The following is a 103,406-nucleotide window of genomic DNA, read 5'->3' on the forward strand; positions in this document are numbered from 1 at the left end:
ATTTACTCACGATGCGCGCGATGTGGCAGAAGAACTCTTTGAAGGTGCGATTAGCTTTGATTGGTCTTTAATTTTTGCACCACAAAGTACCTTCGCGGTGCGTCTGCATGTTGAACGAGATATTAAGGTCAATACGCAATTTGCGACTTTACGTGTCAAAGATGGCGTGGTGGATTCCTTTATGGAAGCCGTCGGGAAACGCCCAAGTATTGACATTAAGCAGCCTGAAATTACGCTTTATGTTTTAGCAGGGAAAACTGAACATACCTTCTGTCTCGATTTATCTGGCGATTCTTTGCACAAACGTGGCTACCGTCACTTTATGACTGATGCACCGATCAAAGAAAACTTAGCTGCAGCGATTTTACAAAAAGCACAATTATTACAATATCAACCCGATATCATTCTTGACCCCATGTGTGGTTCAGGGACATTTATTATTGAATCATTGATGATTTTAACGGATCGTGCACCAGGTTTGGTTCGTCGTTTCGGTTTTAATGGCTGGCATGGACATGATCGTGAACTGTGGATGTCGATCAAAAACGAAGCAACGGAACGCCATGAAAAGGCTTTGGCACATCCACTGCCAAAACTCTATGCTTATGATGCAGACTGGGAAGCAGTCAAAGCGACACGTCTAAATATCATTGCCGCAGGCTTTGAAAGTGTCCTTGATCAAATTCAAATCGAAGAACGTACTTTAGCCGATTGGGATGATTTTCATGCTGAAGGTAAGAAAGCCTTTATCGTCACAAATCCGCCTTATGGTGAGCGCTTAGGTGATAAAGCTTCTAGCCGTTCATTCTACTTAGGCTTATCTGGATTATTACAAAAGAATTTCCCAAATCAGCCTGCTGCGGTGATTGCGGCACAAATTGAACAAGCAGATGTACTTGCTATCAATGATCCGCAAACTTTACGTTTGATGAACGGTAAGCTGCCGATTTACATTCGTTTTGGTATGATCAAACCAGCAAGCGTTGCACAACCATTTTTAGCAAATTGGCAACCGCTACAATTTGAAAAGATTGAAGGTGCCGAAGACTTTACCAATCGTTTGCAAAAAAATATGCAAGCATTGAAAAAATGGGCCGTCAAAGAAAACATCTATTGCTTGCGTCTTTATGATGCTGATTTACCAGATTTTAATATTGCCGTTGATTTGTATGGTGATAGATTACATGTACAAGAATATGCACCACCTAAAACCATCGACCCTGAAAAAGCAAAAAAACGTTTTAATCTTGGGCTTGCAGCCATTCGCGCTGTAACAGGACTAAATCGTGATGCCATTTTCATCAAAACACGTGCAAGACAAGCGGGAACGACCCAATACAGCAAGCAAAGTACCGCGTCTAAACGTTTTATCGTACAAGAAGGTAATGCACGAATTTTGGTGAATCTGACCGATTATTTGGATACAGGCTTGTTCTTAGATCATCGTCAAATGCGTTTAAGAATTGCCAAAGAAGCACGTGGTAAACACTTCCTAAACCTGTATAGCTATACCTCAACAGCAAGCTTACATGCAGCTCTAGGCGGCGCGGCAAGTACCACTAGTGTTGATTTATCTAATACTTACCTCAACTGGTCTAAAGAAAACTTTGTATTGAATGGTTTAACCGTTGATCATGCAGATGAACAGCACATGTTCTTTGCCAGCGATTGCTTTGAGTGGTTAAAAGAAGGTCATGAACAATACGATTTGATCTTTATTGATCCACCGACCTTCTCTAACTCGAAAAAGTTTTACGGTACATTTGATGTACAACGCGATCATCTCTCGCTGTTAAAGCGTGCCATGAACCGCCTAACCACTGAAGGTACTTTGTATTTTTCTAACAACTATCGTGGTTTTGAACTGGATGAAGAAATCGAGGCGATGTATGACATTGAAGAAATCACATCTGAAACTATCGGCTTAGATTTCAAACGCAATCAGAAAATCCATCGCGCATGGAAAATCAAACATCCTGCAGTATAAATAATACTTACCGTCACTGTTCTTTGACATGAATGGTGACGGTTCCATGAACATTATCATTGGAATCAAACTCGTAAACCATATAGCGATCAGAAGGGGTTGAGTGAGGTTTTACACCTGCTTCCTTTTTCTCTCGCGGATCAGTGACTTTAGTTTTCTTTTGCTCTTCATGCGACGATAGCACACTATCGAGTAATGTACTAATCCTGACTTCACGCAAATAGCGATCACTTAAGGCACGTTGAACTCTCCAACGTTCTTGCTCAGGTTTCATCGCATCTTGTTCGGCTTTGATAATAATATTCGGCAAAGTATTATTTGCTAACCCTGTTTGCAGTGCGAGCGTTCCCTCTGACATCGGTTGAGCAGCCCACCCGATTGAAGGTAGACCCATCATGCACAAAATTACACAGAGACTTGCGTAATGATGTCGCTTATTTTCCATTGCAATTCATCCTGAATCTTTTTCTTATTTGCTTTGAAACTAGCAAGTTTTTCATCAAGTCGCAATGTTATTGTAAACATTCCTTAAAAAATCAGATAAGTTGCACCAAAACAAAAAAAGATGGTGATTTTCATCACCATCTTTTAACTGATTTGTAAAATTTTAACTTAACTCAATTTCATTTTATCAAAGACAAGATGATCATTTTCAGCTTTGATCAAAATGTTATCTCCTGCTTGGAACTCACCTGATAAAATTTTCTGAGCCAAACTATTTTCCACTTGTTGCTGGATCGCTCGTTTCAATGGACGTGCGCCATAGATTGGGTCAAATCCAGCATCGATCAACAGATCAAAAGCAGTATCATCTACAGTTAAATCCATATCACGATCACTCAAGCGTGAACGTAAGCGATCCAATTGAATATCTGCAATACCACGAATCTGCGATTTTTGTAGTGAATGGAAAATCACCAATTCATCAATACGGTTAATAAACTCTGGGCGGAAATGCTGACTCACTGCACTCATCACCACAGCACGCATCTCATCGTCAGTTGCTCCCTCACCCAGTTCGCGTACATCCTGCGAGCCTAAGTTCGAGGTCATTACGATCACCGTATTTTTAAAATCGATGACTCGACCTTGTGAGTCAGTTAAACGGCCATCATCCAAGACTTGCAATAAGATATTGAAAACATCTGGATGTGCTTTTTCAACCTCGTCAAATAACACCACGCTATATGGTTTACGACGCACTGCTTCTGTTAACACACCACCTTCTTCATAACCGACATAGCCCGGAGGTGCACCGACTAAACGACTGACTGAATGTTTTTCCATGAATTCACTCATATCAATACGGATCATGGCATCATCACTATCGAACAAGAAGTTTGCCAATGCTTTGGTCAACTCAGTTTTACCGACACCTGTCGGTCCAAGGAACAAGAACGAACCACTTGGACGATTCGGATCAGACAGCCCTGCACGCGAACGACGAACAGCATTGGATACAGCCACTACCGCTTCATCTTGACCAACCACACGATTATGTAAGAACGATTCCATATTCAGTAGTTTTTCACGTTCACCTTGCAGCATTTTGGAGACAGGAATACCCGTTGCAGCACTCACCACTTCAGCAATTTCATTTTCTGTCACTTTGGTACGAATCAACTTCGGTTCTTCTGTTTCCTCAGCAACTTCAGCTTGCTCCAAACGTTTCTGTAACTCTGGAATCACACCATATTGCAAACGTGCGGCTTCTGCCAAATCTCCTTCACGTTTGGCTTTTTCCAACGCCATTCGAGCTTGATCTAATTCGACTTGCGCTTTTTTATCACCTTCAACCAGTGTTTTTTCAGCTTTCCAAATCTCTTCTAGATCATTGTACTCTTTCTGCTTTTCAGCGATTTGCTGCTCAAGATGATTCACTTCAGCTTTACTTCCCGCATCTTGATCTTTTTTCACTGCTTCCAATTGCATTTTCAATTGAATCAAACGACGATCAAGTTTATCTAAAGCCTCAGGTTTGGAGTCGATCTCCATTTTGATCCGTGAAGCAGCCTCATCAATCAAATCAATCGCTTTATCGGGCAACTGACGATCTGTAATATAACGATGTGACATTTTCGCGGCTGCAATAATCGCCGAGTCTAAAATCTGCACACCGTGATGGGTGGCATACTTCTCTTTCAAACCACGTAAAATCGCAATGGTATCTTCAACACTCGGTTCATCAACCAGCACTTTTTGGAAACGACGTTCCAGCGCAGCATCTTTTTCAATGAATTGACGATATTCATCTAAAGTGGTCGCACCAACACAACGTAATTCACCACGTGCCAATGCAGGTTTCAACATATTCCCCGCATCCATAGCACCATCGCCTTTACCTGCACCAACCAAGGTATGCAATTCGTCGATGAATAAAATAATTTCACCGTCATGCTTCGCTAGGTCTTTGAGTACAGCTTTGAGACGCTCCTCAAACTCACCACGGTATTTTGCACCTGCCAGCAATGACCCCAAGTCCAAAGAAAGCACACGCTTATTCTTTAAACTTTCAGGGACTTCACCATTGACGATACGTTGTGCCAAACCTTCAACAATGGCTGTTTTACCCACACCAGGCTCACCGATGAGTACAGGATTGTTTTTGGTACGACGCGACAATACTTGAATGGTACGGCGAATTTCATCATCACGACCAATCACTGGGTCTAACTTTCCAGCTAACGCACGCTCATTTAAATCAATGGTATATTTATTTAGTGAGTCACGTTGATCTTCGTGATTATTACTCATGACCTTGTCACTTCCTCGAATATTTTCAATAACTTTACGTAAACTTTCTGGAGTTACACCAACACTATTTAAAATGGTTTTGGTTTCGCCCGTTTCCGCTAAACCCAACAGCACCCAATCCGTTGATAAAAATTCATCACCTGCCTTTTGCGCATAGCGGTCAGCCAAATTCAGCGCTTTTACCGCTTCAGGGTTGAGATTAAGATCACCTGTAGGATTTGCCAAAGTCGGGGCATTTTGTATTGCTTGCTCAAGCTTTTGCTTTAACTCAGGTAAACGAGCACCCGCTTGTTGCAACAAACTCAAATTGGCTGGCTCTTCGAGTAAAGTCGTTAGGACATGGATCCCAGCGATTGCTGTATGGTCTTTACCCATGGCCAATGATTGTGCATCTGAGAGTGCTTGCTGTAAGCGGTTTGTAAATTTTTCAAAACGCATTCTTGTTATTCCTCACAACAATTTTTTAACTTATCACTTAGATGGGAACGCTTTTTTAAATTTCAAATAAAAAATTATATATTTTTCAATATTTTAAAAATAAAAAAAACATAAAACTCAGTGATAATATGGGTGTGTTGGTATTCTTTTTCAAGTCTGTTTTGTATCGTTTTTCTGTCAGTGCTGATTCACACAAAATCCTTATTGTGATTTTGCGGCGAACGTTTTAGCTTAAGTCTTTTACTTTCATTAAAATGTTCATTATGTCTCTAAAAAAAATCTACCTTGCAGCCGCTTGCCTACTCCCAATTCACTTTGCCTTCGCTCAACTCCCACAAGATTCAAGACGGGCGGGCGGAATCGCAGTTATTCCACTAACAGCAAACACCACGCAAGTTTATTATGAACAAAAACCTGTGTTGCTGAGCGAAGAAAATGGCCAACGCTATGCTATTTTTGGGATTCCGCTTTCTGCACAGATTGGTACTTTGACCTTAAATACCAATAACTCGCCAATTCAAATTGACATTAAGCCATACAAATACGCGGAACAACGTTTAACCGTCAAAAATCAAGATCATGTCAATCCAAATCCAAGCCAATTAGAACGCTATGCGCGCGAAGCCAAAGAACAAAATGCGGTTTATAGCTCATTTAGTCAAAGCACATGGCAAAGCTTTCCCAAATTTATCGTCCCTACCACAGGTAAGTTTAGTAACTCATTCGGACGAAAACGGTTTTTCAATGGTGAAGAGCGTGCACCACACTCGGGCTTAGATATCCCTGCTCCCGTCGGACAAAAAGTTGTTGCGCCTGCTGATGGTATCGTTGTGCAAACTGGCAATTATTTTTTTAATGGCAATACTGTACTGATTGATCATGGTCAGGGACTCATTAGTATGTTCTGCCATCTCAGTAAAATCGATGTGGAAAAAGGTCAAACCATTCGTCAAGGTGAATTACTCGGTCTAGTTGGGAAAACAGGACGTGTAACAGGTGCACATTTACATTGGGGAATGAGTCTAAATAATGCACGCGTAGACCCACAATTATTTCTTAAATAAAAATAAAAAAAGTGATCTATAAAAATAGATCACTTTTTAGAAAAACTTAAAAATAAAACTTTATGCAGCTTCAATAATTTCAAAATCGTGGGTAATCTCAACTCCACCATCAGACAGCATTTTACTGGCTGAACAATATTTTTCTGCTGAAAGTTCTACGGCCTTTTCAACTTGTTTGGCTTTTACAGCATTACCTGTCACAATGAAATGCAAATGGATTTTAGTAAAGACTGCTGGAATCGTGTTCGCTCTCTCAGCTTTTAACTCACACACGACATCCGTCACATCTTGTCGAGATTTCTTTAAAATGGTCACAATATCAAACGAAGCACACCCACCAAGTCCCATTAAAATCAACTCCATAGGACGTGGACCACGGTTTTCACCCCCATATTCAGCAGAACCATCCATCACCACACTATGGCCACTTTCTGATTTTGCCTCAAAAGCAACATTCTCTAACCAATGTACACTTGTTTGCATTGCAACTACCCAAAAAACGTTATAAATTTACTGTGTTCTTGTACACTAACATAAAATGAGTTGATAAGGAATTTCATCTCTTCTGTGTAGAAAAAGCTCAAATGAGCCTGTGCGATCGGTTTTATCAAAATTCGGAAATTTTAAGCATGACTTCAAATTTTTCACAACTTAGCACTGATGCTTTGTCTCCAGGCCAACTGCCTGAATCGGTAAAAGCATTGCTAAAACGTGCTCATATTAATAGATATCCAAAACGCACCACGATTGTTGACGCTGGAATGGAATCAAGATCACTGTATTTAATTTTAAAGGGTTCAGTGTCGATTATATTACGCGAAGATGATGAGCGTGAGATTGTCGTCGCCTATTTAAACCCTGGGGATTTCTTTGGTGAAATGGGATTGTTTGAAACAAACCCACAACGTACTGCTGAAGTACGCACCAGAGATGTTTGTGAAATTGCAGAAATTACGTATGACAACTTTCACGAACTCAGCAAACAGTATCCTGATTTGAGCTATGCTGTATTTGCTCAACTTGTGCGCCGTCTTAAAAATACAACACGTAAAGTCACTGACCTTGCATTTATTGATGTTTCAGGTCGTATTGCGCGTTGTTTAATTGATTTATCTTCACAACCAGAAGCCATGATTCTACCGAATGGTCGCCAAATTCGTATTACGCGCCAAGAAATTGGTCGTATCGTAGGCTGTTCTCGTGAAATGGTGGGGCGTGTACTTAAAACACTTGAAGAACAAGGCATGATCCAAACCGACGGTAAAGCAATCTTAATTTTTGATGCTTCTTTAGAGGAAAATACATTCCCTGAAGAAGAGTTTGATGATGAAGATTAATCTTCACCTCATCTAGTAAAAACAAAGCCAGTGGAAATACACTGGCTTTGTTTTATAAATGAATAGCAGAATCTATGTAGATGTGATTACATAATTACAATGATTATAGAGCGAATCAGAATGTTAAGTCTGATCAACATTTTTTATAATTCACCGTAATTACGACTATACTCATAAGATACTGATTTGGAGAGAATAAGTATGAACAAGTTAGCTTTGAGCCTTTGTGCGGTCACTGTAATGACAATATCTGGCTGTGCATCGTTCGCAGAGATGGCTGGTGCAGACAGCGCAACGCTAAATGCCCAATCTGCGCAAGGCTTCAGTAAGATGACTCAAGAAGCTCGTGCTAAAAATCAGCTTGATACCAGTTCTGCCACATATCAACGCATCAATACAGTATTTAATCGTTTAAAACCACATGCCGATAAAATGAACCAAACCGGTCAACGCTTTGACTGGCAGCTCGCTGTATTAAAATCGGATACAGTCAATGCTTATGTTGCGCCTGGTGGTAAAGTGGTTTTCTACACTGGTATCGTAAATAAACTTAATCTCACCAATGATGAAATTGCTGCAATTATGGGCCATGAGATGACCCATGCCTTAGAAGAGCATGCGAAAAGTAAAATCGGTGCGCAAGCGCTGACCAACTTAGCAATTGGTATTGGTACATCTTATGCTGGTGCCAATATTGGTGAAGCTGGAAATGCTGCGATTAATTTGGGCAGCCAAGTAGGTATTGGTTTACCTTATTCACGCAACCTAGAAAGCCGTGCCGACTTCGGTGGCTTAATGCTAATGGCTCATGCAGGTTACAACCCAAATGCAGCCATTACATTGTGGGAAAAAATGAGTCGTTTAGATGGTAAGAGTGGTTCTGCATTCCTATCAACTCACCCATCAAATACTCAACGTATTGCAGATATGCGCAAAAACTTACCAGCAGCATTGGCAATTTATAATAACCGTCGTTAATCACATCACAGCCATTAAACGCCTTTTTGCGTTTAATGGCTGATTCAGCCACAATGTTAAATTCAAATAATTTCTGCAATCTGCATATCCGCATCTAACATTTGATTTAAAGCCACTAGGTTTTTAATTTTACCTGTTCGATGTGCGATCACTGGTACTTCCATTTTCATTGCTTCCATCGTGGCAATTACATCACCCAGCTCGACTTGAGCATTTTCTTGAACCATCCAGCTACTTAAAGTTCCATTGATTGGTGCGATAACAGCATTTTCATTATGCAACGACGATGAAGCTTCATCAGATAAATGATTCTCTGTAACACTGGACATTTTCAACAATCCGACAGGCAATCCCACTTGATGAAGCTTGCCATCAATCTCAATTGTGTAGCGCTGTAATACAGATGAATCTGATTTTTTACTGCGTGGATGCATTGCAAAGTTATGCTGAAACTCCTGCTCTATCCAACGGGTATGCACTTTAAATGCATCAATAAAGTCTGGTTCGAACAATATCGCACGATGAAAGGCTAAAACAGATGCAACCCCATCTAACTCAAAGTGAGCAAATGCTCTTTTGGCGCGCTGAATGACGATTTCACGCGTTGGCCCAGTCACAATCAGTTTTGCCATTAATGAATCAAAATGGCTTGAGACGAGACTCCCTTGGATAATCCCTGTATCTAAACGAATACCAATCCCCGAAGGTGGATTAAATCGAGTGATGTGACCAAATGCTGGAATAAAGCCTCGCGCTGGATCTTCGGCGTTGATACGAAACTCAATTGCGTGGCCTTGTGGTTTTGGCGTTTCTTGGATAGATAACGGTTGTCCCAATGCAATTCGAATCTGTTCAACAACCAAATCAATCCCTGTTGTTTGTTCAGTAACAGGGTGCTCCACTTGTAAACGTGTATTGACCTCAAGAAAAGATAGCTTGCCATCTTGGCTTAACAAATATTCCACTGTGCCAGCGCCAACATACTTCGCCGCTCGACAGAGATCGAGCGTAGATTGTATTAATTGCTGATAAATATCGTCATCAATAAATGGCGCAGGCGCTTCTTCTACCAACTTCTGATTACGGCGTTGTAAAGAGCAATCACGGGTTCCAACCACTACAATATTGCCATGCTGATCAGCAATCACTTGGGCTTCCAGATGTCTGGGCTTATCTAGATACTGTTCAACAAAACATTCTCCTCGACCAAAAGCCGCTTGCGCTTCTCGCACTGCTGAAGAATAAGAGTCGGCGACTTCATCTAGCTGCCTAACCACTTTTAAACCACGTCCACCACCACCATATACAGCCTTAATCGCAATAGGCAATCCGTATGTTTGTGCAAATGTCACCGCTTCACTGGCAGAACGAAGTGGCTGTTCAGTACCATGAACCAACGGTGCTCCAACAGCTTGTGCAAGCTTACGCGCTTCGATTTTATCGCCTAGTCTGATCATGCTTTGAGGAGTTGGTCCGATCCAAATCAACCCTGCATCTATTACAGCTTGCGCAAAATCAGCACGTTCAGATAGAAAGCCATAACCCGGATGAATCATTGTCGCTTGGCTTTGCTTGGCAATATTCAAAATTTCATCAATATCGAGATAGCTCTCTTTCGCTGTTTGACCAGATAAAGCCCAAGCCTCATCTGCCAGTGTTACATATAAGCTTCCCATGTCATCGTCGGCATAAACCGCCACAGCATGAATACCTAAATCTTTACACGCTTGAATAACACGAACAGCAATTTCACCACGATTGGCGATCAACAGCCTATGTTGCTTATACATTTTTTTTGATATCCATAAAGTCAGATATTTTACGAAATTGGATATAGCATCCTGCTGCAACTTGAGCGATCAAATCAAGATGATATGGTGCTACAGCTGCAATGACTGGGTAACCTCCAGTAATCGGATGATCATTCATAAACAAGACAGGTTGCCCATTTGGTGGAATTTGTATCGCGCCAGTGCAACATCCTTCACTCGGCAATTCCTGCTTGATCTGACGTTGTAAGGGCTTATCGCCTACGAGCCTTAATCCTATACGATTACTGTCCGCAGTCACCAACCAAGATTGATCAAGCAGTAGATCCATACTTTCTGGCGTAAACCAATCCATTCGAGGCCCCAACACAATATCAACTACAACCTGATCTCCCACTTTGGGTAAAGCATTTGCCGATTGATCTAAATCGACACATTCTGTTTTCAATTGTGCTGATCGTATCTCATCCCCAGCCTTCACGGGCATTGTCCCTAGTTCAGCCAAACTGTCATAACTGACACTATTTAATACCTGTTCGACGGCTATACCACCACGAACTGCCACATAGTTACGGATTCCAGCCTGAGCTTTGGTCAGATAAATTTCATCGCCCTCATCCAATGCAATTGGTTGATATAATGGTTGCTTGACTGTATAGCCGTTCGCGTATGTTACCCATAGCTCCGTTTCAGCTCCTGTTACCGCAATAACAGTTTCTTTCATCACTTTTAAGCGTAAACCACCATTATATATTTCTAGTGCAGCAGCATTTTTAGGATTACCCACACATGCATTGGCGCAGTGAAATGCGCTCCGATCCATCGCACCTGCCTGTCCAACGCCTAGTTGAGCGACATTTTTACGTCCCTCATCTTGTACTAATACTTGCAAACCAACATTTAACACAGTGAATACGATCGGATTTTCCAGTCTTTGTCTTGGAAAAAGTTTAGTGCAAGGAACAGTGACTTGAGTCGGATGCTTGCTTATATCTTTAAAAACCACCTGATCACTTGGCAACAGTAAGGCAGCTTGCTCTCGATAGACATCCCACATCGTTTGCTCTGTACGCCCTATTAATTGCCATCCGCCAGGACTCTCTTTCGGATAAATACCACTATATTCGCTTGCCAACCCTACAGAACCTGAAGCTATTTTTTTGCGTGGTGAGACTAAACGTGGAATGCTTCCAAAAGGATGATCTGGACTGATCAAATAAGCAAAACCAGGAGCAAAACCAATAAAGGCAACTTGCCAACAACTATGCGTATGTTTATGGATAACCTCATCCACATCGATACCCAAATATTCAGCGACATGCGCAAGATCCGCACCGTCATAGCAGACATTGATGACGACTTCTTTACCCATATCCAGAAGATTTTGTTCTAATTTTTGAGCTGAAATCCACTGAATCAGATTCTTTTCATCAATAAAGATAGGATCAAAATAAACCAATATAGTACGTGCAGCAGGTATAAGCTCCTGAATATCAGGATGTGCTGTACGCTTTAAACAATGATAAAGCGCAACGGTTTCCTCTAAACTGGACAACTCAATCAAAAAGCAATTCAAATTAACCGATAAAAATCTCATTTCATCACTCGTTAAAGCATTCCTGCAAAGTATTTAATGGGTAAACGCTCGAACTTCGATGTGTTGTTCTGCAAATTTTTGACGAATTATTTGAGCTATTTGCACAGCTCCCATCGTATCACCATGCAAACAAATCGTATCTGCTTGGATAGACGTAAAGTTTCCTTCAATGGATTCCACGCCGCCTTTTAGGATCATATCAAGAACACGTTGAGCCACAATCTCTGCATCATGTAAAACAGCCCCAGTTTCAAGACGAGAAACTAAAGTGCCGTCATCGTGATAAGCTCTATCGGCAAAAGCTTCTGATACAACTGTCAAACCTTGCTTTTGAGCAAAATCAATCAATGGTGAGCCAGCCAAAGCCACCAACGTTAAGTCTGCATCAAATTGTAGAATCGCATCAATCACCGCTTGGGCTTGCGTTAAATCTGTCGCGATAGTGTTATATAAAGCACCGTGCGGTTTGACATAGCTTACTCTGGTTCCCGCAACATGCGCCAAACCGTGTAAAGCTGAAATTTGATAAAGTACATCGGCAAGTAGTTCATCATAAGATAAGGTCATTTTGCGCCGACCAAAACCAACTAAGTCAGGATACGATACATGTGCCCCGACATTTATACGAAGTTTAGCTGCTTGTTTTAATGTTTTAAGAATATGGAGCGGGTCGCCTGCGTGAAAGCCACATGCAATATTTGCACTACTCACAATAGGAAGAATTTGCTCATCATTGCCCATGCTCCATGAGCCATAGCTTTCGCCTAAATCGCTATTTAAATCAATACGCATAATGACCTTATATTTTTAATTTTCCGAAAAAGCAGATCGTTTCTACCTACCGTCTAAAATGCTAACAGAAAACTCGGTTGAAAATCTTTAGGTCCTGATAGATTTTGCAGTCAATAGCGCTCTTTCATAATTATTGAGCCGCTTTGTATTTCCCATAGATAGAAACAAAGAGAATTTGTGAAGGTAGCTAATGAATACTTAATCTACATCATTTCACTTAACTAAAATTTATTTTTAAAGCATTAAATCGCAGTTGTTGTCATTTTTAATTATCTACATTTTATTAAAAAAACCCACCAAAATAAGGTGGGTTTAAGGCTTAATTTTTAATACAGCTTTTCTTGACCTTTCAATCTGGTTTTAAAACGACGATGAAACCACATATATTGGGTCGGCTGCGTTCTGATTTGATTTTCGAGAATCAAATTCACTCGTGTTGCATCTTCCACCTCATCAAGACCCGGAAAATGATCTAACGTTGGTTCCAATAAAATGTGATATTGGGGATCTCGAATATCGCCTTCACGATAAAAGAATAAAGGAATGGCTGATGCTTTGGTAATTTTCATCAATCGGCGATGTGCGGTTAATGTTGCGGCCTGTACACCAAAAAACGGTGCCATAACGCCTTGTTTCAAGCCAAAATCTTGATCAGGGCTGTACCAAATTGCATGACCATTTTTCAAACTATGAATTAATCCTTTCATATCATCTTTCGAAATTTGATTCTTATAAATCGTCGCTCGACATCTACGGATCAACATATCTAATAAAGGATTGTTTTGTGGACGATAAACAACATCAAAATCAAAAAAGCAACTGCTTACATAACCGCCAGCATCCAACAATGTGGTATGGCTACTGAGCAATAAAACCCCCTTACCCTGTGCTTGCTGAAGATGCTCTAATCCATGAATATGTATGCGCTTTTTAAACCAACTCGGACAATACCAAGCATTCAATGCTTCAAAGACACCGAGCATCATATTAAAAAAGACTTGTTTAGCATCTTCTTGGATTTCAAGTTCACTTTTCTCTGGAAAACACAGTTCGAGATTTCTAATCGTCGTTTTACGTCTAGATTTTAGATATTTCCATCCTAGTTTAGACAAACCTTCTGCTAATCGCCATTGGATGGCCCAAGGAAGTATTGCAAATATCATCAAAACCAGTATAGCTATCCATATCCCCCAATATTTAGGCAATAGAAAAGACCACTGAAACTTACTTGCCTCATGGTGTCGCTCAACATTCATAGCGGATAGCTTATTAGGAAAATCTAGCAAGACTAGCACATGTAATTTCTTAATGTTTTTAATTCTCGTATCCGTAGTCATCCATATTCACAATTTTTTGCCAAGTCATTCCTATAAATCACGATAAGCATAACCATATAAAAATCGTCTACATATGCTAAATAAAATATTTGTGTTCTTTGTGTACAGCCATTGCGAATATTAAGCTGGTCTTTCTTGAATTAAACCATAAGATTCAATGGATAATATATATATGATTTTATTAATGAAATATGATGTCGATATAAACACTATTCAGCGCACATATCTCCACATATCGTGCTCATAACTACCTTAGTGTAATCGCTGAAAACCTGTAGCATGAAATCTCAATAACGAAGGAAGATAATAATGTCAGGTTTCAAAAGTTTTTCTGAAAAGACCACCAAAGATGAAAATACTAAACAAGTTCAAGCGAATGAACATTCACAAGTAAATCCATCTCCCGAAACAAAACCTGATAAGACGCCTACCCCAGAAAGCGAACAGAGTGAAAAAGCGGATCCAAATAACAAATAATTGAACATCGTCAAAGTCTAAAGCTCATTAGGCCTTGCCCACAGAAAATGAACCCCACCTAAATTTGATAAATTTCAAACTCAACTTGAGATGAAATTTGTGTGATGGCGTGGGGTTTATTAATATGCCAAGTTCATCATGTTTGCTGCAAGCGAAGATGTAACATATGTGTTGCGATGGTATGACGTATTCGATCAGGACGATCTTGGAAATATCGTTCGCTTAAACCGTCTCCTGATAAATCCTCAACCACGTCATAGCCCATTTGTATCACGGTTTGATGAAGTCGTTTAGGTCTAAACTGTCCTAACAAAGGTTCTTTTAGAAAGCGGGTAAATTGAGAAACAAATAAACTGCCAAAACGTTCAACGCCCTGCAACTCGCGATAATCAATTGAATAATCCAAGACAATTTCACTGTTTGACGCTGCGATTTTTGCAATACTTTTTAATGTATTCAAAGTTGTTTTTGGTTCAAGGTAATGGGTTGTACCCAACCATGAAAAAAATGCAGGCCGATCTTGTTGGAATCCACTTCGCTCTAATGCTTCAGCGATTGATTCCTTTTCAAAATCAATTGCGACAAACTCAACATTGGTTGGGATCTCACCAAACTCAGATAATTTTTTCTGTTTAGCGACTTGTGTATCAGGATGATCAACTTCAAAAATTTTTAAATTGGGATACTGCCCTGTTTGACGGAGAGTAAAAGAATCCAATCCCGCACCAACTAAAACATATTGTTGAATACCTTGCGCAATCGCTTGTTGAAGCAAATCTTCTGCATAGCGGGAACGACCGACGACTTGTCCAGTTAATAATCCTAACGTTCTGTTAAATATCGATGAGTTCATTACTTTGGCTGTCAATGATGTGGTCAATAACTTTTTCCAAGCTGAACTGGTTAATTCAAATGCATAAGGATCTGAAAATATTGGATGAGATGCATACAAAAAATGATTGGCTCTTAATGCTGCAGCAGCCTCAGCCGTGCGACTTGATTGTCCTTTTTTCATATTTTCCTTCCTATTTTAAATAATCAAAAAAATAAGCAGCAAATTCCATCCTCAGATAAAATTTACTGCCCGTTTACTTATCTAAAATTATTTAGTTTTTTCAGTTTGATAAGTCACTTCATAATCATTCAAATCCATATGCTTTAAACGTTGTTTCAGTTTCTTTAATGACCAAGGCCAAGCAGCAAAATTACGTCCATTGGCATCTAAATAATAGCTCTTACAACCGCCAGCATTGAACACAGTGGTTTTTAGATGCTTTTGTACCAATTCATTATGCTTTTTGATCACGTCAGACTTAATGTTTAATTTACCAATATTTTGCTCTTTGATTTTCAATAAACCATCGACAATATAATCAAGCTGCGCTTCTGCCAAACCAATAAACGAATCATAAACCAGAACATTTGGTCCTAACACTAAGAACGCATTGGGTACGTTTTCAATGCTGGTACCCAAATATGCTTCTGGAGAAGTACTTTTCCATAAGTCATGTAGGCACTCACCTTTTTCATTAGAAACACGCTTACCAATCGGCGGATGCGAAACTTCAAAGCCTGTTCCCCAAATGATCACATCTACTTCTTGACGTTCACCATTTGCAGAAATAACAGTATTGCCTTCTACTTTCACTAACCCATGTGGAATCAGTTTGACATTCTCTTGCTGTAATGCTGGGTAATAGTTATTTGCGAACAATAAACGCTTACAACCAATGGTAAAGTTAGGCGTTACATTTTTACGTAATTCAGGATCTTCGATCTGGAATTTTAAAATCAGTTTAGCCAGCTCACCTACAGGTTTTAACACCGCTGGATTACGTAGCCCGAAATTGATCGCATTGAGTGACTGAGCAACAGCTTTACGCCATGTTTTTTGAATCAGTGGATATTTTGCAATCAGTGATTTGCTCACTTCACCTAAATCAGTATCAGGCTTCGGTACGACCCACGGCGCTGTACGTTGGTAAACATACAATTCCTTCGCTAAAGGCTGAATCTGGGGCACAAATTGAATTGCAGATGCACCCGTACCAATCACAGCGATACGCTTACCCGTCAAATCATAATCATGATTCCATTTAGCTGAATGGAACATTTCACCTTTAAATGTTTCTAAACCATCTAATTTTGGAATCTGTGCTTCGGTAATCGGTCCAGTGGCAAAAACCACAGTTCTAGACAAATATTGACCTTTGTTGGTATCAATCACCCATAAATTACGTTGGTTATCCCAAGCAGCATTCGTCAGCTCAGCACCAAATTCAATTTTTGAACTGACATTGAAGTTTTCGCTGACTTCTTCTAGATAGCTTAGAATCTCAGGCTGACGTGCGAATAAGTGACTCCATTTTGCACTTGGTGCAAATGAATATGAATACAATGCTGATGGCACATCACATCCACAACCCGGATAAGTGTTTTCACGCCATGTACCACCTACACGATTGGCTTTTTCAATGATTTTGTAATTGGTATAGCCCACTTGATCAAGTCGAATCGCGGTGGCAATCCCTGAAATACCAGCACCTACAATAAAGCTGTCATAGATATGTGCAGGTAATGCTTTTTTCTCAGCTGAGTTTAATTTTTTTGCTTGAGCTGTCATTTAAAAAATCCTATCCATCGTTTAGATTCACGGCGGCGTCTTGCCGAGTTCTCATCTAAATTTCGTAATTAGCCTTCGGCTCGACCTACTTTTCTTTCGGGAAAAGTAGGCAAAACCATTTGTCATCCACAAAACCTGTTCACTTGTTTCATATATTTAATTCCTTCGTAAATACAAAACCTTATACTCTTCTGATACTACGCAGGTTGCGGATGACATTTCCGTGTATCAAATTCTGGCAAAAGTTTTGGTATTTACTTGGGTTACTTCATAAATCTGTACGAGTTGCCTAAGAATTTCGCATATAAGTTCGGTGCAGTACGTTTCATTAACCAGAAAAGCTTAGCGTCAATCTGAGGAATGGTATAAAGCTGATCTTTATCCAAACGGTTTAAAGTCAGTTTCGCAACCTTATCACTGGTGGTAAACGCCAGATTGGTCAAGGCATAATCCAATATCCCTTTATGCGGTACTTTGCCATTTTTAATGATGTTGGTCGGAACCAGCGTTGGACACAGGACATTAACCTTAATGTTGAATTTTCTAAGCTCAGCAGAAAGCGTCTCGGATAACGCACGAACCCCCGCCTTACTAACGTTATAGACCGCCATTTCAGGTGCAGCGGTATAAGAAGCAGCAGATGCGACATTGATTATGGCACCATGCCCAAGTTGTTTAAACTTAGGTACGAAAGTACGGCAACCATGAATTACGCCCCACAAATTGACATCCATACACCATTGCCAATCTTCTGTGGTCATCTCATCAAACTTGCCACCCAATCCAATACCAGCATTGTTAATCACAAGCGTGACAGGGTTCTGCATCACCTGTTCTGCTTGCTCTGCCAATTGTGTAACTTGTTCAGCCTTACTGACATCACATTGGATAGCAAAGGCTTTTTGACCCAGTTGCTCGATCAAAGAAACCGTTTCATTGGCTGCATCCAGATTGATATCTGAACACACAACAGTTCCGCCGCGCTTTGCCAGTTCAAGCGCAAAACTTCTTCCAATCCCACTACCCGCACCCGTCACAACAGCAAATGCTTTTTGACTGGGCTTTGGTTTTTTAGCAAATAATTTCATATATACAATCCAACAATCAGGTTTTTATGCGCCGAGCTTATGCAGAGGCTGCACGTACTGGCGGTACAAATTCTTTAAGAAAATAAGGCGTCAATAAACCTGTTTCTGGGTCTAATAATCGCTGTTTGTAATATTCCATATAGGCTGTGGTGTCATGATCATTCGGATGAAAGCTTGGACGTAAATACTCCAAAATGTGCATGAAGCTACTGCCAAATACCCCACGCTCACTACCAAACAATAAAGCAGTGCTTTCTAACATATCTTTCATATAACGTGGGTTGATCAAATTGCTTGGTTTACGAATAAAGGGAATGAGATAACCACCCAACGAAACTCCGCCAAGGATGGTCAAACTTGCCAATAAGAAACCTGTCACTCTGACCCAGTAATCACCCGATAATTCTAAAAATACATCATAGGCAATATCTTTATGCTCAGACTCTTCTAGCATGTGCCACATCCACATGGCTCGCTGTCTTTCATCTTGAGAACCAAGAATATAGTCCTCATGCTGCATCATAAATTCAGCTAAAACAGCGGTATAGTGTTCAATACCTGCCATCAACGACAGTTGTAATGAATGTGGAAGTTTATAAATGCCGTACTCAAAAACTTTATCCGCAATCGCACGAAGCAACTCAACTGGATAATCATTTTCTTTCAGCACTTCATCATTAAACTGATTGTGTACTTTAGAATGGATCGCTTCTTGTCCAATTAAAGAGGTCAGTCTCTGCTTTAAAATAGGGTCTGTTATAAAGTCTCGATGATAACGTGCTGTTTCAATAACGACATCTTCGCCAAACGTTAAAAATATTGATAACGCATGGAAATAAGATGTTGCCAACTCTTTATTTAAGAAGAACTTTTCATCAAGTTCTGTAGGGTTGAATTTAAAATCAAAATGACGAATCGGAATTGGAGATTTGTTCACGAAGTTCTGAACAATCCCCTGATATTTGGTACTTAATTTGTCATTAAAGACATTTCGGATAATTTGAGCAACCATTTTCGATTCCCATAAAATAGTGAAAAAATTAAATAAAACAGCAATGTATCAATTGAAACAGTAAAATTGGTTATAAGATTATTTCTACAATTTTGACTGTCTCAATGCCTCAACAATTGGATTAGATCGTGCTATCAAATCATTAAGCTGCTTGAACTTTAGGCGTAAACTCTTTCACAAAGAAAGGATGCAATGCCCCGCCTTCTGATAGTAGTTTTTGCTTATAGTATTCAAGATACTTCGATGTATCATGATCATTCGGATGGAAGTCTTTGCGTAAATAATCAAAGATTTGTCCTTGCGTGCTGCCAAACACGCCATCTTTAGGACTAAAGATCAGCTTTACGCCTCGTTTTGCATCTTTCCAGAATTTAGCCGTCAACATCTCTTGAGGTTTACGGAAAACGGGCACCAGTGAGGCTGAAAGTGGAATCAGTCCTAAAATCGTAAAGTAAGCAAGCGCAAAGCCACTGATACGCAAGGCGTAATTACCATTCAAAACTTCATAGACATCATAAGCAACATCTTTATGCTCAGACTCTTCCAACATGTGCCACATCCATAGCGCACGAGTTTTAGCGTCCTCTGAGAAATAGAAGTTTTGTTCATGCTTCATCATGTATTCAGCAAGTACAGCAGTAAAATGCTCAATACCTGCCATCATCGACAGTTTTAATGGTTGCGGAAATTGAAGAAAGATATATTTAAAAAAGTTTGAACCTAAGAAACGATACAAAGTCACTGGATAACCGAGTTCTACGATCGCATCGTTAAATTCATTATGTAGTTTAGAATGAATCGCTTCCTGACCAATCAATGAAGTGACACGTTGCTTTAAGATCGGATCTTTAAGTAAATCTCGATGATGACGTGCAGTTTCGATGACAAGATCTTCGCCATAGGTCAAAAACACAGAAAGCGTAGCAAAAAAAAGCGTAGCGAATTGGTTGTTCATATAAAATGAGAGATCAACCTTCTCACCTTCAAATCCGATTGCTAGGTGACGAATTGGGATAGAATCTTTACTCGCAAAATCAATTTGTTTAGCAAGTGGGTTTGGCTTAAATAGACTAAAGGTCTTTTTCACTGTGTTCGCAATCATAGCAACACCCTACATTCAGTTGAGCGGAGTTAGCTCGTGATATGACACTCCATTAAGCTCATTAACCATGGTTCTTGGAGCATCTCTATCTTTTAAACAGTGGATAGCTCATTGAAGAATCATTCGGGAAGATATTTCTGAACTTAATATTCGATAGGACTACTGTAGACTGATCTTATGTTCGGATTCAATTCGGGTAATTTTCAGTTTTCCACGCTTATCAATAACCGATAATTTGCTCATTTTCTAATGAAATAAAGAGTGCTTTAAATAACTTAAAAATAAAATATTTATCATAAATATCAATATATTATTTAAAACAAAATAAAAAACAACGTTATAAAATCTTGGGGTAAAATGTCTATTCAATAGTTTTATTACAAATTTAAAATGAATATTAAAATTTTAGTAATTTTATTTGTTCGGATTAGAAACCCTGATCTTCTATAATATTCATCAGCATGTTAATCTGACACTATGTTCGGATTTTAGTAAAACCACTATGGCTACACGTAAACCTCGTCAAGCACGCTCAAAAGTGACCGTAGATACTATTATTGAAGCAGGTTTTATCGCTGTCGCAATGCATGGTACCAGTGGAACCACCACAAGACACATTGCAGATATCGCAGGTGTCAGTGTCGGCTCGTTGTACGAGTATTTTAAAAACAAAGAAGAAATCTACGATGCGATGGCCAAAACTTTCGTCAAAGAAGTTTTAGATATGGTCAAAGAACTCACGCCGATCATCATTGAACAAGAGTTAGAACCCTTGTTTGAAATGATTTTTTATACTTTCCGAGATTTGTTAACGCGGGATGATGATCGTTATTTAATTTGCTTAAGATATGCAACTGAACTTAAATATGAAAGATATATCAGTCAGATTGAATATGCATTGATGGATGTATTGATGAAATACATGATCCGTCATCCTCGATATTTAAAAGTAAACAATCTTAGCGTGACAGCTTATATTAGTATTAATAGCAGTATTTTTAACGTGGCACGCCATCTGATTTTACCAAACCCACAAATTAGCTTTGATGAAATGGTCAGAGGATTGAGTACCATGATCATCAGCTATATCGAGGCAGAATTGGCAAAAGCTGAAGGTTGATTTAAGTCGTTTTTAAATAGATTCCTTCATTGCCAAACGTGATGCATGCGGTGTTTTCCCATACCAGCGCTTATAGGCATGGATAAAGCTGGTCGCTTCCGCGTAGCCGAGCCATTCAGCAATCTGTTCAATCGAAGTTTGCGGTAAAGATAAATAGTAATCTGCCAAAATTTTGCGAACATCCTCTCTAATCTTAATAAAAGTTGTGCCTTCATTAACCAAGTGACGGCGCAAAGTTCTTGAATTGAGATGCAACCGATCAGCCACGATTTCCATTGAAGGTATCTCTCCTTTGGTATGCATCAAGACTTGTTGTACGTGGTGCGAATATTTTTTTTGTGATTGTCGCTTCTCTAAAATTTGACGGCATTGTTGTTCCGCATGCTGCAAAGCCAATTCATTTGCCATACGCAGTTTTTGGTTTACTTTTTCAACATCGAGAATAATAAAGTTCTTGATCTCACCAAACTCTGGGACGATACCAAATAAATCAATATAGGTTTGTACATCACCCTTAGGCTGAAAAGAAAATGCCAAGGCTAAGCAGAAATTTTCTGGTATCAAATCTCTTTGAACAGTCACTAAAGCGGCGATATCTCGCTCAATAATAAATTGAGAGAGAAATTGAGGAATCCCCTCATCGACTGCGATCTCAATTCGAATACCTCGTTCTTCCTCAGAAACAATAAACTGGGTAAACGCAAAAGTTAATGGGAAATATGCCAAAGCAAAATCGAGTGCTTCACGAATATTGGCAGCACTCATTAGTGCTAAACCCAACGAGCCAAAAGTGGTGAAATGGTAGCGTGTACCAACCTCTAAGCCCAACATCGGCCTATGACAAAGCTGTTCAACCAAATTACCAATCAGTTGTAATTCCTGTTGTGCTGTTACAGCCATATTCGGATCAAGTAAGTGCTGTTGATCTAAGCCCGTTCCTTTTAATATGAGCTGATAATCAACACCCAACTCTGCTGCAAAATCAGCCATCAATCGAACACTATGTATACTTCGATCAAATGCCCATGCGTACGTCAATGTACATTTCCAAATGTCCTCGAATCACAATATTTTGTCCGCATCCATCCTCTAAATCAATAGCTTTAACCACTATTCTATATTCTTTTATCGATTGCCCCTCTTTCCCAATCGTGCGAGCAGACCATGTCAAAACCATCATCCAATTCAAATAAAAATATCCGTATCGCCATTATAGGAACAGGCTTTGGTGGATTAGGGCTTGCCATCCGATTAAAACAAGCGGGTTTCAATCAGTTTACTTTATTTGAAAAAGCTGGGGATGTTGGTGGCGTTTGGCGTGATAACACGTATCCAGGTGCGGCCTGTGACGTACCCTCGCATTTATATTCGTTTTCCTTTGAACAGGAACTTGGCTGGAAAAACCGTTACGGGACTTCGCAAGAAATCCATCAATATTTACGTCATTGTGCTGATAAATATAAAATTCGACCTCATGTTCAGTTTAATACTGAGATCGCTAGTGCAGACTTTAATGCAGAGCAAGGGCTATGGCAGATTCAAAGTACAACAGGTGAGAAATTTGAAACAGAATTTCTGATTGCGGCAGTCGGTCAACTGAATCGACCTGCTTATCCAAAAATTAAAGGCATTGAACATTTCAAAGGCAAAGCATTCCATTCTGCGCGTTGGGAACATGATTATGATTTAAATCATAAACGTGTCGCCGTGATTGGTACAGGTGCTAGTGCCATTCAGTTTGTGCCAGAGATCGCTAAACAAGTCGCGCATTTAAATGTATACCAACGTTCTGCACCCTATGTTATTCCAAAGCCAGACCGCATTTACTCTCCGCTTACTCGCAAAGCTTTTCAAAAGCTACCGATCTTGCAAAGCCTTGATCGTATGTATCAGTATAGTTATAACGAAAGTGTTCTTAAGGGCTTTACCATTACCCTCAATGAAATCCCGCTCGTGGAATATATGTTTCAACGCCATATTCGCAAGGAAATCAAAGATCCTCATTTCCGCCATCAGTTAATGCCTGATTATCCAATTGGTTGTAAGCGTATTCTGATTTCTAATTATTGGTATGAAAGCTTAATTCGACCCAATGTAGAAGTCATCAACAACGATATTGAAGAAATCACAGAAACAGGGATCGTCGATAAAAATGGTACTTTGCGTGAAGTTGATGCCATTATTTATGGGACTGGATTTGCAGCAACTGATTTTATGGCACCCATGCAGATTACAGGTTTAAAAGGCACAACCTTAAAAGAACAATGGCAAGACGGTGCCGAAGCATATTTAGGCTTAACGGTGAGTGGCTTCCCCAATTTCTTTATGTTGTATGGACCCAATACCAACCTTGGACACAATTCAATTGTGTATATGATTGAAAGTCAGGTGAATTATATTATTGATGCAATTCAAACCCATATTCAAAAGAACTTGTTATTTACAGATTTAAAAGCCGATAGACAACAAAACTTTAACCAAGAAATTCAAGAAAGAATGAAAAGCACCATGTGGTCGCAAGGCTGCAACAGTTGGTATCAAACTGCGGCAGGAAAAAACACCAATAATTGGCCTGGTTTCACTTTTGAATATCGTCAACGAACCCGCCGCTTTGATCTTGAACATTATGTTCAAGTCCCAGTGGTGTCCAATTAAGACACGATCATAAAAACAAAGGATAGATGAAATGAAAACATTTAAAGATAAAGTTGCAGCGATCACGGGTGCAGGATCAGGTATTGGTCAAGCATTGGCAATTGCTTTGGCTAAACAAGGATGTAACCTTGCACTCTCGGATGTCAGTGAAACAGGCTTGGCGAATACAGTGGCACTGATACAAGCATTTCCAGTCAAAGTCACAACACAGAAAGTAGATGTAGCAACACGTGATGAAATCGCAGCTTGGGCAAAAAATGTGGTAGAACAACATGGCAAAGTGAATTTAATTTTTAACAATGCAGGTGTTGCACTTGGCAGTACCGCCGAAGGTGTAAGTTATGAAGATCTTGAATGGTTGATTGGAATAAATTTTTGGGGTGTGGTTTATGGCACCAAAGAGTTTTTACCTTATCTAAAACAAAGTGGTGATGGACATATCATCAATATTTCCAGTATGTTTGGATTGACTGCGCAACCGACCCAAAGTGCTTACAATGCCAGTAAATTTGCAGTTCGTGGTTTCACTGAGTCCCTGCGTCAAGAACTGGATATCGAAAACTCAGGTGTGAGTGCAACCTGCATCCATCCGGGTGGTATTCGTACCAATATTGCCAAAGCTGCACGTATGAATAACAGTGTCACAAGTCTAGGGATGGATCCTGCCAAGAGTCAGGACGCTTTTGATAAATTACTACGTACACCTGCCGATGAAGCTGCAAATTTAATTTTAAATGCGGTACAAAAAAATCGTCGTCGTTTACTGATCGGTGCTGATGCGAAAGCGGTTGATGCCATTCAGCGTTTATTTCCTCAGGGTTATCAAAAACTTTTTGCGACTGCAACCGCATTGCAAGCGCGTTTTATGAAATAACACTTTTGTTGCTTAAATTCACCGTTGGCTTAACAACGGTGAATTTCCCTACTGTTTTATTCAGCCAAATCTTCTAAAAAATCGAAAGTCGGCACAAAGAATAAACTACCTGAAACAGGTGTACTGAAATCAAGTAAACGATCTACGTGACCATTTTCTTTTCCGAGAAACATATTCTCTAACATGGTCTTGGTGATATTGAATGAACGAGAGTATCCGATAAAGAAAGTACCCGACTCTCCTTCAGATGGATTGGAAAATGGCATATTTGCTCTGAGAATTTTTAACTCATTGCCATCAGCATCATGTGCTTTACTCACGACATTATGTGCATTTTGTGGTTTTACATCATCACTTAGTTCAACATCATCATATTTCTTTCGACCAATTACTTTTTCTTGTTCTTCGGTACTTAGTGCTTTCCACATCTCCATGTTATGTAAATATTTTTGGATAAAGACATAGCTGCCACCAAGAAACTCAATATCTTCTTCACCGACATAAGCAATCTCTTTAGCGATTTCATGTTCAGGATTTTCTGTACCATCCACGAATCCTAAAATTGCACGACCATCAAAATATCTAAAACCTTTGGTTTCACTGATTGGATAGCTGCTCTGTTTGAGTTGATCATGAATAATGGAAGCTAGCTCATAGCAAATCGCCATTTGATTGGCACGAATATGGAAAAATAAATCACCGGAGGTGGCAACTGCCGTGTACTTGGAACCTTTGATCTCTTGAAATGGTTGCAGTTCTTTAGGTTTATTCAAATCTGGAAATAGAAGATCCCACGCATGAGAACCAATCCCGACAGAAGCACTAAATTGGCTATTCGGGAAACGATGCGCCATACTTCGTACCAAGGCTGAAAAATTGGCGAGAAAGTCGATAATTCCTGAATGATCAGGATTACTATTGATGCCGAGAACAATAAATAATGCATTTTCGCCAGCAAGATTGTTAATAACAGGCTGTGGTCTTAAAGGTATATTCATAATTTTTAGGAATAGTAGAAAGCAAACCCCTATCCTACACAAATCAATGCGTTAGGTACCAAATTCATCACAAATTTTTACTATTTATATAAAACAAAACTATCACCACGACAGAAACTAGCCAAAGTTAAATTTAGCTGTTTCGCCATCTCAATCGCCATACTGGTCGGGGCTGAAATCGTCGCCAATAAAGCAATATTGTATTGTGCACATTTACGGATTAACTCATAACTAGCACGACTGGTCATGACCACAAAGCCCTCCGCGACATCCATGTTTTGCTCTGCTAAATAACCCAATAATTTGTCTAGAGCGTTATGACGACCAACATCTTCAAACAAAGCAATGATCTGACCTTTCACCACCCAAGCCGCAGCATGTGCACCTCCCGTCAATGCACTGATTTTTTGTCTGACGTTGAGTTGAGCTATTGCGGCTGGAATTTGATTGAACCATGTCGTGGAAACTTGTGTGCTGACCACTGGCAAGTTTGAATACAGCTGCTTTAAACTTTCAATGCCACACAAACCACATCCCGTTCGCCCAACCATCATCCGACGCTGCTGCTTTAATCCCATAAAGGCTCTAGCTGAAATGTCCATATCAACTTGAATACCCAGATCATTTTGACTAATTTCTAGCGAATACAATTCCGTTAAACTTTGCAAGATGCCTTCGGACAAACTAAAACCTTTGGCAAACTTCTCAATGTCAGAAGGTGTTGCCATCATCACCGCATGAGAAATTCCGTTGTAGATGAGTGCCACAGGGTATTCTTGAACAATATAATCCAGTTGATCTTCAGAAACATCATGATGAAATCGATGCACTTGCATTGTTTCATAGCCTAATTTTTGTGCTTCCACTCTATTACTCTCTTTTCCATATCACTGGATTAAAATATTTTTATAAATCTAGAAAGTTATGCACCGCTGACTCTTTCGTTGGCATGTTCTGGATCGACTTCAACTGCCAAATTGAAATGTTCAGGAGCTTGTCCTGCATGCAAAATAACGGGAACACTTTTCGACGCAGGAATTTTGGCATATTTATCATGGCTACCCAAAGCCACCAGTGGGTTGGTTTCAGGATAGTACGCAGCTAAACTTCCTTTTGGAATGTTATAAGGCACGATACGGAAACTATGCACAATCCGCTTCACGCCATCGGAGAATACACTTTCAATATCCACCCATTGATCTGCTTCAAAACCAGCCTCATCAATATCAGTTTGATTCATGAACAAGACACGTCGCTGCCCATACACACCACGATAGCGATCATCTAGACCATATAAAGTCGTGTTGTACTGATCATGCGAACGTGTGGTCATCAAGGTATAAACCTGTTGTTCACTATAAGCAGCAACATATTGGTTTTCTTTGTCTTCATAGACTTCCGTCAACGGCGTAATCAAAAACTGCGCTTTGCCACTTGGTGTATTCCAAACATGTTGATTAGCTGGATGTTCTAAATGAAAACCGCTCGGTTGATAGACCCGTTGATTAAAATCATGAAATTCATCAAACACGTCTGCAATCGAATCACGAATGCGATCATAGCTCTCGATATACCATTTCCATTTGACGTTACTATCAAGCAAAGTTGCTTCAGCCATTCGTGCCACAATATCAGGTTCAGATAAGATATTCTCCGAGATTGGCAGGTTTCGTCCTGCCGAAAGATGGACATTGCTCATTGAGTCTTCAACGGAAATTGCCTGAGCGCCATGAAGTTGCATGTCTACCTCGGTACGCCCGAGACAAGGTAAAATTAAAGCATCCTTACCGCAAACCAAATGGCTTCGATTCATTTTAGTGGCAATATGTACTGTTAAGTTACAACGCTTTAACGCTTCTTGCGTATAAGGCGTATCAGGGGTTGCGACGGCAAAATTCCCACCTAAGCCAATGAATACTTTTACCCTATTTTCATACATTGCCTTAATGGTATCGACTACACCAAAACCATGTTTACGTGGTGATTGAATTCCAAACACACGATCAATGCTATCCAGCAATTTATCACTCGGATTTTCATTAATTCCCATGGTACGGTCGCCCTGCACATTACTATGTCCACGTACTGGGCATAAACCTGCTCCGGGACGGCCAATATGTCCTCTTGCCAGCATTAAATTGGCTAGCATGTGGATATTGGCGGTACCATGACGATGCTGAGTAATCCCCATACCCCAACAGAAAATAGCTTTTTTCGCATCAAGAAACATTTGAGCTATGGATTCTAAATGTTCAGGTGAAAGTCCTGTGTGTTTATGAATCTGAGACCATTCAGTGCGATCAATCTCTGCTAGCATTTCCTCAAAACCAATCGTATTCATCTCGATGAAACTACGGTCAAATACACTTGCCTTATCTTTGGCTATGGCTTTTTTGTCCCATTCAGATAAATGTTTAAGTACACCAAATAATAAAGCGTAATCCCCACCGATTTTAGGCTGGAAATAATAACGGCTAATCGGCGTACTACCATTGGTCATCATTTCCAAAGGGGCTTGAGGATCTTGGAAACGCTCTAAACCACGCTCTTTGATTGGATTGATTGCAATAATATTGCCTCCACGTTTGGAGACTTCTCTAAGCGTTGCCAACATACGAGGGTGATTGGTTCCCGGATTATGTCCAAAACTAAAAATCGCATCGGCTTGATCGAAATCATCCAAAGTGACTGTGCCTTTGCCTAAACCAATCGCATCTTTCAAGCCAACGCTGGTGGTTTCATGGCACATATTGGAACAGTCTGGAAAATTATTGGTTCCAAAACTTCGTACAAACAGTTGATACAAAAAGGCAGCTTCATTACTGGTACGGCCAGAGGTATAAAATGCAGCTTGGTCAGGATGATCTAAAGCATGTAAATGTTTGGCGATCAATTGGAATGCATCATCCCAAGAAATTGGCACGTATTTATCTAATGTGGGATCGTAACGCATTGGATCAGTTAAACGCCCTAAGTCCTCAAGATAAAAATCACTCTGCTCAGTCAACCAACTGACAGTATGTTGAGCAAAAAATTCAGGTGTTACGGTTTTACTGGTTGCTTCAAAGGCAACTGCTTTTGCACCGTTCTCACAAAAGTTAAAGGCATGTGCATCTTTCTTTTCAGGCCATGCACAACCTGGACAGTCAAAACCTGTTGGTTGATTAATGTTGAGTAAAGTGATTGACCCTTTTTTCAAAATATCTTGACGTTTGAGATTGCGAGCAACGCTTAATAATGCTCCCCACCCACCTGCGGGTTGAGTATAAGGCTCAATTCGGGCATATCCTGTATTTTCTTGCTTATGTTTGGTTTGTTCTAACTCATTCATCGAATTGCCCTCATTTGAGCTATTTTTCATGTCTACTTGATAAGGGTGTAACACAGAAAGTGAAGATTTTCTATTCTGAATTGGTTAGATATTTTTTGTTTTTTGAGGACTACCCCAAAATAATATTTATAAATTTAAATAATTAAATCACAGCCTTAAAGTAAAAAACTCTGTGAAAAGCTATGGGTTGAATTTAATTTTCGTGTGAACATTCAAACATTAAATGGCGCATTCGTTTAATTTTGGGATAAAAAACTGACTAACGAATGCTCAAATCGCTAGTCAGAGAGATAAACTAAATTATGGGTTAAGTTCATACAATTAATGTTGTTGCTGAGACAAATGCTGCACTTGGGTCGCAGTTTGCTTTTGCTGAGAAGGCATATAATCAGGCTGATGACTCACGGCAAGAAAGAAGAAAACTAAAAATAAACAACCGAATAAAATACTCATCCCAACCGTAATATATGGGAACTTTTGTGGCTTCTGAGACATATCATCTGCTCCTAAAATCATAAATTTCAAATTTTGAAAAACTAAATCGTGGTCAGTGCTCTATAACCCGCACCATTTTGAATACGGGTTTGCATGTATTCGGCATAGACCGATAATTTTTCAAAAATATGTTCTGAATAAAACATATCTTCAATGAGATGGCTGGCTTGACTTCTGTTGAACTGACCAATTTTCGAGACAAGATTTGCATTTAAATCTGAAAACAACATACAAAGCGTTTTATGCCATTCATCTTTATTTTTGAACAATAATTTTCTAATATTAATCAGATCATCATTGACTATGCTTTTTGCTACATCTGCATGAATCACATCAATTTTTATATCGAAATACGCTTGCAGTATGTTGCGTTGTTCATCATCTATAACTAAATGGCTAATCAAGAAAATATGAGAGATATCTGTTCGACATAGTGCTTTGACCAAGCTTCGATAAAGGAAGTCTTCTTCGCTTGTCATGTGATCAACCAGATCAAGATGGAGTTTGAGGCTCTGAATTACATCTTCAACCTTTAGATTGATACTTCTTTCGGCCTGATAGTATTGATTCAAAATTGAGAACACCGATGACGCAACAGGCGTGGTATAGATCACAGCTTGATTTAGATTCGCGATAATAAATGGTGCAAATAAATAAGCCAGATTATTATCGTTTTGCCCAATTTTTGCTTGTGCGATATACGCTATTTTCTCTTTAGAGAAATCTCTAAGCACCTTTGCACGTAACAAGGTCGCCTCTAGATTTACATATTCAAGCGCGAGCTGTTTTTGCATCGATTGCGAAGGTGTTGTCTCTTTAAAAAACCGAGTTATCGCATTTAATTGCTTCGTCACAAACATCGTCATACGCCCTTAAGTCCAAATCAAATTTTGAGCGACCATGCAATTATTGCAGTAGATACCAAATAAGTTGCTTCGTTCATGCTGTTATTGTGAAGGAATGAGCAATGGGTGAATAGCGACAGAGTTTGACTAAAAAAATATAACAGATTATTCATATACTCTCATTCTGTTATAAAATTAAAGCACTTAATGCTGCATTCTCATAAACAGAGTAAATTTGGACGCGTAACCTTATGTATAAATCAGAACAGTTGGCGCATAAGCTTAAACTTCTCATCGAGAATGGTACGTGGCAAGCGCATAGCAAATTACCCTCGTTACGCGAGCAAGTACAAATCTCGGGTTTTAGTTTAATTACAGTGATGAATGCTTACCAAGAACTAGAAGCACAGGGACTGATTTATTCAAAAGAAAAATCGGGTTATTTTGTCGTGGAACAAAGCAATCCAAACATTCCCCAAGCCTATTCTGTGGTTTCTTTAAATCCTAAAATTGAAATTAACTCGTTGGTTTTTAAATACCTGAAATCTATTCAGTCCAAACAAGTCAGTCCTTTGGGTTCGGCCTTTCCAGAGAGTCAATTGCTCTATCCGCCCAAGCTCATTCAAATTATGGGACAACTGGCACGTAATCGGCATAGCTATGATCAAACCTCAAACCTCCCACCAGGAAACTTAGCGTTAAGAAAATTGATTGCTCAACGCTATTGTATGCAAGGGATCCCAACCGAAGCAGATGATATCGTTATTACATCAGGAGGTTTAGACGCACTTAATCTTTCTTTGCAAGCGATTACGCAACCGGGCGATTATATTTTATTGCAACAAACCATCTTTTATGGCGCATGGCAAGCGGCTGAACGTTTGGGTTTAAAAGTCATTACCATTCCCGAACACCCTCAGCATGGTTTTGATCTTGAAGCATTTGAGCAAGTGATTCGAGATTATCCAATTAAAGTATGTTGGTTCATGCTGAATGCACATAACCCAATTGGATTTACCGTAAGCGAAGAAATTAAATATAAAATCGCAAAGCTTTTACATGAGCATCAAATTCATTTGATTGAAGATGATGTCTATGAAGAACTATTTTATGGTCACCAAAAACCATTGCCAATGAAGTACTTTGATCAGCAAAATTTGGTATTACACTGCTCTTCTTTTTCAAAAACCTTGGGTTCAGGTTTTCGTGTAGGCTGGGTTTATGCAGGCAAATTCTCAGAGCATATCCAACATTTGCAACTGATGAGTACCATTTCAGCGAATGCATTGATTCAAAATGCACTGGTTGAGTTTCTTTCACATCATCATTATGAAAAGCACTTAAGAACACTTCGACGCACTTTAGAAAAAAATAAAAAGCAATTTTTTCATTATCTGAAACAGCATTTACCCCGAGGCTGCAAAGTTTATAACTATCCAAGTGGTTTTTTTCTTTGGATTCAACTGCCTGACAAGGTCAGTAGTATGCAGGTGTATGAACAATTGATTCAGCGTCAAGTCGGTGTTGCCCCTAGCCCATTATTTAATGTTTTGCCCTCTCATCAACAATTCATCCGTATGAATTGTTCTTTTGATTGGACTGAGCAGATTCAACACGCCGTTGAACTATTTATTGCGGTTATTCAGGAGGGAATGTAGTTTACTGCACTATAAAAAAACGACCTTAAAGCACTCGCTCTAAGATCGTTTTGATTCACCCAGTTAAAATTAACCTGGGAAAATTCCGCGTTCCATACGTGCTTTCAGGATGCGTTCACAACCCAAAATAAAGGCCGCAGTTCTGAGGCTACATGCTTTTTCACTTGCGGTATGCCATACATCGTTGATCGCTTGGATCATCAACTTATCTAGTCTTTGATTAATTTCATCTTCTGACCAGAAATAACTCGCCATATCCTGAACCCATTCAAAATAACTTACGGTTACACCGCCCGCGTTACAAATTACGTCTGGGACAATAGTGACACCACGTTTGATCAACATGTCATCTGCATCAGGATACGTTGGACCGTTTGCACCTTCGAGAACCAATTTCGCAGTGATTTTTTCAGCACGTTCAACAGTGATTTGTCCTTCCAATGCTGCTGGAATCAAAATATCCATCTCAACAGACCAGAAATCTTCATCACTAATTGATTGCGCGCCAGCAAAGCCACCTACACCTTGGTTTTTCTCAAAATAAACTTTTAGTTCTTCTAAGTTAATTCCTTCAGGATTGTAAATAGTGCCTGTATGATCCTGAATCGTCACAATTTTCGATCCCGATTCAACAAACAAGTAAGCCGCTTCGCTACCCACGTTACCAAAACCTTGAACCGCAATTTTTGCGCCTTCTAAAGGAAGTTTGATTTTGTCTGCAACTTGCTGACCTGTGATAAACACTCCACGACCAGTCGCTTTGACACGACCTAATGAACCACCTAAATGTACAGGTTTACCTGTCACAACACCTGTTACGGTATGACCTTGACCAGATGAATAGGTATCCATAATCCAACCCATTACATTTGCATTGGTACCTACATCAGGTGCTGGAATATCTTTTTGAGGCCCAATGATATGACTGATTTCACTGGTATAACGACGTGTTAAACGCTCTAACTCACGTGGTGAAAGTTTACGTGGATCTACACGCACACCACCTTTTGCTCCGCCGAATGGAAGATTTAATACCGCAGTTTTAATGGTCATCCATGCAGACAGTGCCATTACTTCATTCAAATCTACATCTGGATGATAGCGAATACCGCCCTTACCCGGTCCACGCGATAAGTTGTGTTGAACACGATAGCCTTCAAAGTGTTGGATCGTACCATCATCCATCACAATCGGCACATCTACAATCAAAGCGCGTTTAGGGCGCTTGAGCGTATCGATATAATCTGCTAAATGCTCTAGATAAGGAGTAACACGATCAATTTGTTCGAGATAGGTTGACCATGGACCGTTATTTTGAGAGATATAAGATAAATTAGACATTGTCTATCCTCATAAAATTAAAAATTGATGAAGCGACCACTTGCGCAGCCGATCCATCAATCGAATATGTAATTAAAAATAATATATGCAGCTAATTTGGATGTTCGATTATCCAAATCAAACCGTGGATTACATTCCGCCACGTCAAAAACACGGATTTTCCCTGTTTCCTTAATGGCTTGGAACAGCGGATCAAAGATTGATAAATCAATTCCTTTCACTGCTGGTGCGCTCACACCTGGAGCAATGCTGGCACTAAACACATCCAGATCTACTGTAATGTATAAGTGGTCAACTTTTTCGATAAAACCGTTAATTTTCGCAATCAAATGATCAATTTTTGAGGGTTGTAATTGTTGATCGTATATATATTCGCAATTTAAGCGATCTGCTGTTTCAAACAGCACTTTAGTATTGGAATGTTTCGCAACGCCGATGCACAAATAATGAAATTCTTGATCATGTTGTGATGATAGTTGTGCTGCATTTAAAAATGGCGTACCTGAACTGACACGCTCTGCTTCGCGCAAATCAAAATGTGCATCAAAGTTGATAATGCCAATTTTATTATCTGGTTGATGCTTTTGAATATAGTGAAATAGTCCAGAGAAGCTCCCAAAAGCAACCTCATGGCCACCGCCTAAAACAATCGGCTTCATGCCTTGTTTTAAACTTCTTTCCACCTGTTCAGCCAACTCTGCCTGTGCTTTTTCTAACTTGCCATGATCACAAACAACGGTACCAACATCTGCGATCGTAACAGGCTGATGCACAGGTAAATTTGCCAATTGAGCACGAATCATATCAGGTGCGTCTGCTGCGCCTAAGCGACCTTTATTACGCTTCACCCCCTCATCCGAACTAAAACCAATTAAGGCAAAAGCGGCATGTTGGCTGGTATTGACCACTTGATGGATGCGTAAATGCCCGTCACCCTCACCATCTTGTCGTCCTTGCCACGTAAATGAATGATTCATAATCAATGTCACTCTTTAAAATTAATTTTTGATACTAAAAAACAATTTCATTGCCATGTTGAACAATCCGTTTCGGTAAATCACCACCGAGCCAGTACACAATTTCAGATGGATGCTCAATATCCCAAGCAATAAAGTCGGCAACTTTGCCTTGTTCTAAACTGCCATGTGTATCCTGTAGACCGAGTGCATGGGCTGCATGAATGGTCACACTTGCCAACGCTTGTTCTGGGGTTAAACGAAATAAGGTGCTGCCCATATTGAGCATCAAACGCAAAGACAATGCTGGTGAAGTACCCGGATTTAAATCACTCGACAATGCAATCCGAACACCATGCTTATGTAAACTTTCGAGTGGTGGAAGCTGCGTTTCTCTTAGGAAATAAAATGCACCCGGTAATAGCACAGCGACAGTTCCCGCTTCTGCCATTGCCTTGACATCATCTTCAGTCATAAATTCCAAATGATCTGCTGATAATGCATGGTAACGTGCCGCTAAGCTTGATCCACCCAATGATGACAATTGCTCTGCATGTAATTTAATCGGCAAATTCAAAGCTTGTGCCGTTTTAAATACACGTTCGACTTGCTCAGGCGAAAATGCTAGATACTCACAAAAAGCATCCACCGCATCCACGAGACCTTCCTGATGTAATTTTGGCAGCATGTCAGTACAGATATGCTCAATATACGCATCACTTTGATCTTTATATTCAGTAGGTAAAGCATGTGCTGCTAAGCAGGTACTTTTCACGGTCAGGGGTAAAGTTTGCTCGATCTGACGAATCACACGCAGCATTTTCCGTTCATTTTCATAATCCAAGCCATAACCAGACTTGATTTCAATGGTGGTCACACCTTCTTTCTGCATGCAACGAATACGTTTGAGTGCCGATGCAAGTAATTGCTCTTCAGTTGCTTCACGTGTTGCACGCACTGTACTTGCGATCCCACCGCCACTTGCAGCGATTTCAGCGTAACTGACACCTTGCAAACGTTGTTCAAATTCGACACTACGGTTACCCCCAAAAACACTATGGGTATGACAATCAATCATACCCGGAGTCACCCACGCACCTTTGAGATCAATAGATTCCACATAATCATCAGCAGGCGCATCTTTTTCTGCACCAATCCAATGAATGTGCTGCCCAAGCGTCACCATGGCAGCATTTTCGATACTGGAATATTGTCCATCTTGCATGGTGGCAATATGACAGTTTTTCCAAAGCTTTTTCATGCATATATCCTCAAAAAGCCCAAGCATCAGATGCTTAGGCTATTTTGTATTTAGCGTTCCATTCCGATATTCTGCGGCAGATGGTGGTTACTCCATGTGACCATTTTCTTCATTATCAGCCTTTAACTAAACTCGGTAAGAGATTTGGAATAATTAACTCGTTCAAACATCCACTTGCAAGCAATTCACTTGCTTGTTCAATATCAGGTGCAAAGAAGCGATCTTCACTGTAATAAGGCACTTGATCGCGCAAGATCTTACGCGCGAGCTCAAGTTTCGGAGAGCTTTTCAAGCCTTCACGGAAATCAAGACCCTGACATGCACCTAACCATTCAACAGCCAAAATACCACGTACATTATCTGCCATATACCACAAACGTTTACCTGCATTCGGTGCCATAGAAACATGGTCTTCTTGGTTTGCTGAAGTTGGCAAACTATCGACACTGGCAGGATGTGCCAATGCTTTGTTATCACTCGCCAAAGCAGCAGCCGTAACTTGTGCAATCATAAAGCCTGAGTTGACACCACCATTGGCCACCAAGAATGGTGGAAGTTGTGACATGTGACGATCCATCATCATAGAAATACGACGCTCTGACAGTGCGCCAATTTCTGCAATTGCCAATGCCAAATTGTCAGCCGCCATTGCCACAGGTTCAGCATGGAAGTTACCGCCTGAAATCACGTCGCCTTCAGCAGCAAAAACCAATGGGTTATCCGAAACTGCATTTGACTCAATCGCCAACACTTCTGCCGCTTGACGGATTTGAGTTAAACAAGCACCCATGACCTGTGGCTGACAACGAAGTGAATACGGATCTTGAACCTTGCTACAATCTTCATGCGAATGTGCAATCTCACTTGAATCTGTCAATAAGTCACGATATGCAACAGCAACATCAATTTGGCCGCGTTGACCACGTACCTCATGAATACGTGCATCGAAAGGCGCACGCGAACCAAGCATGGCCTCAACACTCAAACCACCACAAACCGTTGCAGCAGCAAACAGATCTTCTGCTTCAAATAAACCACGCAATGCGTAAGCGGTTGAAACTTGTGTACCATTTAACAGTGCCAAACCTTCTTTTGCTGCTAAAGAAATCGGTTCTAAGCCCGCGATTTTGAGTGCGTCAACAGCAGACAACCATTCACCTTTATAACGTGCTTTACTTTCACCGAGTAAAATTAAAGACATATGTGCAAGTGGCGCCAAATCACCCGAAGCACCCACTGAACCCTTTAATGGAATATGTGGATAAACCTCAGCATTGATCAGTGCCATAATCGCATCAATCACTTTACGGCGAATACCCGAAAAACCACGTGCCAAGCTATTGACCTTTAGCAGCATGATTAGGCGAACCATGGCATCATCAAGCGGCTCGCCTACACCAGCAGCGTGCGAAAGTACTAAAGAACGTTGTAGCTTTTCTAAATCTTCAGGTTCGATCTTGGTCGAAGCCAATAAACCAAAACCAGTATTAATACCGTAAGCCGTACGCCCTTCATTGACGATCTGCTCAACGCAAGCAACGCTGGCATTAATCGCAGCAGCGGCACTGTCATCAAGTTTGACTTTGATTGGATTTAAGTATGTGTGACGCAGATCTGCTAACGTAAGTTTGCCGGGTTGAATTAAGAGTTCCATTTTGGCGTCCTGTTTTGCACTATATTATTTTCTTACGGCGCTTGTTACACAATTGCAAAAAACGCCGTAATCGTTGTTGTGATGTTTTTTATTGAGTGATCATCGGCAAGTTCAAACCCTGCTCTTTGGCACAATCAATCGCGATGTCATAGCCTGCATCTGCATGACGCATCACACCTGTTGCAGGGTCATTGGTCAATACACGTGCAATACGTGCTGCTGCTTCATCTGTACCATCACAGACGATCACTACACCTGAGTGTTGCGAGAAGCCCATTCCCACACCACCACCGTGATGCAATGACACCCACGTTGCGCCACCTGCGGTATTCAGTAATGCATTGAGTAACGGCCAATCTGAAACTGCATCTGAACCATCTTGCATCGCTTCAGTTTCACGGTTAGGACTTGATACAGAACCAGAATCTAAATGGTCACGACCAATCACGATTGGCGCTGAAAGTTCACCACTACGCACCATCTCATTAAATGCCAAACCGAGTTTTGCACGTAAACCTAAACCTACCCAGCAGATACGTGCTGGTAAGCCTTGGAAACTAATACGCTCACGTGCCATGTCTAACCAGCGATGTAAATGTTCATCATCTGGAATTAATTCTTTGACTTTGGCATCCGTTTTATAAATATCTTCTGGATCACCTGAAAGTGCGACCCAACGGAACGGACCCACGCCACGGCAGAATAATGGACGGATGTAGGCTGGGACAAAGCCTGGGAAATCAAAGGCATTTGCGATGCCTTCTTCTTGTGCCATTTGACGAATATTATTGCCATAGTCAAATGTTGGAACGCCCATTTTTTGGAAATCTAGCATCGCTTGAACATGCTTCGCCATAGATTGCTTTGCCGCTTTCACCACAACTTCAGGTTCAGTTTTGGCACGTTGACGATATTCTTCCCACGTCCAACCCAGTGGTAAATAACCATTCAATGGGTCATGTGCGCTGGTTTGGTCTGTGACCATATCTGGGTGTACACCACGACGAACCAACTCAGGTAAAATCTCAGCAGCATTGCCATGTAATGCAATCGAAACCGCTTTACCTTCTTTGGTGTATTTATCAATACGCGCGAGCGCATCATCTAAGTCTGTTGCTTGCTCATCGACATAGCGTGTACGTAAACGGAAATCAATACTGGCTTGTTGGCATTCGATATTTAAAGAACAAGCGCCAGCAAGTGTTGCCGCTAATGGTTGCGCACCGCCCATACCACCTAAACCCGCCGTCAATACCCAACGACCTTTTAAATCACCATTGTAGTGCTGGCGACCTGCTTCCACAAAAGTCTCGTATGTGCCTTGTACAATGCCCTGACTACCGATATAGATCCAAGATCCAGCAGTCATTTGACCGTACATTGCCAAGCCTTTTGCATCTAACTCATTAAAGTGTTCCCAGTTCGCCCAATGTGGAACAAGGTTTGAGTTGGCAATAAGCACACGTGGTGCATCTTTATGGGTTTTGAATACGCCAACTGGTTTGCCTGATTGAACCAATAACGTCTCATCAAGCTCTAAGTTTTTTAGTGTTTCAACAATCTTGTCATAACATTCCCAATTGCGAGCAGCACGACCGATCCCACCGTAAACCACGAGTTCTTTCGGATTTTCTGCAACATCAGGATCAAGATTATTCATCAACATACGTAGTGGTGCTTCAGTCAACCAGCTTTTGGCATTGAGCTTTGTACCGCGCGGTGCGCGAATTTCTACGTCACGAAATTTTGTGGTCGTTGTCACAATGAGACTCCTTTCAATCGAATATGGTCTGCAAATTAAACTGCTTTTAGGATATAGCATGTATTAACTTGTATATACATCCATATACTACACAAATCTTTTCTCTTGAAAAGATGCATTTCATTCCATTTCTAAAAATAAATTTTAAGCCAATGAAATAAAATAATTTATTTTTTATCGAATAAGAAAAAACCCATACAACTACAATTTGTATGGGTTTAAAAAAAAACAACTAATTTAGATTTTTGTGAGTTCGATTAGACAAGTTTGTTTCAAAAGCGACTCTCTTAATACAATAAATTTCAACAATTTTTCATACTGAATTTTTAGACTTTCTTGATGCTTCAAATGAAAAACCTGTTGATCAATTTCAATTTCTAACAATTCAAGGCTTTGATTAAAAATAAAGATTAAATCGGCGGAACTAAATATTTCTGATGTTGTAGGTTCGGAAATCCACTGATATCTGGCATTTACCTTTTGAGGATCATAGATCAGATTAAAGTCTTGAATTTGCCCATGAGGTAATTCACAACTCACATCACGCTCACCGCTAAATTGGGCAGACTGCAATGTTTTTAGATGCCGATGATCATCATCGACATTCAATACAATGCCTTGACCATCTAATACTGTAAGAATGCGTTGCATCCCATGAAACTTGGAAAACTCACCAGCTGATTTCACATCGGCCATAGAAATACGCCAATCAAATACATCTAAACTTTCGCCCTCGCTACGTGCAAGTTCGACAGTGTAGCCAGCGCCATTTTTCCATCGCATTTTTTTATAATGTGCTGTCGTTAACTGCTCAATCATTGCGTAAATTTACCTTCCAGATAATAACGACTACCCGGATAAATCAAACGCGCACTGGAAATCAATTGTTTATTTGACCAAGTTCGACGGCGAATCAATAAGCAAGGCTCGGTCTTATTGATCTTCAACCATTTACATTCTTGTGCTGAACCAAGTACCGCCGTTACTACATGCTCACCTTCGGTTACGGGTGCTTTTGACATCAAATAAGCGTTTGGTGTAATGCTGCTAAAGTCTTGAGCTAAATAATCTGGAATCAGTGTAGGATCAACCAAACGGTCTTCGATTTGTACGGGCACATCATTTTCATAATGTACGATAATCGAATGAAAAAGCTTTTGCCCTTCTCGCATTTGCATGAGTGCACTTTGTTCAGCATTCGCCTGAATCTGTTCTAATACCAATACTTCGGCATGATGTTTATGATTCCGAGCAAGAATTTCTTCTGCAATATTATTGACATGAAAAAGCGCGGTGCGACCTTGCCCTTCTGCTACAAACGAACCGACCCCTTGTATACGCACTAATAAACCTTCACTGGTCAACTCTCGTAAAGCTCGGTTAATGGTCATACGGCTACAACCGAGCAAATTCACCAATTCACTTTCTGAAGGAATTTTTTTATTCACCGTCCATGTGCCTTCATAGATTTTTTGTGAAATCATTTGTTTCACACGCAAATACAAAGGGACAGGACTATCTTCTGCGAGTGATAAATCCAAATCTTGTTGCTTGGACGTTCTTGACATTGGCTAAAACTCATACAATATATGCTAAGTTATTGTATAATGAATGAATCATATTTGTATATACAAGCATATACAATTAGTTTTTTTCGATTCTAATAAATCGCAATATCAAGCGTTTAAAAACTGAATAGCAATTAACGTGTATTCTCTTAAATTGTATAACGTTTACTCAAGCCCCACTCAGCCAAAATACGACGGTACATGGTCGAAGAGCGATCTGCTTCAAAATGTGCTTCCATTGTAATATCTATGGGCAACTCTTCGGGTTTCTGAGACTCCACCATCTCCTGATCTTCGGCAAAAATCTGCGCATTAAAATCATAAACGCCTTGTAAATCACCCGTCATATCAAAGTTTCGAGTTAAAGGCACAAATAACCGAGTTTTGTTATGCGAAGTTGGGCAACAGGCATTGAGGATTTTCAACACGCCAGCATTTGGAAAATGGATGGTGAGTACTGCTGAAAATGGTGGATAGACATCAAAAATCCGCTCCCAAATAAAATCATCAGGCGCTAAATGCTGCATCCCATGTGGATAATTACTGACGTTACTCAAATATTCAGTATGTAGCCCATAAAGGGTTCGTTCCGTTGAATATTTCGGTACGACAGGATTTTCTCGATCTGCAAATGCGTTGTGATGCACCCAAGCAAAATGAGCGACATCAATAAAACCCTCTAATTGACGACCACTTGAACCCGCAATATCCACATACGGCGGCAAGATCGCTTGGTGCTGTTCTGCATCCCATGTATCCAAAACAGGGAAATTCGCCAAGCTTTCATCTCGTCCTAAAATACTAGTCCACACCAAACCATATTTTAGAACCACAGGAAATTTGGTGAGGGAAAAACGATCAGAAATTTTAGTCAAATCGGGTTGCGCAGGAATTTTGGTGCATTTGCCATCTTCATTGAAATGTAAACCATGATAAGGGCAAATAATCGTTTCACCTTCGACCCATCCCTTGCTTAACGGTACACCGCGATGTGGGCAAATATCACGCACCAAATGAATATTTCCCTTTTCAGTTTTATAAATCGCCATATTCAAATCAAGTAAAGTGACTTGCTGAGGCTTTGTAGTTACATCTTCAACTCGTGCAACGGGATACCAATGTTGCGCCAGTATTTCCCAATCTCGATCATCAAACTGGCTATGACAAGGTTTATTCGGCACATTAATTAAAGGGATTGCATTCATTGTTTGCTCTCATTTTCCTGCTATAGATCATGAATCTGTATGGCTTAAAAGCAGTTTGGATCAGAACAATAACCTCGTCTATTAGAATGAATTTGATCAATCATTCTAAAAATTAGAACACTTGGGCACTAAAATTGCTTTTGCATAAATACACATTTTATTAAGCGTATTTGCAATGGCATTACCCTTTTCTCGCTTCGCTGAATATTTTATTGCAGTCGCCAAAACAGGCAGTTTACGGAAAGCGGCCGATCAACTTTATATTTCAGTTTCGGCTGTACATCGTCAGATTGCTTTGGCTGAAGAAGAACTCGGCGTTGCCTTATTTGAGCGTCTGCCAAATGGACTAAAACTGACCTTGGCTGGTGAATTGCTATATGCGGATTTACGCAATTGGCAAAAAGACTTTCAAATGACACAAAAGCGCTTAAATGAGATTCAAGGTTTACAGCGTGGAGCAATTGATTTTGGAATGATTTCAGCACTCTGCGAAGGTTTCGTCACTCAAGTGATCCAATCTATCCATCAAGATTATCCTTGGATTAATTTTAATATTTGTGTGCTCGATAGTGAAAGTGTGGCAGAGATGGTCATTAATGCTGAGCTGGATTTTGGCTTAATTCTCAATCCTAAACATCAGCATCAATTGCAAATCAGCTCCTTTATTGAAGTACCGCTCGGTTTTGTCATTCCCAAACAACATCCCTTAGCAAATAAAGAAAAAATCTATTTCTCAGACACCATAGAATGCAACCATATCAGCCCTGCTGCACCTTTAATTATTCACGATCACGTCACGGCCTTATACAAGAAACATGATTTCAACCCGCCACATAAAATCGAATGCAACGACATTCGTATGATGATTTCCTTGCTGAGACAGAATTTAGGCATTGGCATCATGAGTTATTTGGATGCCTATCCTTTTATTGAAAATGATGCGTTCGAGTTTAGAGCAATCCATGAAAATGGACTGCATCCCATTACCCTTGCCTTATGTGTTGCACCAAAACGGCAACTCTCTCGAATATCACAAATCATGATGAATCAAGTCATTGAAGAGATGGAAGCACTAAAATTGCGCGTGACTGAAATTTATCAATAAATAAATTCAATTAACGCACCAAAATAAAACAACAAGTATTTGATTTATATTGTTTTATAATTTGACACCAAGTTATAACATCAAGTAATTTGATGTGAAGTTTCACATTTTAATGATTCAGGCAAACTCATGACCGTCTCAGATCAAGCTAATCATTTTTCAACAGACTATCCTCGAGATATGTTGGGTTATGCCAATCATCCTCCTCACGCCCAATGGCCAAATCAAGCCAAAATCGCAGTACAATTTGTATTGAATTATGAGGAAGGCGGTGAAAAACATATTCTGCATGGCGATGAGGGTTCAGAACAATTTCTATCTGAAATTAGCGGTGCAGAAAGTTATCCCGATCGGCATCTATCGATGGATTCGATTTATGAATATGGTTCACGAGTCGGATTTTGGCGTATCCAGCAAGAGTTTGCCAAACGTCATTTGCCAATGAGCATTTTTGCGGTAGCGATGGCATTACAACGAAATCCATTGGTCGTCGAGGCAATCAAACAACATCATTATGATGTGGTTTCGCATGGTTTACGTTGGATTCATTATCAAAATGTAGATGTTGAAACCGAGAAAGCACATATGGCTGAAGCTATGCAGATTTTAAAAGATTTATTTGGCGAATACCCTACAGGTTGGTACACAGGGCGTGATAGTCCAAATACGCGTCAACTCTTGGCTGACTATGATCAAATTCAATATGACAGTGATTACTATGGTGATGATCTACCCTTTTGGACCTCGCTAAGCAAAGAGAATGGCGAAACTCGTCCTCATTTAATTATTCCGTATACGCTTGATACCAATGACATGAAGTTCGCTTCACCAACGGGCTTTAACCGCAGTGAGGATTTTTTTGAATATTTAAAAGATGCATTTGATGTGTTGTATGCTGAAGGAGCGACCTCACCGAAAATGTTATCCATCGGGATGCATTGTCGAATTCTAGGTCGTCCTGCGCGTTTTAAAGCATTACAACGCTTTTTGGATTATGTTCAGAATCATGATCGAGTTTGGGTCTGTACTCGTCAGCAAATTGCGGAGCATTGGTATAGACATCATCCTTTTCAAGATTAGGTTTATTAAAGCGTCAGAACGTGTCGCTTATGTGACTTAAAAAAATTATCAAAAGAAAATAAGTTTTAAAATACTCCTCTATAAGAAGGAGATGATTAGGATGAAAGTACAATATTTTACTGCTAGCACTCTAGACGGATTTATTGCGACTGAAAATGATTCTTTAGAATGGTTATTTGCATTAGGTGAACTGAATAGCTCCAGTTATCCAACATTTATTGCAAATGTTGGCGCTATAGTGATGGGGTCAGCAACTTATGAATGGATATTGAATAATACTGAACAGGTTGCTGCTGAAACGAGTTCATCTTGGCCTTATACTCAGCCAACATGGGTTTTTTCTAGTCGTAAACTTCCCTTGATTAAAGATGCAAACATCCATTTTGTGCAAGGAGAAGTCTCGCTTATTTATTCTGAAATACAATCAATAATTGGGGACAAGAATATCTGGATTGTAGGCGGTGGAGAATTGGCAGGTCAGTTCCATGATGCAAATTTGCTTGATGAATTAATTATACAAATTGGCTCAGTTACCCTTGCAAAAGGAAAACCTTTATTTCCTAGGAGAGTGTTTGCGCCAAAGCTTAAATTAATCTCTGTTCATCAAATGGGTGAAGGCATGGTTGAATTGCATTATACAGTTGATCGTAAAATAGGGGTGGATGATAAGAATTTTGAATGATCTAAACAGTCTGTTTGCTTGACTTATAATATCTATAAAGCAATCTGCACTATGAGTCGATTCACGATTAAAGTAAAAGCCGTTTAAATACTTTCATTTAAACGGCACACACAGAATATTTACAGCGTTTTACTAAATTCCACCCTATATCTCACAGTGCTTATTTAGAAATTAAGCCTTCATCCGATATCAGCAAAACAATATAGCTTAGGCTATTTTAGCCATTTCCATACTCCGCTGCTGCAACACTTTTACGGATTGCTTCGCTTGCCAAGCCAATTCCATCATATCTAGATCTGGAATTTGATCATTTTCAATCACCATTTTCCCTGCAACAAACATCGCTTTAATACGTGCTCGCCCACCGCTCGCCACTGGACCAATCGCCATATCATGTAATCCAAAATAGCGTGGATCATCTAACTCATACACAACTAAATCAGCTTGTTGCCCAACTTCAATGGTTCCAACTTGATCTAAACCTAAGATTTTGGCACCACCAGCAGTGCCCCAACGAATAATATCTTCAATACTGGCAGCATCTGCACCACCCTCAAACAGTCCACCCTCATACTGTGGTTTTGCCAACATCCCTTTTCTGGCACGTTGCAATAACCATGCAGCATGGGTTTCTGACAGCATGTCGGCGGCTTCATTAGAGCCTGCACCATCAACCCCAATCGAAATCGTCATGCCTGCATTTTCTAAACTTACCAGATCGGCAATCCCACTGCCCAAACGCGCATTACTTTGCGGACAGTGAGCAATGCCTGTTTGGGTTTGACCTAATAACTGGATTTCTTCTGGTAATAATTTCACAAGATGCGCAAACCAAACATCATTGCCAATCCAATCATGTTCAGCACAATACTGCACTGGAGTCATGTTAAATTTAGCTTTGGCGGCATCCAAATAATCGACTGTTTCTGATAAATGACTGTGCATCCGAATGCCGAGTTGCCGAGCGATACGAGCACTTTCCCTAAGTTGTTGTGGTGTCGTCGAATGTAAAGTTGATGTCGGCGCCATAACAATCTTTCGGAATGCAGTTCCACTTGACTGATGATATCGAGCGACCAGACGTTCAATATCTATCATATAGTCATCAAATTTTTCAGGTCGCAAGGCTTGTGGCAGCTCACTTTCCAAACCGCGTGTTAGGGTCGCACCACCACGACACAGCACAAAACGCATGCCTAGCTTTTCCGCTTCATCAAATAAAATGGCTGCGCCATCAAAAGGCATCTTCGGCCAGTATAGATAATTATGATCTGCAACTGTGCCACAACCAGAACGTAATAGTTCAATCAAACCAATTCGTACAGCGACCCGAAATGTGGCTTCATCGAAAGCGCCACGAAACCGATATGGCGTACTGGCAAGCCATGAAGTTAAGTTCTGATTTAAACCTTGTGGCTCGCCTTTTAACAAAGATTGGAACAAATGATGATGTGTATTCACCCATGCTGGATAGATGACGCAGTCTTTGGCATCAATCACCTGTTCATTTGCGTGTTGTGTCAGTGCCCCTAGCTCGGTAATTTTTCCATCTTGTATCCGAATCGCTGTCGCTGACGAACGTGCGGTATCGTTCGATAAACCAGTCAAAATGGCATGGGCATTTTTAATTAAATAGCGTTTACTCAAAGAATCTTGGCTCATGCTTGTTCACTCTCATGCCATTTACTTAAAAAGATGCGGCTTAACAAAGACATCAATACAAACAGTCCCAAGCCTGTGCAGGTAATTAAAAAAAGTGCTGCAAACATGAGCGGTAAATCAAGTTGAAATCCAGCCTGTAAAATCTGATAAGCCAACCCCGCACTCGTTCCACCTGCGCCTGCAACAAACTCAGACACGACTGCACCAATCAGCGCTAAACCACATGAAATCCGCAATCCACCAAAGAAATAAGGCAAGGCATTGGGTACACGTAAACGCATGAGAATTTGCCAGCGACTGGCTTTATTGATCTGAAAAAGATTGAGTAAACCTTTATTCACACTACGCAAACCTAAAGTGGTATTAGTTAAGATTGGAAATACTGCCACCAACATCGCGCAGACGACCAATGCTAAAGTGGTGTTTTGAATCCAAATAATCACCAAAGGTGCAATCGCCACAATCGGCGTGACCTGAAATAAAATCGCATACGGCATAAAACACGCTTCTAGCACACGACTTTGCACAAATACAAATGCAATTAAAGTTCCGATGACCACTGCACAAGTAAAAGCCAATAAGGTGATTTTTAGCGTCACCAACAAACTACCAAAGAGCAATGAAGATTGATTGATCATTGCCATCACAATATCACTTGGTTTCGGCACGATATAAACAGGCACTTCTAATTGCTGAAAGCTCAATTGCCAAAACAATAACAATAAAAAACCAAGCATCAGGGGTGCTGCTATTCGCTGTATCGCAGGATTATTTATTAATGGTTTAATCATGATCATGCTCCCCACTTGCTTTAGCCAATAACGCTGAAAAATGTGCACATTGTTTAATAAAAACATCAGATGTTCTAAAGGATTCATCGCGTAGATAAGGACCTTCAATTTCCAAATCAGCAACCACACGCCCCGGACGTGCCCCCATTACAATCACCCGAGAGGACAAATACACCGCTTCATAAATACTGTGGGTGACGAAAACAACAGTTAAATCTCGCTCAGACCAAAGTTCTCGGATATCACGATCTAACTTATGACGGGTAAATTCATCCAATGCCCCAAAAGGCTCATCCATCAATAACAAATCAGGTTCTGTAACCAGTGCGCGAGCCAAAGAAGCACGCATCTGCATCCCACCTGAAAGTTCGCGTGGATAGGCTTTGCTAAATTTATCTAAACCCACTGCTTTTAGCGCATCTAAAACTTTGGGGGTGCTCACAGCTTTGGAAATATGCTGTAAATCTAAAGGTAGACGAACATTATCTTCAATATTTGCCCAAGGCATTAAGGTCGCTTCCTGAAACACCATTGCCATTTTACATTGCGATTGAATATCAGCCTTGCCATTCCAACGCACTTGCCCTGCTGATGGTTGTTCAAGATCAGCAAACATTTTCAATAAAGTACTTTTGCCGCAGCCAGATGGTCCAAGTAATGAAATAATTTCACCCCGTGCAATATCTAAATCGAGCCGTTGTAATGCATGGGTACCATTGGGATAGGTTTTTTCTACCCCTCTGACCATGAGCATTGGTGTTACAAAATTTGATGATGTATTTACTGGAAGATCGACAGATAAAACTGAATTCATGTGGTTTCCCCTTGGTGCGATTGCCCTATTTTCTTAACCGTTAAATACAGCTTTTATTTCTTCACAGGACTGACAAACTGTGTGGTATAAGCCGATTTCCAGTTGGTTTTAGCATCTAGCAATTTTGCATTCACCATGAAATCACGCGTCGCTTTCCAGCGTGCATCGGTCATAACTCCGACGCCTTGTGTTTTGGCATCGCCACCATCGATTAGTTGTAATTTTTTCATTTGACTGCCTGCAAAAGCGAGCAGCTCATCATTCATATTTGGATTTTCTTTTTTGATAATGGCATTGCCAAGCTTGGGATCAGCCAAATAATTTTTCCATCCCTCCATAGATGCTTGCACAAAACGGCGGACCACATCAGGCTTGGTCTGGATCACATCATTGCGTGTCACTAAAATGCCACCATAAGCTGGATAACCCGCCTCAGCAAATAAGAAGAAGTTGCTGGATGGTGCTGCTTTTTTTGCTTGAAAAACTTCAGAGGTTGCATAGGCTTGTTGGGCGACATTTTTGCCAGCTAAAAATGGCTGCATATTGAAAGTATAAGGACGCGCCTGAGCTGGATTTAAACTGTATTTTTCTCTTAACCAAGGCCACCAGCTTGCTTGTCCACTGGTTGAAACCAAGATGGTTTTGCCTTTTAGATCAGCCAAGGACTTTACATCGCTATGCGTTAATACACCTTGAGGATCGAACTGAAATGGCGCTGCAATCGCTTTGATTGGAAACTTACTTTCAATTCCTTTTAAAACCTGTAAATCATAATTAATAATAATGTCGGCACGTTTAGAAAGTAATAGCGCCATATTATTGACTTGTGGCCCACCCACTTTTATTTCGACATCTAATCCATATTTTTTATAAATACCCTGTGCCAGAGCTTGATAATAACCACCTTGCTCTGCTTGTGCATACCATGTGGTTTGTAATACCAGTTTATCGGCAGCATGGGTAAATGAACCAAAGAATAATGCGCCAGCAATAACAGTGAACCGTGCTTTGCCTACATAGTGCTGAATTTTCATAAGTAAACCCCTAAATATATAAGAACTCATCTCGCTATTCTTTTAGGGGAATAAAAACCAAATGTATAAGCACATAGATTCTCTCAAAGCCAAACATTGGCTTTGTCCCCAAAAGAGGAACAGCAAACGCTGTAGAGCAATGTCCCGTGTGAAAGTACACACTGACCGCTTATACTCAGTAAAGATTTAGCAAACACCATGCCAGTATTTATTTAATCTTTATTTTTCAATAAAATAATCCAAAATAATTTATTTTAGGTTGTCATCCATCACCTATTTTTAATCGAATACTATTTTCAAGTAGAGATAACTTTTAATCAAACTCAAAAACGCACCATTCTAAAACATCATAATGCGCAAAAAAGAATCATAAAATCAAATTTTGATTTTTCATTCACCATTTAGCTTTATTTCTATCCATTAAATATCTTCACAACAGCATATTTTAAATTTGGTATAAAAAATGCTTATATCAATGAGGCAGAGTAGAAGCGTTCAGCATATATAGTTGATTCGACATATATGTGGGTCATTGCTCAGAAATAAGCTCATTTTCTATTGATTTAGAAAGTGCTGCTCTTTTTTGAAAAAATGATCCAGTCTCTTTCATTCAATTTGATTGGGTCATGGTTTATCCAAAAATTGAGGTGAAATATGAATAGCGCAAATATGACCAACTTAACTGACGATCACTACAACTTAGAAGAGTTACAAAAAGAAGCGCGTATGGGTGCTTTAGGTCAAGAAACCTTTGAAAGAGAAATTCGGGTGATTGATTTAGCAGACTTTGAAAAGCGTAAATATGAAATTGCAGAGCAACTTTGGAGTGCTGCAACAGATATAGGTTTCTTTCAAGTCTCTAATCACGGTATTGATCTTGCCCAAATTCACAATGCTTTTGAAATGACAAAAAAGTTCTTTGATCTTCCTGAACACATCAAAGCACAATATCCTCTAAATCGAAATGCAGGCTGGGAAAGCAAAGCACAAATTCGCCCATCGACCAGTACGCCTGATCAAAAAGAATCCTATCAAATTACGCGCCCACGTATGGCAGGGTTGTATCCTAGCGAACAGGAATTACCAGCATTTAAGACCACCATGCTTGAGTTTGAAAAAGCATGCTGGCAAGTGGGTATGAAAATTCTATCTTGCTTCGCTTACAAACTCGGTTTTGCAGATGATTTCTTTGCACTCGCCCACGAGCCTGATCAAGAAAGCTATCAAAGTACCTTACGCATGTTGCATTACTATGCGATTGATCCTGCTTTGAAAGATCAACTCGGTTTATGGCGAGCAGGCGCACATACTGATTTTGATTGCTTAACCTTACTGTTTCAACGTAAAGGTCAAGGTGGTTTACAGGTTTGTCCAGGTAAAGACATGGAACAACAGCAATGGACCAGTATTGAACCACGTGATGATGTGATTACTTGTAATATTGGTGATATGTTGATGCGTTGGAGCGATGATCAACTTCCATCTAATTTTCACCGCGTTAAAAACCCTGAAGCCAATGAATATCAAGGCGCGCGATATAGTTTGGCATTCTTCTGTCAGGCGAATGAAGATGTAATCATTGAAAGTCCAAAGAAAAAATACCCTGCAATCACCGCAAAGGAATATTTAAAACAACGGATTAGTGCGAATTTTGAAGGGAAATATTAAGTTGATAGACAGTCAATGCTGCTGCGATTTCAGACTAAAAATATGAAAATACAGAATTTTTCACTGCGCTAATTAACGAATCAAATTAGAGGCAAAATTTAAACCTGAACAATCAGTTCAATTTTTTCTTTTGCCTCTCCGCTTTCGTTTTGGTGTTGTCTTCTGAGGAGGAATAATTTTTCCAGTGCCTAATCCGCGAAAAAAATAGTTGAATAGATAAATTGCTAAAAGACCAAAATAAAAGAACGGGAATATTGTAAATATGCTAAAGATGAACTCCCATAGAATAACGCCAATCTTATAATTGTAACCAAATTCAATTAATGCACCTCTCCGGTTACCTGTCTGAAATGAAATTTCATCGAAAATAAAATGTAAAACCCCCATTAATAGACTTAATAAAAACATACCTGAAACAATTGTCTTTTTGATTAATGGTTTTTCAAGCCATGGATACTTTTTAGAGGACTCAAATTCAGCCTGAAAAAATTTACTATAGACAAACTCTTGAAATTCTTTGTTTATTCTAAATTTTTTTATTAATTTAAAAAATAAATAACAGCCAAAAAACAACATCACTACAGTGGCATAAATACTTGAAAGAATAGTAAAAAAAGGCAATGGTCCTTTAGTACCAACAATAATAAACATTTCCTCAGTGATAAAACGATAAAGATCATACTGCCATTGATTCTTTGGGTATGCTGGAAACATAAATAATGGTAGTGTGAGGAAACCAAGTCCAAAAAACAAAAACTTTCGATCCTGTTTTTTCTGTTTAGCTTTTTGCTCAAGCAATAAACGTCGTTGCTCTAACTTTTTTTGCTTTTTTTGTCGAGTATGTTTTGCAAGTAATTCTCTTGCTAAATAACGGTTAGTTGGCATATAAAATTAATATTTGTTGCTTTTCCCCAAAATAATCCGAGTTATAAGCAATAAAGATACAAGAATAGCAATATGAAAATGCATTTTAAATTAAAAACTTCTCATACCCCAAGGTTCTAGAGCAAGTATATTTATTTAAAGATCAATAATCCACTTCGGTTCAACCAAATGATGTACATCACAATTTTGTCCACCACCAATACGATCCACCACTAAAAAATCACTTTCGGCTTCTAAGGTAATTAATGGATGATGCCAAACTCCTTGGTGATAAGTAACTCCCTGCTTGCCATTACTTAAAAAGGCATAGATTTTCTGTTCATCTGGTTGTGAGTAATCCAAAGGCAGCGCTACGATAATGATAAATTTTTGCTGTTGTAGTGGAATAAACGACTGTGAACCACAAGGATGACGCTCAAGCATATCAATTTTGAATGGAACTTCTGTTGCACATAAATTATGAAAAATACTCATACCTACCACAGCATTTTCACCTGATACTTGTGCGAGAGAAAGTGCATGATAGCGCTCAGTTAACCCTTGGTTAATCGAAAAAAAATCATGATTTTCTTTTTCAAGCACATCACCAAAAGCGGAGAAACTGTCTTGAGTTAAAGGCTGAATTTGGATGTTTTTTCTCATATATTGAACTTCACTTTATTTTAGCAGAACGAAACTTCGTAGATTGTTCTTCTCTAATCCAATGCATAATGAACATTTGCTATCGAGCTAGGCGGCATGGATGCCGCCCGTTAGGCTGTCTTGCGCTGCAACCCAAGCAGTACTTTGGTTTTGCTCAGGATGTGCCATCAGCCTAACAAAAGATTTTTGTTACTTTTGATCTTTCAAAAGTAAGCAAATACCAATTCAAAAATGATCTGTTTTATCAAAACTTATATGACCTTGCTCATTACTGAAGAAACAATTTCATTCTGTGATTTTGCCCCACAATCGAATCCGACTAATCCCCCCATCTGGAATCATATTTACACGAATATAGTTCACTTTTTGATGCTGCAAAATCTCAGCAATATATGCATGAATGGCATCCATCGATAATGGTTGCTGCTCCAACAAGAAAGACCAAAACATACTTTGAGGAATCAATTGAGCATCCGTTGCATCTTCAACATACGCGGCTTGAATCGAACAAAATGCAGGATAATTGCCTTTAAAATGTGCTGTATCAATTTCGATTTTTTCTACGTGCCCCGCTTGACCTAAGGCAATAATGCACCAGTCAAAACCAGGTTCACGACGACGCTTGGTTTCCCAACCATCTCCCATATTGATACCGCGATCTGGGCTGAGTAAATTATTCGGATGACCGTAATGCGCATCGCTAAATGCCACAATACGTCCGCCATTTTTCAAAGCAATCAGATCAATTTGTTGAGTTGAATCTATATTTTCAAGGATGACATTTCCATACACGCGTAAGCGAGCAATCCCACCATCAGGGAAAATATTAATGCGAATATGAGTAATTTTTTGTGCTTCGCAATTAAAAAAATGATGATGGTCTGGAGATAAAACTGAGTTTTCTAACAATGGAGTCCAAGTGATATTTTCCAATTGATCATCAGGTGCATAACACCCTTCTATTGAGGCGGAAGCAGGATAATTCCCTGTAAAAAATGAAGTATCAATATCAAAGCCAGAGACTGTTCCTGTTACACCTAAACGAACGATGCACCAATCATAACCAGCTTCACGCTTACGACGTGTCTCCCAGCCATCCATCCATTTACCATGATCATCAAATTTACCTTCAATAAACTTGGCGGGTTCAGTTTGCAACATTCTTTCCGCACTTGCGAAAAACTCATCAGAACAAGACACTATGCTCGCACCAATACGCGCATCAGCTAAATTGGTTAAACCCTTTAAGTTATCTGGCAAAGTCACTGTTTTGGCAATATGCACCGTCATTGATCAATCCTAAAACATTTTATATGATTCATTATATGCAAAATCCAGTCCAACTGGTCTGACCTGTTATAAAAAATCTGCTTAATTTTAGTTTGAGTCAATCTAAAATTATGAATTTTGTGTAGAATCAAATTGATTATTTTATTTAGGTTAGACCACTGATGAGCCCACAAGCAATGCTCAATGGAAAATCATCTCAGGTGACTGAGCAAGCTGTGGAAGTCATCCATCAACGCATTCAACAAGGGACTTATGCGATTGGTTCGACATTACCCTCTCAACGTGATTTAGCGCTCCAACTCGGAATAAGTCGTGCTTCTTTGCGTGAAGCTTTGACACGTCTTGCCGCTTTGGGATTGTTGGAAATCAAGGCTGGTAAAGGGGTTTATGTCATTTCACAACACAGTAAAGCCGCTGAACAATGGGAAGGTGAACACCGCATTTCCTTAAAAGATTTCTATCAATTACGCTACGTACTCGAAGGATTTTGCGCCCTACTCGCCTGTGAATATCTAACAGAACAAGATAAATCGATTCTAAAACAGCATTATGAAGCACTCGCAAATGCAATCTCGGAACAGAATTGGCAAGCAGCTTCCGAATTTGATTATGCCTTTCATCAACATATTATCGAATTAAGTCATAATCAGTCGATTATTCAGACACTTAAAATGCACACTGAATGGATGAAAAAAAGCCAGATCCTCCCTTTTGTCCAACCTAATCTTGCCTTTAAAACCATTCAAGAACATGATGTGATTTTACAAGCGTTATTTAAACAAGATGCTGTAGCGGCTGAGAAAGCCATGCAAGCGCATATCATTGGTGCTGCTCAACGTGCGGGTGTCTATTTTTCTCGGCATGAGCAATGATCTGATTCATTTAAGATAAATATAAAGCTATTTTTAAAACTAAATAATTCAAATTTTATTTGCGCACCACTTTGCCTCAAACTTTGAACCACAGCAACACACTCCCCCCATTTCTGCTTTTTAATGAAGCACAATAACTGGTATGACCAGTAAAACCACATAGTAAAACTGGCATGCTTCTCGCTTAAGACTGTTTAGAAGTTTTATATTTTTAACAATCAGGGTCTAAACGATGAATATTGCGATTATAGGCGCAGGTATGGGCGGTTTAACTGCTGGTATCGCTTTAAAAAAATTTGGCCATCAGGTTACGATCTACGAACAAGCAGCAGAAATTCTACCTGTAGGTGCAGCGATTTCGCTATGGTCAAATGGGGTGAAATGCTTAAACTACCTTGGCTTGACTGATCAAATCCAAGCTTTGGGTGGACAAATGGAGTCGCTGGCATATGTCGATGGACTCGCGCATCAGACCATGACTCAATTTAGCTTAACACCTTTATACAAAGAAGTAGGACAACGTGCCTACCCTGTCGCTCGTGCAGATTTACAACAGCTCCTCATGCAACAGTTTGGTTTAGACGATATTAAACTCGGCATGAAAATGACCGAAATTGAAAATCATCCTGATCATGTCAACATTCATTTTGCAGATGACTCTCAAATAACGGCCGATTTATTGATTGGTGCAGATGGCACCCATTCCACCACCCGTAAGTTTGTATTGGGTCATCAAGTCGAACGACGATATGCAGGCTATGTCAACTGGAATGGTTTAGTCGAAATCGACGAAAACATCGCTCCAGCGCAACAATGGACGACCTATGTGGGTGAAGGAAAACGAGTTTCTCTCATGCCCGTTGCCCAAAATCGCTTTTACTTCTTTTTCGATGTACCTATAGAAGTAGGTCTACCAAATCAACGTGATCAATATAAAACTGAGCTGAAAAAATATTTTAAAGACTGGTGCTCACCTGTACATCAACTGATTGATTGCTTAGATGAACAAAAAACCAATCGAGTTGAAATCCATGATATTGAGCCTTTTATGAATTTTTATAACGGTCGGGTGGTTTTACTCGGTGATGCAGCACACAGTACCACACCTGATATTGGTCAAGGCGGTTGCCAAGCTATGGAGGATGCCATTTACTTGGCACGTGCTTTGCAAATAAATACTTTTGGTTTAAGTGATGCACTAGAAAGATACCAAAACAAACGTAATGATCGTACTAGGGAAATGGTTTTTCGTGCGCGTAAACGTTGTGATGTGACCCACATGAAAGATCAAAAAGTGACTGAGGAATGGTATCAATCACTTTATCAAGAACAAGGTTCACACATCATGCAAGGAATTATTAGCAATATTGTTGGAAATCCATTAGATTAATAAAAGAAAGTTTTAACTCCCCCCTTAATTGGGGGCTTTTTTTATCTCAACGCTTTTCAAGCAATCGCCAAAAAGACCATAAAAAAGCCCATTTCATATCTGAAATAGGCAATTGGGATAAGCAGACTTTAAAACTTATAGCTCAATGTAAATCGATTTTGTAGAAAGTCTTTTTCATAGCGTGGTGAAGTTTGGATACCAAAGAAATTACTAACGCTAAAACCTTGTAATGCGCCAGTAAAATTATAAATACCAAAGATCATATATTCAGACTGATTACGACTCGCAACCTTGTTAGACTCTTTTAAATCCATAAAAGAATATCGAGCACCGGCAATCACTTGATCTGTGAACTTTCCTTCCAAAGAAGTCATGAAAGCATTTCCTGCGCCTAGGTCTTGGGTACTGGTAAAAAATGGCTGAGCAAAAATTTCACCTGATGAGGTTTTAGTCGCATAAGGTGTGAGAAGTGCGCCATTTAAATAACGATCTGTATGCGGTTTAATATAGTTATATGCAACTTTTAGATTGGCTTTTGGCATAACTTTAAATGCCGTCTGAACGCCAAAAATTTGACTATCAACCTCTCCTGCTAAAGCTTTGCCTTGATCTTTTCCTGAAATATATTGCAGTGAAAGTTCAGGTGTATATTGGAGTTTAGGCAATGAAAGATCTGCTTGGGTATAAATCAAACGCGTATAGTCATCATAGTGTTGATACCAAATCTGCGCTTTAAGTTTTTGATCTTCAGCCAAATCAAAACGCTTCCCTATACCAACTGACCATACGCCATCGGTTTCAATATTCGCATTTTGACGGGTACTTTTGCTAAATTCATCATCAGCATAACTTTTGAATTTATTCACTTTGGTGAGGCGCAAGAAATCAGTATTGTTACCCACCTGAACATCGGCGGCTTGATACAAAGCCATCAAAATTCGTCGGTCTGCATAATCCCCCATAAACGGTAAATTTAGACGCTGATTCCCGATCGTAACGCGTGCTAAATCATTCTTCCATGTGATGTAAGCTTCAGCCAAACCATCACGATCTTCTTTTAATTCAGAAACTTCATCATTGTTGTTTTTCTCGTCTAAACGGCGTTGTAGATCATAACCAATTGCAGCTTGCACCCCATACAATGGCGCTGTTTCATATTTAAGATAGCCTCCAATTGCGACAGTATCTTGGTTTAAATTATTGACAAAATATCCATTATTTAAAGAATAATAAGCTGATTTCACAACGCCATGCACTGCCCCACAGCCAAACATTTGTTGCACAGTTTTGACTGAATTGTCCTGAACGCTACAGTCCTGATCCAATTGAAATAGCCCATTTAAACTAGTATCTGCTGCCCCGCTTTGCATCGCTGCACTCATTGCGAACACCAATGTTGCAGATTTTAAAGTCAAATTTCTCATAAAGTTTCCCCGATAATGTCATTCAGACAGCGCTTTAAATCTATTCAAATAAATTTTTTGGTCTTAAAAATGCTGTTTTAACTTTTGCAAAGCCAAAACTCCCCTAGACCTATTCAAAAATGAATAAGCGACGTTGAATGGTGAATGATTAAAAAATGTTACGGTTTTGGAAAATAAATAAAGCCTGCCATCAATGCCCTGAGTTGACAGGCAATGTAGCGTCCTCAACTAATTTTTTGGTAAAAGGTAAATGGTGAAATAAAATATTCAACAAAATGGCAGTAATACATGCCGAGCTGATTCCTGAATGCAATAAGGTCCCCACCCATTTTGGAAATTGTGCATAGAACTCATGGTTTGCAATTGGGATCATGCCGATCGCCAATGACGTTGCGACAATAATGAGATTCTTGTGATCGTTATAATCTACTTTTGCTAGAGTACGGATACCACTGGCTGCCACAGTGCCAAACAAGACAATACCAGCACCACCTAAAACTGGCATTGGAATCGCAGCCATTAAACGCCCGACAATCGGTAATAAACCAAGTACCACCAGAATCCCGCCTGCGGTTGCCACCACAAAACGACTTTTTACCCCTGTGATCGCGACCAACCCTACATTTTGCGCAAATGCGGTTTGCATAAATGAACCAAAGATTGGGGCAACTGCACTAGACAACATATCTGCGCGTAAACCATCGCCAATCCGTTTTGCATCAACTTTAGTTCCAACAATTTCCCCAATCGCAATAATATCGGCTGTGGTCTCCGTCATAATCACTAAAGTTACGATCACCATCGAAAGAATGGCGGTAAATTCAAACACTGGCATGCCAAAATGAAAGAAATGAGGAAAAGCGAACATTGAACCGTTAGCGACTTTGGAAAAATCTGCAAATCCAGCCAATGAAGCGAGTACTGTGCCTAAAACAATCGCAATTAAAATCGCCAGACGACGCATGAGCTGACTCTTTAACATACTGAAAATAATCACAATCGCTAAAGTAATTGCAGCTAAACCAATATTTGCTGGATCTCCCCAATTTTCAGCTTTCGGGTTTCCCCCCATCATCCAGCGAATCGCAACTGGTAATAACGAAATACCAATCATGGTAATCACACAACCTGTCACCACAGGTGGAAAAAAACGAATAATTTTTGAAAAGAATGGTGCGAGTAATAAGCCAATCAATGAAGCAACAATCACCGCGCCAAACGCTGAAGCCAATCCACCGCCCGTAGTAACAATAGCTAAAATCGTTGCAACGCCTGCAAAAGATACACCTTGGACAATCGGTAGTTTTGCGCCAAAATGCTTAAAACCCAAGGTTTGCAACATGGTCGCGATACCACCAACAAAAAGTGCGGCAGCAACCAATAGTCCTATTTCCGAAGCCTGCAACCCTGCGGCAGCACCGATAATGAGTGGTGGTGCAATAATCCCACCATACATGGTCAGCACATGTTGCAAACCATAAATGACATTTTTATTCATTCCTAAATATTGGTGTTCTGCTGAAACGGTTGCACCCGTATCACTGTGCTTTTTATCGTTGTGCATGGTGGTCTTTCCTCAATCAAAATTTATATTTTCTTCATTGCTTGTATTAACTGCCGCGATAGGTGGAATAAGAAAATGGGCTGATCAATAAAGGCACGTGATAATGTTGTTGAATGTCGTTTACCTTAAAATCGATACACACTCTGGGATAAAAGCTTTCAACCTCTAGAGATTGAAAATAATCATCAATGTGGAAAATGAGTTGATACTTGCCGTGTGTAAATGAATCAATATCAAATGCTTTAATACGACCATCAACATCTGTGAGTTGTTGATCCATCAAAACATAGCCGAGAGACGTTTCCTGCAATAATTCAACGACAACACCCGCAGCAGGCTTTCCCAGTGATGCATTTAAAATATGTGTACTAATACCCGCCATTATTGAATCTCCTGCTTTAAGCGAATTAATGCGATTTCACTGAGTTGTTGTTTGACTTCAAGCTGTTCTTGCTCGGTTGTGTTTTCTAAGCGGCGGTTGAGTTCTGCTAACATTTCCGAACCTGAACGTCCTGCCGCACGAATCAAAAAGATATGACCAAATTTGTGCTCATACGCTAAATTGCCCTGATACAGTGCCTGTTGAAAATCATGCTCCGTATCAAGCTGAGCTTGTTCTTTTTGCGAAAACTGTTGCTCTTTTTCAGATAATGTCATGGCAGCTTTTTTCTCACCAATTCTTGGATGCTGTGCAAGCGACTCTGAGATTTCTGACCATTGCCATGTTTGGGTGTGTAAGGCAGCTGTTTGATACAATTCATCTGCTGAAACAAAAGGACGTTGCATAACAATACTTTGAATCCAAGATGGGATATGCACACACGGCTTTAATGCGTCCATCGCTTGCTCAGCTTTTAATTGATTGAATTGATCTAAATCCATGTTTGCTCCAATTTGTGACACCGTCTGACTGGTCTGACCAGATAAAACATATGAAGCAATGAACATGCCAATTCAAAAGGCTTCGTTCATAAATCCTTTTATTTCTCTCAATGGAAAAAATACGAAGAAAGTGCCCTTAATGATGAAAGGGTCTAAAGAAAATATTTTTGAACAATAAAAAAGCTGCAATAGAAAATCTATTGCAGCTTTTTAAAGATTAAATTGAACTTAATCTAGGCTATATGCAATCACATAATCACCATGATCAGGGGATTGACGAGCACCACCCGCGGTAATCATCACGTACTGTTTACCATTTTTAGGTGAAACATAACTAATCGGTGTGCCTTGGCTACCCACTGGCATACGTGACTTCCACAACTCTTTCCCTGTAGACGAATCAAGTGCACGTAGATAGTAGTCTTGCGTTGCAGCAAAGAATACCAAACCACCTTGTGTCGCCATTGGCCCACCAATCGTCGGCATACCAATCGGTACTTTAAGCCCCATTTTGATTCCCATAGGTCCAGTATCTTCTACTGTCCCCATCGGTACTTGCCAAGCAATTTGACGTGTACGCATATCAATTGCAGTCATCGTACCGTAAGGTGGTTTTTGACATGGGATATTGAACTTCGACCAAAAGCGATCTTTGTTTACTTTGTATGGTGTACCTTTCATCGGTACTGCACCCATACCTGTATTGACCTTTTCACCGCCACTTGCTTCCAGCGCTAAATCTTCTGGTGTTTGCTGAATTAACTGAATCCATAAACCCAAGCGCATATCATTAACAAACATGTATTGATGGCTAGGATCAAAAGCGATGCTACCCCAGTTCATCCCACCCAAAGAACCCGGAAAACTTAAAGATACATCTGTTCCTGGTGCAGTAAACAAACCTTCATAGCGCATCGACTTAAAGTTAATACGACACATCAGTTGATCAAATGGTGTCGCGCCCCACATATCCGATTCAGTAATTGTTTGATTACCAATTTGCGGCATTTCTACTGAACGAGGTTGCGTCGGGCTATATTGCTCATTAGGAATATCGGCAGGTTTAACAGGCTGCTCAATCACTTTTGTTAAAGGTTGACCTGTTAGCCGATCAAGTACAAAGAACTGACCTGACTTTGTTCCAATTACCACCGCAGGCTTATTTGTTCCGTCCGTCATTGGGAAATCAACAAGACTCGGTTGCATCGGCAAATCAAAATCCCATAAATCATTATGGACTGTTTGATAAACCCATTTCTCTTTACCGGTGGTTGCATCTAAAGCCAATACTGATGAATTGTATTTATGATCCAAAGGTTGGCGATTACCTCCCCACACATCGACAGATGAGCTACCCATTGGCAAAAATACAGTATTCATCTCAGGATCATAAGATAATGCAGCCCATGCGTTAGCAGAACTACGCTTATATATCTCACCTTCTTTGAGCATATAATTTGGATCAGGATTACGTGGATCAAATACCCAACGCAATTCACCTGTAATGACATCGTATGCACGGATCACACCGCCCGGCATGTCTGCAGCAAAGTTATCAGCAATACGGCTACCAACGACCAAGACTGACCCTGCCACAGTGGGTGCTGAGGTGACTTGGAAACGTGGTGCTTTAGTGCCCTCGCCTAGACCTTTATGCAAATCAACCGTGCCATCGACACCAAAATCTTTACAACGCTCTCCCGTATCCGCATTCACCGCGATTAAACGTCCATCAGGAGTATTGGTATAAACACGACGTAAACATGCAGTATTATTTGCAACCGTTTGTACAGGTGTAGCACCCGCTAAACTTGGTTGTTGAATGGGTTGAGTTGTATCGAAATAAGCAACACCGCGACAACGTTCCCAAGCATCCGCCTTGGAGTTAACCTCTGCCTTCCAGATTTGTTTACCAGAATCTGCTTCTAAAGCAAAAATATTGTTATGTGGTGTACATAAAAAGACTTTATTTCCAACTTGCAACGGCGTCATTTGATCTTCTGCACCATTGCCCGAACCCGTTGTAAAGTCACCTGTGCGAAAGCGCCACGCTTCTTTTAACTGATGGACATTGTCACGGGTAATTTGATCTAAAGCTGCGAAGCGACTCCCTCCAGCATCTTGACCATAATGTTGCCAATTGGTTTGCTTCATATCTGTTTGAACAGGCACCAACGGTAATTGTTGCCCTGATGCTGCAACGGTTGGATGGGGTTGGAACATTTGATAAAACCCAATGACCATACCAACGACAGTCAATGTTCCTACAGCATAAGCTGGTAAATCAGCACCCGATTGAAATTGATAACGGCGAATTGATGGCAGGGTAAACATCAATGCAGCAAAAATACCTGCTGGGAACATTAGACGCGAGAATAGCGGCCAAAACTCCCAACCTGCATCAATTAATGACCAAAAAATTGTACCGACAAAAACGATCGCAAATAACCAGACACCTAAGGCTTTACGCTTAAAAATGAACAGTGCAGATCCCAGTGTTAATAGCCCTGCAATGATGAAATACCATGAACCGCCAAGTAAGACGAGCTTTCCACCACCAATGGTGAAAAATAGCCCTGTAAGCAATAAGGCGAGACCTAAAATAAAACACCATATCTTTAATATGGTATGGCTATTGGTAGACTCTGACATGGGGTCATACTCCTAAATTAAAAATTCACTCGCATGCTCAATCCAGCAACCCAAGCATCATCCACCTCTTTCACACCCGCAGGTTGATGGATATATTGTAGATTTGGTCGTAACATAATTGCTGGTGACCATTGATAGGTATAGTTCAATTCAACATTGAGCTCATCTCGTTGAACAGGAACATAATCTGCTGCGAATGCATCATATTGGTCGTAACCACGACTATGATTGATATCGATTTGACGATCTTTATAACGATCATTGACTAAATAATTTGCGATCCCCAAACCAATCGAGTCATTTGGTCGTTGATCAAAAGCACCTTTGTACCAAAGTGCAAGTTGTTGCGTACTTCGAACTGCTGTTGTTTCTTTATCGTTTACGACGACATTAACACTGGCATATAAACCACGTTTTGGATCATCGCCCTTCTGTATCAATTGTTGTTGCGCATTAAGCCAAAAGCTATGTTTGCTATCATGCACTTTATCTGCAATCGCGATGTCATTTGCCTCAGCAGTCGAATATAGTGCCCCTATTTTGTATTCACCTGCCAAACCATTAAATGCCGCCAATTTAGGTTTCCAAGCCAGCTCTACTGGTATAGTTGCCCCTTTGACGTTATTCATATCCAAGTTAAAACCATCACTATTTTTATCGGTTTTAACGTTATCAGGATTAACTTCATAAATACCGACACCGAGCGTCCACTCAGGTGCAAACTGGTATTTCACATTTGCACCCCACAGACCGACTGGTAGGTTGTACCAAATTGAGCCAATCGATTTACCGAGTTGGCTTCCACATAATAATAAATTTTGGAATTCACATTGAGAACCATTAAAGTCCTCAGACATGCCCATACGACCAATTTTGAATTGAACCGTATTATCAACAAAACCTGTTTTAATCCATGCCTGCGATAAACGCCAGATTTTGCCGCGACCATAGATTTCTTGCGAGTTACTTAATGCACTTGAGCGTGGGTCTTTAATCCTTTCCAAAGTCAGAGCATTACCATCACGCTTGGTAATTAAAATATTTACCGTGGTATCTTCCCAACCGAGTATTTTATTTAAGTCAAAATTTGCACCTAAAGAAAGTTGTGCCGCATTCTCAAAACTATTGCTATCGTTATAACCACCATCCAAATTGGTTGCTGCTTGACTCATGATCGATGCGGTAAACTTATAACCCTCTTGTTCCAGTTGTTGGCGTTGGCCATTCCAATCACCCAATAACCATTGACGATCTTGCGACCACGGTTGATCTGCAAAAACCTGCTGTACAGACAAAATTGAAAATGCCAGTAACGTCGTTTTAAATAAAAGTGAATGCTGTTTCATCGATAAATTCCTTGTCTTTCTACTAAGTAGCACCCCATGAAAGGTGCTACTTTTATTGTTATTTGACTTGCACGGCTGAACTCAGTTCAGATGTAGCGCCTAAATGATCCGTCACATTGGCGGTTATGGAGGCAACTTGAGCAGTTGGTTTCCATGAAACTGTTGCTACACCTTGAGCATTGGTAACAGCAATCGCTGAACCCAAATAAAGTTCAGCTTCATTTGAATTAGCGACCGAATTTCCAAAAAATTCGACTTGATAACGCTGATTTGGTTGTCCTTTTACTTCAACAGCAAGTTGACCTTTTGAGAGCGTAAGCTTTGGTGCTTGAATGGCTTGGTTTGGTTGTGGATTACAGCCTTGTTCATTTGGCTGCTGACAAGTTTTTTGTAGGTTTGCAGGATCAATCTTGACACCATGACCACGAGAACCAACATAATGTGCATGCTCTAATCCCGGAATATCAAAAGTGATTGCACCTAAACGTTGGTTTGGTTCACAGCTTCCGCCTGCTTCACAGCGTTTAATATCCTTCGCATTATTCCAAATTTGATTTTTTGTTAGTGTGATACGCGCATTGGCATCTTTTTCAGAACGGATCGCAATACCAATACGATTACCATGAATTTTGTTGCTATCTAAAATATTACCATCACCCGTTAGGTTAAATCCTAATGAGTTATTGGTTAGTTCGTTATAAGCAATGTAATTGCGTTTACCCCAATTAATCTGTAAACCATCCGAATAATTTTCAAACTTATTACCTATCACTGCATTGTCATTACCCCAAAGGATTTCAATCCCTTGTGATGGTTCTGGATTTGCTGAAGTTGAAATAAAATGGTTATTCGCAACTAAATTAAATGCAGCGCCACGGGTTAGCTCTAATCCATCACCATTGTCTTGGAAATAGTTATTGAGAACTTTGTTGTTATTGGTGGTGGTTGCAGTTGGATTGCCCTTGCCATCATCGCCAGTCAACATCACGCCCGCACCACCATAGTTATGCATAATGCGGTTATGTTGAATCAGGTTGTTGCTGGCACGATTCATCAAAATACCAATACAGAAGTGACGAATTTCTAAACCTTGGATGGTCACACCATTAATGTCACGTAACACAATTCCCGGCAAAGTTGTGGTCCGTACATTGGTTCCAAACTGCCCTTCTACAGCGCCGGGACACGCCTCAACGCCACGACCTTTAATATAATTTGAACCATCAATGGCAATATGCTCGCCTGTTTTCGTCCATAGCGTACCAATGATTTTGACTGGTGCTTTAATTTCAGGAAGTGGGCTATTTACCTTGATGGCATAAGGTGCTTTCCCTACTGCCTGAATCAGAATCTCGCTGGCTTCTGTCGGCTTGCTATTGACTTGTTCAATCGCCCAACGTAGTGAATTTTTTTCAGTGTCGTCCTGATAACGGTCTACGATGTAAGTTTCAGCTACTGCCAAACCTGATACTGCTAAACCGATTGCGAGCGCGCTTAAACGTAAAGAAATAACTTTCATTTTAAAAATCCTTTTCAATTATTCTGTCGGCTGAACTGTTTTTAACAACTGTTTCAGTTGGGTCACATCAATTTGACCCGGCGCTGATGCTTCACCGATCATGCCAAAGCTAAAACTACCGCCCATGTTAGCTGTCGCAATACGTGAAACTGTGCCTAGTTTGCCCATCGACATCGTCAGCAATGGTTTATTTGAAAGTTGGCTAACTTTTAAGGTGGCATTCATCAAGGTAAAAACATCTTGTTTGTTTTGCGGCATCACTGCAATTTTTAAAACATCCGCACCAAGTTCATCTTGTTTCAATAAACGTTTAATGATTTCATCTTCGCTTGGCGTTTTCTTAAAATCATGGTTCGACATCACGATCAGCACTTTTTTATCATGCGCCAATCTGACTGTATTTTTGACGATCTGCTGATCACGGAACATTTCAACATCCAGCATGTCCATAAAAGGCTGTTTTAAATAGGCTTGATAGGTCTTGCCATAATCAGCATCGCTAATATTGAGTTGACCGCCTTCGTTATGGGTACGAATCGTGGCGATCACAGGTTTATTGCCTAATACCTTTTTTAATTCATGTCCTAAGGCAATCACCTGTTTGGTATCAGCAGCAAAATCGAGCAAATCAATACGAAATTCTGCTAGATCTGCATCTTGATTGGCTGCAATGACTTTGGCTTGAGCGATCGCTTGTTCTTTAGTTTTTGCAGTAATCGGTACAATGGTTTTCACTGGTGACTTGGCAAGCTCAGCCAATTGAACTGGGCTATGAACATTTTCTTGTGCCTGCACCATTTGAATTGTAAATAAAGGGCTAATAAGCAACGTTAATGCCGCCAGTGTTTTCATTTTCATCATCATCGTCCTTAATGGATTGCCTGTCTTTCACAAGAACAAGCAATCATTGGTTATTCACTTAAAATTAAAAAAACTTTAAATATCAAAAAATACAGTTTCGTCTTCGCCTTGGATACGAATGTCAAAGCGATACACCACTTCACCATCCACTTCTGTGCGTTTTGCAATTAAGGTTTGACGACGTGTTGCCCATTCAATACTGTTTAAAACTGGGTCGGTGGCATTGGCTTCGACTTCATCCTCAAAATAAACACGTGTATGCAAACCAATATTGATACCACGTGCAAAGACAACCACTGCAATATGCGGTGCTTGTGTTGTACCTTTACGACCTGCAACTGCACCCGGTTTGATCGTATTAAAGCTCCAAAAACCAGTTTCAAAGTTTGCCCCCGTACGTCCCCAACCTAAAAAGTTTGGATCAACAGCCTTACCTTGCGTATCGGCTTGACTTGGGTAAACACCATTGGCATCGGCTTGCCAAATTTCTAACAACACATCTCTTAAAGGTAAACCAAGCCCATCAAAGACTTGCCCCTCAAGACGAATGCGCTGACCTTGCGTTTTTTCATTGACCAATTGGTGATTAAAATTGTGTTCAAACACTTCGATATTGGCTTGCTGAGGTAACAAACCAATATGCACATAAGGACCACCCGTTTGTGATGGGGTTTCCTTCAACTCCTGAAAATTCCACGCTTTCATTGTGTTACTCCATTAAGTCAAATCATTTTCAAAATAAGTCGCACGACGACCACGAAGATGAATATCAAAGCGGTAACAACGGCTATCAGCTTCAATGAAATTGTTTTTATCTTCCAATGCGATCAAAGCACGGCGTTGATCTTCAGATGGAATCGTTTTCAAGATTGGGCATGAGTCAATTAAAGTATCGCCTTCAAAATAAAACTGCGAAATCAAACGTTGCGCCCAACCGTCTGCAATTAATGAGAAATGGATATGTGCAGGACGCCATTCATTGATACGGTTACGCCATGGATATGGGCCTGGTTTAATGGTGCGGAAAATATAGAAACCATTTTCATCTGTTAAAGTACGACCACAACCACCAAAATTCGGATCCATCGCACCAACAAATTTGTCATTTGGATGACGGTAACGACCTGAAGCATTGGCTTGCCATACTTCTAATAAGGCATTTTTAACAGGACGACCAAACTGATCACGCACATAGCCATGCACGATGATACGTTCTCCAACAGGCAAACCCTCTTTGGCATAGTTCAAAATCAAATCATTGTCTTTAGGGCCAAAAATGCTGGTTGAAAAATGTGGTGATGTCACCTCGGTTAAAGTTTCATTAATCGAAATCAACGCATTTTTTGGCGAGCGTAATACACTGGTTTTATACCCCGGTGTATAAGCTGGTGGGTGATCATCAGTATTCCGTTGCGGATACGCACCCAAAGTATGATTGAACATGCTCATCTCCTTAATCCTGTTGTTGTGCTGAAATGGGTAGCACCTCTATTCCAAGTTCTTTGAAAACCTCTTCTGCCATGTGCATTGCAGCATTTGCCGCTGGTAAGCCTGCATACAGTGAACTATGTAAAATCAGTTCCTTAAGTTCATCTTTGGTCACACCGTTGTTAAAACAAGCACGTAAATGCATTCTGAGTTCGTCTTCGCGTCCCAAAGCCAACAAAATAGCGATGGTAACTAAGCTACGGGTATGACGTGGCAAACCTTCACGTGACCACACTTCACCCCAAGCAAATCGACTAATAAAATTTTGAAAATCTTGGTTAAAGTCATTTAGGTTCTCTAGAGAACGTCCGACATGCTTTTCACCCAGTACTTCAGTACGGACTTTCAGACCTTGTTGATAACGTTGTTCATCATTCATTGACGTTGTCCCGAATTGAAAGAAAGTTAGGTTGCGTCCGTATGCGCAACTAGAGATTTCACAAAGATCGCCACAGCAGCAGCCGTTGCTGGAATAAACAACATGCTTAAAATCATAGTGAACGACCAATTATTCCCAAGTAAAACAGCCCCGATCCACGCACCAAATACAGCACCGAAACGACCGATACCTGTCATCCATGCAATTCCTGTTGCACGACATTGGGTTGGATAGAAACGAGCACTCAATGCGGGCATCGCAGACTGCGCGCCATTGATGGCAATACCAGCGCATAAAACTAAAACAGCAAGTAAAGTTGGATTTGCTAAGCTTTGACCGACTGCAATCGCAAATAGCCCTGCAACAAAGTAGAAACCTGCAATAATTCGATTTGGGTTGAAACGATCCATTGCCCAACCAATAAATAAGGCACTGAGCACGCCACCAAATTGGAACAGACCACCGATAAATGCAGCACGCTCCATGGTTGCGCCAGTTTCACGCATTAAAGTTGGTAACCAACTGGTCAGTAGATAAATCACCACTAAACCCATGAAGTAGGTTGACCACAATAAAACGGTACCTTTGGAATATTGTTTAGAGAACAACATGCCAAACACATTTTTCTTTTGCGCGACCGCAGAGTGTTCTTCTGGGATATGAAACTCGGTTATCCCTTGAACTTTTGATGGTGCAATACGGGTTAAAATTTTGCGTACTTTTTCAGGATTCTTGCCTTTCACAATCAAATAACGATAAGACTCAGGTAAGAAAAAGATCACCAGCAGCATCAAGATCAGTGGCGACCATCCACCCAATAAAAATAGGCTATGCCATCCAAAGGTCGGAATCAGCCAACTACTGATAAAACCACCTGTTGCCATACCCAAGTTATAGCCACAGAACATACAGGTCACTAATAATGAACGAATACGATGTGGACAATACTCTGAGAACAATGTCGTCGCATTCGGCATCGCCGCGCCTAAACCAATACCTGTTAAGAAACGTAATAGCACCAAACTATCTAAATTGGTGGCATAGGCAGAAGCCAAAGTAAAACCACCAAAAATCAGCATGGAAATCGTTAAAACAATCTTACGACCAAAACGATCGGCTGTAGGCCCTGAGACCAATGCCCCAATGATCATGCCACCAAGTGCAGCACTCATCACAGGACCAAGTTGCGAACGGTCAATGCCCCAATCTTGCGCCAAAGCAGGTGCGATAAAACCCATCGCCGCAGTATCAATTCCATCTACAAATACGATGAGAAAACAAATGATTGCAATCATCCACTGATACTTACTAAGCGGTGCATCATTAATCAGCGCCTGTGCATCCATACTGTTTTTTGGGGCAGCAAATTCCTGTGCCATAGTTGCCTCCTTGTAGGCGAATTCCTTTCTAACCCGAAACGGTTATATTTTCTGAATAAACGTTGACAATGCTTGATTGAAAACCTGAGGTTGCTCAATATTCGATAAATGTGAAGCTGCCAAGATTTCAAGCTGACTGTGTGAAATAGACTGATGCATAAATGTTGCATCCTGAACCGTGGTAACAGGGTCAAACTGACCTGCAATAATGCACGTCGGGATTTGGATCTGTTGAAGTTGATCTCGTAGATCTGCATCCGCTAAAGCTCGACAGGCATGTGCATAACCTTGTGCGGGTGTCACCGCTAAACTTTGAATGGTTTTCTGTGCCAGCACATCATGGGCATAATCAAAGTGTTCGCTAAACCATCTCGTATGGGTGGTTTTGACGATATCCGCTAGACCTTGCTGCTCAACACTATCAGCACGTGCATTCCAACCTTCTGCTGTCCAAATCTTTGCAGCTGAATTTGCCACCGTAATGCTATGCAAACGTTCGGGAAACTGGATGGCTAAAGCCAGTGCAGTAATGCCCCCCATTGAAATGCCACAAAAATGTGCCTTTTCAATTTTGAGTGCATCTAAAATATCAACAACATCTTCGGCAAGGTTTTGCAAAGTGCTACTCTCAATAACACTACTCGCACCGTGACCACGGCTATCGTAAGTTACGATTTGATATTGTTCTGACAATGCTTCAACCTGTGCTTGCCACATACCCTGATCGGTTCCAAGTGAGTTGGAAAACACAATCACTGGCGCATCTTTTGGACCCTGCACTTGCACTGCAAGTTGATATCCTTGACGATTATGAATATTGATCATCATTTTGAATCTCCCTGAGCTGCTTGTAGCACTGCATCAATTTGCGCCTGAATATTGCCCAAATATGACTTAGGCTGTAAAAGCTGATCCAATGCTTCAGCTGAGAAATGAGCATTCACTTCATCTAAGTTGGATAAAATATTTTTCAAATGCGTATCTTGTTCAACTGCTTGCTGACATGCTTGCTCAACCACATGATGTGCATTTAAGCGTCCAATCTTGCTAGCAAGTGCCATCATGACTGCTTCTGCCATGATCAAACCTTGAGTCGTGTCAAGATTGTGTTGCATCGCTTCGGCATTCACATCAATAGCCTGTAATACTTCATTGCTACGCTCTAATGCGCCCGCACATAGTTGAAAAATTTCAGGTATTGCTAACCATTCCGCATGCCATGCACCTAAAGCACGTTCGTGGTCTTGAACCATGCTTTGATAAACACTAGCCATCAGCGCTGGAACGCGATTTGCAGCGGCAAGAATTGAAGCGGCTGCAACAGGATTACGTTTATGCGGCATTGTCGATGAACCACCACGCCCTTTTGCTGTTGGTTCATAAACTTCAGCGATTTCAGTCTGCATCAATAGCGACCAATCTTTTGCCATCTTGCCAACATTGCCCACAATCATGGCAAGTAGACTAGCAATCTCTACAATACGATCACGCTCGCCATGCCAAGTGCATTCAGGCATCGTAAGTCCTAGTTCAGCTGCAAAAGCTTCAACTACAGCAGAACCTTGATCTTGCAAAGATGCTAATGAACCTACTGCACCACCCAGTTGTGCAGTGAGTACTCTGGTTTTCATTGCTTGCAAACGATCAAGATCACGCTTTAATGCTGCTGCATAACGCGCAAACTTATGCCCTAATGTAATTGGCAAAGCTTGCTGCAACCATGTACGCCCAATCATCACTTGGTCACGGTAACGCTCAGCTTGTTGCAGAGAAATTTGATATGCAGAGTGAAGTTGCTTTTCGATCAATCCCAAGGCATCACGACACTGTAAAATCGTCGCAGTATCAATGATGTCTTGACTGGTCGCCCCCCAATGCACATAGCGAGAAGCATCTTCATCGTGCTGCTTCACAATCGCTGTAAATTGCTTCACAAACGGAATCGCAATATTTCCAGCTAAACCCGTTGCTACTGCCAAAGCATCGAAATCAATTTTTTCTAATGCGGATTGACCAACCTGTTCGATCATCGTTGCGGCTGATGCTGGAATAACATTGACTTGAGCCTGTGCTTTAGCCAAAGCCACTTCGGCTTGGATCATATAACTCAATAAAGCCTGATCACTAAATATAGTAGTGACGTCAGACTGATAAAATAAGCTGGCATATAACTGACTCATAGCAGACCTCACTCAACTCGCTGAATAATCAAAGCAATGCCTTGACCGACCCCGATACACATCGAACACAAAGCATATTGTCCCTTGATCTGTTCAAGTTGGTTCAGAGCGGTTGTCACTAATCTCGCACCTGAGGCACCCAATGGATGACCTAAGGCAATCGCACCACCATTTGGATTGATACGCGCATCATCATCCGCCAAACCTAAATCACGCGTTACTGCCAAAGCTTGAGCTGCAAATGCTTCATTCAGCTCAATCACATCCATTTGTTCTAACGTCAGATTGGCTTGTTTCAGTAACTTTTTGATCGCAGGTGCAGGTGCAAAACCCATAATGCGTGGTTCAACACCCACCGTAGTTGCTGCAATGATTTTGGCACGTGGCTTAAGTTGGTATTGAGCAACCGCTTCATCTGAGGCGATCAACAGTGCTGCCGCACCATCATTAATCCCCGAAGCGTTACCCGCGGTGACGGTACCTTCTGCCTTCACTACAGCTTTGAGTTTGGTCAGTGCTTCGATGGTGGTCGATGCACGAGGATGTTCATCAGTATCGATAACGACCGCATCAGCTTTGCGTTGCGGAATCGTGACTGGGACGATCTCTTGTTTAAAAAAGCCTTTGGCTTGCGCTGCAGCAGTGCGTTGTTGGCTCACCAAGGCAAACTGGTCTTGATCGGTACGATTGATATTGAATTGTTCCGCTACGTTTTCAGCGGTTTGTGGCATGGTGTCTACACCATACATCTGTTTCAGTTTTGGGTTAATAAAACGCCAACCCATAGTGGTATCTTCAATCTTTTGGCTACGTCCAAAAGCACTGTCCGATTTACCCATCACATACGGTGCACGGCTCATGCTTTCGACACCACCAGCAATGATGAGATTTGCTTCACCTGCTTTAATCGCACGCGCTGCTATTGCAATGGCATCTAAAGATGAACCACAAAGACGGTTCACTGTGGTTGCAGGAACTTGATACGGTAAACCTGCTAACAGCGCAGACATACGACCGACATTACGGTTATCTTCACCTGCCTGATTGGCACAGCCATAAATCACATCATCCACTTGTTGCCAGTCGACGGTTGGATTACGTTGTATTAAAGCTTGTAGTGGAACTGCACCGAGGTCATCTGCACGTACAGGCGCTAAACCACCTGCATAACGACCAAATGGGGTGCGGATGGCATCAATGATATAAGCGTTTTTCATTTTAAATCCTGTCCTTTACTTCTGACCTTTCAGCCATTCTCCGTAGGTATTTCGCGGCGGCGGCATGGATGCCGCCCGTTGGACTGTGGTATATGGATATACCATCAGTCCAACAAAGGTTTTTGTTACTTTTGACCTTTCAAAAGTAAGGTATTGCCTATACAAAAAGCCTCTGCTTTAACCCGTAATTAGTGGCTGGCAAACATTATCTTTGCGTCGCATCAATCAATTGAGCGCCTGTCAACGCCTGTAGTTCTTCAAAGCTCAGATCATCCACTTTTTCAATCACTTTTAAACCTTCTGTGGTCACATCAATCACACACAGATCGGTATAAATACGATCCACACATTTCAAACCTGTGGCTGGATACGAAAGCTCTTCAACGATCTTAGGTTCACCTTGTTTGGTGACATGATCTGTAGTGATAAAGACTTTCTTTGCACCTACAGCTAAGTCCATGGCACCACCTACAGCAGGAATCGCATCGGCTGCACCTGTGTGCCAGTTGGCAAGATCACCGTTAGCTGCGACTTGGAATGCACCGAGTACCGCAATATCTAAATGACCACCACGCATCATGGCAAAGGAATCACCATGATGGAAAAAGCATCCACCTGTCAGCATGGTGACGTATTCTTTGCCTGCATTAATCAACTCAGGGTCTTCTTCACCTTTGGCTGGTGGTGGACCAAATGCCAATAAACCGTTTTCAGAATGTAGAAAGACATCTTTATCCGCAGGTAAGTATTTTGAAATTTTGGTCGGTAAGCCAATGCCTAAGTTGACATAAGCCCCATCAGGAATATCTTGTGCCACACGTGCTGCAATCTGGTCACGGCTGAGTTTTTGATAGCTCATATTGTTCTCCTTACTACGCAGTGACAGGTGTTGTTGCGTCAACCGCAACCACATGCTGAACAAAAATCCCAGGGGTAACGATGTGTTCAGGATCAAGCTGACCGAGTTCAACCACTTCAGAGACTTGAGCAATGGTGACATCCGCAGCCATGGCCATGATCGGACCAAAGTTACGCGCAGATTTATTAAAAACTAAATTGCCCCAACGATCGCCTTTGTGAGCTTTGATCAAAGCAAAGTCAGCTTTGATTGGATATTCCAGTACATAGTCTTTGCCATCGATATGACGGGTTTCTTTACCTTCTGCCAATAATGTTCCGAAGCCAGTTGGGGTAAATACCGCACCTAGCCCCATACCTGCGGCTTGAATACGGCAAGCGAGATTGCCTTGTGGGACAAGTTCTAATTCGATTTTTCCTGCATGGTAAAGTTCATCGAATACCCATGAATCAGATTGGCGTGGGAAAGAGCAGATGATTTTACGGACTGCACCCGTTTTTAGGAGTTTGGCAAGACCATAATCGCCATTGCCTGCATTGTTATTGACGATCACCAGATCTTTGACACCGAGTTCAATGAGTCCATCGATCAGTTCAGCGGGTTGTCCTGCGGTGCCAAAACCACCAATCATGATGGTTGAACCGTCTTTTATTTGGGATAAAACCTCGGTCAATGAGGTGCTACTCTTATCAATCATCTGCCTACTTCCTGTACGATAAGTCACTCAATCTTTCAGGCCGAAAAGCGAGCCAATGAAGTTGAGTGTTCTGTTCGGATTGCTTGTATTTATTCTTGATAAATTTTGAACGTACTTCTATGCTCTAAAATGTATTTTGTTCGATATATGATTTTTATGTTCGATGATCGAACATTATCCAAGTAAAACAGTCGCCTTTTGATTAGACTAATAACGAGAGATTAAAAAAGACGAATCGGAGTTTCCCCATATGGATCGTGATCAAGAAAAAACTGTTCGATTTATTCATCACAGTGAAAATAAAAAATCAATTCGGCATGAAGACTTTATTGCAGGTATTGCGAAAGGTTTAACCATTTTGGAATGTTTTGGTCCAGAACGACACCGCCTAAACATTAGTACCGCGGCAGAAAAAACGGGCATGACACGTGCCGCTGCTCGACGCCATTTACTTACTTTAGAATACTTAGGCTATTTAGAATTTGATGGACATTATTATTTTTTAGCCCCTAAAATCCTTAAATTTTCAGGTGCTTACTTAGATGGTTCGCCATTGCCTAAGATCTGTCAACCTTTACTCAACTTGCTCACTAATCAGACTTCATTGATTTATTCGGTTATGGTTTTAGATGGCTATGAAGCCATTACGATTGCACGTAGTGCGGCACATCAACAAACCGATCGAGTGAATCCATACGGTCTGCATCTTGGTAATCGACTGCCTGCACATGCCACTTCAGCAGGTAAAATTTTACTTGCGCATCTTGATTTGGATGCACAAAAACAATGGTTGGAAAAATATTCACTGAAACGATTGACCAAATATACACATACCGATAGTGAGGAATTTTTAGCACTTCTACATGAAATTAAAGAACAAGATTGGTGCTACTCATGTGAAGAACATGAGCTTGGCGTACATGCTGTTGCTGTACCGATCTATGACTCGAATGCAGATGTTGTTGCGGCGTTAAATATCGTCTCGCCCACCATGCGTACAACAAAAGATTATTTAATCACTCATATTTTGCCTTTACTGATGGAAACCTCACGTGATTTACGCCAAGTGATCTGATCAATCATCACTCATTCCTCCTAAAGTCACGTACAGCTTTGGGAGCGAGTTTCAAATTTTTATAAAAAACGCTTTTATTTTTATCGAACTTGTTCACATCCTGTTCACATCAACACTTTTAGTATAGATCTTAAAGTGGAATTGGATATTAGATATGGCTCTCTTCAGAACATTAGCAGTTTCAACGCTGACCTTGATTTCATTAGTCGGATGTAAAAGTGTTCCAAGTTATACATCTGATTATCAAAATGCAGATAAACAAATAACAGGGATCACGCTAGACAATGAAAAAGCTCAAATAATTGGTCAACGCTTCGTTACCGCTTTTAATACCTTAGGAACAGATGATTTCGTAATAAATGCAAGTCAACTGTATGCAGATCAGCTTTTTATAAATGACACACTTTCTCAATTTTCCAATAAACAAGATTTAATACAACATTTTGAAGGCATGAATAAACGTGTGAGTAATGTAACTGTCAAACTGGTCAGTGCCACACATCAAAGTGATTCAGCTTATATACATTGGTATATGGCTTATGATTTTAAAATGTTTGGTCGTACTAAATCGATGGCATCCTATGGCATCACCCAAATCAAGATCAATGGTTCAAATCAGATCGTTTTCCAACAAGATTACTGGGATCCTGCCGATGGACTTTTTCGTTCTCTGCCTTATGTCGGCAAAGCTTACTCAATGATTTTACCTTTTAAAAATAACTTAAAATCCAGCTCACCCCAGTAGAAAATCATGGAAATAAATTGAGCACCTTCATGATTAAAGCGAAGGATAGATAGACAACTTAACTTTTAAATATTGAGGTCTGAGATGCATGGTTATTACAGAAATTTATTATTGCTATCGAGTACGCTTTTTTTATTAACGACTGCCTCTCAGAGTTCTGCGAATACGCAATTGTGTAAAAATGCCGCCCTTATCGTCACCAAAAAAGAGGTCGGTAATGTGAGCTATTATGCAGCAGACTGTACACAAAAATGGGAAACGCAAGATATTCAATTAGATTTCTTATACACTCGTGACATTCCTGAATGGGCATTCAAACGTGCGGCAACACATTTCCTCAAGAAAAATATTCCTGACTTTTCAGAAAACTCACCTTTAAATCGAATTACAGCACTGTATAAACCTGTACGAAAAGGTGATCTATATTCATTAAAATATACTCAATCCAATCAAACCCTTTCATTATCTTTAAATCAAAAGCCACTGGGAAAAATCACTGACAATCAAGCCAATCAGTATTTCAAAATTTGGTTTGGAAGTTCTCCATTCAATGCTAAATTAAAGCAACAACTACTAAATCAATAACTTGAATCTAATTATGAACAATCAATTTATTCTGATGGTCGAAGATCACTATGAGCTTGCTGCAACCGTATGCGAGTTTTTAGAAGAACATGGCTTTGTGATCGACCATGCGCGGAATCTTGATGCTGCAAGAAATTTTCTAAAGCATCAACCCTATCATTTGTTATTGCTTGATATTAATTTACCTGATGGATCAGGTTATGATTTATGTGAATGGTTGCGGAATGATCAAGGCAAAGATATTCCTGTGTTGATGCTGACTGCGAGAGATACGCTAGATGATAAATTAAAAGGATTTACTGCTGGTACAGATGACTATCTGGTTAAACCTTTTGATTTTAATGAATTGGTCATGCGCATACGTGCTTTAATCAAACGCTCTCTTGGCGAAGTTTCTTCAAACAAAATTCAGATCCACGATCTTATTCTAGACAGTTCCACTCAGACCGTAACTCGTGCTGGTCAACAAATCGATTTGGCACGCATTCAATTTAAATTATTAAAAATTTTGATGAGAAACTCTCCCAAAGTCATTACCAAACAAGAAATTATTATTGAGCTTTGGGGTGATGAAGAACCTGAAAGTGATGCCTTACGCAGTCATATTTATAATTTACGTAAAATGGTTGATAAACCGTTTCAACAAAAGCTGATTCACACCGTTTCAGGTGTTGGATTAAAGGTCGCATTAGAAGATCACTCAAGTTAGTTCATATAAACAACAACTATTAGACCTGTTGTATTCTCGAGTTGAAGGTGCGGGTGTGTGTTTAAATAGTATTGTCGATCAAACAACTCTACACGCCATCCCAATTGATTACAGAGTTTCTGCACCAGTTGTAATCCAATACCATGCCCTTTTGCTTTAATTTGAAGCTGACTCGCGCTTAACTCTTGTACTTTAGAATCATTTGGCATGTTGATTCCGATACCATTATCAGCGATCACAATACTATTCTTACGTTGAATAATATGAATATGTGTCCCTTGCGAGTAATTCAATGCATTGCGTAAAATATTGCTCAGCACCATCTTGGTCATCGAAGGATAGATAAGTCTTGGAAATTCGTGCGGATCATATTGAACCAAAATTTCAATGCCCTTGGTTTGGCCGACGGACTCGAGATCACCAACCAACTCACTGATAATATTCGATAGACAAATTTGCTCTGCCGTTAAAGTGTTGGTCGTATTCCGCGCGATTGCCAATAAAGTATCAACAAGTAATTGCATATCCTCAATGGTATTCGAAATACGACTTAAAGATTTGTCATTGCCATAACGAGACTGACACAGTTGCACATTTCCCTTTAGGATCGTAAGCGGAGTGCGTAACTCATGGCTCACATCACCAGTAAACTCGCGTTCTCGGTTGATAAAGTCATTCAGTACTTGGTGATATTTTTCTAATGCTTGCTTCAGATATTCAGCCTCCATATTGCCATTGGTACTGATCCCTTGAAACGGAGACGCTTCTTTATTTTGATGCGCCCAGTCAATATGTTCTAAAGCATTTGCCAATCGTGTGATGGGTGAAAAATATCGTCGCGCTCGACGGTTAGACCACCATAAAAAACTATACAACACGATGAGGCTAAACATCAAAGGCGCGAGACCGAACATCCAAACGATTTTATTGACGTTGCTTTCACCAAAAACCAGCAGCACATGCTGCCCTTTTTGTTCGCCATACACCGTCATTCGTTCTTTACCATCAACAAATATCCGATGTACTCCTGCTTTTAAAACTTGATGTTTAAATGCCATTGGTGGTGTTTCAGTTTCCCAACGATAGCCATATAAATTTTTTGTATCAGGCAGATCAGCATTGGGATTACGCTCAATTCGCATCCAATAGTGATCCATTTCTTGTTCAAGGGCAGTTTTTAACAAGGAGCCCTTGATGACCCAAGCACTACAGGCTATTCCGATAATAATCGAAAGTGCGATCAGCCCAATTTGCAACCAATAATGGCGATTAAACATCTCACTGAGTGGATGCGTATTTGCATCATTTTTATTGCGTCTAAACATAGGCTGATCTACTGGCAGATTCTCATTTCATTATACGGCTTTCTTTTTGAACAGGAAGTGACCAACCAACCATTCTTGACCTTGCTCAAAACCAAATAACTCTGCGCAAGCCATGAAGAATATACGCCAACGTTGCCACCACGCCTCAGCATCTTGTGCATACACTTTTGCAAAAAGTGGTTTTAATTGTTCAGCGTTGCGATCCATATTTTCCAGCCAAGCATTGGCAGTTTTTTCATAATGAGTACCTGACCATTGCCAATGCTGTGCAAGTTCTAAATGATCTTGGAAGTGTAAAAAAGTTGAACTTGCCGGCATCAATCCACCTGAGAAAAAGTATCTCGACATCCAGTCATATTCACTTTTGATTTCAAAAGGATAATGTAAAAAACGATGACAAAAAATGTGACACCATAACAATCCATCCGTTTTAAGCCATGATTGAATTTTCTCAAACAGCTTGTGATAGTTTCTGACATGCTCAAACATTTCCACGGAAACTACGCGATCAAATGAATTCTTTGTTAATTCAAGGACATTGACATCACAAGTCATCACTTCAATATTATTTAAATGACGCTTTTCGGCTTCCGCCAAGATATGTTTACGTTGGGTTGCAGAGTTGGACACTGCAGTAATTTTTGCATTGGGATAACGTTCTGCCATCCATAATGTAAATGAACCCCAACCACATCCAAGCTCCAAGATGTGTTGACCATCCTGCAATTGCGCCCGCTCACTATAAATGTGCAGCGAAAATTCTTCTGCATCATCCAAAGTGGTTTTTTCATGTGGAAAAAAACATGCACTGTATTTTAATCTTTTTCCTAAAACAGCCTGAAAAAAAGCAGTTGGCAATTCATAATGTTGCTCATTGGCTTTGTCCGTTTCGATTGCAATTTCACTGTGCTTCAGCATGTTCAGCACATCCATATAACGTTGAGCACCTTGTTCAGGGTCATAGCGCCCTTCTTGAATCAAGCGCTTTTTGCTCAATGCACGGATTGCGGCACGAATCGCCGGATCAGGTACTAGACCGCTCTCAACGAGTTTTAATGATTTTTGAATAATAAAGTCCATGCGCGTACCTACTCTTTGGGTTTCCACGGAATAAACATAGAAGTTCGTTTTTGATAATCGAGATAATTTTGACCTCGATTCTTTAAAGCCTGTTGTTCGCTAAATGGAATACCTGTGATGTAGTACAAGAACAACCACATCAACACTGGATATATCCACAAGCTATATAAACCCGCTGCCAATCCTAAAACTGGATAAGCAAACCAATGTATCCATTCAAAAAAATAATTTGGATGACGTGAATAACGCCATAGCCCTTGATCCATGGTTTTGCCATGATTTTGCGTGTTTTGCTTAAACCGATAAAGTTGTTGATCCGCGATCACCTCACCGATAAAAGCAATTGCCATGATCATGCCCGCAATAATCAGAAAATCATTGCTTTGAACACTCCATACTGCGCTTGGAACATTGAGCAAACTCCACATTGGAATCGTAAACAATATCGCCAAGCCTGCCTGAAACATAAAGAAAGCGAAAAAACCAAGATGTTGATATTTCCCCATCGCACGACGCATATTGGCATAGCGTCGATCTTCTTCATGCTCTGCTAAATAACGGCGTAACAAATGCCAACTCAAACGTAAGAACCAAATTGAACTGAATATTCCAATAAATAACTGGACATTGACTGGGGCAACGTCAACCAACCATGCTGTCATGACGATATTAAGAACAATACAAAAACTCCATGCCACATCAACGATGCCTGCACGATGATTGTATGTTGCCCATAACCAACAAACGGTCATCACCACTGCATCAAGTAAAAACAATTGCCACAACATACTGCCTCCTTAATGCATCAAATAAGTGACTTATTAATACGGACTTGCTTCAAACAAGAGATGCACATCACTGATCACCCCTTCTTTAAAGCCGCCTTCGCAATAACAAAGATAGAAATCCCACATTCGAATAAAGTTTTCATCAAAACCTAGCGCTAAAACTTGCGCTTTGGCATTTAAAAACCGCTCACGCCATTGATGAATGGTTTCCGCATAGCTCAAACCAATATCTTCAAGATGCTTTAAACGTAACTGTTGTTCAGATGCAGCTTGAGTCAACACACTGATACACGGAATAAAACTGCCAGGGAAAATGTAGCGTTTAATATAATCCACGGTATGCAACGCTTTTTTATAACGTGCATCTTCAATCGTGATCGCTTGAATCAAGCCCAAGCCATTGGGTTTTAATAAAGATCTACATTTATTAAAATAGGTCGATAAATATTGCTCGCCCACCGCTTCGATCATCTCGATAGAGACTAATTTGTCGAACTTGCCTTCCAATAAACGATAGTCTTTAAGTTGAACATCTACACGGTGGCTCAAGCCAGCATCTGCAATACGTTTGGTTGCTTCGTCATATTGAGCTTGTGAAATAGTAATGGTGGTGACTTTACAGCCGTAGTGTTGCGCGGCATAAATTGCAAAACCACCCCAACCACTTCCAATCTCAACCAAATGATCCATCGGCTTGAGTTGTAGTTTTTGGCAGATCAACTCTTTTTTATAGTCTGAAGCTTGTTCTAAAGTCATGTCCTTGTGCTGATACACTGCACTGGAATACATCATTGAAGAATCGAGAAATAACTTAAAGAAATCATTGCTCAGATCATAGTGTTCAGCAATATTTTTACGGCTGCCTGTGAGTGAGTTTTTACGGGTTTGATACCACGCTTTTAACGCCAGTTGACTCACTTGAGAAATGACATTTTGGTTGATTTTGTCTAGCACATGACGATTTCTCGCCAATATCTGAATCACTTCTACTAGATGCTCACTGCTCCAATAGCCTTGAATATAGCCTTCAGCCGCGCCGAGCACACCATTTTTAAAAATGAGATTGATTAACTCTTTATTATGAACCTCTATCGTCGCTTCTAAATCTGAAACCTCACCAACAGTGCCATTCCATTCTCCACGAAAATGAATTTGACCATGACGAAGTTTAAGCAAGCTTCGTAGAACCAAAGGCAGTGAATCGTGTTCACCGAAAATTAGCGTTTTCATCATGTTGTTTTAAATCCTTATCTTTTTTAGGATGCCGATAAAAAGGAACTTTCTTTCGCCATAGATGGAATGCTTGTATATAAATTGAAGCTAACATCTTGAAAGGTTCGAAGGCATGATGAATAGCATATCGATTGAGCTGTGAAGGAAGTGTGATGTTCACCAAGTTGAAGCGCATCGTTGCATCAAAAATCATTTTTTGCGACTGATACAGTTGCATATGAATGACATGCTGCACGTCAGAAAAACTAAACTTCCATTTATATTGAATGTCCATTGGCATAAATGGGGAAACATGGAAGCTTTTCTCAAACTCGAACTCTACCGCCTGATATTGGCTATGGTTTTGTAATTTATGTCGGCAATCATGTACATAGACTTTCCGTTCATTCCACGGTGTATTGCTAATCTCAGTTAATATAAAAATAGGTTGTTGCTGCTGATTGAGAACAAAATAAAACACCACCGAATTAAAACTAAAACCAAGCGTTCGCGGTAAAGCCAATACACGAATTTCTGCTTGAGCTGACAAAATGGTATCGGCTTGCTGCAACAGGATTTTTTTTATTTTCTGTCTGATTGTCCCTGTATGCTCTCGAAGAAAATCATCTTCATAAATATTTAAAACATTCCAGCGACCTGTAGAACACAGCCATGATTTGCCCAAGTTTTCCGTTATTTGATCGGGATCAAAGCATAGATAACTCAACGATGCCTCGAAGTGATGTAGTTTGGGCGCAAAACGGCGATGCCTGATTTTTGCTTTTGCGATCGAAAGTGAATCATTAAACATATCATCACTCCCAATATCAATCAGATATCTTCAATAAAGGTTCGACTACACGTTCAGCACTACTTGCTCCGTCTTCATGGAATCCCCATCCCCAATACGCACCACAAAAGGAACTGCGATTTTTGCCATTTAGTTCATGCCAACGTGCTTGTGCTTGGATTGCTTTTTTGTCAAATACAGGATGTCGATAATGACGTTCGACATAAATCTTGTTTTTTGCAATTGGCATATTTGGATTGAGTGTCGAGAACACCTGTGTTTTGCACGGCAGCTTCTGCAAACTGTTCATCCAATAGGTAAATCCATAATGCACATTATTCACTTTAGATTTTTTATTAGACTGATCTTGGGCTGTCACATGCACATGCCAACTCGCCCACTGTGATCGACGTTTTGGCATGATCGAGCTGTCACTGTGTACGACCATAAAATTATCTTGATAATCGAAACAGCCTAATATATCTCGCTCGATTACCGAAGGATTTCGGATCAGCTTTAAAGTGTCATCCGCGTGACTGGCAAACACAACCCAATCAAAAGTTTCCTGATTTTTTTCGGTAATAATCGTAACGGAATCATCAGCTCGTATTACCTGTTGCACTGGGGCATTCTTCCACTGTATGGAAGGACAAGTCGCTCGAATTGCGTGAATATAAGATGCCGACCCACCTTTTACCGTCTGCCATTGCGGTCGATCTTTTAATTGCAACATACGGTGATGTTGAAAAAAACTCACCACAAACTTATAAGGGATTTTGCCCACTTGATCGACAGGACTTGACCAAAGTGCGCCACACATTGGATATAGATGTTCGTGTCTAAACACCTGAGAATAATCATTTCTATTTAAATAGTCTTCAATTGTTAAATCAGCATCACACTCATCTACCGAAACATCTTTATTGTCCTGATAAAAACGAATTAAATCAGACAACATGATCCGAAAGTTTTTATTTAAAAAGTTGTGTGGTCTGGTCAATAGTGACCATTTTTTTGAAGGGTTGTACTGTAGCCCTGTCACCTGATTATTAACTGAAAAACTCATATCACTGCTTTGAGCTTTTACTTGCAATTCAGCAATCATGGCACTGAATAAGGGATAGTTATAATCATTAAACACAATAAAACCGCTATCAACCGCCACGTTTTTATCATCAATCGATAAATCATGCGTATCAGTATGACCACCAAAATAATTTTCTTTCTCAAAGATAGTTACTTGATGCTGTTTAGATAATTTCCACGCAGCATACATGCCTGAAATACCAGAGCCTACGATTGCAATCTTCATCAAGACTCCTTGCTATGAATTTTATTTGAGTTCATTTTGAATTTTTTGAGTTGGTTTTTACGTGCAGTGTAAATACGTTGTGGCACAGGCTTTATCCCCCATATCAGTCCCAGCCAAGACATGACTTTTAAAAGATAATAGGTAATATCTATTTGCCACCAAAAGAAACCCTGTCTGGTACTACCTGCATAATAGTGATGGTTGTTATGCCATCCCTCACCTAATGTGATAATGGATAGGAATAGATTATTTCGACTATTGTCTGGGGTCTCAAAGTCTCGACTGCCATAGAGGTGCGCAAGCGAATTGATACATAAAGTCGCATGGATCAACAAAACAGTTGAAACAACAAAACCCCAAACCAACAACTGTAAACCCGATGTACCTAAGCTTGGATAAGCACCGGCTAACCACTCACCAAAACCGTAAATGGCCAAAGCTGTGATCAACACCACAGGCAAACTAAACCGATCTAGCCACACAATCTCAGGAAATTTAAGCCAGTCTTTGATCACTTCTTTACGGGTAGAAAAATTCTGCTCATTTAAAAACCAACCCACATGACTGTACCAAAACCCATGTTTTGATGAGTGCGGATCATGATCCGTATCGGTATATCGATGGTGATAACGATGATGTGCCGCCCACCATAATGGACCGCGTTGAGCGCTCATTGTGCCAATCAGCACAAAAATAAATTGTACAACTCGTGAGGTTTGAAATGTCTTATGCGATAAATAACGATGGAAAAATGCGGTAATTGCAAACATTCGAATAAAATAGAATATCAGCATGAAAAACACAGCAAACCATGAGACGCCGACCCAAAATACGGCTAAACACGCGAGATGCAATATAATAAATGGTAGAATTCTGAGCCACTGAATTTTGGGATCTTTTGAGGTTTTTGAAGTATCAAACTCATTTGTCTCGGAAGTATGCGTTATCGACCAACTGTCTATCCATCGCAGAAAAAATTTAAGCATTGATTCTTCCTGACCCATCTCTTTTTTATAGTTTTGATTTTAGTTAATTTGACATGAAATTTATGTGAAGCTCGAACGCAATTGATTAAGCTACTCAATGCATCATAGTATAAAATTATTGAATAAGCATATATTTTTGTTGATTTTTTATAAGAACAAACAAGATTGATTTAGACGAAGTATTGAAAAAACAGGATTGATAAATAAAAAGGCGAGTCATACATAACTCGCTTTTCTACCCTACTATCTTTTATTAACTTTTCAGATGAGGATTTTCTGGGATCAAATCATTTTCTAAATGCTCATCAAAGATATCAGTCAGCATACTGTCATAGCGTTTCGCGTTGTATTGCAAGAGCTTTTCTGCTTCGCCTGAGTCAATGAAACCAACCGATACTGCATCCGCAATGTGCTCTTCGAAAGTAAGCCCTTTAAACTGATCTTTGGATTCAGCTTTTTTAAACTTATTCCATAGGGGTTGCACAGTGAGCAGCATTTGGAATGTTGACTCCATTCTTCCCATCACATCATTTTCTTCAGTTGTATAATAAACATGTTTTTTCAACTCTTCTCGGAACGCATGTTCCTGTAAAAGTAATTGAGCAACATCTTGTTTAAGTTGATCCGAAGGTTTTGAAATAGGTCGACCAAATGGGAAACAAATCAATTTCACCAACTGAGCTGCAATCTTGACTGGAAAATTCTCGTAAAATCCGAAAAATGCTTCTTGTGCATTATATAACGCTTTATTTAATGCCAATTCTGCATGCTTCTGTTCAGCCTCAGTTCGTTGACCATTTTCATAATATTTTAAAATCGCAGTTGCGATGAATAAATAAGAATGGATATCAGCCAAACGTCCTGAAAGCATTTCTTTACGTTTTAAATCCCCCGCCAAAATACCGAGAGCCATATCTGCTGTTAAGGCAAAATCTGCACTCATACGGTTGATGATGCTGTAGTAAGGTTTTGAAAATTGATCAGACTGTTTAGAGCCATGATCTGAGCCACCTGTGATGCCAAATGCAACTGCTTTTGCTGCACGGTTGAATGTATAAGCAAGGTGTTTAAACAATAGTGGATTAAATTGTTTTAAGGCAGATGCTTTATCTTTCGATTGCAACAGCTGTAACTCTTCGAATAAATAGGGATGACAGCGCATCGAACCTTGACCAAAAATCATCAAAGAACGTGTCAGAATATTGGCACCCTCAACCGTAATCGCAACTGGAATTGATTGATAAGTCAACGCAAGGAAATTACGCGGCCCAAGTTGAATTGCACGTCCACCTACAACGTCCATACCATGATTAATGACTTTTCTCATCGCTTCAGTGGCATAGTACTTCGCCATCGCGGTCATTACTGCGGGTGTTCCGCCTTGGTTCAAACCACAGGTTACTAAGTAGCGGAATGACTCCAACATATAAGCATCACTGGCAATATCGCTGGTCGCTTCTTGCACACCTTCGAACTGCCCAACAGACACTTTGAACTGCTGACGAACACTGGCAAAAGCACCGACCAACAGATAACTCATTTCACCCGCAGCTGTTGCCAATGCAGGCAGTGAAATACCACGACCAACACCTAAACATTCCATCAGCATACGCCAGCCTTTACCTGCATTTTGCTGACCACCAATAATCCAATCGATCGGGATAAAAATATCTGTTCCTTCAACAGTACCATTCATAAATGGTGCACCGGGATTGTGCCTTGCTCCAATTTTTATGCCTTCGTGACTTGCAGGAATTAAGGCACAGGTAATGCCATATTCGACTTTGCTTTTGTCCCCTAACAAGCCATCTGGATCATGGAGTTTAAACGCCAAACCAATGACAGTTGCAATCGGTGCAAGTGTGATCCAGCGCTTGGAAAAATTCATTTTCAGACCAAGGACTTCTTGACCTTGATATGTTCCATAACACACCACACCTGTATCTGGAATCGCGCCCGCATCTGAACCTGCTTCTGGACTGGTTAAACCAAAACATGGTACTTCCGTTCCGTTTGCTAAACCGGGCAAATAACGCTGCTTCTGTGCTTCTGTTCCATAATGCAGCAACAACTCACCGGGACCCAGTGAGTTTGGAACCATACAACTCACGGCAGCCGTCAATGAACGCGAAGCAATCTTGCTCATAATTCGGCTTTGTGCAAAAGGCGAGAATTCTTTGCCCCCAAATGACTTGGGAATAATTAACCCTAAAAAACCTTTATCTTTGACGAATTGCCAAACTTCAGACGGCAAGTCTTTATCTTGGTGATGAATTTTCCATTCATCTAGCATTGAGCACAATTGCTGCACTTCATTATCTATAAATGATTGTTCTTCTACTGAAAGCTGAGGATAAGGATACTCATCAAATTTTTCCCAGTCGGGAGAACCCATGAATAATTCCTTTTCCCACCAGCTTGTGCCTGCTTCTAACGCCTCTCTTTCTGTGCTGCTCATACTTGGCATCGCTTTGGAGAGTATGTTGAAAGCGGGACGACTAATAAGGGCTTCACGCAAGGAAGGAATGAGTAAAATCACACTCATTATGATGATCGGTAATCCAATCAATAAACTCCACGGTGTAATAAAAACACTACACAGGATAGCGATGAGAATAGAAAGAATACTACCGGTTGTTCGATTGAGTTCGAAATAAAATACAGCCCACAGTATAACAAACTGAATCAACAAGCTAAGCAATATCAATAGTAGAGTCATGGTTGCTCCTTTGCCTTGAACTTGAACTGAGAAAAATGAAGTCTAATTAATTAACGTTATGTTTGAATCTGGTCTTAAATGAGTAAAATAGAATTTAGTCTTAAGTGAGTGAAGAAGGAGTGAAATTTTATTGTACAGAGAGTTTTTTTATTTTCCCTATAAGCTACCAAACATTACATAATTCTTGCAAAACAAAACCTAAGTAAAAAATAGTAATTATTTTAATAGCTCATCTGTGATGCAATTTTATATCAACAGATTTATTTAAAGCACAAACAAAAAAATATAATAAATAGATAGATGAACAATAACTTAAAACTATAGATTCACTGGCGATATCAATGAGAAATATCAACAAATAGCGACCTTTTAGAGCACGTCTCGCATCAACAAGGTCAATCACATTAAAAAAAAATCATTATTTTCACAATAAATTATTCTATGACTAAATATATAATTTTTTTATTTAAAGAAAATACTAATAGAATTTTTTAGCCTCCGTGAGCATATAAGTTAAATGAGATCATGTTATCCCAGTGCTTGATTTAAAGATCTAGGCATTGCCTACTACAAAATAGCTTAGAACCTATCTGACTACTCAGATAACCATTAAAACTTTAACACTGAGATATCACTATAGCTGGATAATAAAAACTAGAGTTCCCTATTTATGCAATTACAACTTTTAGAAAACTCTAGCTCGCAAACAGTTATAGATCGTAAACCACTTTCATCACTCTTCAGACTTTTTGTATTTACTTAACGATCATATCCGCCCATTCAACAAACGGGTTATCAAACTTTTCCCATTCTTCTGCACCTAATGCCATTTCGTCATCAGTTAATAAACAAGCATCGAATTGTTGGATTAAATTTGATTCATCCATATCCATACCAATCAATACGATTTCTTGACGTGCGTCACCGGTTAACTCATCCCAGTTTTTCTCTATGGCTTCACGACTGGGTTGATCTTCAGGCCAATGCTCATCACCTACAGCCGCCCACCAATAACCTGCGACACCATGTCGCGCCATCGCGCCTGCCTGAGACCAAGTGCCTGCAAATTCAGGATTAGATGCCAACCAAAAGAAGCCTTTTGAGCGAATAACGCCTTTCCATTCTGAGTTTACAAAATCAAAAAAACGCTGGGGATGAAAAGGTTTTCTGGCACGATAAACAAAACTGCGAATGCCATATTCTTCTGTTTCAGGAGTATGCTCACCTCTGAGCTCTTTTAGCCAACCCGGCGCTTGCGCCGCTTCATTAAAATCAAAGAGATTGGTATTTAAAATACGATCTAAATTTACTTGGCCAAAAGCTGAAATTTCAATTTTTGCTCTCGGATTGAGTGAATGTAAAATTCCAAATAACTGTTCTTTTTCTTGAGCATTAATTAAATCAACTTTATTTAATACGATCACATCACAAAACTCGATTTGATCAATCAAAAGGTCAACCACATTTCGCCCATCTTCTTCACCCAGTGATTCACCACGCGATTGCAAACTGTCGAGTGAACTATAATCCTTTAAAAAATTATAAGCATCGACCACCGTGACCATGGTATCTAGACGAGCAAACTCACTCAGTGAAACGCCATTTTCATCTTCAAAAGTAAAAGTTTCAGCAACAGGTAATGGCTCGGAAATTCCTGTAGATTCAATTACCAGTTGATCGAAACGATTATCTTCAGCTAAGCGACGCACTTCAATAAGTAAATCTTCTCGCAAGGTACAACAGATACAACCATTACTCATTTCAACGAGCTTTTCATCTGTACGAGATAACTCTGCCCCGCCTTCACGAACTAAAGCGGCATCAATATTGACTTCTGACATATCATTCACGATCACGGCGATTTTTCGCCCTTCACGATTATTCAATATATGATTGAGTAACGTGGTTTTTCCTGCGCCTAAAAATCCTGATAATACGGTGACAGGAAGTTTAGATGGAGTGGCTAAAGAATGATTCATTGGCTTTCTCACTTTTTAAATTTGCTGGGCTTCATGTTTGGAAATACATGAAAAACATTGACCTAATACTTCTAAATATGGGTATTTAGGATTGAATCTTTTGGCTTTGATAGATGATTCCACGCAGTTTTTAAGTTGTGGAATAGCAAGGGTTTGTACTTTTTGGCATTCGGTACACACGGTAAATAATTGATAACTTGCTGTGAGTTCAGCTCGATTCAGAACATACATATTTAATGTATTGAGTTTTACGATGAGACATTGATCAGTGAGCTTTTTAAGAATTCGATAGATTTGGATGGGGGCTTGAAAACCATAGGGTTTTGCCTTTTCCAACAACTCATAAGCACTCATGGCTTTGTTTTCTGCTTTTAATATCGCTAAAATATTTTGCTGAGCTATGGTTAATTTCATTGCGATTTACTCATTGTTATTATTAGAGAAATTATTGATACATGGCGATGAGGTATAACGATGATCGACACCCCATGTCCGATATCCCGATGCATCAATATGGATTTGTCCTGATGCATAAACACCTAACCCCATATTCAGTGCTGCGCCTTGATCTAGCCAAAACTGGCAAAGTTTAGTTTTTGTTTTCTCGATACGGATTTGTTCAATCGAATCTGGACTTTCACTGCCAATACGAAAATCGAGTGCCGCATTAAAGACGTGTTTTGATGCGCCCGCTCCGCCAGCACATTGATTTAAAGCATAGTTTCGATAGACTGATGTCACCGTGAACTGATCAATCAGCTTTTGTTCTATCAATTGATTAAGAATATTCAAAGTTGGAACAATGTTCCTCCATAGTTCTCTCGGTGGAACTTCATATTCAGCATAATTGCATTTCTGCCAATCTCTCGCTGTCTGGAAAAATTCAAAATTTGGAATATAAGAAGAAATGCCCTGACGGTTTAAAAAACTCTTGTATGCCAAAATTTGTTGTTGATGATTCGCTTGGGCGATCCATTGGAGGTAAGAAGATGGAATACGCTTTTCTTGTAGAATAATTTTTGCAATAGCATGTTTCTGTTCAGTCTTTAATTCTGGATTCAACTGAGCAGCTTTATTGGGGTAATGACATGCAGAAAGACAGCAAATGAATCCGAGAAAATAGATTTTGTTCATTTTGATTCTTCAGAGTCTCTCAAGTTAAATTAACTACGCAGCGATCTTGTAGATGCTTACTGCAATGTTATAACATAACAACAAGCATTACAACGTAAGCAAACAAACAAATGAATCTTGTTCTTCCAGATATATCTGCTGAATCTACCTTACCAAAAGCATATAGCCATTCCCTTGATTGGGTCGGTATGGAAAACATTGCGCTACCAGTACATATCGAAAATACACGTTGCCCAAGCCAAATCAATGCCTTTGTCAGCCTAGATGATCCTTTCGCCAAAGGGATCCACATGTCACGCCTATATACCCGACTTTTAGAACTGACCAAAATCAGCAATCTCAGCCTATTTGATATCAAACATGTTTTAAAAGACTTCTTAGAAAGCCACAAAGGTTTATCTGAACATGCCAAAATCGAAATTCATAGTGAGCTTTATATCGAAAGACCCGCATTGATTAGTAATTTATCAGGCTGGAAAAGTTATCCTTTTGTGCTGTCTTGTCAACTTCTAAAGGATCAATTTGAAGCGAGATTAAAAGTCGAGATTCCCTATTCTTCGACTTGCCCTTGTTCTGCGGCGCTCGCTAGAAATATTATTCAACAACGATTTCAAACGGCATTGGCTAATCAAGAAATCAGTTTAGATCAGCAACAAATCGTGGACTGGCTCAATACCACGGACGCGATCGCAGCGACACCGCATAGCCAAAGAAGCTTTGCCATTCTCAATTTCAAACTCGATCAAAATATTAAACACATCCCTTTAATTTTATTCATTAATCAAGCTGAACAGTCACTCATGACAGCCGTGCAAACTGCGGTAAAACGTATTGATGAACAAGCATTTGCAGTCGCCAACGGTCAAAACCTTATGTTTTGTGAAGATGCATTAAGACGTTTATATAGCACATTTCTAAATCATCAAAATATCAAAGGCTTCAATTTTAAAGTCATTCATGCCGAAAGTTTGCATGCACATGACGCGGTGGCTCGGGGTTCATGGCAATGGTAAAACTGCCAATTTTTGAGCGCATGGAATACGGTGCCTTAGGACAAAAGTTTGATTTCAACAGTGTTTTTGAGCAGATCAAGTGGAATCAAGATGGCCTGATCCCTGCCATCACGCAAGATCACCATACCAAAGATGTACTGATGATGGCTTGGGTCAATGCCGAATCTTTAATCGAAACATTGACAACAAAACAAGTGTGTTACTGGTCGCGCTCACGTAAATGTTTGTGGCGAAAAGGTGAAAGTTCAGGTCATCGGCAGCATTTGATTGAAGCCAGACTTGATTGTGATGGCGATAGCCTTTTGTTTTTGGTCAATCAAATCGGCCCTGCTTGCCACACCCAACGCCCTAACTGTTTTTATCTTGGTCTGAACGGTGATCAGGTCGAGATATTAACCCAACCGATGATTTAACTTTTTTAAAGTGGTAATTCTATGCTTCGTAAAAATCCATCTGGTCATCTTCCTGTCATTGATCAATCTGCTTATGTCGATCAAACCGCGATTATTTGTGGGAAAGTGATTGTTCATGCCAATGTGTTTATTGGACCCTATGCGGTGATTCGAGCAGATGAAACTGATGAAAATGGAGAAATGGAACCGATTATTATCGGCGCAAATTCCAATATTCAAGATGGCGTGGTGATTCACTCCAAAGCTGGTGCAGCAGTGACAATTGGAGAAAACTCATCGATTGCACATCGTTCGATTATTCATGGTCCTTGTGAAATTGGTCGCCATGTTTTTGTTGGTTTTAATAGCGTTTTATTCAACTGCAAAGTCGGTGATCATAGTGCGATTCGACATAATGCGGTGGTTGATGGGCGTGATTTACCGAGTCACTTTTATGTTCCTGCCATGAGCTATATCAATCCTAAAACAGATTTAAGCCAATATCCTCCTGTTGATGTTTCGATCAGTGAATTTTCTGAAAGTGTGGTCAGCACCAATATCGAGTTAATCAAAGGTTATAAGGCGTTGCACAATGAGTTTTAAACAATTTCCCAAGATCATTATTCGCAATGCCAATCTAGTGAATGAAGATAAACAGTATATTGCAGACGTGCTGATTCAAGATGGACGAATCGAGAAAATCGCTAGCAATATCACAGGTATTTTCAATGCGAAAACCATTGATGCCAATGGTGCTTGGCTGATTCCTGGCATGATTGATGATCAAGTTCATTTTAGAGATCCTGGCTCACCGCAAAAAGGCAGTATCGCATCGGAATCTATGGCAGCAACGATTGGGGGCATTACCAGTTATATGGATATGCCCAATACCAATCCCGCGACATTGAACTTAGAAACCTTAGCGCAAAAAAAGCAGATTGCTGCACAGCACAGCATGGCCAATTATGCATTTCATTTTGGTGTGAGTTCTGACAATTTAGACACTATTGAACAACTTGATCCAAAATTGGTCAGTGGCGTCAAAGTGTTTATGGGTGCCTCAACTGGCAATATGCTGGTCGATGATCCTCAAATTCTTGAACGGTTGTTTGCCAATGTACCGACTATCTTATTGACCCATTGTGAATATACGCCTCGGATTAAAGATCAGGAACGACTTTATTTGGAAAAACATGGCGAAGATATTCCAGCAGCAATGCATCCTAAAATTCGAGATAAACAGGCTTGCTTTGAAAGTTCTCGAATTGCTGTGTCCTTAGCTGAGAAATATGGAACTCAACTGCATGTGTTACATCTGACCACAGCCAAAGAGTTATGTTTATTTAAAGATCTACCTTTAAATCGAAAACATATTTCTGCCGAAGTTTGTATTCATCATCTTAGTTTTGATGATTCTGACTATGCTGCACTTGGACATTTAATTAAATGTAATCCAGCAATCAAAACCCAACAAGATAAAGAAGCGCTGATCAATGCAATATCAAACAGCAACCGTTTGGATATTATTGGGACTGATCATGCACCCCATACTTGGGATGAAAAACAGCAACCGTATTTGAATGCTCCATCGGGACTACCACTGGTTCAACATGCACTTCCTGCACTAATGGAACTGGTCGCGGATGGCAAACTCAGCATCGAAACAATGGTACGTAAAACCTCTCATCAAGTGGCTGACTTATTTAAGATCAAAGGTCGTGGTTATATTCGTGAGGGATATTGGGCTGATCTCGTTTTACTTAGAGAAAATACGCAACGTATCGCTGTGAAAGATCAACGAAATTACATGAAGTGCAATTGGAGTCCTTTCCAGGATAAAACTTTCCGTTATGAGGTTGATACCACTATTGTTTCAGGACAACTTGCGTGGCATCAACAACAATTGTTTTTAAGTTGTCGAGGAAAAGCACTAGAAATTGATCGATAGAAAGGATATTTGATTAAATTCCGAACTCGCTTGCTCTACAATTTTTAGTCCAGTTCTGGTCTGCTCAACGGTGTAAGTACTATATTGCCCCGTTGAAACTAGACCAAATTGAAGTTGAGTTCTTAAAATTAAGAACATCTCATTTCTCTCATCGATCAATACGGGATTGATGATTTGTAAGTTTTCTACAAATTGTTGTGCAAAAAAAGGATTATTTAGCTTTTCAGGACGATTTATTTGAATATCAAAGAACTGAAATTCGTATCAGGAATTTGTTTAATATGAAGAATTTCTGGTTGCGTATTTTTGAGTTGCATATTCGTCATCTCATTATTCTGCTTTTTAGAGACAGCCGAAGATATTCCACTCACTAAACAAACAAGTACCGTTAAATAATATAAAAATCTTAATTTTTTTTCTTCAAATAATCCTCTTCGTCCATAATCTCCCATTTACTATTTGGGTCATCTACTGCAATTTGTATATTTGCATTATTCTTTAAAATTCTAATATTTTCTTTATCAACTTTTCCATCTAGTTCAAATAGTTTACTTTGAGCCGCCTGTAACCCAAGCTCATTTGCTAAAGTATAATAGGCATATGCAAGATTAAAATCCTGTTTTACTCCATCACCTTTTTCATATAATGAAGCTAAATTGTAAGCAGCGCGAGGTTCTCTATTTTCTATTGCTTTTTTATACCAATATTCAGCTTGCTTTTTATCTTTTTTTACATACACACCTTGCTCAAAGAAAATCCCTAAATTATATTGGGCTTCAGGATTACCTAGTTCAGCAGCTTTTTCAGAAAAAATAAACGCTTTTTCATAGTTTTCTTGATCCAAGTACATTTTTGACAAACCTTCATATGCCCGTGAAGGATTATCTTGGACTCCTAATAAATACCAACTCTCTGCTTTTTCAAAATCTGGTGATCGACCAAAATCCTTAATTCTATATAATTCTGCTAAGTTCAATTTAGCATCTTTGTTACCATACTTATTTGCTTCTAAAAAATATTCCTCAGCCTTCTGAAAATCCTTATATTTTCCTAAACCAGCAAAGTAAATCATGCCTAATGAGTTTATAGCTTCATGGTTATTGGATTTTTCAGCCTTTTCAAACCAATAGTAGGCTTTATCATAATTAGGCTTGATATTATCTAAACCATTTAGATAGACCCATCCCATTAGATTCTCTTTTTCATCTAAAGATAGATCTTTTAAATTCAAAATTTCACACTGCTTACTGCTACTTCCTGCTAATTTACACTCTTCCTCGAGCGTAGGGAACTTGTCCTGTTTATTCAAATTTGTACAAGCAATTAAGCTACATACGACAACGCTTATAGCGGAAATAAACAGAACTTTATTTTTGAGCATTATTATGCTATCTCTTATAAATTACAGAAAATTATTTGAATACTTACTGTTTTATCTTTTCTTTAGCACTTGAGATGCCTTGCTCATATGCTTTATTAAAATAAAACTGAGATAAACTTTCATTTAACTTATTATAATCTGGAGATGAATATATGACTCCTAAGTTATAAGATGCTTGTCCTTTACTCATTTTACTAGCTAATTCAAAATACTTAATAGCTCGATCCACATCTTTAGGGATACCATTACTATTTATCAAATTAATACCCAAATTTAAAGCAGCCTCAGCATTATTTAATGATGCAGATTTTTCCCAGTAATTATTACAAATTTTATAGTCTTGTTTAACAACCACACCTTCGCAATATATCAACCCTAACTCAAATAGGGAAAGAGCATCATTTTTTTCGGCTGCTCTTTTTAAATAATTTAACCCTTCTTCAACATTTCCTTCTTCAATATAAATAGAGCCTATAGAGCCCATTGCATCAACATCATTCAACTTAGCAGCTTTAAGATAATATTTTTTTGCATTTTCTATACTTTTTTTAACTCCAGTTCCAGTATAGTACTTAAAACTAGCATTATACATAGCGGAGACATTTCCATTATCTGCCGATTTTTTTGTCCACTCAAATGATTTTTTAGCATCATAAGTTCCACTCAGCGCTTTAAAATAAATATCAGCCAATATTAGTTGAGCATCACTATTACCCTCTTTTGCCAAATTTTCATAAATAGGTTCGAGTCTTTTATAATATTCTTTCTTTTCATCTGAGTTTGATAGCGCAGCTTCTGCTTGTGATCTTAACTGCTCAGCTTGTTCAAATGTCATATTTAAATCAGATGATGTATTTGAAGCATTACAAGCAGTAATACATATACTTACAGCGAGACTCACCAATAATTTCTTTTTCAGCATTCTTATGCAATCTCTTAAAATTTCATTTTGAATGACTAATATCTCTCAAAACACTTATTTGATAATTAAACAAGTAATTTAACTAATCTCATCGGATCTCTCATTAGGTTAGACCATTAGCATATTTATCAACAGGCTAAAAAGCCCCAAGCTATATAGAATACGCTTCATAGGGGCAAAGTCAGTTTGAGTAAATAGACCAAACTACTTATCATTCTCCATAAGAAGTTTTATATCATCTGGTATTGATGCATCTGGTATTTCATTATTCTTTATTTGACGTAAATAATTTTTAGCAATTTCTTCATTATTACTTGCAGCAAGTGTTAGCCACTTTTCCGCTTTTACCAAATCTTGAGTTACTCCATTAGTTCCAAAAAAATAGGCTGTGCCTAAATTCAGCTGAGCAAGCGAATATCCTTTTGATGCAGCTAACTCCGACCAATAAATGAATTTCTCTCCACTTTTTGGTACTCCATCACCAAATGCATATAATCCAGCCAATTCATTTTGGGCAATTACATCCCCACTTTCAGCAGATGCTTCTAAAAATTTTAAATAGTTTTGATTATCACCAGCTTCAGAATATTTCTTTGCTTTTTGATAAGAGTTTTTTTCACTTGATTCAATTTTCTCTGAATCAGGAATCTTGTCTGTTGATGTACCATTACTACAACCACTTACAAGCAATAAGGTTAAAAAAATAGAATAAGAAAACTTCATTTACAGACTCCAAAAAATTAAAAACTTGACGGAAACCATTGAGAACTCGGAGGTACGTTTAAATAAACAGGGTTTTCTTTTTGATATCTCTCTCCAAGCTCCTGTAATCTCTTCATTTCTTCATCCCTTCTTTTCTTACACTCACCTTCGCATTTCGCCTCAACTCTACAGTCTTCAAAGTGTTGAGAGGTCACTCTTGATACTCCTAAAACAGAACCTGCAGAAGCAGTATATCCTCGTGAAAAAAAAGTAAGAACACCGTTAGAAAGTGCCGATCCTAACTTTGTTTTACCTATTGCTATACCTTTGATAAAGCTAACTCCAACAGAGACTTCTGACCAAGTTCCATTAAATACACCAGGATCAATCGTTTTTTTGTCATCTTCAAATGATACACTTTCCGAGCCAACAGCTCCAACTGCTAGGCCTTTTCCTTCAGTACCACCGGTAGCATAAACTACAACCCTCGCTCTACGCCCGTTTATACACTCACTTCGAAGTTCATATTTAACTCCTGATACAGGCCCACCTGAAACTTGATAAGAAGAACCACTCCACTCTACTAATCCCAAGGGATCTACTAGTTGATGAGGATTTCTAACATATTTAAATACATTAAATCCACCATTTAACCCAATCGGATCTTTACTCACATATCTTGCATTATAGGGTTCGTAATAACGGTAACGGTTATAGTGCAATCCTGTTTCTTGATCGTAATATTGACCTTGGAATCTCAGATTACTTTGTTCAAATGGATTATCTTGATTTACCGACTTAATCTCCAATGCAGTACCCCAAGTATCTTGGGTAATTTCCCAAACACACTCACCTCTAGCATTGGTCATAGTTTGTGGCGTACCGACTTGATCACAATGGTAAAAAGCGATCTGTTCTAAATCCACTCGATTTTTACGAGTATCATTGCGCCATACAGGATCTTTATAAACCGAATAAGGTTTGCTTTGAAATTCACTATAATCAGGGGTTTCAATCAGTTGAATAAAACCATTATATCCTGCTTGTAACAATGGAACAAAACTATCAGGTTCATAGATATAGTGCTTGGTAAAACTATTTTGCTCTGATTTGAGGGATTCCCAAATCATCAAATCACCATCCCAACCAAACAGGGTCAGCGCATCTACCGTTTTCTTATAAAGTCTGCGCCCAAATACGTCATAGCCATAGTCCGTGGCTTGACCATTGTGATCACTGCGAATCAGTCGATTTTGATTATCCCATGTCAGTTTAAGCGTTTTACCTGCTTGTTTAGTCTCTATGACATTGCCTTGTGCATCGTAGTGGTAATGTTTTCCTTGATAGCTTCTGACCAGATTATTTTTAATTTGTGCCGTACTAGATGCGGATACAGGGTCGATCAAATTACCCGCAGGGTCAAAGTTAAAACTCTCAGTTTTATGTGCGCTTTGTGTCGTGATTAAGCGTCCAATTGGGTCGTATTGATAATTAAACTTACCCAAACGGCTATCTTCAACTTGGTTTAGTAGGTAGTTTTGGTCGTAATGATAATGTCGATGCGCTTGGTACTGTAAATAGTCTTGCGTTTCTTGTTCAGGCTGAATCAGTTGTGAACTGAGTAAGCCAACGTCGTTATAGTGTTTAGTTTGGATGAGTCCATTTGCCAATAGCCGTGTTGTTTCTCGATGTAAGTCATCTCGTTGGAATGAAACCACGTCTTGTTTATTTAAGGCAATGGCATATAAATGTCCTGAGCCATAACTCAAATTGGCTTGTTCCTGTCCATCTGGACGGATTGTTTTAACTAGATTACCAAGTTCGTCATATTCATAACGTAAGACTGCAGTAAGTGGACGAAGCCCTGCGATTTTGTAGTGCTGATGCTCTCTCACCAATTGCCCAAGTGCATTGCGATAAAAATCAATTTGGCTAACCTCATTACTGGCTCGGCTCAGTTGACTGTTCAGGTTGTAATCAAATTGTTCTGTTTGCTTCTTTCCCGTATTTAAATGGGTAAAGCTTTTCGATGCGATTTGTCCATCTGCGTAATAATCAAATTGGGTCAAGATATTGGGCTGTCGGATTTCAGATAACCTGCCACTCTCATCATGATAGCTATAGTGTTTTTCTTCTCCATCAAAGGCTTGTTCACGTACCAAATAACCATATTGATTGTAATCAAACAAATATTCTGCTTGGTTTTGGTTGATTAGTTTTTTGATGCGCCCTTGTTTATCCCATTGATAGCCAATGCGATGTCGATTAGCATCGATGCGTTGTTCGAGTAATCCTGTGGCATTGTATTGGTACTCAGTCACTAAACCTTTAGTATCAATATGTTTGAGTAAACGCCCTTCTTCATCATGTTCAAAATGTTCTTTTAATCCATCAGGGTAAACAATACTTTGGAGTTGTCCTTTGTCTCGACCTTGAGTGCTGTAAAGGTACTGCACGACCTTATTATTTGCAGTTTGTTCAGCAGTTAATGAACCCTCTTCATCGTATTCCCAAGTACTGCTTTTGCCTGAGCAATCAGTATAGGAGGTCATTTGTCCTAATTCATTGTATTGAATTTTTTTGCTGCCGCCTTTGGCATCAATCACTTCGATCAATTGATTATCATTGTTGTATTTATATTGGGTGATATGCCCCAAAGGATTTATTTCTTTGCTGATATTACCCTTAGCATCATATTCTCGTTTCCAAATATTGCCTTCAGGATCTTTTGTTTCGACCAAATTGCCTTGCTCATCGTAGGCAAAACGGATTACCCCGCCATTTGGCTGTACGATTTTGATGAGTTGATCTTGATCATTGTATTCTTGTTGTGTCTCACGTCCTTCAAAATCAATTTGACGAGTAATACGTTTTTGACTATCACGGCTGTACCACGATTCACGTCCATCTGCTAAACGAGTACGATAGGTAAATCCATTCAGATCAAAATAGTAATAGGTCGGGACATCGTAGGCGTCATAAAAAGCAACTTGGCGTAAGCGAGGATGCCATTTGAGTTTGGTATGGTAACTACCATCATCTGCCCATTCTTCAATCGCTTTGGCTTGGGCGTCGGTTGATTCATAGCGAATATTTTGCCCACGTCCTGTGCGATCGGTATAGCGTGTGAGTTGATGGAAATGGTTGTATTCATAGTTTCGGACATGACCATTTTGATCAATGGCTTCAATTAAATTGCCTTGGGTATCATATTGATAACGCGCTAAAGGCTCAACCTGTCCATCAATAAATACAGCAATGATTTTAACTTGCTCATTAAAAGCAAATTTTAATTGGTGTTGAGCATGTTCTAATTGGAAATCAACGCTTTGCAGATAGGCAATTTCATCAAATAGTAGATAGCTTAAAACGATCTTTTCTTGTGTATTTTCATTAAATTGTTGAATCAACTGATAAGGCTGACCAGCCGAAAATTGATGAAATTGAAAAGACCATTCTCCACCGAAGTTTAGTATTAAATCACCATCTTCGACTGGTTGTACGGTTATTCCTTCAAATGGTACTTCATAAGCTTCAAATGGGATTGAAGCAGGGAATTGATGTTTCCGCCCTTTACTGTCTATAAATAAATAGCCTTGAGCATTGGGTTGAATCATGTTGGAAAATGGCATCATCCAACGTGCGCCAATCATGCTTCGATCAAACTCACCCATTTGTGAGCTGTATTGGCGAATAAAGGAAAAACCAATTTTAGGTAAATAAAAATCTGCATGCTGCACTCGTTCAGCACCAATTGAATAGCTAATACTTTGCCCAGTATCTGACCCTTTGCCCTCACATGGCGGAGCATTTAAAGCATCGGCTTGTAAACTCACGAACTCTAAAATATCCCCTTTGGTATGCCGTTCATATTCCCCCGTTTGATTCATCGGCACACTAGCGCTGCCTTTATTTTCTAACGCTTTTATTGCTTTCAAAGTTTCTTGTATTAACCATGCCAAAGTATACTTTTGGCTGGGATTTGCTTGTTGTTGTAATACTTGTGCAAGTGTGGTGATCGCTTGAGTTGCTTTTTGCTGTAAACGACTTTGAATATTCGGCTCAATCTTCGGTGTCAGGTTTGCTTGGCTCGGTGTTCCGATCAGATCAATTAATGGCACTGCCCAATTGCTAAATTTAAGCTTGGGGTCCCGTTTCTCTGCCGAAGCACCTATTGGAGCTGCAACACCTGCATTAATAGCTGCAGTTGGGGTTGCCATACTCTGCAAAACACTTGCACCCAAAGTTGCAGCTTGGGTCAGCAGCCCACTTAACTTTGCTTGTGTTTCTTTTAAAAATACTTCTAAATCCCCTGCAACCATTGCATTAAGATGTAAGCCTAAACGCTTAATATCAGCTTCTTTAATTTTCCCATTTTCAGGATATAAACATTCTGCCATTACACCAAACATTGGTCGTAACGCCATACGAGCATGTGCTTCATTATTCGGTTCAGGAAACAATCCGATTAAATTTGCGCCGAGTAAAGCCCCACGCTGCATATCAGCATCACCAGTCTGCGGTGTTGTGGCATATAAGAGTAAATCTAAGACACTACCCGTTAATGCAAAAATATTAGCAACTGTAGGGACATTGGCATTGCTTTTGACTTGTCCTAGTGAGGTATTGCCACAGACCTGTAAATACAGTTGGATTTGATGTGCGATCACCTGTAAGTCAGTGACATCCCGAGTACTTTCTAAGTTAAATACTGCGAGTTCAACAGCGGGTTGTTTTGTTGTTTCTGCCTGTTGTGTCTTTTCAGTAGTCATTAATATAAAACCTTTAATTCATTAAATTACATCAATACTTTGACTTAAACTCAGTATTTCTTTTCATCTGATCTACTTTTTAAGCTTTGTAAATGTATCCATAACACCATATTGAATCGGAGAATCAACTTTAGTGAATTGAGTAAGTTTTGCTGAGGCTTGATCGTTAAAAAAATCCATTCCCTGCGCTTTAATCATTTCAACAGATTGGTTTGGGTTTTTCACAACCTGCCCAAGGCTTCTGATTTGATCTGGGGATACATTTAAATTAAGTTGATTCGAGATCGCACTAAAAGCTGTATCTGTCACTTGGCTTTTGATTTGTCCCACAGTTTGGTCAACTAAATTATTGACTGTGTTTTTTCCAAGGTCTTTTAAACTATTTTTGTCCAGTGAAAGAAAACTATCTTTTAACTGTGACATAGTATTTTGACCCAATGAACCCAAAGCATTTTTCATCAATCCTGCAACACCAGAAACAGGCTCAGCCCATGTATAATCACGGCTAAAATCACTACTTTGCATCCATCCACTACTGTCATCTTTATCAAAAATCACTTTCGCTGGACCGGGTGCAATGCCTGTCACTTGAGCAAAACCACTTCCATCAAGCTTGCCTGTAATTTGCTTACCTAATGAATCAATTACTTTATAACTATTTTGCTTAAAGAAGTTTTCGCCGCCATAGCTTCTCAATAATTCCAATGCCCCTTTCATTGGTTTGGCTTTCGGTAACTGAGGAACATTAGCACTTGCACTCGCTCCCGCAGCAAACAAATGCTGCCCCGCCTTGACCTCGAACTTGCCACCTGTGGTCGGAAATACGCCAGAACCATTAATCTTGATCTGAGAACTGCCTGCCGTAATAACGATCTCTTTCGGACTGGTGATATAGATGGCATCTTCCGTTGAAATGATTTGTATATCTTTACGGGCAATAAAGTCAGCAGCATCATCTTGTGCCTGTATCTCAAACTTACCTTTTGCTGCAACTTGTTTAATCCCAGCTTGTGCTGCAAATAGACTGATCTTTTGACTGGCTTGGGCGATTAAATTCTTTTGTGTGGTCAGGTTAATGCTATCCCCTGCAAATTGGTTCAGTTGTCCATCCGCAGAAAGGTGTATGTCTTCTGAGGTGCTGAGTCCAATGCCATTTGGGGAACTGAGTAGTAATAAGGCTTTGTTGAATTTGGCAATATCCTGTTGGATGTCTTCTGCAAAGCTTTTGAGTTGTTCTAAAGCTTCGAGTTCATCCGTTTGTTGGTTCTTTGCCACTTCACTGAGGGCTTTGGCATTGTTCTGGTTGCCTTCCAGTTGTTGTTTGGCTGTTTGCGCTTCGAGGTGTTCGCCTTGTGCTTGTTGTTGTGCATGGGTGCTGATCAGTAAGCCTTCTCCTG

At 39.9% G+C, this 103,406-nt stretch carries 89 protein-coding genes (1 of these 89 only partly in view); 23 read left to right on the forward strand and 66 right to left on the reverse strand.

Features of this window, described 5'->3' with window-relative positions; all coding sequences use genetic code 11:
• Positions 1–1,987: the 3' portion of a bifunctional 23S rRNA (guanine(2069)-N(7))-methyltransferase RlmK/23S rRNA (guanine(2445)-N(2))-methyltransferase RlmL gene (gene rlmKL, locus EAH57_RS10215; RefSeq protein ID WP_121929964.1), read on the forward strand. Its footprint begins 218 nt before the window's first position; only the last 1,987 of its 2,205 coding nucleotides appear in the window; its start codon lies beyond the left edge, outside the window; the stop codon is at positions 1,985–1,987.
• A 13-nt stretch (positions 1,988–2,000) separates the two neighbouring features.
• Here the strand turns inward: rlmKL and EAH57_RS10220 are convergent, their stop codons facing one another.
• Together EAH57_RS10220 and clpB are read right to left on the reverse strand one after the other, a co-directional pair.
• Positions 2,001–2,432 carry a hypothetical protein gene (locus EAH57_RS10220; protein WP_121929965.1) on the reverse strand — a complete coding sequence of 144 codons (432 nt, stop codon included), beginning with the start codon at positions 2,430–2,432 and terminating at the stop codon, positions 2,001–2,003.
• A 167-nt stretch (positions 2,433–2,599) separates the two neighbouring features.
• The gene (gene clpB, locus EAH57_RS10225) at positions 2,600–5,179 is read right to left on the reverse strand and encodes an ATP-dependent chaperone ClpB (protein ID WP_121929966.1); all 2,580 of its coding nucleotides are present in this window, start codon (positions 5,177–5,179) and stop codon (positions 2,600–2,602) included.
• A gap of 263 nt (positions 5,180–5,442) precedes the next feature.
• Between clpB and EAH57_RS10230 the strand changes: the two genes are divergently transcribed.
• Entirely contained in the window at positions 5,443–6,243 is an 801-nt protein-coding gene (locus EAH57_RS10230; protein WP_121929967.1) for a M23 family metallopeptidase, read from the forward strand.
• A gap of 60 nt (positions 6,244–6,303) precedes the next feature.
• Here the strand turns inward: EAH57_RS10230 and EAH57_RS10235 are convergent, their stop codons facing one another.
• Positions 6,304–6,726 (reverse strand): OsmC family protein, encoded by a 423-nt coding sequence (locus tag EAH57_RS10235; protein WP_121929968.1) that lies wholly within the window; start codon positions 6,724–6,726, stop codon positions 6,304–6,306.
• A gap of 146 nt (positions 6,727–6,872) precedes the next feature.
• Between EAH57_RS10235 and crp the strand changes: the two genes are divergently transcribed.
• Both crp and EAH57_RS10245 read left to right on the forward strand, forming a co-directional pair.
• Positions 6,873–7,580: a cAMP-activated global transcriptional regulator CRP gene (crp, locus tag EAH57_RS10240; protein WP_121929969.1), complete on the forward strand. Its 708-nt coding sequence runs from the start codon at positions 6,873–6,875 to the stop codon at positions 7,578–7,580.
• Between the two features lie 201 nt (positions 7,581–7,781).
• Entirely contained in the window at positions 7,782–8,558 is a 777-nt protein-coding gene (locus EAH57_RS10245) for a M48 family metallopeptidase (protein WP_121929970.1), read from the forward strand.
• A gap of 62 nt (positions 8,559–8,620) precedes the next feature.
• Here the strand turns inward: EAH57_RS10245 and EAH57_RS10250 are convergent, their stop codons facing one another.
• The 4 genes from EAH57_RS10250 to EAH57_RS10265 form a co-directional block, all read right to left on the reverse strand.
• A complete protein-coding gene (locus EAH57_RS10250; protein WP_121929971.1) occupies positions 8,621–10,348 on the reverse strand; it encodes an acetyl/propionyl/methylcrotonyl-CoA carboxylase subunit alpha in 1,728 nt (575 codons plus the stop codon).
• Positions 10,341–11,924, reverse strand: a complete 1,584-nt coding sequence (locus EAH57_RS10255; RefSeq protein ID WP_121929972.1) for an urea amidolyase family protein — start codon at positions 11,922–11,924, stop codon at positions 10,341–10,343. Before EAH57_RS10255 ends, EAH57_RS10250 begins: the two co-directional genes overlap by 8 nt.
• Positions 11,925–11,957: 33 nt before the next feature.
• Positions 11,958–12,716 carry a LamB/YcsF family protein gene (locus EAH57_RS10260; protein WP_121929973.1) on the reverse strand — a complete coding sequence of 253 codons (759 nt, stop codon included), beginning with the start codon at positions 12,714–12,716 and terminating at the stop codon, positions 11,958–11,960.
• 326 nt (positions 12,717–13,042) lie between these two features.
• The gene (locus EAH57_RS10265) at positions 13,043–13,972 is read right to left on the reverse strand and encodes a lauroyl acyltransferase (RefSeq protein ID WP_121929974.1); all 930 of its coding nucleotides are present in this window, start codon (positions 13,970–13,972) and stop codon (positions 13,043–13,045) included.
• A 390-nt stretch (positions 13,973–14,362) separates the two neighbouring features.
• On the opposite strand from EAH57_RS10265, the gene EAH57_RS15970 reads away from it, so the two are divergent.
• A complete protein-coding gene (locus tag EAH57_RS15970) occupies positions 14,363–14,530 on the forward strand; it encodes a hypothetical protein (protein WP_171407437.1) in 168 nt (55 codons plus the stop codon).
• A 136-nt stretch (positions 14,531–14,666) separates the two neighbouring features.
• On the opposite strand, the gene EAH57_RS10270 is transcribed toward EAH57_RS15970, so the two are convergent.
• From EAH57_RS10270 to EAH57_RS10290, 5 genes are all read right to left on the reverse strand, one after another.
• Positions 14,667–15,545 (reverse strand): class I SAM-dependent methyltransferase, encoded by an 879-nt coding sequence (locus EAH57_RS10270; protein WP_121929975.1) that lies wholly within the window; start codon positions 15,543–15,545, stop codon positions 14,667–14,669.
• 87 nt (positions 15,546–15,632) lie between these two features.
• Entirely contained in the window at positions 15,633–17,153 is a 1,521-nt protein-coding gene (locus tag EAH57_RS10275; RefSeq protein ID WP_121929976.1) for a flavin-containing monooxygenase, read from the reverse strand.
• A gap of 263 nt (positions 17,154–17,416) precedes the next feature.
• The gene (locus tag EAH57_RS10280; protein ID WP_004671704.1) at positions 17,417–18,241 is read right to left on the reverse strand and encodes an SDR family NAD(P)-dependent oxidoreductase; all 825 of its coding nucleotides are present in this window, start codon (positions 18,239–18,241) and stop codon (positions 17,417–17,419) included.
• Positions 18,242–18,278: 37 nt separating this feature from the next.
• Positions 18,279–19,253, reverse strand: coding sequence for a metal-dependent hydrolase (locus EAH57_RS10285; protein WP_005196571.1), 975 nt, complete (start codon positions 19,251–19,253; stop codon positions 18,279–18,281).
• A gap of 142 nt (positions 19,254–19,395) precedes the next feature.
• On the reverse strand, positions 19,396–20,355 hold the full coding sequence (locus EAH57_RS10290) for a metal-dependent hydrolase (protein WP_004671706.1): 960 nt from the start codon (positions 20,353–20,355) through the stop codon (positions 19,396–19,398).
• Between the two features lie 502 nt (positions 20,356–20,857).
• Here EAH57_RS10290 and EAH57_RS10295 point away from each other — a divergent pair.
• Complete coding sequence (locus EAH57_RS10295) at positions 20,858–21,475, forward strand: TetR/AcrR family transcriptional regulator (protein WP_004671708.1); 618 nt, start codon at positions 20,858–20,860, stop codon at positions 21,473–21,475.
• A 12-nt stretch (positions 21,476–21,487) separates the two neighbouring features.
• Here the strand turns inward: EAH57_RS10295 and EAH57_RS10300 are convergent, their stop codons facing one another.
• Positions 21,488–22,513, reverse strand: a complete 1,026-nt coding sequence (locus EAH57_RS10300) for an AraC family transcriptional regulator (RefSeq protein ID WP_121929977.1) — start codon at positions 22,511–22,513, stop codon at positions 21,488–21,490.
• A gap of 126 nt (positions 22,514–22,639) precedes the next feature.
• Between EAH57_RS10300 and EAH57_RS10305 the strand changes: the two genes are divergently transcribed.
• A complete protein-coding gene (locus EAH57_RS10305; protein WP_121929978.1) occupies positions 22,640–24,130 on the forward strand; it encodes a flavin-containing monooxygenase in 1,491 nt (496 codons plus the stop codon).
• A 31-nt stretch (positions 24,131–24,161) separates the two neighbouring features.
• On the forward strand, positions 24,162–25,004 hold the full coding sequence (locus EAH57_RS10310) for an SDR family NAD(P)-dependent oxidoreductase (RefSeq protein ID WP_121929979.1): 843 nt from the start codon (positions 24,162–24,164) through the stop codon (positions 25,002–25,004).
• A gap of 56 nt (positions 25,005–25,060) precedes the next feature.
• Here the strand turns inward: EAH57_RS10310 and EAH57_RS10315 are convergent, their stop codons facing one another.
• The 5 genes from EAH57_RS10315 to EAH57_RS10335 all read right to left on the reverse strand — a co-directional run bounded on the left by EAH57_RS10315 (position 25,061) and on the right by EAH57_RS10335 (position 30,688).
• Entirely contained in the window at positions 25,061–26,002 is a 942-nt protein-coding gene (locus tag EAH57_RS10315) for a Dyp-type peroxidase (protein ID WP_121929980.1), read from the reverse strand.
• A gap of 80 nt (positions 26,003–26,082) precedes the next feature.
• A complete protein-coding gene (fdhD, locus tag EAH57_RS10320; RefSeq protein WP_416240491.1) occupies positions 26,083–26,838 on the reverse strand; it encodes a formate dehydrogenase accessory sulfurtransferase FdhD in 756 nt (251 codons plus the stop codon).
• Between the two features lie 86 nt (positions 26,839–26,924).
• Positions 26,925–29,333, reverse strand: coding sequence for an FdhF/YdeP family oxidoreductase (locus tag EAH57_RS10325; protein WP_121929982.1), 2,409 nt, complete (start codon positions 29,331–29,333; stop codon positions 26,925–26,927).
• A 321-nt stretch (positions 29,334–29,654) separates the two neighbouring features.
• Positions 29,655–29,828 carry a cbb3-type cytochrome oxidase assembly protein gene (locus tag EAH57_RS10330; RefSeq protein ID WP_147440123.1) on the reverse strand — a complete coding sequence of 58 codons (174 nt, stop codon included), beginning with the start codon at positions 29,826–29,828 and terminating at the stop codon, positions 29,655–29,657.
• A 41-nt stretch (positions 29,829–29,869) separates the two neighbouring features.
• Entirely contained in the window at positions 29,870–30,688 is an 819-nt protein-coding gene (locus EAH57_RS10335) for a hypothetical protein (protein WP_213071148.1), read from the reverse strand.
• Positions 30,689–30,924: 236 nt separating this feature from the next.
• On the opposite strand from EAH57_RS10335, the gene EAH57_RS10340 reads away from it, so the two are divergent.
• Positions 30,925–32,331, forward strand: a complete 1,407-nt coding sequence (locus tag EAH57_RS10340) for a PLP-dependent aminotransferase family protein (RefSeq protein WP_121929985.1) — start codon at positions 30,925–30,927, stop codon at positions 32,329–32,331.
• A gap of 69 nt (positions 32,332–32,400) precedes the next feature.
• Here EAH57_RS10340 and EAH57_RS10345 read toward each other — a convergent pair whose 3' ends face one another.
• From EAH57_RS10345 to EAH57_RS10380, 8 genes are all read right to left on the reverse strand, one after another.
• Entirely contained in the window at positions 32,401–33,672 is a 1,272-nt protein-coding gene (locus EAH57_RS10345; protein ID WP_121929986.1) for a Glu/Leu/Phe/Val family dehydrogenase, read from the reverse strand.
• A 56-nt stretch (positions 33,673–33,728) separates the two neighbouring features.
• A complete protein-coding gene (gene hutG / locus EAH57_RS10350; RefSeq protein ID WP_121929987.1) occupies positions 33,729–34,649 on the reverse strand; it encodes a formimidoylglutamase in 921 nt (306 codons plus the stop codon).
• Between the two features lie 34 nt (positions 34,650–34,683).
• Positions 34,684–35,889 (reverse strand): imidazolonepropionase, encoded by a 1,206-nt coding sequence (hutI, locus tag EAH57_RS10355; protein ID WP_121929988.1) that lies wholly within the window; start codon positions 35,887–35,889, stop codon positions 34,684–34,686.
• A 115-nt stretch (positions 35,890–36,004) separates the two neighbouring features.
• Entirely contained in the window at positions 36,005–37,543 is a 1,539-nt protein-coding gene (gene hutH, locus EAH57_RS10360; protein WP_121929989.1) for a histidine ammonia-lyase, read from the reverse strand.
• Between the two features lie 88 nt (positions 37,544–37,631).
• Positions 37,632–39,308, reverse strand: coding sequence for a urocanate hydratase (gene hutU, locus EAH57_RS10365; RefSeq protein WP_121930039.1), 1,677 nt, complete (start codon positions 39,306–39,308; stop codon positions 37,632–37,634).
• A gap of 234 nt (positions 39,309–39,542) precedes the next feature.
• The gene (locus EAH57_RS10370; RefSeq protein ID WP_121929990.1) at positions 39,543–40,124 is read right to left on the reverse strand and encodes a HutD family protein; all 582 of its coding nucleotides are present in this window, start codon (positions 40,122–40,124) and stop codon (positions 39,543–39,545) included.
• The gene (hutC, locus tag EAH57_RS10375) at positions 40,121–40,873 is read right to left on the reverse strand and encodes a histidine utilization repressor (RefSeq protein ID WP_121929991.1); all 753 of its coding nucleotides are present in this window, start codon (positions 40,871–40,873) and stop codon (positions 40,121–40,123) included. Before hutC ends, EAH57_RS10370 begins: the two co-directional genes overlap by 4 nt.
• 149 nt (positions 40,874–41,022) lie before the next feature.
• On the reverse strand, positions 41,023–42,078 hold the full coding sequence (locus EAH57_RS10380; protein WP_121929992.1) for an aromatic ring-hydroxylating oxygenase subunit alpha: 1,056 nt from the start codon (positions 42,076–42,078) through the stop codon (positions 41,023–41,025).
• A 175-nt stretch (positions 42,079–42,253) separates the two neighbouring features.
• Between EAH57_RS10380 and EAH57_RS10385 the strand changes: the two genes are divergently transcribed.
• The 3 genes from EAH57_RS10385 (at position 42,254) to EAH57_RS10395 (ending at position 44,945) form a co-directional block, all read left to right on the forward strand.
• Positions 42,254–43,183 (forward strand): LysR family transcriptional regulator, encoded by a 930-nt coding sequence (locus EAH57_RS10385; protein WP_121929993.1) that lies wholly within the window; start codon positions 42,254–42,256, stop codon positions 43,181–43,183.
• Between the two features lie 129 nt (positions 43,184–43,312).
• Complete coding sequence (puuE, locus tag EAH57_RS10390; RefSeq protein WP_121929994.1) at positions 43,313–44,263, forward strand: allantoinase PuuE; 951 nt, start codon at positions 43,313–43,315, stop codon at positions 44,261–44,263.
• A gap of 100 nt (positions 44,264–44,363) precedes the next feature.
• Entirely contained in the window at positions 44,364–44,945 is a 582-nt protein-coding gene (locus EAH57_RS10395) for a dihydrofolate reductase family protein (protein WP_121929995.1), read from the forward strand.
• Between the two features lie 207 nt (positions 44,946–45,152).
• Here the strand turns inward: EAH57_RS10395 and EAH57_RS10400 are convergent, their stop codons facing one another.
• From EAH57_RS10400 to EAH57_RS10415, 4 genes are read right to left on the reverse strand one after another with little or no spacing between them, the layout of a single operon-like run.
• Positions 45,153–46,607 carry an amidohydrolase family protein gene (locus EAH57_RS10400; protein WP_121929996.1) on the reverse strand — a complete coding sequence of 485 codons (1,455 nt, stop codon included), beginning with the start codon at positions 46,605–46,607 and terminating at the stop codon, positions 45,153–45,155.
• The gene (locus EAH57_RS10405) at positions 46,604–47,398 is read right to left on the reverse strand and encodes an ABC transporter permease (RefSeq protein ID WP_121929997.1); all 795 of its coding nucleotides are present in this window, start codon (positions 47,396–47,398) and stop codon (positions 46,604–46,606) included. Before EAH57_RS10405 ends, EAH57_RS10400 begins: the two co-directional genes overlap by 4 nt.
• The gene (locus EAH57_RS10410) at positions 47,391–48,212 is read right to left on the reverse strand and encodes an ABC transporter ATP-binding protein (RefSeq protein WP_121929998.1); all 822 of its coding nucleotides are present in this window, start codon (positions 48,210–48,212) and stop codon (positions 47,391–47,393) included. Before EAH57_RS10410 ends, EAH57_RS10405 begins: the two co-directional genes overlap by 8 nt.
• Before the next feature lie 53 nt (positions 48,213–48,265).
• On the reverse strand, positions 48,266–49,246 hold the full coding sequence (locus EAH57_RS10415) for an ABC transporter substrate-binding protein (protein WP_121929999.1): 981 nt from the start codon (positions 49,244–49,246) through the stop codon (positions 48,266–48,268).
• Between the two features lie 654 nt (positions 49,247–49,900).
• Between EAH57_RS10415 and EAH57_RS10420 the strand changes: the two genes are divergently transcribed.
• Complete coding sequence (locus EAH57_RS10420) at positions 49,901–50,914, forward strand: isopenicillin N synthase family dioxygenase (protein WP_121930000.1); 1,014 nt, start codon at positions 49,901–49,903, stop codon at positions 50,912–50,914.
• 117 nt (positions 50,915–51,031) lie between these two features.
• Here the strand turns inward: EAH57_RS10420 and EAH57_RS10425 are convergent, their stop codons facing one another.
• The 3 genes from EAH57_RS10425 to alc all read right to left on the reverse strand — a co-directional run bounded on the left by EAH57_RS10425 (position 51,032) and on the right by alc (position 53,731).
• Positions 51,032–51,799 (reverse strand): hypothetical protein, encoded by a 768-nt coding sequence (locus EAH57_RS10425; RefSeq protein WP_121930001.1) that lies wholly within the window; start codon positions 51,797–51,799, stop codon positions 51,032–51,034.
• A 135-nt stretch (positions 51,800–51,934) separates the two neighbouring features.
• On the reverse strand, positions 51,935–52,441 hold the full coding sequence (locus EAH57_RS10430) for an ureidoglycolate lyase (RefSeq protein WP_121930002.1): 507 nt from the start codon (positions 52,439–52,441) through the stop codon (positions 51,935–51,937).
• Between the two features lie 285 nt (positions 52,442–52,726).
• On the reverse strand, positions 52,727–53,731 hold the full coding sequence (alc, locus tag EAH57_RS10435) for an allantoicase (protein WP_121930003.1): 1,005 nt from the start codon (positions 53,729–53,731) through the stop codon (positions 52,727–52,729).
• 161 nt (positions 53,732–53,892) lie between these two features.
• Here alc and EAH57_RS10440 point away from each other — a divergent pair, with 161 nt between their 5' ends.
• Positions 53,893–54,603 carry a FadR/GntR family transcriptional regulator gene (locus EAH57_RS10440; RefSeq protein WP_121930004.1) on the forward strand — a complete coding sequence of 237 codons (711 nt, stop codon included), beginning with the start codon at positions 53,893–53,895 and terminating at the stop codon, positions 54,601–54,603.
• Between the two features lie 232 nt (positions 54,604–54,835).
• Positions 54,836–55,993, forward strand: coding sequence for an FAD-dependent urate hydroxylase HpxO (gene hpxO, locus EAH57_RS10445; protein WP_121930005.1), 1,158 nt, complete (start codon positions 54,836–54,838; stop codon positions 55,991–55,993).
• Positions 55,994–56,121: 128 nt separating this feature from the next.
• Here the strand turns inward: hpxO and EAH57_RS10450 are convergent, their stop codons facing one another.
• From EAH57_RS10450 to EAH57_RS10530, 17 genes are all read right to left on the reverse strand, one after another.
• The gene (locus EAH57_RS10450) at positions 56,122–57,417 is read right to left on the reverse strand and encodes an OprD family outer membrane porin (protein ID WP_121930006.1); all 1,296 of its coding nucleotides are present in this window, start codon (positions 57,415–57,417) and stop codon (positions 56,122–56,124) included.
• A gap of 190 nt (positions 57,418–57,607) precedes the next feature.
• Positions 57,608–58,981 (reverse strand): nucleobase:cation symporter-2 family protein, encoded by a 1,374-nt coding sequence (locus EAH57_RS10455; protein WP_121930007.1) that lies wholly within the window; start codon positions 58,979–58,981, stop codon positions 57,608–57,610.
• A gap of 46 nt (positions 58,982–59,027) precedes the next feature.
• Positions 59,028–59,363 carry a hydroxyisourate hydrolase gene (gene uraH, locus EAH57_RS10460; protein ID WP_004671767.1) on the reverse strand — a complete coding sequence of 112 codons (336 nt, stop codon included), beginning with the start codon at positions 59,361–59,363 and terminating at the stop codon, positions 59,028–59,030.
• Positions 59,363–59,863, reverse strand: a complete 501-nt coding sequence (gene uraD, locus EAH57_RS10465; protein ID WP_121930040.1) for a 2-oxo-4-hydroxy-4-carboxy-5-ureidoimidazoline decarboxylase — start codon at positions 59,861–59,863, stop codon at positions 59,363–59,365. Before uraD ends, uraH begins: the two co-directional genes overlap by 1 nt.
• Positions 59,864–60,091: 228 nt before the next feature.
• A complete protein-coding gene (locus EAH57_RS10470; protein WP_121930008.1) occupies positions 60,092–62,515 on the reverse strand; it encodes a glucose/quinate/shikimate family membrane-bound PQQ-dependent dehydrogenase in 2,424 nt (807 codons plus the stop codon).
• Between the two features lie 17 nt (positions 62,516–62,532).
• On the reverse strand, positions 62,533–63,861 hold the full coding sequence (locus tag EAH57_RS10475; protein ID WP_121930009.1) for a carbohydrate porin: 1,329 nt from the start codon (positions 63,859–63,861) through the stop codon (positions 62,533–62,535).
• A gap of 58 nt (positions 63,862–63,919) precedes the next feature.
• Positions 63,920–65,380, reverse strand: a complete 1,461-nt coding sequence (locus tag EAH57_RS10480; protein ID WP_121930010.1) for a right-handed parallel beta-helix repeat-containing protein — start codon at positions 65,378–65,380, stop codon at positions 63,920–63,922.
• Between the two features lie 18 nt (positions 65,381–65,398).
• Complete coding sequence (aroD, locus tag EAH57_RS10485; protein ID WP_171407439.1) at positions 65,399–66,232, reverse strand: type I 3-dehydroquinate dehydratase; 834 nt, start codon at positions 66,230–66,232, stop codon at positions 65,399–65,401.
• A gap of 84 nt (positions 66,233–66,316) precedes the next feature.
• The gene (gene pcaG, locus EAH57_RS10490) at positions 66,317–66,946 is read right to left on the reverse strand and encodes a protocatechuate 3,4-dioxygenase subunit alpha (RefSeq protein WP_121930012.1); all 630 of its coding nucleotides are present in this window, start codon (positions 66,944–66,946) and stop codon (positions 66,317–66,319) included.
• A gap of 12 nt (positions 66,947–66,958) precedes the next feature.
• Positions 66,959–67,684 (reverse strand): protocatechuate 3,4-dioxygenase subunit beta, encoded by a 726-nt coding sequence (pcaH, locus tag EAH57_RS10495; RefSeq protein WP_121930013.1) that lies wholly within the window; start codon positions 67,682–67,684, stop codon positions 66,959–66,961.
• A 10-nt stretch (positions 67,685–67,694) separates the two neighbouring features.
• Entirely contained in the window at positions 67,695–68,108 is a 414-nt protein-coding gene (gene pcaC / locus EAH57_RS10500; protein WP_004671782.1) for a 4-carboxymuconolactone decarboxylase, read from the reverse strand.
• 26 nt (positions 68,109–68,134) lie between these two features.
• Positions 68,135–69,487: an MFS transporter gene (locus EAH57_RS10505; protein WP_121930014.1), complete on the reverse strand. Its 1,353-nt coding sequence runs from the start codon at positions 69,485–69,487 to the stop codon at positions 68,135–68,137.
• Between the two features lie 42 nt (positions 69,488–69,529).
• Complete coding sequence (pcaD, locus tag EAH57_RS10510) at positions 69,530–70,315, reverse strand: 3-oxoadipate enol-lactonase (RefSeq protein ID WP_121930015.1); 786 nt, start codon at positions 70,313–70,315, stop codon at positions 69,530–69,532.
• Positions 70,312–71,667 (reverse strand): 3-carboxy-cis,cis-muconate cycloisomerase, encoded by a 1,356-nt coding sequence (locus EAH57_RS10515; RefSeq protein ID WP_121930016.1) that lies wholly within the window; start codon positions 71,665–71,667, stop codon positions 70,312–70,314. The genes pcaD and EAH57_RS10515 overlap by 4 nt, the downstream gene beginning before the upstream one ends.
• A gap of 8 nt (positions 71,668–71,675) precedes the next feature.
• Positions 71,676–72,884, reverse strand: a complete 1,209-nt coding sequence (gene pcaF, locus EAH57_RS10520; RefSeq protein WP_121930017.1) for a 3-oxoadipyl-CoA thiolase — start codon at positions 72,882–72,884, stop codon at positions 71,676–71,678.
• A gap of 205 nt (positions 72,885–73,089) precedes the next feature.
• Positions 73,090–73,743 (reverse strand): 3-oxoacid CoA-transferase subunit B, encoded by a 654-nt coding sequence (locus EAH57_RS10525; RefSeq protein ID WP_121930018.1) that lies wholly within the window; start codon positions 73,741–73,743, stop codon positions 73,090–73,092.
• Positions 73,744–73,756: 13 nt separating this feature from the next.
• The gene (locus EAH57_RS10530; protein WP_121930019.1) at positions 73,757–74,440 is read right to left on the reverse strand and encodes a 3-oxoacid CoA-transferase subunit A; all 684 of its coding nucleotides are present in this window, start codon (positions 74,438–74,440) and stop codon (positions 73,757–73,759) included.
• Positions 74,441–74,690: 250 nt separating this feature from the next.
• On the opposite strand from EAH57_RS10530, the gene pcaU reads away from it, so the two are divergent.
• The 4 genes from pcaU (at position 74,691) to EAH57_RS10550 (ending at position 77,554) form a co-directional block, all read left to right on the forward strand.
• The gene (gene pcaU, locus EAH57_RS10535; RefSeq protein WP_121930020.1) at positions 74,691–75,515 is read left to right on the forward strand and encodes an IclR family transcriptional regulator PcaU; all 825 of its coding nucleotides are present in this window, start codon (positions 74,691–74,693) and stop codon (positions 75,513–75,515) included.
• A gap of 154 nt (positions 75,516–75,669) precedes the next feature.
• Positions 75,670–76,260 carry a nuclear transport factor 2 family protein gene (locus EAH57_RS10540; RefSeq protein ID WP_121930021.1) on the forward strand — a complete coding sequence of 197 codons (591 nt, stop codon included), beginning with the start codon at positions 75,670–75,672 and terminating at the stop codon, positions 76,258–76,260.
• Between the two features lie 84 nt (positions 76,261–76,344).
• The gene (locus EAH57_RS10545; protein ID WP_121930022.1) at positions 76,345–76,845 is read left to right on the forward strand and encodes a chalcone isomerase family protein; all 501 of its coding nucleotides are present in this window, start codon (positions 76,345–76,347) and stop codon (positions 76,843–76,845) included.
• A 13-nt stretch (positions 76,846–76,858) separates the two neighbouring features.
• Positions 76,859–77,554: a response regulator transcription factor gene (locus tag EAH57_RS10550; RefSeq protein ID WP_004671802.1), complete on the forward strand. Its 696-nt coding sequence runs from the start codon at positions 76,859–76,861 to the stop codon at positions 77,552–77,554.
• Here the strand turns inward: EAH57_RS10550 and EAH57_RS10555 are convergent.
• From EAH57_RS10555 to EAH57_RS10600, 11 genes are all read right to left on the reverse strand, one after another.
• Positions 77,551–78,879: a sensor histidine kinase gene (locus EAH57_RS10555; RefSeq protein ID WP_121930023.1), complete on the reverse strand. Its 1,329-nt coding sequence runs from the start codon at positions 78,877–78,879 to the stop codon at positions 77,551–77,553. The two genes, EAH57_RS10550 and EAH57_RS10555, sit on opposite strands and share 4 nt — an antisense overlap.
• A gap of 30 nt (positions 78,880–78,909) precedes the next feature.
• Positions 78,910–79,959 carry an SAM-dependent methyltransferase gene (locus EAH57_RS10560; protein ID WP_121930024.1) on the reverse strand — a complete coding sequence of 350 codons (1,050 nt, stop codon included), beginning with the start codon at positions 79,957–79,959 and terminating at the stop codon, positions 78,910–78,912.
• 8 nt (positions 79,960–79,967) lie between these two features.
• On the reverse strand, positions 79,968–80,747 hold the full coding sequence (locus tag EAH57_RS10565; RefSeq protein WP_121930025.1) for a DUF1295 domain-containing protein: 780 nt from the start codon (positions 80,745–80,747) through the stop codon (positions 79,968–79,970).
• A gap of 33 nt (positions 80,748–80,780) precedes the next feature.
• The gene (locus EAH57_RS10570) at positions 80,781–81,980 is read right to left on the reverse strand and encodes an SAM-dependent methyltransferase (protein ID WP_121930026.1); all 1,200 of its coding nucleotides are present in this window, start codon (positions 81,978–81,980) and stop codon (positions 80,781–80,783) included.
• Entirely contained in the window at positions 81,955–82,770 is an 816-nt protein-coding gene (locus EAH57_RS10575; protein WP_121930027.1) for a DUF1365 domain-containing protein, read from the reverse strand. The genes EAH57_RS10570 and EAH57_RS10575 overlap by 26 nt, the downstream gene beginning before the upstream one ends.
• A gap of 16 nt (positions 82,771–82,786) precedes the next feature.
• On the reverse strand, positions 82,787–84,061 hold the full coding sequence (locus tag EAH57_RS10580) for an NAD(P)/FAD-dependent oxidoreductase (RefSeq protein ID WP_121930028.1): 1,275 nt from the start codon (positions 84,059–84,061) through the stop codon (positions 82,787–82,789).
• Positions 84,061–85,047 (reverse strand): acyl-CoA desaturase, encoded by a 987-nt coding sequence (locus EAH57_RS10585; protein WP_121930041.1) that lies wholly within the window; start codon positions 85,045–85,047, stop codon positions 84,061–84,063. The genes EAH57_RS10580 and EAH57_RS10585 overlap by 1 nt, the downstream gene beginning before the upstream one ends.
• 253 nt (positions 85,048–85,300) lie before the next feature.
• On the reverse strand, positions 85,301–87,766 hold the full coding sequence (locus EAH57_RS10590; protein ID WP_121930029.1) for an acyl-CoA dehydrogenase: 2,466 nt from the start codon (positions 87,764–87,766) through the stop codon (positions 85,301–85,303).
• Between the two features lie 755 nt (positions 87,767–88,521).
• Positions 88,522–89,745, reverse strand: a complete 1,224-nt coding sequence (gene zigA, locus EAH57_RS10595; RefSeq protein WP_005196487.1) for a zinc metallochaperone GTPase ZigA — start codon at positions 89,743–89,745, stop codon at positions 88,522–88,524.
• A 15-nt stretch (positions 89,746–89,760) separates the two neighbouring features.
• Positions 89,761–90,159 (reverse strand): transcriptional repressor, encoded by a 399-nt coding sequence (locus EAH57_RS16045; protein ID WP_213071149.1) that lies wholly within the window; start codon positions 90,157–90,159, stop codon positions 89,761–89,763.
• A 6-nt stretch (positions 90,160–90,165) separates the two neighbouring features.
• The gene (locus EAH57_RS10600) at positions 90,166–90,879 is read right to left on the reverse strand and encodes a D-Ala-D-Ala carboxypeptidase family metallohydrolase (RefSeq protein WP_121930030.1); all 714 of its coding nucleotides are present in this window, start codon (positions 90,877–90,879) and stop codon (positions 90,166–90,168) included.
• A gap of 110 nt (positions 90,880–90,989) precedes the next feature.
• Between EAH57_RS10600 and folE2 the strand changes: the two genes are divergently transcribed.
• Genes folE2 through EAH57_RS10620 form a run of 4 tightly spaced genes read left to right on the forward strand, consistent with a single transcriptional unit; the run spans position 90,990 to position 94,232 of the window.
• Positions 90,990–91,892, forward strand: a complete 903-nt coding sequence (gene folE2 / locus EAH57_RS10605) for a GTP cyclohydrolase FolE2 (RefSeq protein WP_121930031.1) — start codon at positions 90,990–90,992, stop codon at positions 91,890–91,892.
• Positions 91,886–92,305: a phosphoribosyl-AMP cyclohydrolase gene (gene hisI, locus EAH57_RS10610; RefSeq protein WP_121930042.1), complete on the forward strand. Its 420-nt coding sequence runs from the start codon at positions 91,886–91,888 to the stop codon at positions 92,303–92,305. Before folE2 ends, hisI begins: the two co-directional genes overlap by 7 nt.
• 21 nt (positions 92,306–92,326) lie before the next feature.
• A complete protein-coding gene (locus tag EAH57_RS10615; RefSeq protein WP_121930032.1) occupies positions 92,327–92,887 on the forward strand; it encodes a carbonate dehydratase in 561 nt (186 codons plus the stop codon).
• Positions 92,877–94,232 carry a dihydroorotase gene (locus tag EAH57_RS10620; RefSeq protein WP_121930033.1) on the forward strand — a complete coding sequence of 452 codons (1,356 nt, stop codon included), beginning with the start codon at positions 92,877–92,879 and terminating at the stop codon, positions 94,230–94,232. Before EAH57_RS10615 ends, EAH57_RS10620 begins: the two co-directional genes overlap by 11 nt.
• A gap of 406 nt (positions 94,233–94,638) precedes the next feature.
• On the opposite strand, the gene EAH57_RS10630 is transcribed toward EAH57_RS10620, so the two are convergent.
• The 5 genes from EAH57_RS10630 to EAH57_RS10650 all read right to left on the reverse strand — a co-directional run.
• Positions 94,639–95,613, reverse strand: a complete 975-nt coding sequence (locus EAH57_RS10630; protein ID WP_121930034.1) for an SEL1-like repeat protein — start codon at positions 95,611–95,613, stop codon at positions 94,639–94,641.
• A gap of 43 nt (positions 95,614–95,656) precedes the next feature.
• Complete coding sequence (locus EAH57_RS10635; RefSeq protein ID WP_121930035.1) at positions 95,657–96,535, reverse strand: tetratricopeptide repeat protein; 879 nt, start codon at positions 96,533–96,535, stop codon at positions 95,657–95,659.
• 204 nt (positions 96,536–96,739) lie between these two features.
• The gene (locus tag EAH57_RS10640) at positions 96,740–97,258 is read right to left on the reverse strand and encodes a tetratricopeptide repeat protein (RefSeq protein WP_121930036.1); all 519 of its coding nucleotides are present in this window, start codon (positions 97,256–97,258) and stop codon (positions 96,740–96,742) included.
• A 17-nt stretch (positions 97,259–97,275) separates the two neighbouring features.
• The gene (locus EAH57_RS10645) at positions 97,276–102,009 is read right to left on the reverse strand and encodes an RHS repeat-associated core domain-containing protein (RefSeq protein WP_228200045.1); all 4,734 of its coding nucleotides are present in this window, start codon (positions 102,007–102,009) and stop codon (positions 97,276–97,278) included.
• 72 nt (positions 102,010–102,081) lie between these two features.
• A partial coding sequence (locus EAH57_RS10650; RefSeq protein ID WP_147440124.1) for a DUF2345 domain-containing protein occupies positions 102,082–103,406 on the reverse strand: 1,325 nt, incomplete at its 5' end.

It is taken from the genome of Acinetobacter sp. 2JN-4, from assembly GCF_003687745.1.
GTDB classification, from domain to species: Bacteria; Pseudomonadota; Gammaproteobacteria; order Pseudomonadales; family Moraxellaceae; genus Acinetobacter; species Acinetobacter halotolerans.

Excerpts from the sequence above, each read along its gene's own strand:
- EAH57_RS10280 (WP_004671704.1), bottom strand. The coding sequence starts at position 18,241 with ATGAAATTATTTGCTAAAAAACCAAAGCCCAGTCAAAAAGCATTTGCT.
- alc (WP_121930003.1), bottom strand. The coding sequence starts at position 53,731 with ATGACGGTGCATATTGCCAAAACAGTGACTTTGCCAGATAACTTAAAG.
- hutI (WP_121929988.1), bottom strand. The coding sequence starts at position 35,889 with ATGAAAAAGCTTTGGAAAAACTGTCATATTGCCACCATGCAAGATGGA.
- EAH57_RS10255 (WP_121929972.1), bottom strand. The coding sequence starts at position 11,924 with ATGAGATTTTTATCGGTTAATTTGAATTGCTTTTTGATTGAGTTGTCC.
- EAH57_RS10305 (WP_121929978.1), top strand. The coding sequence starts at position 22,640 with ATGTCAAAACCATCATCCAATTCAAATAAAAATATCCGTATCGCCATT.
- EAH57_RS10405 (WP_121929997.1), bottom strand. The coding sequence starts at position 47,398 with ATGATTAAACCATTAATAAATAATCCTGCGATACAGCGAATAGCAGCA.
- folE2 (WP_121930031.1), top strand. The coding sequence starts at position 90,990 with ATGAATCTTGTTCTTCCAGATATATCTGCTGAATCTACCTTACCAAAA.
- EAH57_RS10285 (WP_005196571.1), bottom strand. The coding sequence starts at position 19,253 with ATGGTTGCTCAAATTATCCGAAATGTCTTTAATGACAAATTAAGTACC.
- pcaF (WP_121930017.1), bottom strand. The coding sequence starts at position 72,884 with ATGAAAAACGCTTATATCATTGATGCCATCCGCACCCCATTTGGTCGT.
- EAH57_RS10575 (WP_121930027.1), bottom strand. The coding sequence starts at position 82,770 with ATGTTTAATGATTCACTTTCGATCGCAAAAGCAAAAATCAGGCATCGC.
- EAH57_RS10275 (WP_121929976.1), bottom strand. The coding sequence starts at position 17,153 with ATGACAGCTCAAGCAAAAAAATTAAACTCAGCTGAGAAAAAAGCATTA.
- pcaC (WP_004671782.1), bottom strand. The coding sequence starts at position 68,108 with ATGAATGATGAACAACGTTATCAACAAGGTCTGAAAGTCCGTACTGAA.
- EAH57_RS10230 (WP_121929967.1), top strand. The coding sequence starts at position 5,443 with ATGTCTCTAAAAAAAATCTACCTTGCAGCCGCTTGCCTACTCCCAATT.
- pcaD (WP_121930015.1), bottom strand. The coding sequence starts at position 70,315 with ATGATGATCAATATTCATAATCGTCAAGGATATCAACTTGCAGTGCAA.
- EAH57_RS10545 (WP_121930022.1), top strand. The coding sequence starts at position 76,345 with ATGCATGGTTATTACAGAAATTTATTATTGCTATCGAGTACGCTTTTT.
- hutH (WP_121929989.1), bottom strand. The coding sequence starts at position 37,543 with ATGGAACTCTTAATTCAACCCGGCAAACTTACGTTAGCAGATCTGCGT.
- EAH57_RS15970 (WP_171407437.1), top strand. The coding sequence starts at position 14,363 with ATGTCAGGTTTCAAAAGTTTTTCTGAAAAGACCACCAAAGATGAAAAT.
- EAH57_RS10420 (WP_121930000.1), top strand. The coding sequence starts at position 49,901 with ATGAATAGCGCAAATATGACCAACTTAACTGACGATCACTACAACTTA.
- pcaH (WP_121930013.1), bottom strand. The coding sequence starts at position 67,684 with ATGTTCAATCATACTTTGGGTGCGTATCCGCAACGGAATACTGATGAT.
- EAH57_RS10630 (WP_121930034.1), bottom strand. The coding sequence starts at position 95,613 with ATGCTCAAAAATAAAGTTCTGTTTATTTCCGCTATAAGCGTTGTCGTA.
- EAH57_RS10635 (WP_121930035.1), bottom strand. The coding sequence starts at position 96,535 with ATGCTGAAAAAGAAATTATTGGTGAGTCTCGCTGTAAGTATATGTATT.
- EAH57_RS10400 (WP_121929996.1), bottom strand. The coding sequence starts at position 46,607 with ATGAGCCAAGATTCTTTGAGTAAACGCTATTTAATTAAAAATGCCCAT.
- EAH57_RS10340 (WP_121929985.1), top strand. The coding sequence starts at position 30,925 with ATGTATAAATCAGAACAGTTGGCGCATAAGCTTAAACTTCTCATCGAG.
- EAH57_RS10265 (WP_121929974.1), bottom strand. The coding sequence starts at position 13,972 with ATGAATGTTGAGCGACACCATGAGGCAAGTAAGTTTCAGTGGTCTTTT.
- EAH57_RS10585 (WP_121930041.1), bottom strand. The coding sequence starts at position 85,047 with ATGCTTAAATTTTTTCTGCGATGGATAGACAGTTGGTCGATAACGCAT.
- EAH57_RS10580 (WP_121930028.1), bottom strand. The coding sequence starts at position 84,061 with ATGAAGATTGCAATCGTAGGCTCTGGTATTTCAGGCATGTATGCTGCG.
- EAH57_RS10555 (WP_121930023.1), bottom strand. The coding sequence starts at position 78,879 with ATGTTTAGACGCAATAAAAATGATGCAAATACGCATCCACTCAGTGAG.
- EAH57_RS10480 (WP_121930010.1), bottom strand. The coding sequence starts at position 65,380 with ATGAAAGTTATTTCTTTACGTTTAAGCGCGCTCGCAATCGGTTTAGCA.
- EAH57_RS10335 (WP_213071148.1), bottom strand. The coding sequence starts at position 30,688 with ATGTTTGTGACGAAGCAATTAAATGCGATAACTCGGTTTTTTAAAGAG.
- EAH57_RS10385 (WP_121929993.1), top strand. The coding sequence starts at position 42,254 with ATGGCATTACCCTTTTCTCGCTTCGCTGAATATTTTATTGCAGTCGCC.
- EAH57_RS10645 (WP_228200045.1), bottom strand. The coding sequence starts at position 102,009 with ATGACTACTGAAAAGACACAACAGGCAGAAACAACAAAACAACCCGCT.
- EAH57_RS10640 (WP_121930036.1), bottom strand. The coding sequence starts at position 97,258 with ATGAAGTTTTCTTATTCTATTTTTTTAACCTTATTGCTTGTAAGTGGT.
- EAH57_RS10455 (WP_121930007.1), bottom strand. The coding sequence starts at position 58,981 with ATGCACAACGATAAAAAGCACAGTGATACGGGTGCAACCGTTTCAGCA.
- hutC (WP_121929991.1), bottom strand. The coding sequence starts at position 40,873 with ATGTCAAGAACGTCCAAGCAACAAGATTTGGATTTATCACTCGCAGAA.
- crp (WP_121929969.1), top strand. The coding sequence starts at position 6,873 with ATGACTTCAAATTTTTCACAACTTAGCACTGATGCTTTGTCTCCAGGC.
- EAH57_RS10620 (WP_121930033.1), top strand. The coding sequence starts at position 92,877 with ATGAGTTTTAAACAATTTCCCAAGATCATTATTCGCAATGCCAATCTA.
- EAH57_RS10220 (WP_121929965.1), bottom strand. The coding sequence starts at position 2,432 with ATGGAAAATAAGCGACATCATTACGCAAGTCTCTGTGTAATTTTGTGC.
- EAH57_RS10260 (WP_121929973.1), bottom strand. The coding sequence starts at position 12,716 with ATGCGTATTGATTTAAATAGCGATTTAGGCGAAAGCTATGGCTCATGG.
- pcaG (WP_121930012.1), bottom strand. The coding sequence starts at position 66,946 with ATGAAAGCGTGGAATTTTCAGGAGTTGAAGGAAACCCCATCACAAACG.
- EAH57_RS10310 (WP_121929979.1), top strand. The coding sequence starts at position 24,162 with ATGAAAACATTTAAAGATAAAGTTGCAGCGATCACGGGTGCAGGATCA.
- puuE (WP_121929994.1), top strand. The coding sequence starts at position 43,313 with ATGACCGTCTCAGATCAAGCTAATCATTTTTCAACAGACTATCCTCGA.
- EAH57_RS10415 (WP_121929999.1), bottom strand. The coding sequence starts at position 49,246 with ATGAAAATTCAGCACTATGTAGGCAAAGCACGGTTCACTGTTATTGCT.
- EAH57_RS10430 (WP_121930002.1), bottom strand. The coding sequence starts at position 52,441 with ATGAGAAAAAACATCCAAATTCAGCCTTTAACTCAAGACAGTTTCTCC.
- EAH57_RS10525 (WP_121930018.1), bottom strand. The coding sequence starts at position 73,743 with ATGAGCTATCAAAAACTCAGCCGTGACCAGATTGCAGCACGTGTGGCA.
- pcaU (WP_121930020.1), top strand. The coding sequence starts at position 74,691 with ATGGATCGTGATCAAGAAAAAACTGTTCGATTTATTCATCACAGTGAA.
- hisI (WP_121930042.1), top strand. The coding sequence starts at position 91,886 with ATGGTAAAACTGCCAATTTTTGAGCGCATGGAATACGGTGCCTTAGGA.
- EAH57_RS10235 (WP_121929968.1), bottom strand. The coding sequence starts at position 6,726 with ATGCAAACAAGTGTACATTGGTTAGAGAATGTTGCTTTTGAGGCAAAA.
- EAH57_RS10410 (WP_121929998.1), bottom strand. The coding sequence starts at position 48,212 with ATGAATTCAGTTTTATCTGTCGATCTTCCAGTAAATACATCATCAAAT.
- EAH57_RS10395 (WP_121929995.1), top strand. The coding sequence starts at position 44,364 with ATGAAAGTACAATATTTTACTGCTAGCACTCTAGACGGATTTATTGCG.
- clpB (WP_121929966.1), bottom strand. The coding sequence starts at position 5,179 with ATGCGTTTTGAAAAATTTACAAACCGCTTACAGCAAGCACTCTCAGAT.
- EAH57_RS10450 (WP_121930006.1), bottom strand. The coding sequence starts at position 57,417 with ATGAGAAATTTGACTTTAAAATCTGCAACATTGGTGTTCGCAATGAGT.
- EAH57_RS10325 (WP_121929982.1), bottom strand. The coding sequence starts at position 29,333 with ATGAATGAGTTAGAACAAACCAAACATAAGCAAGAAAATACAGGATAT.
- zigA (WP_005196487.1), bottom strand. The coding sequence starts at position 89,745 with ATGAATCATTCTTTAGCCACTCCATCTAAACTTCCTGTCACCGTATTA.
- EAH57_RS10515 (WP_121930016.1), bottom strand. The coding sequence starts at position 71,667 with ATGAGTCAGTTATATGCCAGCTTATTTTATCAGTCTGACGTCACTACT.
- EAH57_RS10550 (WP_004671802.1), top strand. The coding sequence starts at position 76,859 with ATGAACAATCAATTTATTCTGATGGTCGAAGATCACTATGAGCTTGCT.
- EAH57_RS10315 (WP_121929980.1), bottom strand. The coding sequence starts at position 26,002 with ATGAATATACCTTTAAGACCACAGCCTGTTATTAACAATCTTGCTGGC.
- EAH57_RS10290 (WP_004671706.1), bottom strand. The coding sequence starts at position 20,355 with ATGATTGCGAACACAGTGAAAAAGACCTTTAGTCTATTTAAGCCAAAC.
- EAH57_RS10425 (WP_121930001.1), bottom strand. The coding sequence starts at position 51,799 with ATGCCAACTAACCGTTATTTAGCAAGAGAATTACTTGCAAAACATACT.
- EAH57_RS16045 (WP_213071149.1), bottom strand. The coding sequence starts at position 90,159 with ATGAAATTAACCATAGCTCAGCAAAATATTTTAGCGATATTAAAAGCA.
- EAH57_RS10590 (WP_121930029.1), bottom strand. The coding sequence starts at position 87,766 with ATGACTCTACTATTGATATTGCTTAGCTTGTTGATTCAGTTTGTTATA.
- aroD (WP_171407439.1), bottom strand. The coding sequence starts at position 66,232 with ATGAAAACACTGGCGGCATTAACGTTGCTTATTAGCCCTTTATTTACA.
- EAH57_RS10380 (WP_121929992.1), bottom strand. The coding sequence starts at position 42,078 with ATGAATGCAATCCCTTTAATTAATGTGCCGAATAAACCTTGTCATAGC.
- EAH57_RS10530 (WP_121930019.1), bottom strand. The coding sequence starts at position 74,440 with ATGATTGATAAGAGTAGCACCTCATTGACCGAGGTTTTATCCCAAATA.
- uraD (WP_121930040.1), bottom strand. The coding sequence starts at position 59,863 with ATGGATTTAGATCAATTCAATCAATTAAAAGCTGAGCAAGCGATGGAC.
- hutG (WP_121929987.1), bottom strand. The coding sequence starts at position 34,649 with ATGAATCATTCATTTACGTGGCAAGGACGACAAGATGGTGAGGGTGAC.
- EAH57_RS10295 (WP_004671708.1), top strand. The coding sequence starts at position 20,858 with ATGGCTACACGTAAACCTCGTCAAGCACGCTCAAAAGTGACCGTAGAT.
- EAH57_RS10475 (WP_121930009.1), bottom strand. The coding sequence starts at position 63,861 with ATGAAACAGCATTCACTTTTATTTAAAACGACGTTACTGGCATTTTCA.
- EAH57_RS10330 (WP_147440123.1), bottom strand. The coding sequence starts at position 29,828 with ATGTCTCAGAAGCCACAAAAGTTCCCATATATTACGGTTGGGATGAGT.
- EAH57_RS10470 (WP_121930008.1), bottom strand. The coding sequence starts at position 62,515 with ATGTCAGAGTCTACCAATAGCCATACCATATTAAAGATATGGTGTTTT.
- EAH57_RS10270 (WP_121929975.1), bottom strand. The coding sequence starts at position 15,545 with ATGAAAAAAGGACAATCAAGTCGCACGGCTGAGGCTGCTGCAGCATTA.
- EAH57_RS10600 (WP_121930030.1), bottom strand. The coding sequence starts at position 90,879 with ATGAACAAAATCTATTTTCTCGGATTCATTTGCTGTCTTTCTGCATGT.
- EAH57_RS10440 (WP_121930004.1), top strand. The coding sequence starts at position 53,893 with ATGAGCCCACAAGCAATGCTCAATGGAAAATCATCTCAGGTGACTGAG.
- EAH57_RS10615 (WP_121930032.1), top strand. The coding sequence starts at position 92,327 with ATGCTTCGTAAAAATCCATCTGGTCATCTTCCTGTCATTGATCAATCT.
- EAH57_RS10505 (WP_121930014.1), bottom strand. The coding sequence starts at position 69,487 with ATGGCACAGGAATTTGCTGCCCCAAAAAACAGTATGGATGCACAGGCG.
- EAH57_RS10245 (WP_121929970.1), top strand. The coding sequence starts at position 7,782 with ATGAACAAGTTAGCTTTGAGCCTTTGTGCGGTCACTGTAATGACAATA.
- EAH57_RS10540 (WP_121930021.1), top strand. The coding sequence starts at position 75,670 with ATGGCTCTCTTCAGAACATTAGCAGTTTCAACGCTGACCTTGATTTCA.
- hpxO (WP_121930005.1), top strand. The coding sequence starts at position 54,836 with ATGAATATTGCGATTATAGGCGCAGGTATGGGCGGTTTAACTGCTGGT.
- EAH57_RS10250 (WP_121929971.1), bottom strand. The coding sequence starts at position 10,348 with ATGTATAAGCAACATAGGCTGTTGATCGCCAATCGTGGTGAAATTGCT.
- EAH57_RS10345 (WP_121929986.1), bottom strand. The coding sequence starts at position 33,672 with ATGTCTAATTTATCTTATATCTCTCAAAATAACGGTCCATGGTCAACC.
- uraH (WP_004671767.1), bottom strand. The coding sequence starts at position 59,363 with ATGGCGGGTATTAGTACACATATTTTAAATGCATCACTGGGAAAGCCT.
- EAH57_RS10370 (WP_121929990.1), bottom strand. The coding sequence starts at position 40,124 with ATGATTGAGCAGTTAACGACAGCACATTATAAAAAAATGCGATGGAAA.
- EAH57_RS10570 (WP_121930026.1), bottom strand. The coding sequence starts at position 81,980 with ATGATGAAAACGCTAATTTTCGGTGAACACGATTCACTGCCTTTGGTT.
- fdhD (WP_416240491.1), bottom strand. The coding sequence starts at position 26,838 with ATGCAAGTGCATCGATTTCATCATGATGTTTCTGAAGATCAACTGGAT.
- EAH57_RS10560 (WP_121930024.1), bottom strand. The coding sequence starts at position 79,959 with ATGGACTTTATTATTCAAAAATCATTAAAACTCGTTGAGAGCGGTCTA.
- EAH57_RS10565 (WP_121930025.1), bottom strand. The coding sequence starts at position 80,747 with ATGTTGTGGCAATTGTTTTTACTTGATGCAGTGGTGATGACCGTTTGT.